Annotated in this window: 91 protein-coding genes and 3 tRNA genes (1 of these 94 running past the window's edge); 45 read left to right on the top strand and 49 right to left on the bottom strand. The window is 59.7% G+C overall.

What is annotated here, in order from left to right; genetic code table 11:
* Nucleotides 1–1,904: the 5' portion of a DNA gyrase subunit A gene (gene gyrA, locus ACVWVQ_RS04200; protein WP_457507034.1), read on the bottom strand. The gene continues 625 nt to the left of window position 1, outside the view; only the first 1,904 of its 2,529 coding nucleotides appear in the window; it begins with the start codon at nt 1,902–1,904; its stop codon lies off the left edge, out of view.
* Between the two features lie 409 nt (nt 1,905–2,313).
* Here gyrA and ACVWVQ_RS04195 point away from each other — a divergent pair, with 409 nt between their 5' ends.
* The 3 genes from ACVWVQ_RS04195 to ACVWVQ_RS04185 all read left to right on the top strand — a co-directional run bounded on the left by ACVWVQ_RS04195 (nt 2,314) and on the right by ACVWVQ_RS04185 (nt 5,286).
* Nucleotides 2,314–2,580 (top strand): hypothetical protein, encoded by a 267-nt coding sequence (locus ACVWVQ_RS04195; protein WP_255344550.1) that lies wholly within the window; start codon nt 2,314–2,316, stop codon nt 2,578–2,580.
* A gap of 90 nt (nt 2,581–2,670) precedes the next feature.
* Nucleotides 2,671–4,377: a SulP family inorganic anion transporter gene (locus ACVWVQ_RS04190; protein ID WP_457507031.1), complete on the top strand. Its 1,707-nt coding sequence runs from the start codon at nt 2,671–2,673 to the stop codon at nt 4,375–4,377.
* 69 nt (nt 4,378–4,446) lie between these two features.
* On the top strand, nt 4,447–5,286 hold the full coding sequence (locus ACVWVQ_RS04185) for a DUF6671 family protein (RefSeq protein ID WP_011433219.1): 840 nt from the start codon (nt 4,447–4,449) through the stop codon (nt 5,284–5,286).
* Between the two features lie 258 nt (nt 5,287–5,544).
* On the opposite strand, the gene ACVWVQ_RS04180 is transcribed toward ACVWVQ_RS04185, so the two are convergent.
* The 6 genes from ACVWVQ_RS04180 to groES all read right to left on the bottom strand — a co-directional run bounded on the left by ACVWVQ_RS04180 (nt 5,545) and on the right by groES (nt 11,968).
* Complete coding sequence (locus ACVWVQ_RS04180) at nt 5,545–7,119, bottom strand: iron uptake porin (RefSeq protein WP_457474087.1); 1,575 nt, start codon at nt 7,117–7,119, stop codon at nt 5,545–5,547.
* Between the two features lie 299 nt (nt 7,120–7,418).
* Nucleotides 7,419–7,490: transfer RNA gene (locus ACVWVQ_RS04175), tRNA-Val, on the bottom strand.
* 41 nt (nt 7,491–7,531) lie between these two features.
* Nucleotides 7,532–8,695, bottom strand: coding sequence for a GuaB3 family IMP dehydrogenase-related protein (locus ACVWVQ_RS04170; protein WP_457474086.1), 1,164 nt, complete (start codon nt 8,693–8,695; stop codon nt 7,532–7,534).
* Nucleotides 8,696–8,796: 101 nt separating this feature from the next.
* A complete protein-coding gene (locus tag ACVWVQ_RS04165; RefSeq protein ID WP_457507029.1) occupies nt 8,797–9,591 on the bottom strand; it encodes a DUF429 domain-containing protein in 795 nt (264 codons plus the stop codon).
* 340 nt (nt 9,592–9,931) lie between these two features.
* Complete coding sequence (gene groL, locus ACVWVQ_RS04160) at nt 9,932–11,566, bottom strand: chaperonin GroEL (RefSeq protein ID WP_011433224.1); 1,635 nt, start codon at nt 11,564–11,566, stop codon at nt 9,932–9,934.
* Between the two features lie 90 nt (nt 11,567–11,656).
* Nucleotides 11,657–11,968, bottom strand: a complete 312-nt coding sequence (gene groES, locus ACVWVQ_RS04155) for a co-chaperone GroES (protein WP_011433225.1) — start codon at nt 11,966–11,968, stop codon at nt 11,657–11,659.
* Between the two features lie 214 nt (nt 11,969–12,182).
* On the opposite strand from groES, the gene ACVWVQ_RS04150 reads away from it, so the two are divergent.
* Entirely contained in the window at nt 12,183–12,995 is an 813-nt protein-coding gene (locus ACVWVQ_RS04150; protein WP_457507045.1) for a PhzF family phenazine biosynthesis protein, read from the top strand.
* Nucleotides 12,996–13,156: 161 nt separating this feature from the next.
* Here the strand turns inward: ACVWVQ_RS04150 and ACVWVQ_RS04145 are convergent, their stop codons facing one another.
* Nucleotides 13,157–14,140 carry an apocytochrome f gene (locus tag ACVWVQ_RS04145; protein ID WP_457507027.1) on the bottom strand — a complete coding sequence of 328 codons (984 nt, stop codon included), beginning with the start codon at nt 14,138–14,140 and terminating at the stop codon, nt 13,157–13,159.
* Nucleotides 14,141–14,368: 228 nt separating this feature from the next.
* Nucleotides 14,369–14,887, bottom strand: a complete 519-nt coding sequence (locus tag ACVWVQ_RS04140; protein WP_414351678.1) for a cytochrome b6-f complex iron-sulfur subunit — start codon at nt 14,885–14,887, stop codon at nt 14,369–14,371.
* Nucleotides 14,888–15,070: 183 nt separating this feature from the next.
* Between ACVWVQ_RS04140 and ACVWVQ_RS04135 the strand changes: the two genes are divergently transcribed.
* Nucleotides 15,071–15,388, top strand: coding sequence for a DUF3067 family protein (locus ACVWVQ_RS04135; RefSeq protein WP_414375168.1), 318 nt, complete (start codon nt 15,071–15,073; stop codon nt 15,386–15,388).
* A gap of 123 nt (nt 15,389–15,511) precedes the next feature.
* On the opposite strand, the gene ACVWVQ_RS04130 is transcribed toward ACVWVQ_RS04135, so the two are convergent.
* The 4 genes from ACVWVQ_RS04130 to ACVWVQ_RS04115 form a co-directional block, all read right to left on the bottom strand.
* Nucleotides 15,512–16,852, bottom strand: a complete 1,341-nt coding sequence (locus tag ACVWVQ_RS04130) for a hypothetical protein (protein ID WP_457507025.1) — start codon at nt 16,850–16,852, stop codon at nt 15,512–15,514.
* A gap of 414 nt (nt 16,853–17,266) precedes the next feature.
* Nucleotides 17,267–17,779 carry a hypothetical protein gene (locus tag ACVWVQ_RS04125; protein ID WP_457385195.1) on the bottom strand — a complete coding sequence of 171 codons (513 nt, stop codon included), beginning with the start codon at nt 17,777–17,779 and terminating at the stop codon, nt 17,267–17,269.
* Between the two features lie 74 nt (nt 17,780–17,853).
* Nucleotides 17,854–18,408 (bottom strand): phycobiliprotein lyase, encoded by a 555-nt coding sequence (locus ACVWVQ_RS04120; RefSeq protein WP_414400675.1) that lies wholly within the window; start codon nt 18,406–18,408, stop codon nt 17,854–17,856.
* A gap of 140 nt (nt 18,409–18,548) precedes the next feature.
* Nucleotides 18,549–19,826 (bottom strand): S41 family peptidase, encoded by a 1,278-nt coding sequence (locus tag ACVWVQ_RS04115; protein ID WP_457507023.1) that lies wholly within the window; start codon nt 19,824–19,826, stop codon nt 18,549–18,551.
* A gap of 198 nt (nt 19,827–20,024) precedes the next feature.
* Between ACVWVQ_RS04115 and petB the strand changes: the two genes are divergently transcribed.
* The 3 genes from petB to leuB all read left to right on the top strand — a co-directional run bounded on the left by petB (nt 20,025) and on the right by leuB (nt 22,606).
* Nucleotides 20,025–20,672, top strand: coding sequence for a cytochrome b6 (gene petB, locus ACVWVQ_RS04110; protein ID WP_041436518.1), 648 nt, complete (start codon nt 20,025–20,027; stop codon nt 20,670–20,672).
* 98 nt (nt 20,673–20,770) lie between these two features.
* Nucleotides 20,771–21,283: a cytochrome b6-f complex subunit IV gene (gene petD, locus ACVWVQ_RS04105; protein ID WP_011433236.1), complete on the top strand. Its 513-nt coding sequence runs from the start codon at nt 20,771–20,773 to the stop codon at nt 21,281–21,283.
* Nucleotides 21,284–21,490: 207 nt separating this feature from the next.
* A complete protein-coding gene (gene leuB / locus ACVWVQ_RS04100; RefSeq protein WP_414399133.1) occupies nt 21,491–22,606 on the top strand; it encodes a 3-isopropylmalate dehydrogenase in 1,116 nt (371 codons plus the stop codon).
* A gap of 384 nt (nt 22,607–22,990) precedes the next feature.
* Here leuB and dusB read toward each other — a convergent pair whose 3' ends face one another.
* The 5 genes from dusB to ACVWVQ_RS04075 form a co-directional block, all read right to left on the bottom strand.
* Nucleotides 22,991–24,076 carry a tRNA dihydrouridine synthase DusB gene (gene dusB, locus ACVWVQ_RS04095; RefSeq protein ID WP_414417759.1) on the bottom strand — a complete coding sequence of 362 codons (1,086 nt, stop codon included), beginning with the start codon at nt 24,074–24,076 and terminating at the stop codon, nt 22,991–22,993.
* Nucleotides 24,077–24,092: 16 nt separating this feature from the next.
* A complete protein-coding gene (rpsR, locus tag ACVWVQ_RS04090; RefSeq protein WP_011433239.1) occupies nt 24,093–24,308 on the bottom strand; it encodes a 30S ribosomal protein S18 in 216 nt (71 codons plus the stop codon).
* Between the two features lie 29 nt (nt 24,309–24,337).
* Entirely contained in the window at nt 24,338–24,532 is a 195-nt protein-coding gene (gene rpmG / locus ACVWVQ_RS04085) for a 50S ribosomal protein L33 (RefSeq protein ID WP_011433240.1), read from the bottom strand.
* A gap of 91 nt (nt 24,533–24,623) precedes the next feature.
* Nucleotides 24,624–25,487, bottom strand: coding sequence for an RDD family protein (locus ACVWVQ_RS04080; protein WP_457507021.1), 864 nt, complete (start codon nt 25,485–25,487; stop codon nt 24,624–24,626).
* Nucleotides 25,488–25,516: 29 nt separating this feature from the next.
* Nucleotides 25,517–26,503 carry a ribonuclease Z gene (locus tag ACVWVQ_RS04075; protein ID WP_011433242.1) on the bottom strand — a complete coding sequence of 329 codons (987 nt, stop codon included), beginning with the start codon at nt 26,501–26,503 and terminating at the stop codon, nt 25,517–25,519.
* Between the two features lie 110 nt (nt 26,504–26,613).
* On the opposite strand from ACVWVQ_RS04075, the gene ACVWVQ_RS04070 reads away from it, so the two are divergent.
* A complete protein-coding gene (locus tag ACVWVQ_RS04070; RefSeq protein WP_457385211.1) occupies nt 26,614–26,970 on the top strand; it encodes a HesB/IscA family protein in 357 nt (118 codons plus the stop codon).
* 35 nt (nt 26,971–27,005) lie between these two features.
* Here the strand turns inward: ACVWVQ_RS04070 and ACVWVQ_RS04065 are convergent, their stop codons facing one another.
* The 4 genes from ACVWVQ_RS04065 to ACVWVQ_RS04050 form a co-directional block, all read right to left on the bottom strand.
* Entirely contained in the window at nt 27,006–28,238 is a 1,233-nt protein-coding gene (locus ACVWVQ_RS04065; protein ID WP_457507019.1) for a hybrid sensor histidine kinase/response regulator, read from the bottom strand.
* 34 nt (nt 28,239–28,272) lie between these two features.
* Nucleotides 28,273–32,265 (bottom strand): PAS domain S-box protein, encoded by a 3,993-nt coding sequence (locus ACVWVQ_RS04060; protein WP_457507016.1) that lies wholly within the window; start codon nt 32,263–32,265, stop codon nt 28,273–28,275.
* A gap of 241 nt (nt 32,266–32,506) precedes the next feature.
* A complete protein-coding gene (locus ACVWVQ_RS04055; RefSeq protein ID WP_457507043.1) occupies nt 32,507–35,296 on the bottom strand; it encodes a cation-translocating P-type ATPase in 2,790 nt (929 codons plus the stop codon).
* Between the two features lie 111 nt (nt 35,297–35,407).
* Nucleotides 35,408–35,758, bottom strand: coding sequence for a hypothetical protein (locus ACVWVQ_RS04050; protein ID WP_011433285.1), 351 nt, complete (start codon nt 35,756–35,758; stop codon nt 35,408–35,410).
* A gap of 234 nt (nt 35,759–35,992) precedes the next feature.
* On the opposite strand from ACVWVQ_RS04050, the gene gltX reads away from it, so the two are divergent.
* The 3 genes from gltX to ACVWVQ_RS04035 all read left to right on the top strand — a co-directional run bounded on the left by gltX (nt 35,993) and on the right by ACVWVQ_RS04035 (nt 42,017).
* A complete protein-coding gene (gltX, locus tag ACVWVQ_RS04045) occupies nt 35,993–37,432 on the top strand; it encodes a glutamate--tRNA ligase (protein WP_457507014.1) in 1,440 nt (479 codons plus the stop codon).
* A gap of 78 nt (nt 37,433–37,510) precedes the next feature.
* Nucleotides 37,511–40,768 (top strand): GAF domain-containing sensor histidine kinase, encoded by a 3,258-nt coding sequence (locus tag ACVWVQ_RS04040; RefSeq protein ID WP_457507012.1) that lies wholly within the window; start codon nt 37,511–37,513, stop codon nt 40,766–40,768.
* A 166-nt stretch (nt 40,769–40,934) separates the two neighbouring features.
* On the top strand, nt 40,935–42,017 hold the full coding sequence (locus tag ACVWVQ_RS04035) for an isocitrate/isopropylmalate dehydrogenase family protein (RefSeq protein ID WP_414330085.1): 1,083 nt from the start codon (nt 40,935–40,937) through the stop codon (nt 42,015–42,017).
* 56 nt (nt 42,018–42,073) lie between these two features.
* On the opposite strand, the gene ACVWVQ_RS04030 is transcribed toward ACVWVQ_RS04035, so the two are convergent.
* Nucleotides 42,074–43,000 (bottom strand): D-isomer specific 2-hydroxyacid dehydrogenase family protein, encoded by a 927-nt coding sequence (locus ACVWVQ_RS04030; RefSeq protein WP_457402511.1) that lies wholly within the window; start codon nt 42,998–43,000, stop codon nt 42,074–42,076.
* Between the two features lie 336 nt (nt 43,001–43,336).
* Here ACVWVQ_RS04030 and ACVWVQ_RS04025 point away from each other — a divergent pair, with 336 nt between their 5' ends.
* The 4 genes from ACVWVQ_RS04025 to queA all read left to right on the top strand — a co-directional run bounded on the left by ACVWVQ_RS04025 (nt 43,337) and on the right by queA (nt 48,356).
* Nucleotides 43,337–44,548 carry a phosphodiester glycosidase family protein gene (locus ACVWVQ_RS04025; RefSeq protein ID WP_457507010.1) on the top strand — a complete coding sequence of 404 codons (1,212 nt, stop codon included), beginning with the start codon at nt 43,337–43,339 and terminating at the stop codon, nt 44,546–44,548.
* A 1,074-nt stretch (nt 44,549–45,622) separates the two neighbouring features.
* Entirely contained in the window at nt 45,623–46,330 is a 708-nt protein-coding gene (locus tag ACVWVQ_RS04020; protein ID WP_457507008.1) for a cob(I)yrinic acid a,c-diamide adenosyltransferase, read from the top strand.
* Nucleotides 46,331–46,453: 123 nt separating this feature from the next.
* Nucleotides 46,454–47,035 carry a dCTP deaminase gene (gene dcd, locus ACVWVQ_RS04015; protein WP_011433274.1) on the top strand — a complete coding sequence of 194 codons (582 nt, stop codon included), beginning with the start codon at nt 46,454–46,456 and terminating at the stop codon, nt 47,033–47,035.
* A 142-nt stretch (nt 47,036–47,177) separates the two neighbouring features.
* Nucleotides 47,178–48,356: a tRNA preQ1(34) S-adenosylmethionine ribosyltransferase-isomerase QueA gene (queA, locus tag ACVWVQ_RS04010; RefSeq protein WP_457507006.1), complete on the top strand. Its 1,179-nt coding sequence runs from the start codon at nt 47,178–47,180 to the stop codon at nt 48,354–48,356.
* Here the strand turns inward: queA and ACVWVQ_RS04005 are convergent.
* The 4 genes from ACVWVQ_RS04005 to ACVWVQ_RS03990 form a co-directional block, all read right to left on the bottom strand.
* Complete coding sequence (locus tag ACVWVQ_RS04005; RefSeq protein WP_457507003.1) at nt 48,353–49,174, bottom strand: HAD family hydrolase; 822 nt, start codon at nt 49,172–49,174, stop codon at nt 48,353–48,355. The two genes, queA and ACVWVQ_RS04005, sit on opposite strands and share 4 nt — an antisense overlap.
* 61 nt (nt 49,175–49,235) lie before the next feature.
* Nucleotides 49,236–49,505 (bottom strand): hypothetical protein, encoded by a 270-nt coding sequence (locus ACVWVQ_RS04000; RefSeq protein WP_414421639.1) that lies wholly within the window; start codon nt 49,503–49,505, stop codon nt 49,236–49,238.
* Nucleotides 49,506–49,517: 12 nt separating this feature from the next.
* The gene (gene fabF / locus ACVWVQ_RS03995; RefSeq protein WP_457387272.1) at nt 49,518–50,798 is read right to left on the bottom strand and encodes a beta-ketoacyl-ACP synthase II; all 1,281 of its coding nucleotides are present in this window, start codon (nt 50,796–50,798) and stop codon (nt 49,518–49,520) included.
* Between the two features lie 33 nt (nt 50,799–50,831).
* Nucleotides 50,832–51,077, bottom strand: a complete 246-nt coding sequence (locus ACVWVQ_RS03990; protein WP_414343279.1) for an acyl carrier protein — start codon at nt 51,075–51,077, stop codon at nt 50,832–50,834.
* Nucleotides 51,078–51,308: 231 nt separating this feature from the next.
* On the opposite strand from ACVWVQ_RS03990, the gene rpsF reads away from it, so the two are divergent.
* From rpsF to ACVWVQ_RS03970, 4 genes are all read left to right on the top strand, one after another.
* Nucleotides 51,309–51,599, top strand: coding sequence for a 30S ribosomal protein S6 (rpsF, locus tag ACVWVQ_RS03985; RefSeq protein ID WP_011433268.1), 291 nt, complete (start codon nt 51,309–51,311; stop codon nt 51,597–51,599).
* A gap of 73 nt (nt 51,600–51,672) precedes the next feature.
* Nucleotides 51,673–52,071 carry a single-stranded DNA-binding protein gene (locus tag ACVWVQ_RS03980; RefSeq protein ID WP_414332102.1) on the top strand — a complete coding sequence of 133 codons (399 nt, stop codon included), beginning with the start codon at nt 51,673–51,675 and terminating at the stop codon, nt 52,069–52,071.
* 27 nt (nt 52,072–52,098) lie between these two features.
* Nucleotides 52,099–52,797, top strand: a complete 699-nt coding sequence (locus tag ACVWVQ_RS03975) for a M14 family zinc carboxypeptidase (protein WP_457507001.1) — start codon at nt 52,099–52,101, stop codon at nt 52,795–52,797.
* Nucleotides 52,798–53,006: 209 nt separating this feature from the next.
* Entirely contained in the window at nt 53,007–53,540 is a 534-nt protein-coding gene (locus ACVWVQ_RS03970; protein ID WP_414343284.1) for a universal stress protein, read from the top strand.
* Nucleotides 53,541–53,544: 4 nt separating this feature from the next.
* On the opposite strand, the gene ACVWVQ_RS03965 is transcribed toward ACVWVQ_RS03970, so the two are convergent.
* The 5 genes from ACVWVQ_RS03965 to purM form a co-directional block, all read right to left on the bottom strand.
* Nucleotides 53,545–55,005 (bottom strand): DUF4340 domain-containing protein, encoded by a 1,461-nt coding sequence (locus ACVWVQ_RS03965; RefSeq protein ID WP_457506999.1) that lies wholly within the window; start codon nt 55,003–55,005, stop codon nt 53,545–53,547.
* Nucleotides 55,006–55,019: 14 nt separating this feature from the next.
* On the bottom strand, nt 55,020–56,579 hold the full coding sequence (locus tag ACVWVQ_RS03960; RefSeq protein WP_457506997.1) for a GldG family protein: 1,560 nt from the start codon (nt 56,577–56,579) through the stop codon (nt 55,020–55,022).
* A gap of 47 nt (nt 56,580–56,626) precedes the next feature.
* Nucleotides 56,627–57,412 (bottom strand): ABC transporter permease, encoded by a 786-nt coding sequence (locus ACVWVQ_RS03955; protein WP_457506995.1) that lies wholly within the window; start codon nt 57,410–57,412, stop codon nt 56,627–56,629.
* Nucleotides 57,409–58,419 carry an ABC transporter ATP-binding protein gene (locus tag ACVWVQ_RS03950; protein ID WP_457387269.1) on the bottom strand — a complete coding sequence of 337 codons (1,011 nt, stop codon included), beginning with the start codon at nt 58,417–58,419 and terminating at the stop codon, nt 57,409–57,411. The genes ACVWVQ_RS03955 and ACVWVQ_RS03950 overlap by 4 nt, the downstream gene beginning before the upstream one ends.
* Nucleotides 58,420–58,634: 215 nt before the next feature.
* The gene (gene purM / locus ACVWVQ_RS03945) at nt 58,635–59,699 is read right to left on the bottom strand and encodes a phosphoribosylformylglycinamidine cyclo-ligase (RefSeq protein ID WP_457506993.1); all 1,065 of its coding nucleotides are present in this window, start codon (nt 59,697–59,699) and stop codon (nt 58,635–58,637) included.
* A 144-nt stretch (nt 59,700–59,843) separates the two neighbouring features.
* On the opposite strand from purM, the gene ACVWVQ_RS03940 reads away from it, so the two are divergent.
* A complete protein-coding gene (locus tag ACVWVQ_RS03940; RefSeq protein ID WP_457506991.1) occupies nt 59,844–61,022 on the top strand; it encodes a septal ring lytic transglycosylase RlpA family protein in 1,179 nt (392 codons plus the stop codon).
* On the opposite strand, the gene ACVWVQ_RS03935 is transcribed toward ACVWVQ_RS03940, so the two are convergent.
* The 3 genes from ACVWVQ_RS03935 to ACVWVQ_RS03925 all read right to left on the bottom strand — a co-directional run bounded on the left by ACVWVQ_RS03935 (nt 61,023) and on the right by ACVWVQ_RS03925 (nt 66,249).
* Nucleotides 61,023–62,033 carry a response regulator gene (locus ACVWVQ_RS03935; RefSeq protein ID WP_414350654.1) on the bottom strand — a complete coding sequence of 337 codons (1,011 nt, stop codon included), beginning with the start codon at nt 62,031–62,033 and terminating at the stop codon, nt 61,023–61,025.
* Complete coding sequence (locus ACVWVQ_RS03930; RefSeq protein WP_457506989.1) at nt 62,030–64,951, bottom strand: PAS domain S-box protein; 2,922 nt, start codon at nt 64,949–64,951, stop codon at nt 62,030–62,032. Before ACVWVQ_RS03930 ends, ACVWVQ_RS03935 begins: the two co-directional genes overlap by 4 nt.
* Before the next feature lie 299 nt (nt 64,952–65,250).
* Complete coding sequence (locus ACVWVQ_RS03925) at nt 65,251–66,249, bottom strand: ribose-phosphate pyrophosphokinase (RefSeq protein WP_011433256.1); 999 nt, start codon at nt 66,247–66,249, stop codon at nt 65,251–65,253.
* Nucleotides 66,250–66,382: 133 nt separating this feature from the next.
* On the opposite strand from ACVWVQ_RS03925, the gene ACVWVQ_RS03920 reads away from it, so the two are divergent.
* From ACVWVQ_RS03920 to ACVWVQ_RS03895, 6 genes are all read left to right on the top strand, one after another.
* Nucleotides 66,383–67,906: an ABC transporter ATP-binding protein gene (locus ACVWVQ_RS03920; protein WP_457506987.1), complete on the top strand. Its 1,524-nt coding sequence runs from the start codon at nt 66,383–66,385 to the stop codon at nt 67,904–67,906.
* 131 nt (nt 67,907–68,037) lie between these two features.
* On the top strand, nt 68,038–72,720 hold the full coding sequence (locus tag ACVWVQ_RS03915) for an NINE protein (protein ID WP_457506985.1): 4,683 nt from the start codon (nt 68,038–68,040) through the stop codon (nt 72,718–72,720).
* Nucleotides 72,721–72,810: 90 nt separating this feature from the next.
* Nucleotides 72,811–74,121 carry a rod shape-determining protein RodA gene (rodA, locus tag ACVWVQ_RS03910; RefSeq protein WP_457506983.1) on the top strand — a complete coding sequence of 437 codons (1,311 nt, stop codon included), beginning with the start codon at nt 72,811–72,813 and terminating at the stop codon, nt 74,119–74,121.
* 184 nt (nt 74,122–74,305) lie between these two features.
* Nucleotides 74,306–76,264 (top strand): acetate--CoA ligase, encoded by a 1,959-nt coding sequence (gene acs, locus ACVWVQ_RS03905; RefSeq protein ID WP_457506981.1) that lies wholly within the window; start codon nt 74,306–74,308, stop codon nt 76,262–76,264.
* Between the two features lie 57 nt (nt 76,265–76,321).
* Entirely contained in the window at nt 76,322–77,527 is a 1,206-nt protein-coding gene (locus ACVWVQ_RS03900) for a cysteine desulfurase family protein (RefSeq protein WP_457506979.1), read from the top strand.
* 59 nt (nt 77,528–77,586) lie between these two features.
* On the top strand, nt 77,587–78,195 hold the full coding sequence (locus tag ACVWVQ_RS03895; RefSeq protein ID WP_414355702.1) for a CPP1-like family protein: 609 nt from the start codon (nt 77,587–77,589) through the stop codon (nt 78,193–78,195).
* Between the two features lie 34 nt (nt 78,196–78,229).
* Here ACVWVQ_RS03895 and ACVWVQ_RS03890 read toward each other — a convergent pair whose 3' ends face one another.
* From ACVWVQ_RS03890 to lysA, 3 genes are all read right to left on the bottom strand, one after another.
* The gene (locus tag ACVWVQ_RS03890; protein WP_414355703.1) at nt 78,230–78,976 is read right to left on the bottom strand and encodes an isoprenyl transferase; all 747 of its coding nucleotides are present in this window, start codon (nt 78,974–78,976) and stop codon (nt 78,230–78,232) included.
* Between the two features lie 5 nt (nt 78,977–78,981).
* On the bottom strand, nt 78,982–79,905 hold the full coding sequence (gene cdaA / locus ACVWVQ_RS03885) for a diadenylate cyclase CdaA (RefSeq protein ID WP_414355704.1): 924 nt from the start codon (nt 79,903–79,905) through the stop codon (nt 78,982–78,984).
* A gap of 218 nt (nt 79,906–80,123) precedes the next feature.
* On the bottom strand, nt 80,124–81,503 hold the full coding sequence (lysA, locus tag ACVWVQ_RS03880) for a diaminopimelate decarboxylase (protein ID WP_457506975.1): 1,380 nt from the start codon (nt 81,501–81,503) through the stop codon (nt 80,124–80,126).
* 250 nt (nt 81,504–81,753) lie between these two features.
* Here lysA and ACVWVQ_RS03875 point away from each other — a divergent pair.
* Together ACVWVQ_RS03875 and ACVWVQ_RS03870 are read left to right on the top strand one after the other, a co-directional pair.
* A tRNA-Tyr gene (locus ACVWVQ_RS03875) sits at nt 81,754–81,839 on the top strand.
* An 8-nt stretch (nt 81,840–81,847) separates the two neighbouring features.
* A tRNA-Thr gene (locus ACVWVQ_RS03870) sits at nt 81,848–81,919 on the top strand.
* A 20-nt stretch (nt 81,920–81,939) separates the two neighbouring features.
* Here the strand turns inward: ACVWVQ_RS03870 and miaB are convergent.
* Complete coding sequence (gene miaB, locus ACVWVQ_RS03865) at nt 81,940–83,271, bottom strand: tRNA (N6-isopentenyl adenosine(37)-C2)-methylthiotransferase MiaB (protein ID WP_457506973.1); 1,332 nt, start codon at nt 83,269–83,271, stop codon at nt 81,940–81,942.
* A 121-nt stretch (nt 83,272–83,392) separates the two neighbouring features.
* Here miaB and ACVWVQ_RS03860 point away from each other — a divergent pair, with 121 nt between their 5' ends.
* From ACVWVQ_RS03860 to argB, 3 genes are all read left to right on the top strand, one after another.
* Nucleotides 83,393–83,827: a BlaI/MecI/CopY family transcriptional regulator gene (locus ACVWVQ_RS03860; RefSeq protein WP_011433287.1), complete on the top strand. Its 435-nt coding sequence runs from the start codon at nt 83,393–83,395 to the stop codon at nt 83,825–83,827.
* Complete coding sequence (locus ACVWVQ_RS03855; protein WP_457506971.1) at nt 83,824–84,705, top strand: M56 family metallopeptidase; 882 nt, start codon at nt 83,824–83,826, stop codon at nt 84,703–84,705. Before ACVWVQ_RS03860 ends, ACVWVQ_RS03855 begins: the two co-directional genes overlap by 4 nt.
* A gap of 154 nt (nt 84,706–84,859) precedes the next feature.
* The gene (gene argB / locus ACVWVQ_RS03850) at nt 84,860–85,798 is read left to right on the top strand and encodes an acetylglutamate kinase (RefSeq protein WP_457506969.1); all 939 of its coding nucleotides are present in this window, start codon (nt 84,860–84,862) and stop codon (nt 85,796–85,798) included.
* Here the strand turns inward: argB and ACVWVQ_RS03845 are convergent.
* On the bottom strand, nt 85,795–86,604 hold the full coding sequence (locus tag ACVWVQ_RS03845) for a hypothetical protein (RefSeq protein WP_457506967.1): 810 nt from the start codon (nt 86,602–86,604) through the stop codon (nt 85,795–85,797). The two genes, argB and ACVWVQ_RS03845, sit on opposite strands and share 4 nt — an antisense overlap.
* Nucleotides 86,605–86,834: 230 nt before the next feature.
* On the opposite strand from ACVWVQ_RS03845, the gene ACVWVQ_RS03840 reads away from it, so the two are divergent.
* Nucleotides 86,835–88,703, top strand: a complete 1,869-nt coding sequence (locus ACVWVQ_RS03840) for an ABC transporter ATP-binding protein (RefSeq protein WP_457506965.1) — start codon at nt 86,835–86,837, stop codon at nt 88,701–88,703.
* Between the two features lie 21 nt (nt 88,704–88,724).
* Here the strand turns inward: ACVWVQ_RS03840 and ACVWVQ_RS03835 are convergent, their stop codons facing one another.
* The gene (locus ACVWVQ_RS03835; protein ID WP_041436551.1) at nt 88,725–88,931 is read right to left on the bottom strand and encodes a hypothetical protein; all 207 of its coding nucleotides are present in this window, start codon (nt 88,929–88,931) and stop codon (nt 88,725–88,727) included.
* Nucleotides 88,932–89,109: 178 nt separating this feature from the next.
* Between ACVWVQ_RS03835 and ACVWVQ_RS03830 the strand changes: the two genes are divergently transcribed.
* The 3 genes from ACVWVQ_RS03830 (at nt 89,110) to ACVWVQ_RS03820 (ending at nt 91,666) form a co-directional block, all read left to right on the top strand.
* A complete protein-coding gene (locus tag ACVWVQ_RS03830) occupies nt 89,110–89,481 on the top strand; it encodes a hypothetical protein (protein WP_041436554.1) in 372 nt (123 codons plus the stop codon).
* 198 nt (nt 89,482–89,679) lie between these two features.
* Nucleotides 89,680–91,191 carry a stress-responsive protein Ycf46 gene (gene ycf46 / locus ACVWVQ_RS03825; protein WP_457506963.1) on the top strand — a complete coding sequence of 504 codons (1,512 nt, stop codon included), beginning with the start codon at nt 89,680–89,682 and terminating at the stop codon, nt 91,189–91,191.
* A 124-nt stretch (nt 91,192–91,315) separates the two neighbouring features.
* Nucleotides 91,316–91,666 (top strand): DUF1257 domain-containing protein, encoded by a 351-nt coding sequence (locus ACVWVQ_RS03820; RefSeq protein ID WP_414355711.1) that lies wholly within the window; start codon nt 91,316–91,318, stop codon nt 91,664–91,666.
* A 124-nt stretch (nt 91,667–91,790) separates the two neighbouring features.
* Here the strand turns inward: ACVWVQ_RS03820 and ACVWVQ_RS03815 are convergent, their stop codons facing one another.
* Nucleotides 91,791–93,029, bottom strand: a complete 1,239-nt coding sequence (locus ACVWVQ_RS03815; protein WP_457506961.1) for a phosphoglycerate kinase — start codon at nt 93,027–93,029, stop codon at nt 91,791–91,793.
* 48 nt (nt 93,030–93,077) lie between these two features.
* Here ACVWVQ_RS03815 and ACVWVQ_RS03810 point away from each other — a divergent pair, with 48 nt between their 5' ends.
* The 4 genes from ACVWVQ_RS03810 (at nt 93,078) to ACVWVQ_RS03795 (ending at nt 96,593) form a co-directional block, all read left to right on the top strand.
* On the top strand, nt 93,078–93,209 hold the full coding sequence (locus ACVWVQ_RS03810; protein ID WP_457506959.1) for a hypothetical protein: 132 nt from the start codon (nt 93,078–93,080) through the stop codon (nt 93,207–93,209).
* Between the two features lie 29 nt (nt 93,210–93,238).
* Nucleotides 93,239–94,657, top strand: a complete 1,419-nt coding sequence (gene pds / locus ACVWVQ_RS03805; protein ID WP_457506957.1) for a 15-cis-phytoene desaturase — start codon at nt 93,239–93,241, stop codon at nt 94,655–94,657.
* A 159-nt stretch (nt 94,658–94,816) separates the two neighbouring features.
* Nucleotides 94,817–95,695, top strand: a complete 879-nt coding sequence (locus ACVWVQ_RS03800) for a phytoene synthase (RefSeq protein ID WP_457506955.1) — start codon at nt 94,817–94,819, stop codon at nt 95,693–95,695.
* A gap of 82 nt (nt 95,696–95,777) precedes the next feature.
* On the top strand, nt 95,778–96,593 hold the full coding sequence (locus tag ACVWVQ_RS03795) for an ABC transporter permease (protein ID WP_414355720.1): 816 nt from the start codon (nt 95,778–95,780) through the stop codon (nt 96,591–96,593).
* Nucleotides 96,594–96,601: 8 nt separating this feature from the next.
* On the opposite strand, the gene ACVWVQ_RS03790 is transcribed toward ACVWVQ_RS03795, so the two are convergent.
* The 5 genes from ACVWVQ_RS03790 to ACVWVQ_RS03770 form a co-directional block, all read right to left on the bottom strand.
* Nucleotides 96,602–101,644 (bottom strand): DEAD/DEAH box helicase, encoded by a 5,043-nt coding sequence (locus ACVWVQ_RS03790; RefSeq protein WP_457506952.1) that lies wholly within the window; start codon nt 101,642–101,644, stop codon nt 96,602–96,604.
* A 268-nt stretch (nt 101,645–101,912) separates the two neighbouring features.
* Complete coding sequence (gene vapC, locus ACVWVQ_RS03785; RefSeq protein ID WP_011433301.1) at nt 101,913–102,308, bottom strand: type II toxin-antitoxin system VapC family toxin; 396 nt, start codon at nt 102,306–102,308, stop codon at nt 101,913–101,915.
* Nucleotides 102,309–102,310: 2 nt separating this feature from the next.
* Nucleotides 102,311–102,514, bottom strand: a complete 204-nt coding sequence (locus ACVWVQ_RS03780; RefSeq protein ID WP_011433302.1) for a type II toxin-antitoxin system VapB family antitoxin — start codon at nt 102,512–102,514, stop codon at nt 102,311–102,313.
* A 43-nt stretch (nt 102,515–102,557) separates the two neighbouring features.
* Entirely contained in the window at nt 102,558–107,195 is a 4,638-nt protein-coding gene (locus tag ACVWVQ_RS03775; protein ID WP_457506950.1) for a DUF559 domain-containing protein, read from the bottom strand.
* Nucleotides 107,192–110,092, bottom strand: a complete 2,901-nt coding sequence (locus tag ACVWVQ_RS03770; protein ID WP_457506948.1) for a helicase-related protein — start codon at nt 110,090–110,092, stop codon at nt 107,192–107,194. Before ACVWVQ_RS03770 ends, ACVWVQ_RS03775 begins: the two co-directional genes overlap by 4 nt.
* 370 nt (nt 110,093–110,462) lie before the next feature.
* Here ACVWVQ_RS03770 and ACVWVQ_RS03765 point away from each other — a divergent pair, with 370 nt between their 5' ends.
* The 4 genes from ACVWVQ_RS03765 (at nt 110,463) to gap (ending at nt 113,459) form a co-directional block, all read left to right on the top strand.
* Entirely contained in the window at nt 110,463–110,798 is a 336-nt protein-coding gene (locus ACVWVQ_RS03765; protein ID WP_414357704.1) for a DUF6812 domain-containing protein, read from the top strand.
* 74 nt (nt 110,799–110,872) lie between these two features.
* A complete protein-coding gene (locus tag ACVWVQ_RS03760) occupies nt 110,873–111,691 on the top strand; it encodes an ABC transporter ATP-binding protein (protein ID WP_414357705.1) in 819 nt (272 codons plus the stop codon).
* 76 nt (nt 111,692–111,767) lie between these two features.
* Nucleotides 111,768–112,283, top strand: coding sequence for a Crp/Fnr family transcriptional regulator (locus tag ACVWVQ_RS03755; RefSeq protein WP_414400667.1), 516 nt, complete (start codon nt 111,768–111,770; stop codon nt 112,281–112,283).
* A gap of 156 nt (nt 112,284–112,439) precedes the next feature.
* Nucleotides 112,440–113,459 (top strand): type I glyceraldehyde-3-phosphate dehydrogenase, encoded by a 1,020-nt coding sequence (gene gap / locus ACVWVQ_RS03750; protein WP_414421616.1) that lies wholly within the window; start codon nt 112,440–112,442, stop codon nt 113,457–113,459.
* A 51-nt stretch (nt 113,460–113,510) separates the two neighbouring features.
* Here gap and ACVWVQ_RS03745 read toward each other — a convergent pair whose 3' ends face one another.
* The gene (locus ACVWVQ_RS03745) at nt 113,511–114,071 is read right to left on the bottom strand and encodes a 2'-5' RNA ligase family protein (RefSeq protein WP_457506945.1); all 561 of its coding nucleotides are present in this window, start codon (nt 114,069–114,071) and stop codon (nt 113,511–113,513) included.
* A 59-nt stretch (nt 114,072–114,130) separates the two neighbouring features.
* On the opposite strand from ACVWVQ_RS03745, the gene ACVWVQ_RS03740 reads away from it, so the two are divergent.
* A complete protein-coding gene (locus ACVWVQ_RS03740) occupies nt 114,131–114,580 on the top strand; it encodes a (2Fe-2S) ferredoxin domain-containing protein (RefSeq protein ID WP_457506943.1) in 450 nt (149 codons plus the stop codon).
* Here the strand turns inward: ACVWVQ_RS03740 and ACVWVQ_RS03735 are convergent.
* Nucleotides 114,549–115,181 (bottom strand): lysophospholipid acyltransferase family protein, encoded by a 633-nt coding sequence (locus tag ACVWVQ_RS03735; protein ID WP_457507041.1) that lies wholly within the window; start codon nt 115,179–115,181, stop codon nt 114,549–114,551. The genes ACVWVQ_RS03740 and ACVWVQ_RS03735 overlap by 32 nt on opposite strands.
* Nucleotides 115,182–115,343: the final 162 nt, after the last annotated feature.

Genomic DNA, 115,343 nt, shown 5'->3' with positions numbered 1-115,343 from the left:
AAGGCGCTGAGGGCCGTTTTTTTGATGTAGCCCCCGCGGGTGAGCATCACCAGATATTCGTCCTCGCTGAACTTGCTTACGGGCACCATGGAAGTAACCCGCTCTTCCCGGGTGATCGGCAGCAACTGAACGATGGCGCTGCCGCGGGCGGCGCGGCTCCCCTGGGGGATCTGGTGGGCGGGCAGGGTATAGACTACGCCCCGATTGGTGAAAAAGAGGATGGTGTCGTGGCTGCGACAGGCAAAAAACTGTTCGATGGCATCGTCTTCTTTGATGCGGGCGCCGGCTTTGCCGCGGGTGGCTCGCCCCTGCACTTGGAACTCCTCAAGGCCCATGCGCTTGATATAGCCCTGCTCGGTTAGAAAGATAACCGTCTCCCGATTTTCGATCAGATCATCCGTTCCCAGCTCCCCATCCTCCAAACAGAGGCGGGAACGGCGCGGGCTGGCAAAGCGGGCTTTGAGCTGCTGCAGCTCTTCGCTGATGATCTGCATCACCCGTTCTCGGCGGGCCAGAATATCCCGCAGGTCGGCAATTTGCCTCACCAAGTCTTCGTGCTCGGCCTGGATTTTTTCCGCTTCCAGGGCGGTGAGGCGGCGCAGCTGCATCTGCAGGATCCCGTCGGCTTGGGCTTCACTCAGGCCCAACACCGCCTGCAATTCCTCTCGGGCTGTGGCGGTATCGGCGGCTCCCCGAATGAGGGCAATCACCCGATCCAACTGCCCCAAAGCCAAGAGATAGCCCTGCAGCAGGTGATCCCGCTCTTCGGCTTTTTGCAGCTCGTAGCGGGTGCGCCGCTCGATCACCTCTTCCCGAAAATCCAGAAAAGCCTGCAGCGCGTCCCGCAGGGTCAGGGTGCGCGGCTCGCCGTTGAGGATGGCCAGCATATTGACCCCGAAGTTGGCCTGCAGGGGGGTTTGCTTGTAGAGGTTGTTGAGCACTACCTGCGGCTGGGCATCCCGCTTTAGCTCGATCACCACCCGCATGCCGCTGCGGTCGCTCTCGTCGCGGATGTCGGCAATGCCTTCCAGCTTTTTCTCGTTGACCAGCTCGGCGATCTTCTCGATCATGGCTGCCTTGTTGGTTTGGTAGGGCAGCTCGGTGATGATGATGGCATCCCGAACCGGTCGGCCCCGCTGCTCTATGGTTTCGACGGTGGCCACCCCCCTCAGGGTGATGGAGCCGCGCCCGGTGGTGTAGGCTTCGCGGATGCCCTCTTGGCCCATGATCAGCGCCCCGGTGGGGAAGTCAGGGGCGGGGATCCACTGCATCAACTCCAGGCTGGTCAGGTTGGGGTTGTGGATGAGGGCGATCAGGCCGTCCACCAATTCGCCCAAGTTGTGGGGCGGGATGTTGGTGGCCATGCCCACGGCAATGCCGGAAGAGCCGTTCAGGAGCAGTTGCGGGATCCGCGCCGGCAGCACCAGGGGTTCTTGCTGGGATCCGTCGTAGTTGCCGACAAAATCGACAGTGTTGGCGTCAATATCTTGGAGCAGGGCTTCTTGGGCAAAGGCAGTCAGCCGACACTCGGTATAGCGCATGGCTGCCGGCGGATCGTTGTCCACAGAGCCGAAGTTGCCATGCCCATCCACCAGCCGCTCCCGCATGGAGAAATCTTGAGCCATGCGCACCAGCGCATCATAGACGGCCTGATCCCCATGGGGATGGTATTTCCCGATCACATCCCCCACCACGCGGGCACACTTGCGGAAGGGGCGATCCGCCGTCAGGCCCAACTCGTGCATAGCGTAGAGAATGCGGCGGTGCACCGGCTTCAGGCCATCCCGCGCATCTGGCAAAGCCCTCCCGACGATCACGCTCATGGCGTATTCCAGGTAGGACTGCGACATCTCCCGCTGCAGGTCGGTGGAGATGATGCGCGCCGTCGATTCGTTGTCGCTCATGGGGTTGGGTTATCCGTAAGGGATCCCAGTCGGCCTTGGCGCAGTGGGTTCATGGAAGTTTATCGAGAAGCCAACCTTGGCCGTGGCAGAGTAAACTACCCAACCCTGACTGCTTCGCAGTACGGGGCGGGCTTTCGGTAGCCCTGCAGTTAGTAAACTAACCACGAGCCTCTGGGCTGGTTTACGGGCAGCCCCAATCGACCGTTACCAGTGCCCTAAACAGCCGTTTCTGGTGTCCGCAGAATTATTATAGCATTCCTCCCGACACTGACCCTACGGGTACAGTGCGGGGCTCCTGCGCTAGTAAGCTGAAGGTGATTGAATTGAGCAGAAAGCTTTTGTATTCCCAGTCTACCATTCGCCCTTTGTGAAGGCTGGCTGACTTCCAGTAGGAGAGGCTCGGTGGTTCATCGGCGGCCCTCTCTACAGCCTCATGGATCGAGATTTACAGGTGGGCCAAGCGGAGCTGATCATTACCCTGACCGGCATCGACGACACCTTTTCCCAAACCATCCATGCTCGCCACTCCTACTTGGCCGATGAGATTCTCTGGAACCACCGATTTGCCGATATTCTCCACCTGGACAGCAATGGGCATCGCTATGTGGACTACTCTCACTTTCACACAACTCTACCGGCTCAAGCCCCATGCCCTCGCTTGGAGGGGAATCCTTGAGGGAAACTATAGAAGAAAATCTATTCTCTAGCATGATCTCTATAGTAACGTTCAATGATAGGCTGCCCATAGCGTGGAGGGCTTTGGGGCATGCTGAGCCAAGCGAAAGAACAACAGTCCGGCAACAGGAGATTTCTGGATTGGCACCGACGTCTGAGCCTAGACAACTGGCGCGGGGATCTGTTCGGCGGGTTGACGACGGCGATTGTTTCCTTGCCGATGGCCTTGGCCTTTGGGGTGGCTTCGGGGGCAGGGCCGGTGGCGGGCTTGTACGGAGCAGTATGCGTGGGCTTTTTTGCGGCTCTGTTTGGGGGTACGCCCACGCTCATCTCCGAACCCACCGGGCCGATGACTGTGATGATGACGGCGGTGGTTGCTAATGTTACAGCTCGTTACCCGGAGCAGGGGCTGGGGCCGGCCTTCACCGTGGTGATGCTGGGGGGCTTATTTCAGATCCTGTTTGGATCCCTGAAACTGGGCAAGTACATCACCCTCATGCCCTACAGCGTTATCTCCGGCTTTATGTCCGGGATCGGCTGGATCATGATTTTGCTGCAGATCCCGCCGCTTTTGGGCCACGCCAGCCAGGGGGGAGTGATTGGGGCGGTGCAGAACCTGCCGACCTACCTGCTCAACCTCAAGATACCAGAGCTGGGGCTGGGGCTGCTGACGCTTGCTATCCTTTTTGGCTATCCCAAGCCCTGGCGACGGGTGGTGCCGCCGCAGTTGGTGGCTTTGGTGTTGGGAACGCTGGTGGCCAGCTTGTTCATGGCCGATTGGGATTTGCGGCGCATTGGCCCCATCCCCACCGGTTTGCCGCAGTTGCAGTGGCCGCAGTTGCCCTTTGCTTCTCTAGCTAACCTGGTGCTGGATGGAGTGGTGCTGGGGATGCTGGGCTGCATCGACACCCTCTTGACGGCAGTCATTGCCGATAACCTCACCCGCACCCGCCACGACTCCGACCAAGAGCTGATCGGGCAGGGGATCGCCAATATTGTCTCTGGCTTCCTGGGGGGCTTACCGGGAGCCGGCGCCACCATGGGCACAGTGGTGAACATCCAGTCGGGCGGACGTACCCCTCTAGCCGGCATTACCCGAGCGTTAATCCTGCTGATGGTGGTGCTGTTTGCCGCTCCCCTCACGCAAGGGATCCCAATGGCGGTGCTGGCAGGGATCGCCTTTAAGGTGGGGGTGGATATCCTCGACTGGAGCTTCCTCAAGCGGGCCCACCGCCTTTCCCTCAAAGGGGCAGCCATCATGTACGGAGTGATGTTCATGACGGTGTTTGTGGATCTCATCGCTGCCGTAGGGGTGGGGGTGTTTGTGGCCAACTTGCTCACCATTCAACGCCTCAGCGAGATCCACTCCGAAGAGGTGAAAGCCATTACCGATGCCGATGATGCGGTGGATCTCACTCCCCGTGAGAGGGAATTGCTGCGCCAGGGATGCGGGCAGGTGTTGCTGTTTTACCTGAGCGGGCCGATGATCTTCGGGGTTTCCCAAGCCATTTCCCGCCAACATCAGGCGGTGGCCTCCTGCCAAGCGCTGGTGGTGGATCTATCAGATGTGCCGATGCTGGGAGTTTCGGCGACGCTATCCTTGGAAAATGCCATTCGCGAGGCCCTGGATCGGGGCAAACAGGTGTGGATTGTTGGGGCCAAGGGCCGGATCCGGCAGCGCCTGGAAAACCTACATTTGCCGCTGCCCCCAGAGCGGTTTGTGGACAGCCGTGAGGTGGCTTTGGCCGAGGCTGTTGCCCAGTTGGGCTTGCCGCTCGAGGCCAGTCCCCTGGTTTGAGTAACCCCAATTGGCCTGAGCCACAAAGCTGCGGGATCCGTTTGCCAGATCTAGGTTAAGTCTGAGTCTATGCAATGGAAGGGTCGGGTCGCCTACTTGGCAACCATGCATCGCAAAGAGCAGGTCATCGGCCCTCTCTTGGCCGAACATTTGGGGATCCAAGTCCAAGTAGCAACTTTTGACACCGACCAACTGGGCACCTTCTCGCGGGAGCGGCCCCGACCGGGGGATCCCATCCACACTCTGCGCCTGAAGATTGCAAGGGCTTTGCAGGATCATCCTGAAGCTCTGGGCTTGGCCAGCGAGGGGTCCTTTGGCCCCCACCCTCAGATCCCTTGGATCCCTTGGAATCAGGAGTGGGTCATGCTCAGGGTTTTTGAACCCGGCGCGGAGCCCTTGGAGCTGGTCGGCTATGCAGAGAGCACCCAAACCAATTTCAGCCATCGCTGGGTGCAGAGCTGGGCAGAAGCGCTGGACTTTGCCCAAAGGGCGGGTTTTCCCCAGCATGCCCTGATTGCCCTCGACCGGCCAGAAAAGCCTCAGGTCATCCACAAAGGAATCCAAGATGAAGAGACCCTGAAGCAGGTGGTGGGGGAGATGCTGACTCGGCAAGGGGGCCTTCATCTGGAAACCGACATGCGGGCCATGTGCAACCCAACCCGGCTCCAGGTTATCGCAGCCGCCACCCAAAACCTAATCGCCAAGGCCCAAAGCCTGTGCCCGGCCTGCGGCACTCCCGGCTACTGGCGGATCCGCTCGATCTCTGGACTGCCCTGCGGCCAGTGTGGCGCCCCCACCCCTGTAACCAAGGCGTGGGTATATGGCTGTGCCCGCTGTTCCCATACCCACACCGAGCCTGTGGCAGAGCCTTGGGCGGATCCCGCTCAGTGTGCTTTCTGTAATCCCTAGCCTTGTCTTGAGCCCGACCTCAGGCTCTCCAGAGCCGGCATTGTCATCCCCGCAGAGGAGTTGTAGTCGTTTCAGGTTAGGGTGAGACACCTGGGCTATAGAGAAAAAGCCCTTCGCTGTATGCACTCAACGTTTCAGACGTGGGTGCAGTGTCCTAGTCTGAATCGAAATGACCATAAAGGAAGGTTTGAACCAAAAAAGGGATCCACTGCAGTGGATCCCCTAACCAGCTATGAACCTGCAAAAGAGGTCAACTCATCAGAAGTTGAACACAGCCCGCAGAGCACCTACACCAATGGTTGGGTCGTTGTCCCCAGGTAGAGCACCATTGGGGTTGCTCACAAAGTAGGCCGCCGGGGTAAGGGTGAGGTACTCGTTCACCGGGAAGCTGTAGTAAACATCCACAATGAACGGGCGGGTATCCCAAACTCCTTCATTTTTGGTGGTCACAATTGGCTGGCCAAAAACCACACCCCCTTGAGCACCCTCAATGAACAGATCTGGGAAGGCGAAGCCAAACAGGAATCCGTTAAAATCTTCATCACCCGGATCGATGGTGCCAGCCGGTACCACATTGGGCAAGTTGTAATCCACATTGCCAGCCGTAAACCAGCCAGACAAGGTAATGCGAGGGCTAAGCTCCCAGTTGGCTGCGACTGTAAAGGCGTTTACCCGCGCAGAGACATCGGCCTGCGTTGCCGGTCCGCGGAAAAGGGGTGTACCGCTGGCCAGGAAGGTGGGGCCGTCATTTGCTTGCTGCAGATAGGTACTGGCAAACTGCAGGTAGATCTCCAGGTTTTCATTCGGCAGGAAGCCCAGCTCCACCACGTGGGCACTGTCGCTACCGGTTATACCGCTGTCGCCGAAGCCGTTGCCCAAGGCTTGAGCGTTCCTGGTGCTGTAGGCGTAGGCTAAACGAAACTGGTCGCTCAAACGGTAGCGAAAACCAAATAGGGTTCCGCTGGGCACATCTGCCGTAGATTTGGGAGGATCGGCAAAGTCCGACAGGGCATCAAAGGGCGTGCTGTACTGCAGAACGCTCCCCACTCCCGTACCCGTAATGCCCGTGTAGATAGTAGCAGCGCGGTCGAAAGCAGGGAATTGATAAACCAGCTGGGCCAGGGTGAAAGTGCCACCGCCACCACCGCCAAAGCCAAGGCCGGGATCCCCATCAAAGAACTCAGTCACAGCGTTGCGAGCTTGGAGACGAATGCGCAGGCGATCGCGACCCACAAAAGAGGCATCGAAGTTCAAGCGTACCCGATAGGGAAGAGTCATGTTGGCTTGGTTTTGCTCTGCTACTACCTTCCCATCAACAACTCTGTCTTCCGTGAGAGCGCTGCCTACAACAGCGGCGATGACTTGGGCATTCAACTTGGTAACCGGGTTGAAGACCTTCCCTTTCAAATCAGTAACATCGGCTTCCAGGGCATCCACCCGCCCGCGCAGGGCTGCCAGCTCAGCAGCAAATTCCTCTTGCAAGCGCTGCAGAGTGGCCAAGTCTTCCTTGGAGACTTTGTCGGCCAAACCGGCTGCAATCAACTCATTGATGCGATCCAAGCAGGCGTTCATACCGGCGGCAAACTCAAAGCGAGTCATAGCCCGGTTGCCGCGGAAGGTGCGGTCAGGGTAGCCGGCAATACAACCGTAGCGCTCCACCAAGGATTGCAGGGCTTGGAAGGCCCAGTCGGTGGGCTGCACATCCGAAAGCTCAGAGATGGAGGTGACCGGCCCGGTAGCTTGGGCATAAGCCACTCCAGGGGTCAGGATCGCTGCTGCACCCAGAGTGCCGGCCAGCAGCGTTTTCCAGTAGTTCGCGTGTTTCGCGGGCATGTTTCTCTCCTTGTTCTTTTCCTCACACCTTTTTGGCTGTAGGGATGTCCTCATAGAAGCGACAAACTGCCTACCTCAACAACGAGCCTGGCAATTGGGGACTCTGGGAAGACATAATACAGCCGAAATCCACATCGTCTACCACTTTACACACTTTCTGGGCAAGACTCAATGCGAGACCCAACTGCGGTAGATGATCGAGGCTCGATATCCACTACTCTACCTCAGGGATCCGGCTCTGGCTAGCGGGTGTATCTCAAACTGAGACAGAGCTCTCAAGCTGCAAGCTCCGGTGGGGATGGGCGGTACCGGACTCGAACCAGTGACATCCTGCTTGTAAGGCAGGCGCTCTACCGCTGAGCTAACCGCCCCCGAGGGATCCCAGTCCACCGAGTTTAGCATTCTCAAGGGACTATTTCCCCATACCCAAGCTCTGCGCCTTCTGGTACACCTTCCCCTCTGTGAGCAGGGAAGGGGCGATGCAGATCTCCACCTGCTGCATTTCTCGGAGATTGGCAGCCCCCAAGGTGGCCATGCTGGTGCGCAGAGCACCCCAGAGGTTGTGGGTACCGTCGTCCAGGCGGGCGGGGCCGCGCAAGATTTCTTCCAAGGTGCCGGTGGATCCCACGCGGATGCGGGTGCCGCGGGGCAAGATGGGGCTGGGGGTAGCCATGCCCCAATGAAAGCCGCGACCGGGGGCCTCATAGGCGCGGGCCAAGGGGGATCCGATCATCACTGCGTCCGCTCCACAGGCGATGGCCTTGCAAATATCGCCGCCGGTCACCAATCCCCCATCGGCAATCACAGGGACATAGGTGCCGGTTTCCGCCAAAAACTGCTCCCGTGCAGCGGCACAGTCGGCGATGGCCGTAGCCTGCGGCACTCCCACCCCCAACACGCCTCGGGAGGTACAGGCAGCGCCAGGGCCGATCCCCACCAAGACACCGGCAGCTCCGGCCTGCATCAGCTCCAGAGCGACATCGTAGGTAACGCAGTTGCCCACCACAACAGGAATGGGCATCGACCGGCAAAATTGGGCCAGATCCAGCAGTTCCATGCCTTCGGGAACCTTGTGGTGGACGGAAACTACCGTGGCCTGAACGAAGAACAGATCCCCCCCGGCTTCAGCCACCAGGGGGCCGTATTGGGCGGCGTGGGCGGGCACACTGCTGGCTGCTGCAATGGCGCCACCGGCCTTGATTTGGCGGATGCGCTCTTGAATCAGATCCGGCTTTACAGGTTCGCTGTAGAGGCGCTGCATCAGAGGCACAAACTCGTCTTTGCCCACCGACGCAATCTGATCCAACACCTCATCGGGATCGGCGTAGCGGGTTTGGATGCCATCCAGGTTCAACACCCCGAAAGCTCCCAGCTCCGAGAGCAAAATGGCCATTCGCACATCCACCACGCCATCCATGGCGCTGGCGATGATGGGGATTTGCCGTTGGATCCCTCCCAGGGTGAAGTGGGTGTCCACCAGGCTGGGATCCAGCGTTCGTCTGCCTGGGGCCAGCGCGATTTCATCCAGCCCGTAAGCGCGTCTTGCCTGCCGATTGCGGCCCAGTTGCACGTCCATTTTTCCCCTGTTCTGCGGATCCTTGTTCTTATCATGCCGCCAAGGGGGGATCCAAGGCCAGCGAGAGTCTTGTTCTCTTGGCTGCGATCCCGGAGCGGGTCTCAATCCGCCCCAAAGGTTCGAGGGGGCAGGGGCGTGAAAATGTGCCCTTCTTGCAGGTTGCCGAAACTGCGGCAGCGCTCGGATCCCCAGCGGAACCCGTAGAGGGCGATGTAAGCACACATCAAGGCATCCACTTGATCTTCGTAGTTTTTGAGCCGACGGCTCTTGAGGGATCCCACCTCCACTTGGAGCAACGCTTCGTGGCCCCGGAGAGCTGGGTCAGCGGCAGCCAGAGAGCGCAGATGATGCTGGTAAAGCTGCCAGGCTTGTTGCCGTTCCGGCCAGGTGCGTCGAGGGCGGGCCTTGTATTTTAGAGTGCGGCTGAGGCCAAAGAGGCTGACCAAGGCGCTGTGGGGGAAGACCTCGGTCACTTGGCGGGTAAGTTTTCCTCGCTCGATGCTGGCCTGCTCCCGAAAGCCATAACTGGCTAGGGCTTGCACCAAGGCTTCCCCTCTCACCTGGCCGTTTTTTTCTAGAAGCCGGCGGTTGGCTGGGTGGGCCCCGGCTGCATAGGCGCGAAACACCTGGTTCAGTTCTGCCTCGGCCCGCCGTTGTCCTGTGAGGTTGGGAACCCGCAAGGGCGCATCCACCGCCACCAAGCAGGGATCCCCTCCCGCCTGAGCTTGAATGTAGTCCAGGATCTCCTCATCCGTCTGGAGAATGCGGCTATCGACCAGATAGCCTGTCAAGTTCTGCCTGCCGGGATCCCCGAGCTGGACTCGCAGCGTGGCCAGACCGGAAGGGTTGCGGGTTGACCAGGCCAGATCCAGGCCAATGCAGATCAACTGAGCCACACCGCCTTCCCCTTCTCTTCAAGTTGGACAGAATCAGAGTCGTTATCAAAAAACCAGTTTGAGGCAGTTCCCGATTGCATGGCTCCGGCGCCCTCACCCCCAGACCCTCTCCCTCTGAGAAAAGGGGTTAGGGATCAGCATCACAAACAGTTTCGCTGCTGTCTCACGGTCGTTGGGAATGATCCCGCCGGATTGCCTGCGTCTTGATGAAAATCCACAAGAAAAGGGATCCCACCAGGGGATCCCCAGAGATTCATCCAAGATGCCTGGCCAGGAAGCGAAGTGCCCATGGGCTCTTCGGTGAGCCTCAGGGATCCACCTCGCTGTGGCGGTCAACGGATTAGTAGTCGTAGTCACTCATGCCGCTGCCGCTGCTTGCCGGCGTGTTGGTTTTGGGCTCCGGCTTGTCCACCACGATTGCTTCGGTGGTCAGCACCATCCCCGCAATGGAAGCAGCGTTTTGCAGGGCGGAACGGGTAACCTTGGCCGGGTCTACAATGCCCGCTTCGAACATATCCACGAAGGCGTCGTTCTGGGCATCGTAGCCGGTGTTGAAGGGCTTGTCTTTCACCCGCTCCAGCACAATGGAGCCGTTTTGGCCGGCGTTCTCAGCAATGCGGCGCAGCGGAGCACCCAGAGCGCGGGCGACCAGGTTGGCCCCCACCAGTTCATCGCCGGACAGGTTGGCTTGCGCCCACTCGGTTACCACTGGGATCAGGTGTGCCAAGGTGGTACCGCCGCCGGGAACGATCCCTTCTTCTACCGCCGCTTTGGTGGCGTTGATGGCATCTTCCAGGCGCAACTTGCGGTCTTTCATCTCGGTTTCAGTGGCCGCGCCCACTTTGATCACCGCTACGCCGCCGGAGAGCTTGGCCAGGCGCTCTTGCAGTTTTTCTTTGTCGTAGGTGGAGTCGGTTTCCTCAATTTGACGGCGAATTTGCTCGCAACGAGCTTTCACGGCCGCTTCGTTGCCTTCCGCCACGATGGTGGTATTGTCTTTGGTTACCGTGACGCGACGGGCAGTGCCGAAGGAATCGAGGCGAGCGTTCTCCAGCTTCAAGCCCCGCTCTTCGCTGATTACCTCACCGCCGGTCAGGATGGCGATGTCTTCCAGCATGGCCTTGCGGCGATCCCCAAAGCCAGGCGCTTTCACCGCCACCACGCTCAGCACACCCCGCAGCTTGTTCACCACCAGGGTGGCCAGCGCTTCTTTCTCAATGTCTTCGGCGATAATCAGCAGGGGACGACCGGCGCGAGCCACTTGCTCCAGAACCGGTACCAGGTCTTGCACCAGGGTGATCTTCTTATCGGTGATGAGGATGTAGGGGTTTTCCAGAACCGCTTCCATCCGCTCGGTATCGGTGACGAAGTAAGGAGAGATGTAGCCCTTGTCGAAGCGCATCCCTTCCGTCACTTCCAGCTCGGTGGTCATGGACTTGCCTTCTTCCAGGGAGATCACCCCTTCGCGGCCCACCTTGTCCATGGCCTCGGCAATCATACGGCCCACTTCTTCATCGTTACCGGCGGAAATGGCCGCCACCTGGGCAATGGCTTTGGAATCTTCGACCGGGCGGGCATGTTCGGCGATTTTGTCTACCAAAAACTTCACCGCCTTGTCGATCCCCCGCTTTAGGGCAATCGGGTTGGCGCCGGCAGCCACGTTTTTCAGACCTTCTTTCACCATGGCGTGAGCCAAGACCGTGGCCGTGGTGGTGCCATCCCCAGCCGTGTCATTGGTCTTGGAAGCCGCCTGCCGGATCAAGGAAACGCCTGTGTTCTCAATGTGGTCTTCCAGCTCGATTTCTTTGGCAATGGTTACCCCGTCGTTGATGATTTGGGGGGCGCCAAACTTCTTCTCCAGCACGACGTTGCGCCCTTTGGGACCCAGGGTAACGGCTACGGCTTCTGCCAAAATATCCATGCCGTGCTCTAGAGCGCGGCGGGCTTCTTCACTGAAGATGATTGATTTGGCCATAGTCAACCTCTCCGATGCAAATGCAGGTAAGGGTGAAACAGAGTCTCAAGGATTCAATCGTTCGTTGAACTGCTGCTGAATCACTGACCATTACTGAACAATGGCGAGAATGTCCCGCTCGGCCAACAGCACATATTCATCGCTGCCCAGCTTGACTTCGGTTCCGGCATACTTGGAGTAGAGCACTTTGTCGCCGGCTTTCAGTTCCATCGGGATCAGCTTGCCCTCGTCGTTGCGCTTGCCAGGGCCAACAGCAACCACTTCCCCCACCTGGGGCTTTTCCTTGGCAGTGTCCGGCAAGAAGATCCCACCTGCGGTTTTCTCGTCCTGCTGAGCGATTTTGACCAGCACGCGGTCGCCCAGCGGCTTCAGGGTAGAGACGTTAAGAGCCACTGCAGCCATGACGAATGTCCTCCTCTTTCCATTAATTCCGCTTCCCGAGGGGAAGCGACTTAGCACTCTCGACTTACGAGTGCTAGTTTATCAGCCAACTTTCTGGCCTGACAATAGCCTTTGTCAGCGGGATCCCGCTTTTGGCAGGTGCGGTCGGGGTGCGGATCCCCCTACTTTGGGGTCTGCTGTGGGATCATGACCTGAGTTGGGCTTGGTTGAGAAGGTGTGGATCCCGTTTTTTCAGGTGGATGCATTTACGGCGGTGCCTTTCGGCGGCAATCCGGCAGCGGTGTGTCTGCTGCCCCAGGAGTTGCCAGAGGCGCTGATGCAAGCCATTGCGGCGGAGAACAATGTATCGGAGACGGCTTTTTTACTGCCTCAGGGATCCCAGGGCGAGGTTCCCCACTATGGGCTGCGCTGGTTTACGCCGACGACGGAGGTGGATCTCTGTGGCCACGCCACCTTGGCTGGTGCCCATGTGCTGTTCACCGAGGTGCATCCTGAGGCGGAGAGGGTAGCCTTTTCCACCCGCAGTGGCCTGTTGCAGGTGCGGCGGCAAGGGGATCGCCTGGCCATGGATTTTCCTGCTCAAACTCCGGAACCTTGGCCAGAAGCCAAGGAGCAGGTGGCAGCGGCTTTGGGGATCCCACCTGTGGAGCTGTACCGCGGGGGTATGGGGGTGGCGGTGCTGGCTTCGGCGGGACAGGTGCAGCAGGTGCAACCGGATCTGGCCCAGGTTCAAGCACTCCCCGTTCCGGGGTTGATCGTCACAGCCTCTGGGGCGGCTCTGGGGAATGGGCCGGATTTTGTCTGCCGCGTTTTTGCCCCTCGGTTGGGGATCCCGGAGGATCCGGTGACGGGATCCGCCCAGTGTCTTTTGATGCCCTATTGGGCCAAACGCCTGGGCCGACTTGATTTGAAGGCTCACCATCTCTCGGCCCGCGGGGGCGAGCTGTGGTGCCGAGATCGAGGCTCACGGGTGGAGATTGCTGGGCAAGCGGTGCTGGTGATCAGAGGAGAGCTGAGGCTGCCTTAGAACCGTTGTCGACTAGGGTGCTAGCGGCAGGGAACAAGGCCTCCGGCCCGCTAGGGCGAGCAGTTGAAATAGATGGTAATAAAAACCACGACTGCTATCAGCCCTACAGAACAAAAAACACCTCGGATACCTCCGAGGTGCAGGCCAGGAAAGAGCTTGAGCTAGCCAAGGATTTCGGCGGCTTGAATGAGCTCCACCTGCTTTTTCTTGAGCACCAATAAGAGCTGGGCAATCGTAACGGCTGCCAGGAAAGCCACCAGCCATTTCACCCGCTCCGGGCTTTGCAGCACCAGATCCCGCTCCACCTGGCCAAAGCCGCCCACATTGGGATTGTTGGTGACGGGATCCCCTTCTTTGACGCTGTCGCCAACGGCAACCACCAGCTCCGGCCCAGGTGGCACCACCAGGTTGTGGATCCCACTTTCGCTCTCGAAGCTGAGAACCCGCGTGCCTGGCAGCTCATATTCCGGGGGCACCAGGCTGGCCAATTCAGCCGGTAGATCGCTGATATCGGAGTCGAGGGTGGCGATGTTGACTAGACGCCCGGTGGCCGGAGCGCGGAAAACGTTGTTGTTGCTGAGGCTGCCGTCGGGGTTAAGCTGACCGCGACCTCGGTTGGCCCCAATGTAAACGCGATACTTCATGAAGGCCACCGAGGGATCCTCTTTCGGGTCAGGGGCCACCACTGGAAAGACGATTTCTTGATGCTGCTCGCCCGGCAAAGGCCCGACCAGGAGGATGTTGGGCTTCGCGTCGCTGTAGGGGGTGATGTAGGTCTCGGCAGTTTCTTGCCGTTGTTCCTCGGTCATCTCGGCTTCGGTGGCTAAACGGAAGCCCTCCGGCAAGACCACTACCGCGCCCACATTCAACCCACCCTTGCTGCCGTCTGCCAGCACCTGCTGCTTGCTCAGGTCATAGGGGATCCCAACTTTGATGGTGAACACCTGGCCGGGGGTGACTGCCTGCGGCACCTCGGCGCGAGTGGGCATGGCGTTCAGGTGGCAGTTGGCACAGACAATTTTTCCGGTCGCCTCGCGGGGGTTGTCGTAGGCCATCTGGGCGTAATAGGGGTAGGCTGCCGCCGGACGTGCCCCCATCCCCAGCAACAGCAGCAGCCCACAGAAGGCCAAGCAGATTCGCTTCATAACTCTCAGCTCAGAATGAATTTCCATCACAGGTTTAGGACACAGTCTTGGAACAGCCATCTCGACAATTTGCCCCAAATCGTTCGGCAAAAGCCGGCACAGCCAGGATCCTTACCTCACCATCCTTCTAGATCAGGGAGATCAGGGGCCGGTCAACAGTTGGACTGGAAAGGTGCTCCGCACCGCTGACGCAATTGCCTGGGCAGAACCGGCGGGATCCCTTGCCCTTTAGGTCTCCCGGAAATCAGGGCCTTGCCAGGGGCTGAAGCGAACGTTGTCGCCATCCACCGTGGCGCTCACCAGCTCCAGCGAGCGGGGAGCCGGCCCCCGAATCACCTTGCCATTGGCCGCGTACTGGGATCCGTGGCAAGGGCACTTAAACAAATTTTCCCCCACATTCCAGGGCACCACGCAGCCAAGGTGGGTGCAAACCGCGTTGAGGCCGTAGTTGGCCACCGCCCCATTGTCGATCACGATGTAGGTGGGATCCCCTTTCAAACCTTGGGCCAGCACCCGGTCCGTGGCAGCATGGGTGGCCAACAGCTCACTGACGCTGATGGGCTTGCCGAGGGCGTCCTGAGCGATGAGGCCCTCACCCCCTCCACCGGAAGAGGGCGGGATAAAGTACTTCACCACCGGGTAGAGGGCGCCCACCACTACGACTCCCACAGAGCCACTGAGCAGGGCATTGAGAAGAACCCGCCGGCTCATGGGGGGCGCTTCAAAGTTGCTAACCGCTTCCGTCATAATGGCAAATGCAAACCTGAGAAGTTTTAACGTTCGTTGACAAGCGACATCATCCTAACCGACCCCTCTGGCCAATATCGTTAAGAAATGCAACGCTGGAAGAGGCCGTAGCCTTTCTTCCCAAGGTGAGCGGCCCACCCGGCAAGGTTGGAGCCAGATCCAAGCCAGTCTCAAGCAGTCCTGATGAAGGGATCCGACTTTCAAGCTTTGTTGCGCGAGAAGTGGGGCTGTTCCTACGACGTACAGTTGCGCCGTATCCAGCAGAAGGTGGTGCTGCTGGTGATGTGGCGCTACCTGGAGCAGCCCTCCTTTCCCTTGAGCGAGGCGGAGTATCTGGCCCACTTGGAGAGAGTGCTGGCCCATTTGCAGGCTTGGGGGGTGTGGGAATCGGTGCGCCGGGAGATCGAGTCCACCCGTCAGAGACCTCGTATGGGCAAGGCGGTGGCCATTCCTCTGGATTTGCAGAAGGTGGGGGAGCGGGTCTCGGAGTGGTTGCTGTGAGTTCTCCGGGGGAGAAAGAAGTCCAAGCAAACCCAAGCGCTGGATTCGCCGGCTGGCCAAGAAACTCGAATCTGTCTCGGCCTAAACGGTAGACCGGGAGTTTGCCCAAAGGCCATGCCCTTTCTAGAGCGGACGCTGCTGGCGCACTTGTTCGGTTTCCGGGTACTCCTGCTGAGCTTTGGATTCCAAAAGCTGGCGGAACACCGGCTCGTCCAGACGGTAGTCCCGCTGCTCGATCAAATCCCGATCGGTTGAGTAAATGGTGTCCGACTCTTGCACAACTTCTTGACGGCGGAAGCGGCGGGCAAAGTTGAGTTTGCGCAGCAGCGCCTCTGTGGGATGCTGCAGATGCTCTCGCCAAAGCTGCCGGACACGATTGCGACGCTCCACTCCCTGGTTGCGGATTTGCAAGGTCAACCACCGAACGGCGGGCACCGCCAAAAAGAGGCTGCCGTAGAGGAAGAGGAAGCCGATCAACGGGTAGATGAAGGCCAAAAAAGCATTGCTGCCGGCTGCCGCTGCCACCTCCTCCCGTGCCCCATAGAGAATGGCGGCCAGAAAGAAATTGAGAACTCCCAAGCCTCCTGCCAGGGCCAGTTGACCAGGCGTGGCCCGGCTGAACACCCAAGGTTTCTCCTGCAACACCTCAGGGATCCTCTTGGGCTCACGCTCTGAGGCGGCCACCTGCAGTTCCGGAAAGCGGTAGACAATGTCCCCGTCCTCGCTGACCTCCGGCTGACCGTCGAACTTGAGCAAAATGGGCAGCATGTAATCTTCGTATTCCAAGGCCGGGGATCCCGGCTCCACATCCAGGTAGGGCAACACCTGTTCCGCTGCGATCACCCCCCCATTGGCACGAATCAGTTGGCCAATGAGGGCATAGCGCTCCTCCTCCAGGTTGGCATTGGGATCCCCGTCCCCAAAGAGGAAGCTGTACACCGCTTCCAGGAAGTTCAGCTCGGATTTTTGCGGCTGGCGGGGGCGCGTCCGATCGGAGTAGCTCCCATAGTAGGGGTAAGGATCCCAGAAGGGGTTGCCGATCCAAAGGTTGGGGAAGTAATAAAACCCTATCCCCCGCGATCGGCTGCGATTGTCCTGCTCGCGGCTGCTGGCCATTTGCAAGGCAATCAACGCTAGGACAATCAAGACAATCGACACCACCAGCAGGATGCCGAAGGAGATGCGCAGCCCATAGAGGAAGCCCCCCCACAGTTTGCGCCGCAGGGCCGCCAGCTGATCCTGCTGCTCCTTGCGCTTGAGAATGCTGCGAAAATCCGGTGGAAAAACGTAGGTAATCTCCCCCTGCCGGGAAACCTGGAGATGCCCCTCCGCCTTTTGGGCCAAATTCAGTAGCTCTTGTTTGGCCTCGTGTAAAGCTAAGCCTGTGCTGGATGCAATATCTCCCAAGGTGACCCGCAGGCCCAACTGTTCCACTGCATCCATCACCAATGTTTGGGTAGCCACTCTTAACCTCCGCTTTCTGCCCCAATTGCCGAGGAGCCTGTCGGGATCCCTAGGACGCAGATCCGCTCCCCTGAGCTAGACCTAGCGTCTCCTCTATTCCCAGTATCTGATACATTCACGCTGAACTCTCCTGAACATGGTTCAGGAAAGAAGTGATCGCATCCTGCCTATCTCTGAGCAGGAAGGCGGTATCCCGCAAAGCCCTGAGGAATACCCCCCGAGCGCTTTCCCCCTTCACTTCCCGGCAACCGTTGCGGTGGACTCAAGGATCAGGGGGAAACTTGGTCTACTATATCCCTCTCAATGACTTTTGCCAAACCGCCTAAAGCTCAGTAAATTCAGCAAAGTTCAGGGTTTTGGGGGTTAGAGGCATGCTCCCCACTAACCCAGCAGCGGCGAGGGTTATACCCCCCTCTAGGGCAGCCAAGCCATCACGGCCAGCAGGGTCGAGAGGATCCCGATCAACACCCAGATGAGGGGCTTAGTGTCCAACGGGGGATCCGCTGCCCGGCGGCTGAGGGGATCCCCAGATCTTGGGGAAGGGCCTTTGCGTTGGGAGCGCCCATAGGCCAAGCGGTACTCTGGGGGATCAGCTTCCTCCAGCCGGCTGAGATCGGGAATTTCGCTCAACCACTCCGCTGGACGCCGCAGACGAGGGGCTTGCCAGATACCCAAGACATAGCGAGCCTGCTGGGCAACTTCTGGATCTGGGTTGCGCAGCAAGGTTTGGGCCAACAGGATGGCCTCCTGCGTTTCGCCAAGGGCTTCTTGGGCCAGGGCCTGCCAGAGCCGTAGCTTACCCGACTGCGGATAGCGGCTTTGGGCCTGCTTAACCTCCTCTAGCGCCTGCCGGTATTGTCCTCGCTCGAACCTCAACTGGATCAGAGCCAAGTGCTGAGACAATCTCAGGTCTTCGGGAAGCGTCATGCTCAGGATCCGCAGGTTAGCTAGACCGCCGGGAAGCCCCGTCCTCTATGCATCAGCATGAGTGCGGGAGTAGGTCACGTCAGCTTCTGTTCTACCCCAAACCCCACCAGCAACAGCTCCTGCAAAGGCTGACCCTGAGGGGGACGTTGGTAGGTAAGGATCTGCCGCAGGCGCAGGCGCGGATTCAGCAGAGTGATGGTATCTACAGCAACCACACGAGTGTAGGTGGTGGTCATCACCAGTTGCAGGGATCCGGGATCAAACCGGAAAGCCGCCACCATCGGGCGATCTTCCTCGTAGGCCCGATCCCGCAGGTAGTCTCCCTGCAGCCCCAGGGGGGTTTCCTGCCGAGGGACAAACAGCATGTTCAGCTCTTGCCCGGCCTCCTCCCCCGTTTCGGAAACGGTCTCAAAAGCCAAGTGAAAGCCCAAAAAACCATCCACGTTGTGGTTGGGGTAGTTGTTGTCGGTGAGCACCTTGTGCTTGAGCTCAGGGGTGAGAGTGCGAATGGTGAACTCGGTGCGGGAGCGCTCCACCTCGCCACGGTCTAGGTAATGGTAGGTGCGCTCTGTGCGCCAAGCCCCAATGCAGCAGTTGAAAAAGTGGTGAAATTGCTGGATGGCGTTCATGCGGGCGGGAGCGGACAGAGTCAGAGATCAGCGCTGGACGGGAAACCCTGCCTCTGATCCTAAAACGAATTGAAAACAAACAGGAATCCAAATCCTAATGCCAACGATTGAGATCTGGGTCTGGAGCGGGATCTCCTCCCTCACCCGCTTTTGGCCACCGGGATCCCTTGGGTCTGCCCCAACAACTCCAAGGCTCGCTGCAGCTGGATGTCCTCCGGCCCGGCCAGGGTTTCTGCCGTCAGGGGAATGGATCCCTCCGCCACCACCACATCGGGCTGGATCCCCTGGCGATGAATGTCGTGGCCGCTGGGGGTGAGGTACTTGGCCGTGGTCACCGCCAGCCCCGATCCATCCGCCAGCTCCAGCAGGGATTGAATCAGACCCTTGCCAAAGGTGCGCGTTCCCACCAGTTGGGCTCGCCCACTATCCTGAAGTGCCCCGGCCAACACTTCACTGGCACTGGCGCTGCCCTGATTTACCAAGACCACCAGCGGCGCCTCTGTGAGCACCTCGCCGGTGGCGGGAATGCTGTCTTGAATGCCGTGGCGATCCGTCACCAGCACAATGTCGCCCTTGGGGATCCAGAAGCGAGCGATCTCGATAGCCGCCTGCAAGAGTCCCCCCGGATTGTTGCGCAAATCGAGAATGTAGCCCCGCACCCCTTGAGCTTCTGCGGTTCGAATGGCTTGGCGGACTTGAGCGGCAGCATTGCCGTTGAACTGGCTGAGGCGAATGTAGGCCACCGATCCCTGAGGCAGCTCAAAAAAACGGGTGCGCACGGGGTTGATGGTGATCGATTGGCGTACCAGCTCCACCTCCCAAATGCGATCCTGCCGCCTCAGCTTCAAAGTAACCGGCGTGCCGCTGCGCCCCCGCATCCGCTCGGCCACTTCGTCCAGGCTCAGCCCCGCCACCGGCACCCGATCCACCGCCAAAATCTCATCCTGGGGTTGGATCCCGGCCTGCTCGGCAGGAGTGCCTTCCATGGGGGCAATCACCCGCACCGCCCCCTGCTCATCGATGGCAATCTGCAAGCCGACACCGCTCAGCTCGCCGGCTGTGGAGGTCTGCAGGCTGAGGTAGTGCTCTTTATCCAGAAAGCGAGTAAAGGGATCCCCCAGAGTGGCCAACATCTCCTCAATGGCCTGATAGGTCTGCTTGCGCTCCTTTAAGGGCCGGGAGAGAAACCGTTGCCGCACCTGCCACCAGTTTTGCCCGTTAAACCCCGGATCCACATAGGCCCGATCCACATAGGCCCAAGCCTGCGCCAGCAGTTGCTGCTCTTCTCCCCAACGGCTGGCCTGCACCGGACAGGCGCCAATGCCCAAACTCGCCCAGAGCAAACACCCAAGCAAGACAAGGCGGATCCCCCACCCTCTCCAGCGGATCCCTGTGTATCTCGGCTTCTGCACAACCATCGATCCCAAAAAACATTAAGAAACATTAAGAAACATGAACAAAACGCAATATCGAAAACTTGCCTGGCCTCCTGGGATCGAGATCTTCGTCCCCAAGCTGAGCCCGACGCCAGGATGGTGTTAAAAGATTGTGTTACATTGCTGAGTGGGGTGGGCTTGCCCCGCCCTCGAGATCCAATTTCAAGAATTGCAGGCATTATGAGCAAAGTTTACGACTGGTTGGACGAGCGGCTGGAGATTACGCCTTTCGTCGACGACGCAACAGGGAAGTTCATTCCGCCTCACGTTAACATCTTCTACTGCCTCGGCGGGGTGACGCTGGTGTGCTTCTTAATTCAGTTTGCCACCGGCTTCGCCATGACGTTTTACTATCGTCCGACGGTGGCTGAGGCCTTTGAATCGGTGAACTACATCATGACCCAGGTGAACTTCGGCTGGCTGTTGCGCTCCATCCACCGTTGGAGCGCCTCCATGATGGTGCTGATGATGATCCTACACACCTTCCGGGTCTATCTGACAGGGGGATTCAAAAAGCCCCGTGAGCTGACCTGGGTAACCGGCGTGATCTTGGCGGTGCTGACCGTCTCCTTTGGCGTTACCGGCTACTCCCTGCCCTGGGATCAGGTGGGCTACTGGGCGGTCAAGATCGTCTCCGGTGTGCCCAGTGCCATTCCGGTGGTGGGCGACTTGTTGGTGCAACTGATCCGGGGTGGCGAAGCGGTTGGTCAAGCTACCCTGACTCGCTTCTACAGCTTGCACACTTTCGTGCTACCCTGGCTGACCGCAGTCTTTATGACCATGCACTTTTTGATGATCCGCCGCCAAGGCATTTCTGGGCCTTTGTGAGCAAGGTTTGACTCCCAGACGCCTTTGACTTTCCTGGTAACTGGGATCTTTACCTGCCACTTTTTCAGAACTTCTGTCCCTAGATAAGGAGAACTCTCATGGCTGTCTCAAAACAGGTGATAGCGACCGAGGCCATTACCCGCAAGGTTGATCTAGACAACCCCAAAGTTGTAGCCAAGCTGAAGAAAAACATGGGCCACATGACCTATGGTGAGCCTGCTTGGCCCAACGATTTGCTCTTTATGTTTCCGGTGGTGATCCTGGGCACTATTGGAGTGATCGTTGGCCTGTCAGTCATGGATCCGGCAGGTGTAGGGGAGCCGGCGGATCCCTTTGCTACGCCTCTGGAAATTCTGCCGGAATGGTATCTCTACCCCGCCTTCCACATCCTGCGGATTGCTCCCAACAAGCTGTTGGGAATTGCTCTGATGTCTGCCATTCCTGTGGGTCTCTTGTTTGTGCCCTTCATCGAAAACGTCAACAAGTTCCAAAACCCCTTGCGCCGCCCAGTGGCGACAACGGTGTTCCTGATCGGCACTCTGGTCACCCTCTACCTGGGCATAGGTGCCACCTTGCCCTTGGATAAGTGGGTCACCTTGGGCTTGTTCTAAAAGAACATCTGGGACTCCCGCTTGATGGGTTGATCGTCATCATCACCATCAGAATCACCATCAGAGTGCAGCAGGTTGGTGGCCAGGCTGCACTTTGTTATTTGGAGAGCTTTTTAGAGGAGTTGTCTGCAAACCTGTTTGCCAAGGGATGGGCAAGTCCGCCGAAATGGTAGTATCTCTACGCCCTCATCTTCAGCTTGACCGCTCATGAGCACTTCTTCTTCAACTGCTCGAACCTACCGGATCACAGCCCTCGCCGGAGATGGCATCGGCCCCGAAATCATGCGGGTGGGACGAGCCGTTTTGGATGCAGTTGCCCGGCAGATGGGATTTGCTCTCCAGTGGCAAGAGGGCCTAATCGGCGGGGCTGCCTACGACCAGACTGGGGATCCCTTGCCGGCAGAAACCCTGAAAATGGCTCAAGAGAGCGATGCCGTTTATCTGGCTGCTGTCGGCGACTTCAAGTATGACGCTCTGCCTCCTGAGAAACGCCCGGAGCGGGCCTTGTTGGGCTTGAGGGCGGGGCTGGGGCTGTTTGCCAACTTGCGCCCGGTAAAAGTCTTCCCTCAACTGGTGGGGGCCTCCTCCCTGAAGCCAGAGGTGATCTCGGGGATCGACCTGGTGGTAGTGCGGGAGCTGACGGGGGGCATTTACTTCGGCCAACCTAAGGGAATCTTCACGGATGCCCAAGGATCTCGGCGCGGCGTGAACACCATGGTCTATAGCGAAGCTGAGGTGGATCGGATCGCCCGAGTTGCCTTTGAGCTGGCCCGCAAACGCCGGCGCAAGCTCTGCTCGGTGGACAAAGCCAACGTTCTCGAGGTGTCGCAACTGTGGCGGGAGCGGGTCAATGTCATTGCGGCTGAGTACCCGGAGGTGGAACTTTCCCACCTGTACATCGACAATGCCGCCATGCAGTTGGTGCGCTGGCCCAAGCAGTTCGACGTCATCCTCACGGGCAATCTCTTCGGCGATATCCTCTCCGATGAAGCGGCCATGCTGACCGGCTCTATTGGTATGCTGCCCTCTGCCTCTCTGGGATCCTCTGGCCCCGGCCTATACGAGCCGGTACATGGGTCGGCTCCCGACATTGCCGGACAAGACAAAGCCAACCCCATTGCCCAGGTGCTCTCCGGCGCCCTGATGCTCCGCTACTCCCTGGATCAGCCGCAAGCTGCCGACCGCATCGAACAGGCGGTAGAAGCCGTTTTGGCGCAAGGGTACCGCACCCCAGACCTCTACTCTGAGGGAATGACTTTAGTGGGTTGCCAGGAAATGGGAGAAAAGTTGGTGGCAGCCCTGTCCCAGCAGCAGGCGCAATAGCCTTTTTCGGGGCCACAGGCTACAGCCAAGGCAGACATGCGGCGATTTCCAAGCAATTTCCAATTGTGGGGATCCTTAGAGCATGACTCTAGTCAATAATAAGCTCAACTATACTGAAAATAATGTATAATATGTTCAGTACGGATTACTACCAGTTGATCTTTCTGTTTACTTTCGAGTCTGCCAACATGGTAGCCAAAGCAAAGCAGAAAATTGGTAGTAAGACGACACGGAAACTGCGCTTTGGGTACTCTACTCAAAGCTTTGCGGGATACCGCCATTCTGTTTGGACTCCGTCCCGCTAACGCGAATGGAAACAAACAGAATGCTATCGCTGCATAGTTGAACAGTGATGTTCAGCAGTGTTCAGCGTAAATGTATCAGCTACGCCCAACCGGCTTCAGGGAGAAGGTCGACCTCCTCGGTGGTTTTAATGGCCTCTTCCGGTCGAGGTGTGGCTTCTTGGCAGCGCTCCATGGCTTGAAGAAGCAGGGCTTCCCCTTCCTGCACCGTCTCAATGCGACAGAGGAGAGCACGGAATTGAGAGGCTCCGGCAAAGTCTTTGATGTACCAAGTCATGTGCTTGCGGGCCTGACGGATGCCACGTTCTCCCTTGTACTCCCAGAGACCGCGCAGATGCTCTAAGGCCATTTGAATCCGCTCCAGGGGAGTGGGGGCCGGTCTTTCTTGACCGGTTTTCAGGAAGTGATCGATTTCCCCCACCAGAAAGGGATAGCCCATGGTGCCGCGGGAGCACATCACCCCATCGGCTCCGGTTTCCTCCAAACACTTCACCGCTGCGGCTGTCGAGAAAATATCCCCATTGGCGATGACGGGAATGCGCAGGTGCTGTTTGACGCGGCGGATCCAGTCCCAGCGGGCTTTGCCGTTGAAGCCTTGGGCGCGTGTCCGGGCATGCAGGGTGAGCAGTTGCGCCCCTGCCTCCTGCAGACGGTGGGCAAAATCCAAAATGTTGATCTCCTGATCCGACCAGCCCAGGCGCGTTTTCACGGTTACGGGCACCTCCACTGCGTTGGCCACCGCCTCCACAATTCGCGCTGCCGTGTCGGGATCGCGAAGCAGAGAAGAGCCGCCGCCGTTTTTGGTAATCTTGTTCACCGGGCAGCCCATGTTGATGTCCACCAAGGTCGCCCCTTCGTCCACAGCCATGCGGGCTGCTTCCGCCAGAAAGTCGGGCCGACAATCAAACAGTTGGATGCCAATAGGCTGCTCCCCCTCACCAACCTCCATGATGCGGGGCAACTGGCGGGCATAGCGCAAGCCGGTCGCGCTGACCATTTCCGTGTAAACCAAGCTGTGGGGGGCAAAACGGCGCACCAGCCCTCGAAAGACTTGGTCGGTTACCCCTGACAGCGGCGCCTGAAAAACGCGGCTCAAAACTTTTACCCCGCCGATATTGAGGGGCTGGGACAAGCGGGCTTGGAGTTCCGGCGAAAGCTGCAGGCCCATCGGGATCCGGAGAAAGCTATCCCTCTTTGTTGACAAAGTAAAGAAGACCCATGATGCGCGCTCGTTTGATCGCGGCAGTGAGCTCCCGCTGCTGTTTGGCGGTCAGGCCGGTGATGCGGCGGGGCAAGATCTTGCCTCGCTCGGTAACAAATTTCTTGAGCAGCTCAACATCGGTGTACCTAATGGGTTCTCCCGGCTTGATGGGAGACAGGCGGCGGCGAGCGTAAACCATAGGTCAGGAGAACGGCGAAACGGCTTGAACTACTTAATCTCTTTGTGGACGGTGTGGCGGTTGCAGTGAGGGCAGAATTTCTTCAGCTCCAAGCGGGCTGTTGTGTTGCGGCGGTTTTTGGTGGTGGTATAGCGGTTCACACCTGGAGAACGTTTGTTGACGTTGGTGCGGCACTCGGTGCACTCCAGGGTGATGATGATGCGGGCACCCTTTGCTTTAGCCATGACGGATCCCAAGACGAAGGTAAACGGCAATGAGGAAACTGCAATCCCAGATCCTGAGGCTGGAGATGGGGGTTTACCTCGATAAGCGCGATCACCAATTATCCAACTTTTCCTTGACGGAATCAACCCAAGTTTTCACTTGCTTGCCCGTTTGTTGCCGTAGGCTACGGGCGTTGCGATCCACATCTTTGCTCAGGCGCTGCAACTGCTTGGACAGATCCCGCACGGTGTCATTGCGCTGGGCTTGGCGCAGCAGGTCGCGAGCAGCCGATTTGACGTCGTCAGCAGCGTCCCCCTCTAGGATGTCCTGCAAAAACTGCAGGACTTTTTCATCCAGGTGATAGCCCCGCTCCGCTTCCACGACCAGGGTGCGTCCAGCCCGGTCGTGAATGGTTTGGCGTTTTTCCTTGTCGAAGACGGCAAACAGCCCATCCGCAGCCAGAGGCACCAGCAGGGCCTCTGTAAGCACAAAGAGGGAGAGCACCCCCTCTCGAGCCAGAGAGCGAACCAGGTGCGGCGAGGCTTCGGTTTCGGGATCCAGGGTTTTGATGTTCAGCAGCCATTTGCCGAGGCTTTGGCCCTCAGGACGGGATTGGAAATAGCCGCGGTTCACCAGCCAGGTGGCGAAGAAGGCGAGATAGCCGGTCATGTCCACGGCGCCTGCATTGGCCCCTACCAGAGCAGCCAAGCCTTGGGCTAGGTAGGAGATCCCCAGCCCCAGCCCAAAGTCGAGGGCAAAGGCCCCAATTCGTTTGCTCCAGGGAGCCAATTTCGGCAGGGGTTCTCCCTCAGCAGCCGTTTGCGGGGCTGGCCGCTCGGCTTGAACCGGGGGCAGAGAAGTGGCAGGGGGCAAAGCGCTGAAGGCTCGCCATTCGTTGGCAGTTTGATCCAGTTGTTCGGTTTTGGGCCGCTCTGGAAATTGGGGGCGTTCGGGGTAAGGTCTGGGATCCGTCATTGCCGGTTGAGACAGTCAGTTCTACCATTCTAGCGAGGCAAGCCCACACCCACCGGCAGAGGGGACGGGCTGCGACGGGGGATCTCGTAGGTCAGCCGATCGCGGGCCAGCAGGGTATTGGGGAAAATGGCCTGAGCTTCTGCCAGCAGGTCTTCCAAGGTAATGGGGGCCTCTGGGGTGTAGCGGGGGCTGAAGTGGGTGAGGATCAAAGCTTGGGCCTTGGCTTCGGCGGCCACTTGGGCGGCCATGGCGGCGGTGGAATGCTTGGAGCGGCGGGCCAGCTCCAAGTCAGCCTGAGCGTAGGTAGCCTCGTGGATGACCAGATCCGCAGCCCGGGAGAGATCGACGGCGTTGCGGCAGAAAATGGTGTCGGTGCAGTAGGAGAATTTGCGGCCCGGAATGGGATCCCCGACATAATCCCGTCCGTGAAAGCAGCGGCCCTGCCAGATGATGGATTGGCCGGCCTTGAGCTGCCCATACAGAGGGCCAAAGGGGATCCCATCGGCTTGGGCTTTGGCCACATTAAAGCTGCCTGGCCGATCCTGTTCCACCACGCGGTAGCCGAAGGCGGGCACCCGGTGATCCAAGGGCGCGCAGAAGACGGAGTATTCCGGCTCTTGCAGGATGAGACCGGTTTCGACGGTGTGAACGCGGAAGCCGTAGGGGATGCGCGTCTCGCTGTAGCGCAACACGGCCTTCAGGTACTCTTCCAGGCCCGGCGGGCCGTAGATATCGATGTGCTCAGGGGTGCTGCCCAAGCCACAGGAGGCCAACAGCCCCGGCAGGCCGTAGATGTGATCCCCATGCATGTGGGTGATAAAAATGCGGCGCAACTGGCTGGGGCGCAGCTCATCTAGGCGCAGCAACTGGTGTTGGGTGCCCTCGCCGCAATCGAACAGCCACCATTCCGACCGCTGGGGAAACTGCACCGCCACCCCGGAGACGTTGCGCTGGCGGGTGGGCATGCCGGAGCTGGTGCCCAAAAAGGTGATCCGAATGGCATTGGGATCTGTCACAGGGGCAAGACCTCAAGGATTGGGATCCCTAGCTTACCAACTGCTCTCGCTGGCCGAGAAAAAACCCTTGATAGGATGGGGAGTAGAACGTACCCTTGAGCCTTCTCGTCATGATCACCCTGACCGATAGCGCCATCCAAGAGTTGAAGCGCCTGCGCAGCAAGTACGAAAAAGAGGGATCCCAGCCCATCCTGCGTCTGGGGGTCAAGCCGAGCGGCTGCTCTGGCCTCTCTTATGTGATGAACTTCGAGTCTCAGGCCAACCCTGACGATCATACCTTCGACTTTGGGGATATCCAGGTGGCGGTGGATCCCTTGAGCATGACCTTGATCAGCGGCACCACTGTCGACTTTTCCGAGGATCTGCTGGGCGGTGGCTTCCGCTTCAAGAACCCCAACGCAGTCGCCAGTTGTGGGTGTGGCACCTCCTTTGCCACTGCTGAGACCGCTGCTGTCGTTGGTCACTAAAGTCTCAATCGCTGCCTCCCACCCGCCTTTGGGCGTCAACGGTTGGAGGGCTCTAGGCTGGGCAGCCAAAGGACAAACCAAGTCCATCCCTTCTGGCTGGTGACCCGGATTTGGCCCTGCAGATACTCCACCCAATGCTTCACCAAGGCCAGTCCAAGGCCGCTGCCCGGCTGCGCCCAGGGATCCTCAGAAGGCACACGGTAAAAGCGTTCGAAAAGGTGGGGCAGGTGTTCAGGCTCGATTTGGGCGGTATTGCCGACTCTTAACTCAACCCCACCGGGAAAGGCTTGCCCCTCCAAGCGGAGGGTTCCGCCCGGCTGGGTGAACTTACAGGCATTTTCCAGCAGTTCCTTCAGGATCAGGGTTAGCTGCTGCGGGTAGCTGTAGAGCACTGCGGGAAGTGAGGTCAGCTCCGCCATCTCCAGCTTCAGTTGCCGAGCCTGAGCCCGTTCTCGCACCCCATTGAGTAGGCTTGTGCAAAAGCTGTGGAGATCGATGGCGGCAGCCGCAGAGCTCAACTCTTTGGCTTCTAGGCTCTGCAGATCCAGCAATCTGTTGATTAGCTCGATTTCAGCTTGACATTCTTCCAGGGCAATGCGGTGGTATTGGCACTGCTTCTCGTTGAGAGGAGTGCGGCCCAACAGTTCCAGGGCCAACTTGATCTTGGTGAGGGGAGTGCGCAGCTCGTGGGAAACGCTGGCCAGAAAGCTATCCTTAAGGCGGCTGAGCTGCTGCAAGTCCTGTACCTGGCAGGCCAGCTGGGCGGTACGTTCCTGCACTTTGGCTTCTAGGGCTTGGTTAAGTTCCCGCAGGTGGCGTTGGGCTTGGCTGGCCTGGATCAGGTGACGGATACGCCGCTTCAAGACCGACCAGCGAATGGGTTTGGAAATGTAATCGCTGGCCCCGGCAGCAAAGGCTTCATCCACGCAGGACTCATCTTCCAGCGCCGTGACGATGAGAATGGGCAGATCCGAGTTTTGAGCATGGAGGCGGCGACAGCACTCAAACCCATCCACATCCGGCATGACCGCATCCAGCAAGACCATATCCACTGGGTGTTGAGCGGCTAGCTGCAGACAGACTTCGCCGCTGCTGGCTTCTAGAACTTGGTAGCCTTCTCGCTCAAGGGCGTAGCGAACCAAGAGTCGCTGGCTGGGCTCATCGTCCGCGATCAACAACAACGGCTTCTTTTCAGGAGAGGGGGATCCCGCCTGGGCCTCAGGAACCGCCGGCGAGCTGGCCGGAGGATGGGGATTAGGCCTCAGCATAGGCATTGAGAGGAGAGGGAGAAAGGCTCTGCACTCAGGAGGAGAGACTGAGGGTAACTTGCCGATATGCCACCTCCAGCTGCTGCACGGCTTGCTCTATAGTATCCCATTTTACAGAACTGGCTGGCTCGGCATGAACCAGCTTTTCCAACTGCTGACACAGCTCGGCCAGACGTTTGGCGCCCAGGGTGCTGCTGCTGCCCTTGAGGCGGTGGGCCAACCGAGCAATGGCTTGGGGATCCCGCTGCTCTAGGGCCTGCCGCAGGGATCCCAATAGAGCTTCGCTGTCCTGCCGGTAGGTTTGGATCATCTCCTGCCAGGCTTCTGGAGAGCTGAAGACTGCCCGCACCTGGGCGAGGATAACGGGGTCGAGGGGCGGATCCTCTTCTTGGCTGGCCGGGATGGGAAGGGGAAGGGATCCCTGAAGAACCCGGACTAGGGCGGCTGGCTCCAAGGGTTTGGTTAGATAGCCATCTACCCCAGCAGCTTGGGCAGCAGCACGGCCTTCCGAAAACACATTGGCCGTGAGGACAACAATGCGAGGCTGGCGCTCAGGAGGCAGTTCAGCGCGGATGCGACGGGTGGCCGCAAGACCATCCAGCTCCGGCATTTGCATATCCATCAACACCAGATCGTAGGGGCGCAGGCGCAGAGCTTGGACGGCTTCTAGGCCGTTGCCGACAATATCGGGCCGGTAGCCCAATCGCTCCAGCATGAGGCGAATCACCTTCTGGTTAACCGGGTTATCCTCTGCCACCAGGATCTGCAGTGGGTAGCGGCTGGCCAGGGTCGCGTCCCAAATGGAGGGAGGAGCGGCGGGAGAGGAAGATAAGGAGGAAGGAGCTTTTTCTCCCACAAGCCCCAGCAGCAGCTTCCGCAGTTGGGAGGCTTTGACCGGCTTGGCCAAAGTGGGGAGAGGGTCTGCTGTGGAGATGAAGTTGCGCCCCGTCAGCACTAGCGGTAACAGGCGGGGTTGCGCTGTCTGCAGGTCAGCCGCCAGGGTCAAGCCATCCCGGTCTGGCAGGGTGGCATCCAGAAGGGCCAGGTCAAAAGGACGAGTTCTAACTGCAGCCTGGGCTTCTGCCGCCAAGGCACAACAGGTTACCTCCATGCCCCAAGCGCTCAGCAGTCGGGATAGCAACTGCCGTTGACTGGCGTTATCTTCCACCAGCAAAACCCGCTTGCCGGCCAAGCACGGATCCGGCGCAGCTGTTGCCGATGGCTCCTGGTCTAACCTCTTCAGGGGAATGCGAAGGGGGATGCGAAAGCGAAAAGTGGATCCCTGGCCCGGCTGACTTTCCACCCCGATTGCTCCCCCCATGAGCTGGCAGAGACGCTGGCTGATGGCCAAGCCCAGGCCGGTGCCCCCAAACTGGCGGCTGATGGAGCTATCCACCTGGCTGAAGGGCTTGAAGAGGCGATCCAATTTTTCGGGGGGAATGCCAATGCCCGTATCCCGCACCTGAACGTTGACCCATTGCTTTTCAGGATCCCTCTCCCCGGCCTCGACCGTCACCACCACCTCTCCCTGGGGGGTGAACTTGATGGCGTTGCTGAGCAGATTGGCCAGAACTTGCCGCAGGCGGCCCGGATCCCCTATCAAGGTTGGCGGCAGGCTGGGATCCACCCAGGCCACCAGTTCCAGATCCTTGCTCTGGGCTTGGGCGGCCATCAAATCCAGCAGCTCTTCCACCAACTGCAGCAAGGAAAAGGGTATTTCCTCCAGTTCCAGTTTTTGGGACTCGATCTTGGAGAAATCGAGGATGTCGTTGATTAGGTTCAGCAGCACCTCGCCTCCATAGCGGATGGTCTGTACCCAATCCTGCTGCTGCGGATCCAAGGAGGTGTCCAGGAGTAGACTGGTCATCCCCAAAATGGCGTTGATGGGGGTGCGGATCTCGTGGCTGATGGTGGCCAGGAACTCGCTCTTGGCCCGGCTGGCGGCTTCGGCAGCTTCCTTGGCTGCTTTCATCTGCTCTTCTGCCAGCTTGGCTACGGTGATATCCCGTCCGGCGGCGTAGAACAGGGATCCGGCCAAAGAGGCTCGCCACTCGATGAAACGATAGCTGCCGTCCTGGGTGCGGTAGCGGTTGACGAAGTGATCCAGCCGTTTCTCTTCGACAAGCTGCTGCATGGCGGCCTGTGTGGCGGGGACATCTTCCGGGTGAACCCACTCCAAAAAGGGTCGGCTCTGGAGCTCCTGCAGGGAATAGCCCAGGGTGGTCTCCCAGGCGCGGTTGAGACGGCGAAAGTACCCTTGGGCATCGGCAATGCAAAGCAAATCCAGAGCCACCGAGAAAAACTGCTCCAGCTCCGCTTCTGCCGACTTGCGGGCAGTGATGTCCACCGCGGTAAACACCCAACACGGGATCCCGCGCAAGACAAGGGGCTGCACAAACACGTCTTCCCAGACAACTCGGCCATCCTGCCGCTGCCATTGCCACTCAAAGCGGGCGGATCCCTGGCAGCGGGCCTGCTCCAAGTAGGACTGCAAGGCAAACTCCCTCCCCTGCAAAGCCCGGCGATAGGGAGACTGCTCCAAAGTGTCGAAGGCCCGCAGCTCCTCCAGGCTGGAAAACCCGTAGGCGGTAATGGCTTGGGAGTTGGCCTCCAGGATCTCGCCGGTCTCGGCATGACGGATGAGGATGGCCACAGCGGCATTCTCAAACAGCGCCCGGAACTTCTGCTCGCTTTCCTGGACGGCCTGCTGGGATCGCACCCTGTCGGTTACATCGCGGACGATCACCACCACCTCTTGGGCGTTGAGGGGCACAATGCGCACCTCTTCGTGGCGGGTCTCCCCTTCAATCTCGATGCTTTGGTCGTAGCGCTGCCGCGTCTGGGTAGCTATAGCCTGCTGAACAAAGAAAAGCCGCCGCTCGGCCAACTCCGGTGGCAAAAGCTCCTGCAGGGATCGGCCCACGTAGGTGTCGGGTGAGCTATAGGGAACAACCTCGCCCCCCCAGACAAAGCTCAAGCAAATGCCCTGGCTATCCAGGCGGAAGATCAAGTCGGGAATGGCTTCTAGAATGGCTCGCTGGGTGGCTTCCATTTCTCTAAGGGCCAACTCCGCCTGTTTCCGCTCGGTGATATCTCGCACGATATCTCGCACCAGGATGTAAATTTTGTCTCTCCCGTGAGCGACAACGCAGGCTCTCCGATAGCAGCGGATCCCCGGCTCAATCTCAACTTCGTACTCTAGGTACTGCGGCGTCTGGCTGACCAAGGCCCCCTCCGCCAGAGATGGATACTGCTCTTTCAGCGAGCCAGTAAACACGTCTTGGGCGCGGCAACCCACGTAAAACTCAGGCGGATGTCGGGTGGGAACGTAAGGGGAAGGCTTGCAATGAAGAATGACTCCCTCGGCGCTGAGCTCAAAAATCAAGTCGGGAATGGCCTCGTAGAGGGCGCGGTAGCGAGACTCGCTTTCCTGTAGAGCCCGCTCCATCTTGACCCGCTCGCTGATGTCGCGGCTGGTGATGAGGATCCCGTCTCCCACCGGCACCACTTGGTGATGGATCCAACTGGCCTTCAAGCCCGGCTGCCCCGAAATGGGGAACTCCTCTTCCAGAGGAATGCCGGTTTCCACCACTCGCTTGTATTTCTCAAAAAAGCCCCCCCAGCGGTTGATGGGCAGCAGCTCGCACAGCCGCTGGCCGATGATCTGCCGGCGCTGGAGGGAAATGAGCTCTTCCCCCTTGGCGTTGACATCCACAAAGACAAAGTCGCGGATCTCGCGGGTAACGGGATCCCGCACCGCCTCCAGCAGGTAAATAGCATCCAAGCTGGCTTCCAAGGCTGCCCGAAAACGAGCCTCTGGGCTGGGGGTGCCTCTAGGAGGTTGGAAGGGAAATCTTCGAGAAAGGGATCCCAGGATCCCTCTGAAGACAGAAAGCGGCTGACTTTCCCCCAGGCTGACGCCAAGCAGCAGGAGAGCCAAGAAGAGGGATCCCAGCAGCCAAAAGGCAAGGCCAGAGGGATCCACCAGGCCCACCGTTTTCCCTACCGCCCATAGCTCTCTGTGCATAGAACCCAGAGATTCCTGCCCCCTTTCCACAGTATCCCAGCAAGTCTTTCCAGCTTATCTTGGAGGTCAAAAGGGGAAGCTCAGCTAACTTGCGGAAATGGCCTCTATGCAATGGGCAGGATTCCTCAAGAGTGGCTTTTTGGGGAAATGAGTCTTGGCTCAAAGCTTTGTTTCTGGGTGCAGTAGGGAGAGAGACTCTTTATTGTGAAGATGCTTTATTGTGAAAAATAATTGTGAAGATTCAGCGGGATCCCTTGCGCCAGCGGCAATAGAGTTTTTCCAACTCCACCCAGACCATAACCACGGTGCTAAAGCCCAAGCAGATCAAAAGTTCAGTGCGGGTTAGCTCCTCTGTGCCAAAGAAGCTGCGCAAGAAAGGCACATAGAGCAGAGCCAATTGCAAGAGCAGAGTGGTCAGGACCGCGCCCAGCAGGTAGGGGTTGGAAAAAGGGTTGGTCTCGATGGTGAGCTTCTCGTTGGAGCGCACGGCCAGCGCATGGCCCATCTGGGCGATACACAAGGTGGTGAAGACCATTGTGCGCCAGTGGGGGATGTAGGCTTCCACAATGGCCATCATGAGGATTGTGGAGATGGCAAAAACCACGCCGATGCGCACCATGTAGGCTCCCAGACCCTGCGCGAAGATGCTCTCTTTGGGGTTGAAGGGGGGGCGCTGCATCACCCCTGGCTCCGCCGGTTCCAAAGCCAAGGCCAGAGCGGGCAGGCCATCGGTCACCAGGTTCATCCACAAGATCTGTAGGGGTGTCAGCGGCACATCTCCCAAGCCCAGGATGGGGGCAGCAGCCACTGTCAGCACCTCACCGATGTTGCTGCCCAAAATGTACTTCACAAAGCGGCGGATGTTGCTGTAGACCACTCGCCCTTCTTCGATGGCGGCCACGATGGTGGCGAAGTTGTCGTCCAGCAGCACCATATCGCTGGCCTCTTTGCTCACATCGGTGCCCGTGATGCCCATGGCGATGCCAATATCCGCTTGGCGCAGGGCAGGGGCGTCGTTGACCCCATCCCCGGTCATGGCCACGAACTCGTTTTGCTTTTGCAAGGCCTGGACAATGCGCAGCTTGTGTTCGGGGGCGACGCGGGCATAGACCCTGACGGTTTGTACCGTTTGCAGCAGCTCCTCGAAACTCAAGCGGGAGAGGGTGCGTCCGTCAATGGCCTGATCTTCGGACTCGAGAATGCCCAACTCCCGGGCAATGGCCACAGCCGTGAGCTGATGATCGCCGGTAATCATCAGGGTGCGGATCCCAGCTTCTCGGCAGCGGGCCACGGCCTCTCGCGCCTCTGGTCGCGGAGCATCGTGCATCCCCACCAAGCCCAGCCAAACCAGGTTGTGCTCCACCTCTTCCCCGTTGTCCGGGATCCGCTCTAGCCTCTGGGTGGCTACCCCCAGAACCCGGATACCTTGGGCGGCCAGGCGGTTGTTGGTGCCGAGGATGGCTTGGCGATCGGTTTCCGACAGCTCCTGCCAAGTGCCCCCTTTCTGGATACGATCACACCGCTCTAGCACCAGCTCTGGGGATCCCTTGGTGTAGACGCAGTAGCCGCCGTTTTCTTGGATCACCACGCTCATGCGTTTTCGTTCCGAGCTGAAGGGGAGCTCCTGCACCCGTGGGTAGCACTCCTGTAAAGAGCCTTTGTGGAGGTTGGCCTTGGCGGCTGCCACCAGCAGGGCGGCCTCGGTGGGATCCCCCAGGATGGACCAGGTGGGCGTTGAAGGGGGGGAAGAAACTGCAGACCGAGGGTTACGCCCGGCAACAGGTTGGAGACTGGCCTGCAACAGGGCATCGTTGCAGAACACCACGGCCCGCAAGATGGCCTGCAAATCTGGGGCGCTCTCCGGATCCATGAGCTGGCCGCCGCAGTAGAAGGAGCCCTTGGGGATGTAACCGCTGCCGCTGACGTGGTAGTGGCGGTCGGGGGTAACGATGTCGGTCACCACCATTTTGTTTTCCGTGAGGGTGCCGGTTTTGTCGGAGCAGATGGTGGTGACGGATCCCAGGGTTTCCACTGCTGGCAGGCGGCGGATGAGGGCATGGCGGCGCACCATGCGTTGGGTGCCAATGGCCAGGGTGACAGTGATCACCGCAGGCAGCCCCTCTGGTACCACGGCCACGGCCATGCTCAAGGAGGTTTCCAGAAGCGAGGTGAAAGGGGCCATACTCCCGGCTTGCAGCAACCCTATCCCCACCACCAAGGCCACCAAAGCCAGGGATCCCGACACCAGCACATTGCCCAGTTGGCTCATGCGCCGCTGCAGGGGAGTGGGCTCGTTTTCCACCGTTTGTAGCAGCTTCGCCACCTTGCCCAGCTCCGTGTTCATGCCGGTGGCAGTAACCAAGAGGATCCCTCGCCCCTGAATCACTTCGGTGCCCATGAAGGCCATGTTGCGCCGTTCCCCCAGCTCGATGTCCGGCGGGAGTACGCAATCTGCCTGTTTGGTTACAGGGGTGGCTTCTCCGGTCAAAGCTGCTTCCCGCACCTGCAGGTTCACGGCCTCGGCCAAGCGCCCATCGGCTGGGATCTGTACCCCCGCCTCCAGCAGCACGCGATCCCCCGGCACCAGTTGGCTGGCTGGAACTTCTTGCCACAGGCCATCCCGCTCCACCCGCACGGTAGGGGAAGCCAGTTTTTTCAGGGCCGCCAGCGCTTTTTCCGCCCGACTTTCTTGCAAATAGCCCAGGCTGCCGTTGAGGCCGACGATCAACAAAATGGCCAGGGCATCTTTGGGAAACTCGCCTTCTTGCAAGTCCAAAGTGGCCGAGATCGCGGCTACAGCGATCAGCATCAGCAGCATGACGTTGCGGAATTGATCCAGCAGGACTTGCCAGGAGCTACGGCCAGAAGAGGTGATCAGCTCATTGGGGCCATACTCCCGCTGCCTCTGGATTACCTGCTGAGTGGTGAGGCCGCGATTGGGATCGGTCTGCAACTTCTGGATGGCAGCGGCGAGGGTGAGGCTATGCCAGGCAGGGACAGAAGCAAGGGGGGATCCATCCGGTGGGATCATTGCGGCCACTCAAGGGTTCTTGCCGAATTTTGACATACTCCCCGCCCCACAGGAGGAGGATTCTGACAGCAGCAGACCGGTGCTGGAGTAGGCCCTGAATACCTGCCTTGCCTAGCGCAAGATTTCAAAATCCAAAACGGGCTCTGTCTGGGTGACGCGGTAATATCCGGCCTGGGTACGAACCGAAGCCTGATAGGGGCTGGGCAAATCCAGCGAGCGCAGGGGTGGGATGTTGGTGCGTTGGTTCAGCAGCGTGGTGAAGAAGGCGGTGGTCTGCCGGGCCTGGGAGCGCACCACCTCCTCAGGGAAAATGACCGGATCCACATTCCTGCCTGTATCCAACAGGATCCTATCCAGGGCATCTCCCACCGGATAGGAAGGATAGGCAATTTGGGCCAAGGCGGATCCAATCGGGATCCCGGCGGACAGACAACCCAGAAGAATGGCCAAAGTCAGACGCATGTGCTGGGATTCCTCCTGCGCTACAGCTTTTCCTCAACACCGGAAAAAAGGGGGGGTTGGACGTTGCCAATCAACCTTGATCCCCGTGCAGCCTACCTTTTGACCGGCGGCTAGAGCGGATTCTACTCGAAATGCCTCAATTGGCAACCGCCTGCAACCCAATGGAGGGCCAACATGACAAAGGATCTCGCCGCCGACTAGGATCGGGATGCTCTGCTTGGGATCCTTAGACCTGTGAGTGTTTGTGTTCGCATTGCCCCCAGCCCAACCGGAAATCTGCACATCGGCACCGCCCGAACGGCAGTGTTCAACTGGCTGTATGCCCGTCGCCACGGTGGCCGGTTCATTTTGCGCATTGAGGACACCGATCGCGATCGCTCTTTGCCCCGTTACACCCGCAATATTTTGGCAGGCCTGGCCTGGTTGGGTCTGGACTGGGATGAAGGGCCGATCTACCAATCCAAGCGCATCGAGCGCTACCAAGCAGTGGTGCAGCAGCTTCTAGATCAAGGGCTGGCCTACCGCTGCTACGTCAGCGAGGCGGAGCTGGAGGAGATGCGCGCTGCCCAGAAGGCTGCCGGCAAAGCCCCCCGCTACGACAACCGCCACCGCTTTCTCACCGAAGCCCAGCGACGAGCCTACGAAGCCGAGGGGCGGCAGCCGGTGATCCGCTTCAAAATCGAGGAGCCCCTAGAGGTGTCTTGGGTGGATCTCATCCGCGGCCCCATTACCTGGAACACCCAGGATTTGGGGGGGGATATGGTCATTGCCCGGGCGGATGGCTGCCCTCTCTACAACTTGGCGGTGGTGGTGGATGACATCGACATGGGCATCACCCATGTGATTCGCGGCGAAGATCACATCGGCAATACCCCCAAGCAGATTTTGCTCTACCGCGCTCTTGGCCACGAACCTCCCCAGTTTGCCCATTCTCCGCTAATCCTGAACCCGGAGGGGAAAAAGCTCTCCAAACGGGATGGGGCAACTTCGGTAGCAGAGTTCCAGCAACTGGGCTTTTTGCCGGAAGCTCTCAAGAACTATTTGGCTTTGCTCAGTTGGTCGCCCCCGGATGGGGAAGAGCTTTTCTCTTTGGAAAAGGCGGCTGCGCTGTTCGACTTTGACCGGGTTAACCGTGCGGCTGCCCGCTTTGACTGGGACAAGCTCAACTGGATCAACAGCCAGTACATCAAGCGGCTTTCTCCGCCAGAACTGGTGGAGCGGCTCACCCCCTTTTGGCAGGCGGCAGGGTTTGACCTTTCCGAGGTGCCGGATCCCACCTGGTTGGAAGATGTGGCCCGCCTGATTGCCGATGGTATCGACCGCCTGGCAGAGGCTCCTCCGCTCAGCCGCTTTTTGTTTCAGGAGCCCCTCAGCTACACGTTGCCAGCTCTGGAACAGTTGCGCCTGCCTGGGGTAGCAGAGGCTATGGCTGCAATGGCCACCACGTTGGCTGCTGCCGAGCTGCCCCAGGTTTCGGCGGACAGCTTAAAACCGCTGGTGGATCAGGTGGCCAAGGGCCAGAACATGAAAAAGGGCCTGCTGATGAAGAGTTTGCGGGCCGCCCTGACAGGGGATCTGCAGGGGCCGGATTTGCTGGAATCTTTTGCCCTTCTCCAGCGGCGGGGCTGGGCTTTGGGGCGGTTAGAGGCTGTGCAGAAGTTGGTTCCTTGTTGATAGAAGCCCATCTCTTGCTGTCATGCCTTCGGTTGCCTCTGTTGAAAGTGCTCCGCACCGCTGCCGCGATGGGATCCCATGCTGTCACGCCAGCTACAGGCTGCAAACCAAATTGTCCAAGAACTGGTGCTGCTCTCTTCTCAGTTGTCTTCCCCATCCTCTTCGGACTCTGTAGAGACCAGGGAGCTGGAGCAGTGTGTGCTCAAGCTGGCCCAGACCTTGGTACAGCAGATGGTAAATCGCCTGGGCGCGGCCTCAGCTCGCCTTTGGATTTTCGACCCGCAGGAAGGATGTTTTCAGTCGGTGGCCCATGCCGGCCTGCTCAGCCCTGCTCACGACCAAATTCAGCGGATCTATCCTGACGACAGCCCTTTAGGACGGGTGGCCCAGGAGGGGCTGCCGCTTTTGAGCAACAATCCCGCCCAAGAAGCCTGGATGCCCGCCCCGGAGTGGGTGAAGGCCAATGGCTTGCGGGGCTTTGTTGCCTACCCGATTAACCGAGGGGAGGAGCGGCTGGGGGCTTTGGCTCTGTTGAGCCGGACACCTCTGGAAGCCAGCTTTCTGGAAGTGGTGAAGTTCCTCTGTTCCTATATCGCCAGCGCCATCATCAATGCCAAGCTGCTGGAGCGCAGCCGACGGCAGGCGGTGCGGGAGGCGCTGCTCAACCGCATCACCAGCACTGTTCACCGCTTTTTGCAGTGGGATCAAATCGTCAGCACTGCCCTGAAGGAGCTGCAGCAGGCCTTTCTCTCGAAAGGGGTGAAGGGGCTGAGCCGCTGCTGTTTTTACAGTCTCAGCCCGGATCAGCAGACGGTTCGGGTCAGCCATGAGGCCCTGAGCCCTGGGCTAACCCCCTCCCTAGGAGAGGTGTACCGGATCCAGGACTTTGGCTCGCTGTGCGAGCGCCTGCGGACGGGGCAGGTGGTGCAAATAGCCTTGCCTCTGCTGCCGGATCGAGATCTCCTGACCCCAGAGGGGTTGGCCGCTCTCCAGGCGCTGCAGGCTTGCTCGGCGGTGCTGATCCCGGTGCAGTCGGTGGGCTCGGCAGGAGTAGGGCTTTCGGAGGTTGGCGGGAAGGATGGGGGACGGCCCGGTTTGGCTGCAGAGCCAGGGGAGATGATTGGGTTGTTGGGAGTGTACGTCACCACACCCCACCTTTGGCAGCCGGAGGAGATCGAGCTGTTGCGCTCGGTGGCCTCTCAACTGGCCATTGCCCTCACCCGTTCCAGCCTGTTCGAGCATGCCCATCAGCAGACGGAACGGCTGGCTCTGTTGCACTCGATCACGGCGGCGATTCGCTCCAGCCTGGAGCCCACCACCCTCTTCCATGCGATCACCCAGCAGATCGGGGCGGCTTTTCAGGCAGATGTGTGTATCTTGGCCCTCTGGCAGCCGGAGCAGGAGCTGCTACACCCTGTTGGCCTTTATGCGCCGCAGCTTTCCCCCACCGTTCGCGTGGGCGGGACGGAGTCGTTGCTGGACACTCTGTTGCCGACAAGGGGGCCGTTGGTGGGATCCCCAGATTGCCCCTGGGTTGAGCCTGGGATCCCGCCGGACTTGCCGGAGACGATTCGAGCCAAGTTGCGCTTGGGGGCCAGTTTGCTCGCCACCTTGAGGGGGCCTGTGGTGGTGCCGGAGCCGCAGACGGCTCAGTCCTGGGCCGATCTAAAGCCTCAGAGCCAGGGGAGTGGGCTGTTGTTGGTGCCCCTATTTGCTTCTGAGCATCCGGACAGGCCCCAAGAACTGTTGGGGGGCATTGCCCTAATCCGCTACCCTGGCAGCGATTCCCTGACCCCTCGTCCTTGGCAGCCGGAGGATCTGGAGTTGGCAGAAGCCGTGGCCGAGCAGGCGGGGATCGCCCTCAAGCAAGCGCGGCTTTACGAGCAAACCCGTAGCTCTGCCCAGCGGGAAAGCCTTTTGCGCCAGATTGCCCAGCGCCTCAGCGGCACCTACAATCCCCAGGAGGTGGTGCAGATTGCCCTCGAGGGCATGGCAGAGGCTTTGCAGGTTGAGCGGTGCAGTTTTGTGGCGCCCTGCAGTGGCCATGAGCCGTTCGCAGCCTCGTCGCGACAGCCTTGCGGTTCCCCTTCCCCTGCCGTAGGCAGAGCAACAGCCCCACCAGAGGCGGGACGGAGTCCTTTGGCTCAGCAACCCTTGGCCGGCGCTCCTGCAGAACCTCTGGCCATCATCCAAGAGTATTGCCGTCAGCCGGGGATCCCTTCCCAAAGGGGACAGACGCTGCCCCCTGAGCTAAGCCAGCTCCTCTGGGTCAATTGCTACAGCCACCTGAACACGCTGCTGATTCCAGATGTCAACACCTTCCCATTGTCTGCCCACGCCCGCCGCCATCTGCTGCAAAAGGGCATCCGCTCCCTGTTGGGTGTGCCGATAGTCACCGATGCTCGCCAGGTGGCCGGGGTGCTTTGCGCCTTCATGCCGCCGTTTGAGCCGGCAGTTCGGGGAAGCAAAACCGCCGATATCGCCTCAGAAGCCGCCGGATTTTCCCCCAGAGATACGGACTTGGTGAACGCGCTGGCGGACATTGCGGCAGTAGCCTTGCAGCGGGCCTCTTTCTACGAGCAGGTTCGCCGTCAGGAGGCGACGGCAGCAGCTTTGCGGGGCCTAACCGAGGGGCGAGAGGCGGAAAGTCGTCGGTTGGCCGCCGATTTGCACGACCAAACCTTGGCAGATCTGGGAGCTTTGTCTCGCCAGATCCAAGAGCTATCCGGCGATCCGACCATTGGCCCAGCCGGACAGGCTCAGTTGCGGGCCATGAGCGCCCAACTGCGAGAGACCATGGCCGAATTGCGCGGGATCGTGGAAGATTTGCAGCCGACGGCCATGCGGGCCTTTAACCTTGGCCCGGCTCTGCGCAGTCTCCTGGAACGGGCCGCCCAACGTTCCCCCCATCCTCTCCTCACCCGTTTCGACAACCAAGCCGATGGCCTGCTCTCCCGTCTCAGCCCCACCTGCCAGAGCAACATTTTCCGCATCGTGCAGGAGGCTCTGAACAACATCGTCAAACACGCAGGGGCACGGCGCATCGATCTCATCATTCAGCCCAAGGCGCAACAGGACGCCGGTTCCTCTATCAACCCTCAGGCTCCCTACACCCACTTGGAGCTGAAGATCATCGACGATGGCTGCGGTATGCCGGCGTCCAAGAGTGGGGTGGATCCCGCCCAGCCGCCCGGCCATGGCCACGGGTTGCTCAACATGCGCTACCGAGCCGAGTTGATCGGGGCAAGCATTGCTTGGCGTAATCGCCGCTTTGGCAGTGGCACAGTTGTAGAGCTGCGAGTCCCTCTGCCGCCGAGTCCCCGATCTTGCGGCTAGCCCCCCCTTTTCTGAGGTAGCAGACGCAGCATTTTCAGTCTCAACCTGTTCTATAGTCGTTTAAGCTCAACGGATCCCCGGTTGTCTGACCCGTTTGTAGGGGATCCTCTCACGCCGGCAGGACGGAGTTTTTGCACTGTCGTTGACACTGCGAGGAGAAGCATCTGTGGCCTATCGTGTGACTTTGATCCCTGGGGATGGCATTGGCCCGGAAGTGGCCAAGGCGATGACCACGGTCTTGGAGGCTACTGGGGTTCGGTTCGAATGGATCCCGGTAGAAGCAGGAGTGGAGGTGATCGAGAAATACGGCACCCCCTTGCCGCCCCAGGTGTTGGAGTCCATTCGGGAAACCAAAGTGGCGATCAAAGGGCCGATTGGCACTCCCGTAGGTACTGGCTTTCGTTCGGTCAACGTAGCCATTCGCAAGGAGCTGGATCTCTACGCCAATCTGCGCCCGGCCAAATCCATGCTCGGTGTCAAAAGCCCTTTTCAAGACATTGACCTAGTGGTGGTGCGGGAAAATACTGAAGATCTCTATGCCGGGATCGAGTTTGAACGGGGTACGCCGGAAGCCATCCAAGCGCGGGAGGAAATGATGCGCCTTTCCGGCAAACCCATCCGCGAGGGATCCGCCATCGGCATCAAGCCCATTTCGGACTTCGGCAGCCGCCGCATTGTCAAATTTGCCTTTGAGTACGCCCGCCAGAATGGCCGCAAGAAGGTGACGGCAGTGCACAAAGCCAACATCATGAAGTTCACCGATGGCTTGTTTTTGCAGGTGGCACGGGAGGTGGCCCAGGAGTACCCCGACATCGAGTTTGAAGATCGCATCGTGGACAACATGTGCATGCAACTGATGCAAAAGCCGCAGCTCTACGATGTGCTGGTGCTCACCAACCTCTACGGGGACATCATTTCCGACTTGTGCGCGGGGATGATCGGCGGGCTGGGGGTGGCGCCGGGGGCCAACATCGGCGACGGCATTGCGGTTTTTGAGGCCATTCACGGCTCTGCTCCCAAATATGCCGGCCAAAACAAAGTCAACCCCTGCGCTCTGATCCTCTCCGGGGCGATGATGCTGCGCTACCTAGGAGAGCGGGAGGCTGCCGCAAGGGTGGAGGCGGCGGTGCAGGCGGTGATCGCCGAGGGCAAGCAGGTCACCTATGACCTGGCCACAGGGGATCCCGTCGGCACTCAGGAGATGGCAGAGGCCATTGCTGCCCGCGTGCAGGAGATGGCTCCGCAGTAGGGTTTGGCGTCAAATGTTCTGATCCCAGGCTCCCCAAGGGAGGGGGGCTAGAGGACTCAATACCCCAAAACCGGATCCACCACCCCTAGCAAGGGATCCCCGGCCCGGAAGCGCCGCACATTTTCTCGCACCCGCTTAGAGAGGGCTGGGACAATCATGGCATCGGTAAGAGCAGTGTGGGGGGTAATCAGGCAGTTGGGCAAGCTCCAGAGGGGATGCCCATCCGGTAGGGGCTCGGGATCCGTGACATCCAAGGCGGCCCCGCGAATGACCCCCTGCTGCAGGGCGGCCACCAAGTCGGAGGTCACGATGTGCTTGCCTCGCGCCACATTCACCAGCCAGCACTGGGATCCCATCTGCTCCAACTCAGCTTGGGCGATGATCCCCTCAGTTTCCGGCGTGAGAGCCAAAGCCAGGATCACCACGTCTGCCTCTGCCAACACCGTTTGCCGTTCCGCGAGCGTCACCACCCGCGTGGCCCCCGGCAAGGGATCCGCCTTGCGACGCACCACGTCGATGGAGCATTGAAAAGGCTGCAACAGCTTGATCAACTCTTGGGCGATGCCCCCGGCCCCAAAAATGACCACGCGGCTGCCCCAGAGGCTGGTACCGGAGCCTTCCTGCCACGTTTGGGCCAAGGCGCGGATCTTCAAGTCGCGCAAGCCGGCCAAGGTCAAGGCCAAGGCATGTTCTGCCACCGGTTGAGCATAGACTCCCTTGCCACAAGTCCACACATAGGCAGGATGCAAAACCCCTGCCCGGACAAAAGGCTCTACCCCCGCCCAGGGCAACTGCACCCAGCGGATCCCTTTCCCTTCCGCCAGACAACGCTTCAGGCCAGGCACATCAAAGGCATCGGCCCAGACCAAGGCTTCTGCTTCTGCCAGGGGCACAATTTCGCCGCCCCCCGCCAAAACAGCCTCTTTGAGCCAGGGGCGAAGATGGCCGGGTTCGACGGCAATGCGTTTGCCTTGGATGCCCATAGGAACCGTTGGATAAGGCTTTCCCCTTGCCAGGATACTGTCGGCAGAGCGAGAGATGGCATGCACGGGCAGCCGCAAAAACCGGTGATCGAGTGTTAAGGGATCCCAAAGGGATCCTGGGCCACTTCCATAGGATCGCTAGGGTGAAAATTAGGGCTGCTGTGTTGGCTCAATCCTTAAGTAGGTAGCATTCCCCAATGACCCTATCCGAACTGCTGATCTTGGTGACGCTGCTCTTTCCCGGGATCCTGTTGTCGCTCATTGTGATGGGAACCTTTGCCGCAGGGGGATAATCATCTCCCAATGACAATGGTGAAGCCCTAAAGACGTGAAGACATGTCCAAAACCAAGCTGAGCGCCTGGGTCATGGGCTGGGGGTTAGCCTGCACTGCTGCTCTCTTTTTGCCCAGCGTGGCTGCTCAAGCTCAGGTGACCCTCGGTGTGCAGCCGGTGCGGGTGGTGCAAGGGATCCCTTTGTACCAGAAGGAGGTTTGGGTTGGAGACAATCGGATCCCCGTTTCTATCGTGGTCATTTCTCTCGCAGCGGGCCAACTGCGGCCTATCTGGGCTGCACGCGCGGGGCTGGTGGGTTTGGGGGAGCTGTCTTCCTTTGGCCCGGAACAGGGGGCAGTAGCCGCCATTAACGGTGGGTTTTTCAACCGCAACACCCGTCAGCCGCTGGGGGCAATTCGTCGGGATGGCCGTTGGATCTCCAGCCCCATTTTGGGTCGTGGGGTCATCGCCTGGTCGGATGGGACGGCAGGGCAAGAAGGGGGATCCGTGCGCTTTGCCCGTTTGCGGATGCAAGCAGAGCTGCGCAATGCCATTGGGGATCAAATCCCAGTGGTGGGCATCAATACAGGCTATATCCTGCCCGGCATCTCCCAGTTCACCCCCGACTGGGGATCCACCTACACCACCCAAACGGACGACGAAATGCTCGTGATGGTGCGGGAGGATCGGGTGCAAGAGATTCTGATGGCTGGCCTGGCCGGCAGTTTAACGGTACAGATTCCCAGTGAGGGGTATGTATTGGCAGGGCGGGGGCTAGAAGGTGCCCTAGAAGCCCGCAAGCTGGTTCCTGGGGATCGCCTCAGCTTTTATCTGCGCTTGGATCCGCCTGAGCTGGAAGCCTATCCTCACCTCTTGGGCGCAGGGCCGCTCTTGCTCTTGGATGGACAGGTGGTTTTGGATGCCCGATTGGAGGGATTTCAGCCTCTCTTTCGCCGGCAGCGAGCCGCCCGCAGTGCCATCGGCCAACTGGACAGCGGACATTTGCTGCTGGTGACCGCCGGCAATGCCCAGGAAAATCAAGGGCTCACCCTGCTGGAGATGGCACAGTTGATGCAGCAATTGGGCTGTCGCCATGCCCTGAACTTGGATGGGGGCAATGCTTCCACCTTGGTGCTGGGGGGAGAAGCCGTCAATTTGGAACACCGACACCCAGAAGCCAGCCCACTCAACAGCGAGACGGATCCCAGTCCCTCCCGGCGGCGTACACCCCGAGTTCACAATGGCCTAGGGTTTTTCCCAAGCCCAAGTCGGTGACAGAAAACTTTTGTGCCGGCGGGATGGAGTCTTTTCCCTTTGATCCAGGGATCGAGGGTGGGATCCCCGGACTTTCTGGCTGATTGGATGAGGGGTCAAGTATTCTCCAGGATTGGATCTACCTTCTCAACAAAAATCTCTCCTCGCCAGAGGAAGGACTCGGCTTTGATTGCGCAATGGGATCCCGGCAATCTCAGCACCCAAAGCCCCAGAGCTTTTTCAGGTCAATTTTAAGTGGGATCCAAACTGAACGCCCAATGCTCATTTCTCATAACAGAAATAGAGATTAAATTAAGTAGAAAACATTGGCCTTGAGACCGGTAAGAAAAATGATCAAAGAGGCGATCTCTTGAAGAAGACGACCTCAGAGTATAAAAGGCACGCAATTCTTTACGCTTCTGCTAAATCAGATGCTGGTTTTCAAAAAAGTATTGTCAATAATCCATTTTTTGACGAAGATGATTGACGAATTTATATTTCTTCACTCTCGAGGTTAGAAATTAACTCCTTGGACTTTTGGTTACAATTCTCTCTACTACGAATGTTCGCTAATGTGTAGGCCTACCCGGCTCCCGACCAAATGTATAGTTATTTTAAAAATGACTATCTCTCCTGGTGGACAAGGCTTTTGGGGTAGGTTGACCCTTGCTCCTCTCTCGTGGGTGGGCTGCTGGTACTGGCATTCCTGTTTGTGAGAGTTAATCTTATTTGGAAGAAATTGATCTTTTTCTCAAATTTTTATAGAGCACCTCTATACTCAAGTGAGATAGCCCCACACACAAGCTTCTGGGCTAGGCCTGAAATTTTATTGAGATCCCCTGTCAAAGCTTTTCAGGTATTGCCTCTTGTGCCAAAAGGCTAGGATGGGCAAGGATTGTATTTTCTATTACTCTATTGGGGATGATTTGTATGCCAGCTAGAAGCAGAACCGACTCATTGACGGATACGCACAGGTGGTGTTTCATGGAATCCATAGCCGACGCTCTCCACCACTTGTAGGCCTTGTAACCTAGGGCCGTGTTCTCTAGCCTGCTCGCGAGATAGAACGTGGTTTGCACTGCTTCTCCAAATCCTATGCCTTCCTCCAAGGATGCCGCTCCTGTAGCCCGCGCCAAACAGCCTGCGGCTCAAGCCAGCCCTGCTGCCGGCGACCGCTTCCTTCAGCGGGATGGAGCCCTCTCCGCCCAGTTGGTTCCCCAGGGATCCCTGCAGCTTTACACCCACCCCAGCCGAGGCATGTTTACGCCTGTCATGGCCCAGGCGCTGCGCTTGGCCGGCCAGGGAACGCGGGTGCTGATCGTGCAATTTCTCAAGGGTGGGATCAACCAGGGGCCCGAAAATCGTCTCTCCCTGGGCAGATCCTTGGAGTGGGTTCGCTGTCGCCTGCACCGGTGCATCGATACACCTCACCTAGAGCCTGAGGAGCGGGTGGCATTGGATGAGCTGTGGCAATTCACCCAGGAGGCCGTCAGGAGTGGCCGCTACGACTTGGTGGTGTTGGATGAGCTGAGCTTGGCTGTGAAGTTGGGCCTGATCCCAGAAGCGGAAGTGCTGAGCTTAATCGACCAACGCCCCATCTCCATGGACATGGTGATCACCGGGCCGGAGATGCCAGATTCGTTTCTGGAGCGGGCCGACTTGATCACGCAGCTGCGCCTACGTGGCATCCCAGGCCCAGGGCTGCGCACTGCCGATGCGAATGTTGCCTGCTCTCTGGATCCCCCTCAAGTCAGCGGCACAGGTGCTATGCCTACAGCAGCCCATGTTGCTCCGCACCGCTAGCGCAAACAGTTTCCGCTCCGAAAGACCTAGGCAACACGGGTCGCGTCAGGGGGGCGGAGTCCCAATAAGACTGGAGCTTGTCCACCAGATGTGCCCTCACTCTCCAGGAAGCCGGCTGTAGCCATGTTGAAAAACGACCGCTGGATCTGTGAGCAAGCGCGGCGAGGGATGATTGAGCCCTTCTGCCCTGAGCTGGTGCGCGCTGTTGAATCTCGGCCCGTTTTGAGTTACGGGCTGTCCTCCTATGGCTACGACATCCGCCTGTCGCCGGTGGAGTTCAAGATCTTTCGCCATGTGCCCGGCACGGTGGTGGATCCCAAGCGGTTTAACCCCAAGAATCTGGAAGCGGTGGAGCTGCACCACGACGAGATGGGGGATTACTTTATCATCCCGGCCCATTCCTATGGGTTGGGAGTGTCCTTGGAACGGCTGCAAGTCCCGGATAACATTACCGTGATCTGCATTGGCAAATCTTCCTATGCCAGGGTGGGCCTGATTGCCAACCTGACGCCCGCTGAGGCGGGATGGCGGGGTTATCTCACCCTAGAGTTTTCCAACGCCTCCAGCGCCGACTGCCGTGTGTACGCCAACGAAGGGGTGGTCCAGCTTCTTTTTCTGGAAGGGGATCCCTGCCAAGTGACCTACGCCGACCGCGCTGGCAAGTATCAGGATCAGCCGCAGCAGGTGGTGGTGGCCAAGGTTTAGCGAAACGGGGGAATGCCAGTAATCCCCCTCAGTTTATTGGGGGGAGGGCGTTACCCGTCTTTCTTCCTCCAAAAGGGAAAGAGTTGGCGGGATCCGGTTGGCTATGCTGGATCCACGTAGAACCCCATCTTGATTCATCTCCATGCCTGACTCTTTTTCGCCTGCTGCCGCTCCCCCCGGTGAGGCTGAGCCTTTGGGCGATAGGGAGTCCAATCCCGATCTGCTTACAGCTTCCTACGATTACACTCTCCCTCCAGACCAGATTGCGCAAACGCCGGTGGAGCCCAGGGATCAGGCGCGGATGCTGGTGGTGCACCCGGATAGGCACGAGCATCGCCGCTTCTGCCATCTGCCCGACTACCTGCAGGAAGGGGATCTGCTGGTTCTCAACGATACCAAGGTGATCCCGGCCCGCCTGTTCGGGGCTAAGGAACCCTCTGGGGCGCGGGTCGAAGTGTTGCTGCTGGAGCCTTGCCTGGAAGGGATCCCTGCCGCCGCCCAACCTCTGCCGGATCAGGCGTGGAGCTGGCGGGTTTTGGTCAGGCCGGGCAAACGGGTGAAGGTGGGGGATCGGATTGGTTTTTGGAGCAAGCAGGGATCCCCCTCTGGGCTGAGGGCCACCGTTCTGGCTTTGGACCCGGAAACCGGCGGGCGAGTGGTGCAGTTTGAGTGGGAAGGGGCGCAACCTTTTGAGGAAATCCTGGAACAGGTGGGCCGGATCCCGCTTCCTCCCTACATCAAGGCTTCCGGATCCCCGGGCTCAGGACAAGTTCGCCCTGAAGACTACCAAACCCTCTGGGCCAAACACCCCGGCTCGGTGGCTGCTCCCACGGCAGGGCTGCACTTTACCCAGGAGCTGCTGGAGCGGCTGGCCCAAAAAGGGATCCAAACGGCCTACATCACCCTGAACATCGGCCTGGGTACCTTCCGACCGGTGGAAGCGGAGCGGGTAACCGAGCATCGTCTCCACAGCGAGTGGCTCAAGGTGCCGGCAGAAACGGTGGCAGCCATCCAAAAAGCCCAAGCCCGAGGGGGGCGGGTGATCGCGGTGGGAACGACTGTGGTGCGCTCTTTGGAAACCGCGGCAGCCTCTGGCACCTTGCAGCCTTGGCAGGGGAAAAGCGATCTCTTCATCTACCCCGGCTACTCCTGGCGGGTGATTCAAGGACTGGTCACCAATTTTCATCTGCCCCGCTCCAGCCTGATGATGCTGGTGGCTGCGCTGATCGGGCGGCAAAGGCTGCTGGATCTCTACCAAGAGGCCATCGAGCAGGGATATCGCTTCTATTCCTTTGGGGATGGCATGCTGATCCTGCCCTAGGGCTGGGGCTGCTCTCCCTGGGATCCCTTGAAGGAACCGGCCTCCGCCTCTCCTTCAACTGGGGTCGAAGGACGGTTTTGCCCGCCGGCAAACCAGTTCCGGATGCGATCCCATTCCACCTGATGGTAGCCGTCCACCGCCCAATTGGCCCGCCGCTGCAGCATGTGCAGAGGAAAGAAGGTGGCCAGAGCCAGCACCGGGATCCCTGCCGAACGGGCTGCCTGAATGCCGGAGTAGGTGGCTTCAATGCTCAAACACGCCTGGGCAGGCAATTCCATCCGCTGCAAAAGCAGGCGGTGCAAGTGTCTTGGGGAAAATATTGGGCCTGCATCATCCCCCGTCACTCGATAGGAGCCCACATCGGTCAACTGTATCAGGGCCGGGCAACAGGACTGGAAACGCTCCAGAAAAGCGGTCACCTCGGCTGCCGATTGGCCGCACAGCAGGCCGACCTTCAGTTGCAGCCGCTCCAGCGTCTCCAAAGTTTCCCTCAGGCCGGGAATGAGAGGCAGCTCCCTTTGCCCCTGCAAAGCTTGCTGGTAGTATAGGGCCTTGCGTTTCAGCAGCTCTTCCAGCTGCTTGGGGTTGAGCACCCGCCCCTGCTCCCCCCACAGAGCCGGCAGGCGCTCTCGATCCGGTCGGCCCAGGTATTGCAGCCGGTAAAGCTCCCGCTGCCCAGGGGATCCCGACTGAGGCCAGCAGAGGTTCCAGGGGCGCAGGTTCTCTTCCACCAGCAGTTGGTTGATGGCCTGTAGGTGCAGGCTCTCGTCATCGGCCACCACCCCACTCCAGCTCAAGATCACCCCTTGCAGCCCCATATGGGCGACATCACCCTCTGCTAACGACCGCAACCCAACTGCATCAAAGCAGATGGCTTGTCTATCCATTTTGGACGCGACGCTCGAACTCTTCCCGAGTGGCGTCCACCAATTGCACCGCCTCTGGATAGAGTTCAGGATGGTTTTGCTTCAGCCAACTGAGCACCCGCGCCAGTTGGGCTGCACACAGATCCAAATCCGCTTGAAAAATAACCGCCGCCGCCATGTGCTGAGCATATTCGGGCGGGTGACCCTGCTGCGCCAGCTCCGCTGTCAAAGCGGCCAAGGCCTGTTGGCGAACTGAGGGCAGTGAACTTTCGGGAGAAGACATAGGCCAAGCCCTTCAAGCGGGAGAGTAGCGGCGCAAGGCCAGCGTGACGTTGTGCCCACCAAACCCAAAGGCATTCACCAAAGCGGCCTCAACAGCCATCTGCCGCCCCTTGTGGGGGACAAAATCCAGCCCTTCGCACTCGGGATCGGGGTTGTCCAAGTTGAGGGTGGGAGGAACCCAGCCGTGGTGGATGGCCAAAGCTGTGGCCACCGTGGCAATGCCGCCCGCTCCCCCCAACAGGTGGCCGGTCATGGACTTGGTGGCGCTGATGGCCAAACGGGGGGCATGCTCGCCAAAGACCGACTTGATGGCCTGGACCTCGGCGATATCCCCTACAGGGGTGCTGGTGGCATGGGCATTGATGTGTTGCACATCCCCAGGCTGAAGCCCGGCATCCTTGAGGGCCAGCCGCATCGCCCGGGCCGCTCCCTCGCCGCCGGGGGCAGGGTTGGTCATGTGGTGGGCATCGCAGGTGAGGCCATAGCCGACTATCTCCGCATAGATCTTGGCCCCGCGGGCGCGGGCGTGCTCCAACTCCTCCAGCACCAGGATCCCTGCTCCTTCCCCCATGACAAAGCCATCCCGATCCCGATCAAAGGGCCTACAGGCTTGCTCCGGGGTGTCGTTGCGGGTGGAAAGGGCCTTCATGGCACTGAACCCCGCCATGGACAAAGGGGTGACCGCCGCTTCCGTGCCACCTGTAATCGCCGCTTGCACCTCTCCCCTCTGGATGAGCCGAAAGGCATCGCCAATGGCGTTGGAGCCAGAGGCACAGGCCGTAACTGTGCAGGAATTGGGGCCTTTGGCGCCAAAATGAATGGCCAGGTGACCTGCAGCCATATTGGCGATCATCATGGGCACCATGAAGGGGCTACAGCGATCCGGCCCTTTCTGCAGATAGATGGTCTGCTGCTCTTCCAAGACGCGGATGCCGCCGATGCCGGTGCCCAAGATCACCCCCACTTGCTCAGCGTTGAGAGCGGTGATGCGAAAGTCAGCGTCCTCCAAGGCTTGCCGGGTGGCCGCCATCGCCAGGTGCACAAAGCGGTCGGTGCGCTTGACATCCTTGCGATCCAAATAGTCGAGGGGATCAAATCCCTTCACCTCTCCGGCAATACGGCAATCGTGGCGGGAGGCATCAAAATGGGTAATCGGCCCAATGCCGCAGCGCCCTGCCAGCAGGCTCTGCCAAAACTCGGCAGGAGAGTTGCCGATGGGGGTGACCGCGCCCAGCCCCGTAATCACAACGCGGCGGGTTGGCCTGAGAGCAGTGGCGGGATCCAGAGTAGCCATCGTCCGGTGTTAGCCCAGGGGTATGGAGGCAGATTAGGCAGCTTTCTTCGAGAGGATGTAGTTAACAGCGTCTTGCACGGTGGCGATCCTTTCTGCATCTTCATCGGGGATCTCCAGGTCGAATTCCTCTTCAAAAGCCATGACCAGCTCCACCGTATCAAGGCTGTCGGCCCCCAGGTCGTTCTGGAAATTGGCTTCTGGGGTCACTTTGTCATCTTCCACGCCCAGTTGATCGGACACGATCTTACGAACACGGCTGTAAACTTCGTCTGCGCTCATGCTTGGAATCCCAACTCTCGATTCAGCGTGTCTTGGCCGGGCCAACCAGCGGCCAATGAAGCAATCCCTATTGTATCGGACAATGGATCCCCTCTTGTGAGCAGCCTCACCTGCATTGGCTGCTGCGGCCAGGGTATGGGAATTGGGCGGCAGCCTTTTCGGTTGTGGGAAAGAAAAGCTAGTATAGTCCACTGCGTCTCTACCACTGGATTCTAAGGAGAACTTGCTTCCATGCCCCGCGCTTACGAAACGATGCTGATTGTGCGTCCTGATCTGTCAGATGAACCCCTCGAACAACTGCTCAGCAGTCAGGAGGCAATCCTGCGAGAGAACGGAGTAACCCACGTGGAGATTACCAATAGGGGCAAGCGCCGCTTTGCCGGGTTTGAGATGAAAAAGTTCAAGGAGGGTCTGTACATCCAGTTCAACTACGAAGCCGAACCCAATGCGGTGGCTGCCTGGGAGAAAAACCTGCGCATCAACGAGAGTGTGCTGCGCCACATGACTCTCCGCGTCGGCTAGGTTTGACGGCATCCTGGCCTGCGGGCATGATGGAAGTGCGCTGAGCTGCCCCTTATCCCTGGATGGCTCCGTTATGAACTCGATTGTGTTGATGGGCGAGGTTCTGTCTGAGCCAGAGCTGCGCTACACCCCTGATAACTTAGCTGTTGCGTCCTTGGTGATTGGCTTTCCCAGCTTGCGCCCGGATGAGCCGCCCTACCGGGTGCGCGTTTCCTCTTTTGGAGAACTGGCCAAAAGGGTGGTGGACACCTGCCATGTGGGCGACCAAATCACAGTGGAAGGCCAACTGCACATGAATGTGGTGGAGCGAGATGGGCGCAAGGAAAAGCTGGCCGAGATCACCGCGCGCCGTGTCCATCAGCTGGGATCCGCTCGCGTTCTCTCCCTGACGGGGATGGGCGAACCGGCGATTGTGGAATCCTCTGAGGGGGATGTGGTTTCCCCACCGGAGCCGGACGATCTCCCGTTCTAACGGTTGCGAGACTTGCCGGGATCCCCCATGTCTCAAAAACTTGGCGAACCCTTGGGATCCCTGCAGGTCATCGGCTACTCGGTGCAGGGACGTCCTATTCACCTTTGGCAGCTCACCCAAGGGAGCCGCTCCTTGCTGCTGATCGGCGGAGTACACGGGGACGAGGTGGAAGGATACACTCTGATCGAGCGCTATGTGGCTTCTGGGAAATGGGGATCCCTGGCCGGGAAAGCGACCCTATGGGCAATCCCTCGCTTGAACCCGGATGGCTGTGCCCTGGGGCAACGGCTCAATGCCAACGGCGTCGATCTCAACCGCAATCTGCCCACCCAAGATTGGATCCCGGCCTCTTTGGAAGCTCGCTATCCGCCCGGAGCAGCCCCAGGCTCCGAGCCCGAGACGCAGGCGTTGTTGGAGGGCTTGGCCCAGATGCGGCCCCAATTTATCCTTTCTGCCCACTCCTGTCAGGCACACCCCTGTGTGAACTACAACGGCCCTGCCCTTGAGCTGGCCCAGGTGATGGCCGCTTGCAACGGCTTGCCCATTACCGCCGACATTGGCTACCCTACCCCTGGTTCTCTGGGCACTTGGGCAGGGCAGGAACGGCACATCCCAACCCTAACGCTGGAAATCCTGCGGGGCACTCCCCTCGATCAAGTCTGGCAAGAGCAGGCCGAGGCGCTGCAGGCGGTGTTGGAGTGGGCAGCCCAAGGCGATGCCTTCTGACCGGTGTCAAGATCTCTGAACTTTCGTTGCCAATCTGCCTAGTTCGTTCAAGATATCTGGGGTTTTCTCGCCCAAATCTTCTACAACACAGATAGGTGGGGCAGAGCAGAGGGGAGCTTGGAGTCGAGGGAAAAGGGGTCAGAGGTCAACCCCGAAGTCACGCTGCTTCTGCCTTGTGCCCCGCTGTTAGCCATCTGGAGGAAGCCGATATGTTCAGCAGGATTTTGGTGGCAGTGGATCGGTCGGAGCTGAGCCAGGGAGTATTTCAAAAGGCCGTCCAAGTGGCCAAGGCCATGCAGGCCCAGATGATGATTCTCCATGTTCTGTCTCAGGAAGAGCCGGGCGCCCCAGAGCCGCCGATGATCCTGGGGGTAGATTACAGCTCCACCATCAGCGCCGAGCTGTGGCAGTCCTACCGGGAGCAATGTGCCATCTTCGAGCAAAACCAGATGGACTACCTGCGCTCGCTGGTGGAGAAAGCGGCTGAGCACGGGATCCGCGCTGAGTACACCCTCAACTACGGCAACCCCGGTCGGGTCATCTGCGATCTGGCCCGCTCTTGGGATGCGGACTTGGTGGTGGTGGGCCGCCGCGGCCACTCCGGCCTGAGCGAGCTGTTTCTGGGCAGCGTCAGCAACTACGTGCTGCACCGCGCCCCCTGCTCGGTGTTGACGATACAAGGGGAAGCCCTGAAAAAAGCAACCCAAACCGCGGAGGAGAAGACAGCTACCTCTGCTGGCTAAGGCTCTAGGAACTCGGGGGCGAGGGGGTGGAAGGCGGTTGCGTGAGTGGGGCGGAGTCCTTGCTCTCCGGCTGGCCTTCCAAGAGGCGATTCACTTCGGTTTCCAGGCTGTTGAAGGTGCTCAGCTCGATCACGGCAATGTCCGGCTGGCGGCTGCTTTGCACATAGGCCCGCAAGCCAGAGGAGGCCAAGCTCAGGGCCAAGGGATCCTGCTCGGCGTCAGGCTTGGGCTCAAAGGTCAGCCGTAGGTCCGGATCAGACAACACCCTCTGGGCTTCTGCATCAGCTTGTTCCACAAACTCTTTGGCGCGGGCAGCATTTAGGCTGGAGAACAGAGAGCCGAGATCCACAGGCTGGCCCGGTCGCTCCGGGTTTTCCCAGCGCAGCTCCAAGGATCCCTTCTCTGAAGGCCGAGGGGTGAGGGTGACCTTTTCCCCTTGGGATTCTAAGGTGACTTGGCCCACTTGGTTGGCGTTGAGGCGGGCAATGCGGTGATCCCGCAGCTCTTCCAAGTCGGAGCGGAGAATATCGGCGGTGGAGGTGAGCAAGGTGGCTACTGCCGGGTGCTCAGAGGTGATGACGTACACCTGGCCATCTTTCTCCGATCCCAAAGCGACCTTCAGGGTTTTGCCCTCCTCCAGCTCTACCGTCAGCCGGGCGGAAGGCTGCTCCAAGCCATAGGGGGCTAGATCCGTCTGGGTCTCGGCGGGGAACTCCACGGCCTGCAGGCGGGCCAGAGTATTGAGCAAGCGGTTGACGTTGATCTCATCGGCAGGCAGCTCTCTGGGCTCGACAATCTGCCAAGTATTGTCTTGTCGCTGCAGGCGAACAACTTCCGGCTCCGCCTCTGCCAACTGCACTTGCAGGGCTTTCACCTCGGCTGTATCAAACTGAAGCAAAGTCTTGTCCCGCAAAGCCAGTAGGGAGGGCAACAGGGATCCCTTCTGGGCACTGCTTAGAAGCACCACCTGTCCCCCTTCGGGCTGGGCGTAGAAGCCAGAGCCGTCGAAGTTGTCGTTGCCGATGGCCAGGCGGTAGGGATCCCCTTCTTTGGGGAAAAGGGCGATTTGGTGTCGCGGCTGATCCAGGCCAAAAGCGGCCAGGTCAGTGACCCCCTCCAGAGTGATTTGGGGGGTGAGGCGGGAGAAGGTGTTGAGCAACTGCTCAATGGGGAAGTCCAGCGCCGCTGACTGAATGGGACTGACAATCCGCCAGCGGGATCCCTCTTCTTCCGGAGTGCGCTCCAAAAGGATTTCCAAGTGCTCCGCACCGCTGCCGCGAACGGGTTCCCCCTCTTTCTGTTGGCGGATTTCAATGCGGGCAATGGTATCGGTGGCAAAATGGAACAGCCGCGCTCGCTCCGCCTGTTGCTCCTGGCGCAGTTGCTGGATGTTGTCCAAGAGGAAGTAGCCCAGCAGACAGGCCACCGCCAAACCCAAAAGAACCCAGGTGGTTCGCTTGAACATACTGGACTCTCCTCCTACCGTCTTTGCCACCACAGGGCAGCTCCGGATCCCAGGGCCGCCAAGGGCAAAAGCACCGTCGATCCCAGCACCAGCCAGCGGAAGGTTTGACCGGTCAGGGTGAGGCGGCGATCCGTGATGGATTTGGGGCGGATGGAGATCTGCTCCGTTTGTTCGGTCAGCCAGTTGAGGGTGTTCAAGAAGAGATCCCGGTTGCCCTGCTGCCGCAAGTTGCCGTTGAGGGCGAAGTTGACATTGCCGATCACCACCAGGCGGGCCTCCTGCGGGGATCCTGTGTCGGCCTGGTCGGCGTCCAAACGGCGGGTTAAAGCAACACCCAAGGTGAGGGGGCCGGGCTTGTCCTGATCCGGATCGAATTGCAAGGGGCCACGTTCCAGCTCAGGACTGGTCTCCCCCCAACTTTGCGGGCCGGTGCGCAGCAAGGGCGTGGCTTGGATCCCTTCCCGAGCTTGGGTTTCTACCGAACGAGCTAAGGGAAAGAGGGTCATCAGCCGCTGGGCGGCCAAGGGGGCGGTAATGGGGTGATCCCCGTAGTCAGTAACCAAAGCTACGGCTGGCCCTGTCCCCAGAAGCTGGCTGATGCTGCTCGCCTCCAGGATGATGTCATCCCCCAAGACCACGCCCCACTCTTCCAGCAAGGGATCCAGGCCGGCATCCACCCGTGGCCCAATCAACAACAGCAGCCGTCCTCCCTCGGCCAGGTAATCCTGCAGTTTCTCCACCTCGCCGGGGAACAAAGCCCGCTGTGGCCCCGCCAGCACCAGGACATTCGCATCCTCTGGGATCTCCGCTTGCACCAAGTTGAGGGGCTCTACCCGATAGCCTTCCTGGCCCAGGGCTGCCGCCGCCTGAGCCAGAGTTGGGGCGCCTTCCCTCGCTTGCAGCCCCACTTCCCCATGCCCTTGCACGAAATAGGCCACTAACTCCCCTCGGTTGACCACTTTGGACAAGACAGGGGTCAGTCTGCTCTCCAGGTCAGGAGCAGGGGGCTGGGGCAGTTGTTGTCGGCTTTCTCCGGCCTCCACCACCAGGGTGTTGTTTTGCGTCACCTGCAGCCGTTGAATGGTCAAGGGATCCCGATTGGGATCCACAAACTCAAACTGAAAGCGGTTGGGGTTAAGGCGGCGATAGCGCTCCAGTTGTTCCCGCAGATTGGGATCCGGCGCAGTGGTGACCACCCAAACTTTGACCGGTTGCACCAATCCCTGCACCAATTGCCGGGTTTGGGGCGACAGGGTAAACAGGCCCTCCTCGGTGAGATCCAGCCGCAGGTCGTAGCGCACCGCCACCACATTCACCAGCACTAGAATGACGGCCATCGCCGCCACCGCCACCAGGATGTTGGCGTTGGTCTGGGTGGAACGCAGACCGAGGAAGACCCCCACCTCCTGCCGGTGGGTGATGCCCCAAACCACCAGCAGGGCCAGGCCCGTTGCCAGCATGCTCAGGGGCACAGCCGTCCAACCGGTGAAGGTAGATCCCACCACCAGGCCGATGGCGATGACGCCAATGCCCAGGATCCCTGTCCAGTCCTTTAACGCGCGCCAGTCCTTCATAATGCTCCGCACCGCTGCCGCGAACACCGCACTCCTCCCATCTGACCTCAGCTCTGTTGCCAGCGCAGGCTTTCCACCGATTGCACCGTGGCAAACAGCCCCAGGACGATGATGCTCAAGAAAAGAATGAGGCTGCTGCTGCTGAGGATCCCTTGCACCCAGTTGCTGTATTGCTGCAGCAAAGACACATGCCGCAGCGTCGCGGCAATCCAGTTCTCCTCCTGGCCGGCTGCCGCGTCGATCACCCAGAGCAGCAGGATCAGGCCAAAGGTGGCCACCGCCGCGATGAGCGTGCTGTCTGTTAGAGACGAGATAAACAACCCCAAGGCCATGACACTGCCCGCCAGCAGGGTTAGGCCCACATAGCCCATCAAGGTCAGGCGGTAGTCCACTGCCGGGTTGGCGCTGCTCAGCACCAGCACGTGGTAAACCAACGGCGGCAGCAGCAGCGTGATGAAAAACACCCACACCGCCAGCCATTTGCCCACCGCCACCCCCAAGTTGGTGATGGGGGAGGTGGCCAGCAGCTCCATGGTGCCCCGCCGCCGCTCCTCGGCATAGGAACTCATGGTGAAGATGGGCAATAAGAAGAGAGAAAGAGTGCCCAAGAGGTTGAGAAACTGCTGTGACAGGATGGTGGCGGCGTCAAAAGGGTTCTCCTGGCCGAACTGGGCGAAAAGATCCACCTGCTGAGAAAAGCTGATCACCCGCACCAGAATATTAAAGAAGAAAAACCCCGCCAGTCCCCAAAACACCGCGGCCACCACATAGGCAATGGGGGAGGTGAAGTAGCCGCGCAGCTCTTTGCGAAAAATGGCAACCACTCCGTTCATGCCGCTTCCTCCAATGCGCCCTCAGATCCCTCTTGCGTAGTGAGCTGCAGGAAAATCTCTTCCAAAGAAGCCTGCGGGCGGCCTATCTCGTAGAGGTCGATCCCCGCCTGCACCAGCGCTTTGGCTGCCTCCGGGATCCAGCCGTCCGCGGCAGCGTTGCTCTTGAGCTGCACCTGCCAGCGGGAGGGATCCGCCGCCAAGGGCTGTAGGCTCACCACCTCCACTTGGGGCAAAGGCTGCAGGGCCGTCCGGATGGCCATTGCCTCGGTTGCCCCCACCACCAGCTTTGCCTGCTGCCGATCCTGGAGCTGGGCTGTCAGCTCAGCGGGGGTTCCGATGGCGGCCACCTGGCCGCGGTTGATGATCACCACCCGGTCGCAGGTCATGCTCACCTCGGGCAGGATGTGGGTGGAGAGGATGATGGTGTGCTCCCCCGCCAGGCTCTTGATGAGCTTGCGCACCTCGATGATCTGCTTGGGATCCAGCCCAATGGTGGGCTCATCCAGGATGATCACCGGCGGGTCGTGAACCAGAGCTTGGGCGATGCCCACCCGCTGCTTAAACCCCTTGGAGAGCTTGCGGATGAGGGTGTGGCGCTTTTCTTCCAGGCTGCACCGCCGGATCGCCTCGTCCACCCGCCTGGGCCGGTCGCCAGCGCTGACCCGCTTGATCTGGGCCACAAAGTGCAGGTACGCCTCCACCGTCATGTCGGGGTAGAGGGGTGGGTTTTCCGGCAGATAGCCAATGCGCTGCCGCACCGCCATCGAGTTTTCGTGAACATCAAACCCGGCCACCCGCGCCGTCCCCTCGCTGGCAGGCAGATACCCCGCCAAAATGCGCATGGAAGTGGTCTTGCCAGCCCCATTCGGCCCCAAAAACCCCATGATCTCGCCGGCGTTCACCTGGAAGGAAACATCGCGAATGGCAGTAAAGCTGCCGTAGGTTTTGCTCAAATGCTCAACTTCGATGGCACCCGCGGTTGCACGAGCAGTGGGTAAACCTGTCATCAGCAACTCCTAACCTAGAGGGTCAGCAGCGATTAGCAAACGGTCCAAGGCCGAGTTACCCCTATTCCCAAAGAGGACAAATGTCGGGAAGCAGGCTCGGGCAAGAAGGCGGGCAACAGCGCTGAGGCCACATGCCAACTTAGCATAGCGGCAGCGAGGATGAGTCGAGGGAACTGGGATCCCTTTCCCCCTTTTGGTGGGGATCCATCGGTTGGCTAGTCAGCAGGGCTTGTGAGGGATCCCCACTGTTCCAGCCCCAGAACCCGGCTCTCCCCTGGATTGGCTGCCACCACCTCCCCAATGGGGAAGGCTTCGGGGAGCAGGGATCTCACCTGATTTTCCGCCTCAGGGGGGATCACCAGCACATAGCCCACCCCCAGGTTGAAGGTGCGGAACATCTCCAAGGTCTCCACCTGGCCCTGCTCTTGGAGCCAGAGAAACTCCTGTGGGATGGGCCAGCTATGGGGCTGCAGCCGCGCCGCCTGGTTGGGGGCCAAACAGCGGGGCAAGTTTTCCGGGATCCCGCCGCCAGTGATGTGGGCCATGCCGTGGATGGCGATCCCTGCTGCCTGCAGCCGCTGCACCGCCTGCACGTAGATGCGGGTGGGGGTGAGGAGTACTTCCGCCAAAGGCCGATCCCAGCCAGGAGGCCGGTGATCCCAGCGCCAACCCCGGTCGGCCACAATCCGCCGCACCAAGCTGTAGCCGTTGCTGTGTAGGCCGCTGCTGGGCAAAGCCAACAACCGATCCCCAAGCTGTACCCGCGACCCATCCAGAATGGCCGCCTTCTCCACAATTCCCACACAAAACCCGGCCAGGTCGTATTTCCCAGGGGGATAGAACCCCGGCATCTCCGCCGTTTCCCCGCCCAGCAGTTGGCAGCCCGCCTCCTGGCAGCCCGCCAAGATGCCGTCGATCACCTGCAACAGGGCTTCCGGCTCCAGCTTGCCGGTGGCCACATAGTCCAAGAAAAACAGCGGCCGGGCCCCCACCGTCAGCACGTCGTTGACGCACATCGCCACCAGATCAACACCTACCCCCCGGTGCTGACCCCACTGCTGGGCAATGTCCAGCTTTGTCCCCACCCCATCGGTGCCCGCCACCAACACCGGCGCTTGATACCCCGTCGGCAGCTCAAACAGACCGGCAAAGCCGCCGATGCCGCCCAAGGTTTCTGAAGAACCTGAAGACGGAACTTGAATCCGTTCAACGCGCTCGCGGATCCCCCTGACAAAGGCGTGGCCCAGATCGATGTCAACCCCTGCTGAGCGGTAGTCCAAAATGCCAAAACCCCTTACGCTATCAAGACTTGAGCTCCTGTGTCCGACCGTACAAACGGGTCAACTCAGAAACCTATGGTACATTAACTTCTGTTTTAACCGTCGCACTGGAAGTTGTACGAGATTGGAGAGGAGCGCGGCCTCATGCGAAATTGGAAACAGCTTGGACAGGGACTGGATCCCGCCCGCAAAATGGGCTTGGTCAGTTGTCTCTGTGTCACGGCTTTGGGCTTGCCGGCAGGCATGTTGGGCAGCTTCGCCCCGCGAGCACAAGCCTCAACGCGAACCGGATCCCTGAGCACCCGAGCAGCGGAGCTGTCATCTGACTCCCAATTGCCCTCCCCGGCCACCGACCTCGTTCCCCCTTCCCAACCCGCCACTGCTGCCGCAGCCCCAGTCAGAACGCTGCCGAGAACCCCCCAAACCCCTATCTCCGGCCACGAGGGTCTTGCCCCTGCCAAACTGGGTACCCTGAACTTGGATCATCCCTTGAACCGATCTCGCCAGGCGATCCTGCCCCGTCGAGCAGAAGAACCCATTCTCAAGATCGGCGAACAACAGCAGCACACCAACCAGCCCATCTCCACCCTCTACGACTATCAGATGGACGGGCAACAGGTGGTTACTGTCTATGTGCGGGATCTGCCCATTGTCAGTTTTGTCGAGCACCCTGGGCTAGAACCACCGCTGATGCGGGCCAGCACCCTTGTGGCCCAGCTCAACCAAATGGCCCAGGGATCCCTGAAAGACACCACCATCACCCTAGGTTGGGCAGGTTTGGAATTGGCCGAACAAGGCTTGGGTGTTCCTCTCTACACCATTCAGGTCAACAACAAGGAATTGCTGCGCATCGACGATGGAGTGCTGTTGATCGACAACCAGCGCCCGGTGGATGTGGCTGTTTTGGCTGCCAATCGTCTGCGCCGTCTGCTGCTCGATGCCCCGCCCATTGCAGCTCCGGCCCTGCCTCAACCGGCTGCTCTGACCGCCAAAGCCGCTGTTGCAGGTTCCAAGCCGAAAACAGCCCCTCAACAGGAACCCGCCCCTGTCCGCGTGGTTGGGCCTGTGCAAGAGGGCATTGCTTCTTGGTATGACCTGCACCCAACCCGCCATGAGATGACGGCTGCCCACCCCACCCTGCCCTTTGGCACCGAGGTACGGGTGACCAACCTGAAAAATGGCCGCCAGGCCGTGGTGCGCATCAACGATCGCGGCCCTTTTATTCCCGGTCGGATCATCGACCTTTCCCTGCGGGCGGCAGAGGTGTTGGGGATGGTGCGCTCAGGGCTGGCGCCTGTGCGGGTGGAAGTGGTGCAACGCTAGCTAGGGCACGGGTGAAAAGCGCTTGGAATCGGGGGAATAGCGCCAAGAAATGCCCTCGGGATCCCGGCTGCGGCTCCACTCCGGAAACCCGGTTTTGAATTTCCAATAGGTAATGGCGGAAACCACCACCCCCAAACGTTCCGCCAACTGAGTCTGGTTGAGGGGGCGCAGCGGTGCCCGTGGCGCCGTAACGGCGGTGGGGCTGGGTGTGGGGGCAGAGCCTGCCGACTCTTGGGGGGCCGTGGCTGCAGGGGTGGGCGCTTCCTCCTCCAACCGGTGACTACGGCTGGGCTCCTGGGGACGCAGCAGGCTGAACTGGCTCAACAGGCCAACATTTTCCAGGTTTAAAAGATTTTCCAGGTTAGAGGTTTGGTGGATCAGCTCCAGCTCACGGCGAAATTCATCCTCCAGCACCTGCAGGTAGTGTTCCCGCTTCTGCTCCGACTCGGCATCTTTGAGCAGCCCCAAGGCAAAGCTGAGGTTCGAGAGGGGCTCGCTCAGATCCTGCAAGAATTTCTTGAACAGAGTGCCCTTCACGTCCGTGAACTGCTGCAACTGCTGCAGTTTTTGCCGCAGCTCCTCGATTCTTTTCTCTTCCAGCTTGCGGTTCTCGAGGCTCTGGCGGTGGTTGTGCAGGGCAATTTCGATGGTGGTGTAGAGTTCCCGCTCTTTGAAGGGTTTGATGATGTAGCCAAAGGGTCGGGTCTCTTTGACGCGGGAGAGCGTGTCCTCATCGGCGTAGGCCGTCAGATGCACCACCGGAATGTTGAAGCGCTCGGTAATCCGCTTGGCGGCTTCTATACCATCGATATCGCCTTTTAAGACGATATCCATCAAGACTAAGTCCACCGGCATCTCTTCCAGCCTTCGGATTGCTTCTTCCCCGGAAGAAGCAATGGCGGGCACAGCGTAGCCGAATTTTTTCAGAACGTTGGCAATGTCCTTGGCGATGATCTTCTCGTCCTCGACGACCAGAATACTGCCTTTGACAAGGGGTGGAACTCTCTTCAAGGCTCGCTCCTCGGAAAGGTAATGATGAAGGTGGTACCCGGTTTGCTCCTCAATTGTATCTTGCCCTGTAGCTGATCGGTGAGGGTTGCAACCAGTTGTAAACCCAGAGATTGAGTTTCCTTGAAGTCAAAGTTCGGGGGCAAGCCAACGCCATTGTCGGAGACTCGCAACTGAGTATATTTGCGGGTTTGGCTGAAATGAATCTCTATCTCCCCGCTGCGGCCCTTCGGGAAGGCATACTTGAGGCTGTTGGTCACCAACTCGTTGATGATCAGGCCACACAAGACCGCATCGTCCAGGTTGAGGCGGATCCCTTCGGCGCGGATGTTGGCGCGAATGCTCTCGGGGTTTACCCCGTAAGAGTGAAAGAGGTTGGAGATCAAATTGTGTAGGTACTGCTTGAGATCCACAGCGGCCAGATTGTTGGATTGGTACAAACCTTCGTGGATCAAAGACATGGCTTGAATACGGCTGCCGGCATCCTTAAAAACGCGGGCGTACTTGCGGCTTTTGATTTGGTCAGCTTGGAGCCGCAGCAGGCTGGAGATGATTTGCAGGTTGTTTTTGACGCGGTGGTGAATCTCCCGCAGCAGGACTTCTTTTTCCTGAAGGGCAGCTTGGATCTGCAGCTTTGCCCGTTTTTCTTCGGTAATGTCTTCGCAAATGCCGATGATGAAGAGGTTTTTGCCCTCGGGATCCCGGACTGCAGAGACTGCCAGGCGGCACCAAACCACCTTTCCGCTGCGGTGGATGTAGCGTTTTTCCAGGTGGTAGCGATCCCGTTGGCCGTTCAAAACCTCCTGGAAGAGTTGCCAATCTTCCTGAATGTCTTCGGGATGGGTGAGGTCGCAGAAGCTCATGTGGGTCAGTTCGGCGGCACTGTAGCCCAAGATCTCTTCCAGAGCAGGGTTCACTTTTAGGTAATGGCCCTGGTGATCGACGATGGAAATGCCCAGGGCTGACTGCTGGAAGATGCCCCGTAAACTCAGCTCACTTTGGCGAAGGGCTGCCTCGGCTTGCTTGCGCTCGGTAATGTCCAAAATCTGGCTTAGAAAGTAGCTGGGATCCCCTTGGGCCGTGCGCACCAGGGTGATGCGAAGAATGGCATAGACTATTTGGCCGTTCTTGTGGATGTAGCGTTGTTCCTGTTCGCACTGATGCACCTGGCCGGCCAGCAGGCGGTTGCTGTTTTCCAGAGTGGTGGCGATGTCATCGGGATGGGTGATGTCGAGGACGGTTTTCCCTTTGAGATCCTCCAGGGTGTAGCCCAGGGTTTCGGTAAAAGCGGCGTTGATTTGCAAATAGGTGCCATCCACGTGGGTCATGGCCTTGGCAATGGGGGCCCATTCAAAGGATTGGCGGAAGCGTTCTTCACTTTCTTTGAGGGCAATTTCTGCCTCCACGCGGGCGCTGATGTCGATCACCTGGTTGAGAAACTGGGTGGGCTGTCCTTCCTCGTCGGTGAGCAGGGTGGCCTGAAACAGCACATGAACAACCTGACCGGAACGATGGGTGTAGCGAATCTGGCGCTGGCTGACGGAGACCTTCCCTGCCAGCAAAGCCTCATTGGCCCCCAGCAGTGGGTTGACATCTTCGGGGTGGAGAATGTCCAGTTGTTGCCGATGTTTCAATTCTTCGGGGGTGTAGCCGACAATCTGGGCAAAGGCATCGTTGACCTGGATAAATCGCCCCTGCAAGTCCACAAGGGCAATTCCATTGGGGGCCAGCTCAAAAATCTGCCGAAAATGGTTGGCGCTTTGTTGCCAGGCTTGCTCTATACGACGCCGTTCGGCTTCCAGTTGCTTGGACTCAGTGATGTCTTCGACGATCCCTGCTACCCGATAGATTTTGCCCTCTTTGTCGGCGATGGGAAAAGTGCGTTCCCGCAACCAAATCAGGCGGCCATCGGTGCGATAAATGCGGAAGACAACATCGGTGGATTTGCCCTCCGATTGGGCTTTGAGGATGGTGGGGAACAACCAGCGATCGTCGGGGTGGATTTGGCGCATCCAGGCTTGGGGGTTGGCGTAGGCCTCTTCGGCGGAAAGGCCCCAAAGGGCTTCACAGGCTGGGCTGACGTAGATCAGCTCTTTGCTGTAGAGTGTTGTGATCCAAAACAGTTGCTGCGTATTCTCTGCCAGTTGCAGAAAACGATGCTCGCTCTCTCGGCGGGCCTCTTCCAATTGTTGTTGTCGTTCTTTCAGTTGACGGGATGCTGTGATGTCGGTAACAAATCCTTCAAAATAGAGGGGATCCCCTTGGTCGTTGTAGATGGTACGGGCATTTAAAGAAATCCAAATTAGCCTGCCATCTTTGCAGCAGACTTGGTGTTCAAAATTCACAACTTGACCTTCTCTCAGCATGCGCTGGATGAATTCGGCTCGTTGCTCCGGATCGCTATAGATTTGGGTGCCAATATCGGAGACGTTGTGCATCAAATCCTCAGGGGATTCGTAGCCGAAAATATGGGCCAAGGCCGGGTTGGCAACCAGATATTTGCCCTGTAGGGTGGTTTGAAAAATGCCTTCGACGGCGTTCTCGAAGATCTGCTGGTAGCGGGCAGCAGTGCTGCGGCTGTCCTGCAGTTGGGATTGGAGCTGCTCGAGGGTTTGCCGATGCTCCTGGGCTTGGAGAAGAATGTGCTTCAGGCTGAGGGCAACGAGGTCAATCTGTTCCCGTTCAAAGGAACTCAGTTGGCGAGGATGGCAGTCAAGCAGGTGCAGATCGGCCAACCGGATCCCCTGCTCAGTCTGCAAGAGAAAGGACTCATGAAAAGGCCATTGCTCAGAGCCGACATCGGGGTTGAAAGGTTCTCCGGCTGGGATCCCTTGCGGATCCCGGTAGAGGATCCCTTTTGAAGACGAGTGGGGATCGGATCCCGGCTGGGCCAGTTCTAGATAGACCAAAGGTACTTTCAACAGTTGACCCAGTAATTGCAACAGCGGGTACAGCGCTGTACCCAGTTCGGTTTGAAGGGACTGCCCTTCCCTGGGAGCAGTCCGCGGGAAAGCAAAACCGTGCACAACGGATCTTGGCGAGCGAGAAATGGGAGGTGACATGGGAAAACCTGGCCGAGGAGCTGGCTCAACCCAGTCCATCACGACAGATCGGGGGTGCCTGGTTGGGCTGATCTCCACAGGGAAAAGGGGCAGGCGCACCCATTCTGCACCCACTCTACTCTAGCGATACTCTGGAGAAACTTACTTTGAAACTTACTTTAGTGAAACATGCTGCTGACGGAGCTATCTTCATGGATGCGCCAGATCGCTTCCCCCAGCACATTGGCTACCGAGAGAACGGTTAACTCGGGAAAGTGCTGCTCTGGAGGGATAGGGATGGTGTTGGTGACGATCACCTCTTCAAATAGACCACCCCGCAGGCGTTGAATGGCCGGCTCAGAAAAAACAGGGTGAATGGCGCAGGCGTAAACCGCCTTGGCCCCCAGCTTGCGCAGCAATTTTGCCCCTTCCGAGATGGTGCCTGCGGTATCGATCATGTCGTCCACAAGGATGGCAGTTTTCCCCCGCACATCCCCAATGAGATTCATGACTTCCACATCGTTGTGGGCTTGGCGGCGCTTGTCAATGATTGCCAGAGGGGCTTCCTTGAGCTTTTTGGCAAAGGCACGGGCACGAGCCACACCCCCCACATCGGGAGAGACGACCACAATGTCTTCGTCGAGCAAGCCCTTTTCCTTGAGGTAAGCCTGTAATACCGGCTGGGCGTAGACATGGTCGAGGGGAATGTCGAAGTAGCCTTGAATCTGGGCCGAGTGCAGATCCATAGCCAGCACGCGATGAGCTCCCGCCTGGGTAATCATGTTGGCCACCAGCTTGGCGGTGATCGCTTCTCGGCCTGCCGTTTTGCGGTCGGCGCGAGCGTAGCCGTAGTAGGGCAAGACAGCGGTGATCTGCCGGGCAGAGGCACGGCGACAGGCGTCAATAATGACCAGCAGTTCCATTAGGTGGTCGTTGACGGGGCGGCAGGTGGGCTGCACCAAGTAGACATCGGCACCCCGAATCGACTCCTGAATTTGGATGTACAGCTCGCCATCGGCAAAGCGCTTGCGCAACATCGGGCCCAGATCCATGCCCAAGTAACGCGCCACCTCTTGAGCCAGAGCCGGGTTAGCGCTGCCTGAGAAGATTTTGAGGCGGTTGCTATCCGAGATGGGTGGCAGGGGAGAAGGGCGAAGAAGGGGTGCAGGGCGAACCACAGATCGATGCTGAACTCGTCCGTAGCCAACGCCTGACGGCGAGCTGCCGCTATCGTAGCACTGGCGCTTGCAACCTCAGCAAGTGTATTCTTCCGGATTTTGAGTTTGGGGGGAGCAAGTTACCATAGTCAAGATGAAGGTCGAGCTGCTGCACATCCACAAGCGTTTTGGGGCGGTACAGGCGAACCGCGATGTGTCCTTACGGGTGGAGGCGGGCACGATCCACGGCCTGCTTGGGGAAAACGGGGCCGGCAAAAGTACCTTGGTCAAAATCCTGAGCGGCTTTCTGCGCTGTGATAAGGGGGAGATTTGGATTGATGGGCGACCGGTTCGCATCGACAGCCCTGCAGCAGCCATTCGCCTGGGCATTGGCATGTTGCACCAGGATCCCTTGGATTTTCCTTCTCTGACGGTGCTGGAAAACTTTATTGCCGGGCAGCGGGGGCGCTTGGGTTTGGGGCTGCGAGAAAGCCGGAAACGTCTTGAGAAAGCCTGTGAAGAGTTTGGTTTTAATCTCAACCCCGATGGAGCCATCGGCAGTTTGACGGTGGGGGAACGGCAACAACTGGAAATGCTGCGGTTGCTTTCCCTGGGGATCAACACCTTGATTTTGGATGAGCCGACGACGGGCATTTCTGCAGCGCAAAAAGATCTTTTGTTCGCGGCTCTGAGAAGGCTGGCGGGGCAGGGCAAATCGGTGATCTTCGTCTCCCACAAGCTGGCCGATGTGGAATGCCTTTGCGATCGGGTGACGGTGATGCGGCAGGGGGAGGTGGTAGGGGAGCTGCCTGTTAGGGGTGAAGACATTGCCCTGTTGGAACAGCAGTTGATCGATTGGATGTTCGGGCGGGAGTTGACACCCCCGGCTCGGCCCCATTCTCCGCAAAGGAGAGCGGATCCCCTGTTGGAGTTGCGCTCCCTGGTGGTGCGGCATGAGCCGTTTGCCTTGGCTTTGCCAGATCTGGCGGTGCAGCCGGGGGAAGTGATTGGGTTGGCCGGTTTGGAAGGCAGTGGGCAACGCTCTTTCCTGCTCACCTGTGCAGGGTTGTTGCCGCCCAGGCGTGGCCGGATTCTGTTGGGGGGGCAGGAGATGACAGGCCGTCCTTACGGCGACTATCTGCGCTGTGGGGTGGGGTTTTCTCCGGCGGATCGGCTGCGGGAAGGGCTGATCCCCGGCCTAACGTTGCAGGAGCATTTTGCCCTCCAGCAGCAGGATCCCTGGATCAACTGGGCTCTGGCCCGTCAGCAGGCCCAAGCGGCCATCGAACACTTCAGCATTCGGGGTCACCCCTACAGCCGGGTGGAGCAACTCTCGGGGGGCAACCAGCAGCGCAGCCAGTTGGCTCTCTTGCCCACACCCCTGACCCTGTTGCTGATGGAGCACCCAACGCGAGGGTTGGACATCGAGTCGGCGCTGTGGGTCTGGGGGCAATTGCTAGAACGCACCCAAAGGGGTACAGCCATTCTTTTTGCCTCTGCAGATTTGGACGAGATCCTGCTGTACAGCAACCGGGTGATGGTGTTCAGCGGCGGACAGGTCTCGGAGCCCATTCCGGCGGCGGAGCTCACCGTTTCACGCCTGGGACAGATGATGACGCTTCCCGTCTTGCGCAGCACTCACAGCAGCGAGATCCCAGGGATCCCAACTGAGGTTTAGAGGGCTGGTCGCATCAGCAGGAACTGACACTCTGCCGGAGCAAGAGAAGGATTTGAGAACAGCATGGCAACCGGACAGAGCAAGGCTTAGAGTAGCAGTAGCCCCAAGCCTTTTGCTCAAGGAATCTGGCCATGGGATCCCAGGATCGCGCTCTGCCCTCAGGAACAGAGGAGCCGCAATCTGACCGTTCGCGCTCCTCGGACGACGTCCTTTTGCAGCTCACCGTTCGGGGATCCCGGCAGCAGGTGTTGCGAGGTTTGCGAGCTTGGCTGGAGCTGGGCTTACTGACCCCAGAGCACTTTCGCCTGCTGGTGGAGCAGTATCGGCTGGAGGCGGAGGAGAGAGAAGCAAGGCCAGGGGCAGTTTCCCCTGGCGACGAGATCCCGGCCCGTCTTGGCTCGGCCTACGTGCTGTGGCTTTTAGGTTTACTTGGCATTTGTGGCTTGCACCGTTTTTATCTGCGCCGCTGGGGCACGGGGCTGCTCTGGCTGCTTACTTTTGGGCTGCTGGGGATCGGACAGCTCCTGGATTTGATTTGGATCCCGGGGATGGTGCGGGAAAGAAATGCTCGCCTGGCTGGATCTGGAGTTGAGGCGGGAGAAGAGCCCCAAGCTGCCCCTCAACCTGTTCGCGCCAGCGGTGCGGAGCACTATCGCGCTACTCGGACGGAGTCCTTGTCCCCCTCTCCCCCGGCACTGGCTGTTTTGCTGCGGAACTTGCTGTCCGAGCTAAGCGTGACTTGGCTGTTGCTGCTGGGCCTGTTTTTGGTGGTGGTGTCCTCCGGGGTGCTGGCGGCCAGCCGCTGGGAGCAATTTTCCCCAACTGCCCAGTATGGGGTGCTCTTGGCCTACACGGCGGCTTTTGGGGTGGGCGCTGGGTGGGCTCAGCGGCAGGAAGGGCTGCGTCTAACCGGCCAGACTCTCGAGGCCATTGCCTTGCTGCTGGTGCCGGTGAACGTGTGGGCGCTGGATGGGCTGGGGATCCCTTGGGGGATCCGTATCCTGGCGCTGGGCTTGCTGCTGGGGATCCCGTTGGCGGCTGGGCGGCAGGTGCGCTCGCTGAGTTTGTTCGCGCCAGCGGTGCGGAGCACTAGTGCCGGATACGCCTTTTATGGAACCTTGGTGAACTTTTTGTCCCTCTCCGGCTTGCACGCTTTCTGGAGCCTGGGGCCGCAGGAGCTTCGCCCCACGGTTGCCCTGGGGATCCTGTATCTGGGGATCCTCAGCACCGTGATTTACACCTGGAGCCGCCGGTCTCTAGAATTACGGGGCTCCAGGCTCTGGCTAATCGGGGCTGCCGGATCCCTGTTGATCCTGCGGGGGCTGCTGTCTGGGCATGTCCAAGTGTCGCAGTTGGGGTTGGCGGTGGCCCTGTTGGGTTGGCTGGCAGCGGAATGGCCCCAGGGATCCCCGCACATCGTAGCAGAAGGCGCTCAGGAGGGGATGCTCTCCCGCTGGTGGGATGGAAGCTGGGTGCTGTTGGTGGTGGGCTGGCTGCTGGCCGCCATTGGCTTGGCGGAGAGCCGTTTCAGCGGCTGGCAGTTGCCGGGCATTAGCCTGCTGGGGATCCATGTTCTAACCGGGCGTCTGCGCCGACACACCCAGTCGCGTCAGCAGGACGAGATCCTCAGGGTGCATTTGACGTTGCTATTCTTGCTGGGCCTGGAAACTTGCTGGGCTTTTTGGCAGGTGTGGCCCCCAAGCTGGCGGCAAGCAGTTGTGGCTACAGTGATCAACTGGTTTCAGCCCCTTGATTCCCCCTGGGGATTGCTGGGGTTGGTGCTACTGCCCTACGAGGTGCTGTGGTTGGGGTTGGCGGCCCGCTGGCAGAGGAGCACTCCAGAAGCCGGTGAGACAGGCTTTTCTAGGCTGGTAGAACCAACAGAGCGCTTGGTTTTGGGGCTAGGGGGATCCCTGCTGCTCTTGAGCCTTCCCTATCCGGCCATTCGCTTTTGGCACTTGCTTTTGAGCGCCGGGATCCTGGCCTGGTGGCTACAACAAAAGTCCAGATCAGGAGAAACTCCCAACTTTCTTTGGGTACTCCTGACCCACGCCTACGGAGTGGGGGCACTGCTAGCCGGGATCCGCTGGCTTTTGCCCGACTTGTTCGCGCCAGCGGTGCGGAGCACTAGCTTGTCCGCTTGGGGAGTGGTTCTGCTGTTGGTGGGTCTATTGGAATGGGCAGGGCGGGTGGCTCTGGGTGGGTCAGGGCGCTTTTGGGGATTGCCCGTGGGGCTGTGGCAGCGAAGTGCAGATGGCATAGGGCTGGTGCTGGTGGGATCCAGCTACTTGGCGTTTTTGCTGCAACGGCTCCCCGAGTTGTCTGCGACGGGTGAACAATCCTTTGGCTGGCTGTGGCTGCTGGTGCCTCTTGTTTTGACGGCAGCTCAGGTATTGGCCCTGCCCCCCCTGGAGTTCATGCCCCGCTGGCTGCAGAGCCCAGAGCAAGGGGGATTGGGATCCCTTTCCTGGCAGCAGGGGATCCCGGAGCGCGGGTCTTTGCGTTTCCCGGCAGTTCTCTCCCTTTTGCTGGCCCAGTTACTCACCTTTGGAAGGCCGGGGGTTGAGTTTCTGGGTCTGGGCTTGGGGTTGCTGCTGATGGCCACTCAGGTGTGGGTGTGGGCCTCTTTCCCCTCCGCCGACCATGAGCTCCACACCGCCAACGCAGTTGTTCCAGCAGAGGTGCTGTTGACAGTGACGTTTGGCTGGGGGTTCGGTCTGGTGGGAATCCATCGGCTGTTCCCCGCTTTAACGGAGTCAGAATGGCTGACGGCCTTGGGGGTGCTGCTGTTGTTCGCGACAGCGGTGCGGAGCACTAGCGGCTGTCGCTACAGCCTAGGGACTCCGTTCCACTACCTCTCTCCCCGCCTTCGGGCAGCTTACCGACCGGTGCTGGATGGCTTTGGCTTTCTGCTGGGGATCGTACTTTTACTTTCCCTAACGTTGCAGACATTGCAGCCAGAAGCAGGTCGCATCGGTGGTGGAAAGTACCTGGATTCCCCAGTGGCTCTGACCCTGGCCTCTGGGACTGTCCTGGTGGCCATTGTTTTGCGGCTTTGGGTGGAAGTGGCTCCCGCTTTTTATCGCGACGGCGGTGTCCATCCTGCTGGCTTGGAGAGCGAAAGCCCGTCTCCTTCCAGGGCGGAGGATGTCTCAACTGGCGGCAGCGGTCAGGAGGCTTCGTCGGCCATCTCATGGTCTGTAATGGAGGGGCTGTCCTATGGGCTGATCTGGGCTTTGGAGCTACTGGCGGCAAGCGGCGTGTTGTGGGCTGTGCAGGGATCCCGTCCTGTTGCCCCTCTGCTTGCCGTCATCAATCTGAGCCTGGGGATCCTCTTTTGGATTGGGCCGGAAAAATTCTTGCTTGAGGGGGCCGCTCGCGCTGGCGGGACAAAGTCTTTGGGGGGGCAGCTCCTGCAACAGGTCAGGGCCCTGAGCTTCTGGCGGACGGGGCCTTTGATCTATGCAGGGTTGGGCTGGCTGGGATCCCATGCCCAGTGGAGTGAGGTAACGGGCTTGGGCAGCTTAGGTCTCTCCATCGTGTTGCTGGGCCTGGGGCGTCGACAGGCGGTCCAACGGGCGCAAGAGCAAGGCCGGGAAGACCTCCGTCCTGCCAACTGGAAAGGGCTCCTGGGCGCTTGGGGCGTGTCTGTGGCCGCCTACGAGAGCTGGCTTTACTTCCTCAGCCAGCGAACTGGGGGATCCCTGGCAAATGGGTTGGTGTTGATCGCTCTGTTAGGGCTGAGCTTGGCCTGGGGCTACGGCTTTTGTCCCCCTTGGCTGGCGGCGACCCTGCAGCTTAAAAGAGCTGGGTTGCGCTGGATGGCCTTGGCCAACTGGGCTCTGGCCAGCCTTGTCCTCTGGTCTGCCCTTTTCGATCCTCGCCTCAGCCGTTGGGGACAGCTCCTCTGGGTGCTGACGGGATCCGGCCTGGTGGCCTATGCCGCCGGACAGGCGAGAACCTCAACTTCAGAATCTCCAACAGAGCAAAATTGGGTGCCAACGGTCTGGGGTTACCTCAGTGCATGGCAAGGAGCTGGGGTTCTGCTGGGCGGTGTGTTCCTGGGGCTGCCGCAGCTATCCATAGCGCGGTGGGCCGGATCCCTGCTCTGTGGGCTGGGGCTGGTTTACCATGGCTTGCCCTGGCGACGGTGGGGCTGGCCGGCGGCTCCTTGGCAGAATACAGCCTTGGTGCTGCCCCTGGCCGCTTTTCTGGTAACCGCGGGAGGAAATAACACCCTTAATCTGCTGCTGGGGGCAACCTACTATGCCCTGCTGGCTATCTGGAGATCCCAAGTGCGCCTGGGCTATGTCAGCCTGTTCTTGAGCAACTGGATCCTCTGGGATTACATCCAGCAACAGGACTGGTCTTCTCTCACGTTCTCCGCCCTGCCCCTGGTGGGATCCCTGCTCTATGTGGCCCAGGTGGATCCGGGATTACAGGAAACCAACGGACGGCGGGGGCGGCATTGGCTGCGGCTGGTTTCCTTGGGCACATGGCTGCTGGTGGTGCTGGTGGAAACTCACGGGCAACGGTGGACGGGCTTTTGGCCGGTAGGGTTGGGTTTGGCCTTGGGTCTGCTGGGCTTGGCCTTGCGGGTAAGAGCCTATCTCTTCGTGGGCACGCTGGCCTTTGGGCTGGGGATCCTGCGGCAGGGATGGCTGTTGGTAACAACTGATGCGCTGCTGCTCTGGGCCACTGGGATCCTGCTGGGCCTGCTTCTGATTTGGACGGCAGCCAATCTTGAAGGGCGTCGAGAAGAGGTGGGATCCCGCCTCTCCGCTTGGCTAGGGCAACTGCAGAGCTGGGAATAGCTCCCCCCGTGGGAGAGGGGTCGAGAGTGAGCCAGTGGGGCAAGGGGCATGTCAAACTGGTGCTGGCCTTGCTTTGGAGGATGGGGTCTATTGCTGGGCAACGTTGACCCAAAGGTGTCTTCTCAGCCTAGGTGGAAAAAGCTTCTGCGGCAGATCTTGGCTCCCTGGCGCGAGTTCGATGGCATGTTGCTGGCCACAGTGCTGGCCTTGACGGGCATCGGCATTCTTGCCATCCGCAGCGCAGTCTGGGAGCGTCCCATCAGCCACTACTGGGTACAGCAGTTGATCATGGCCGGGATCAGCCTGGTGTTTTTGGGAATGGTAGCCCGGATCCCGTATGAGCGGCTGTTGCGCTGGCACTGGTTCACCTACTTCCTGACCTTGGCGAGTTTAATTGCAGTGCTCTTTTTCGGCACAGCAGGCGGAGGAGCGGAGCGCTGGCTCTCCATCGCTGGCTTTCAGGTGCAGCCTTCTGAGTTTGCCAAGCTGGGGGTAATTGTTACCCTGGCTGCTCTCCTGCACCACTGGCCGATCAAGTACTTCAGCCAGATTTGGGTGGCCGTTGCCGTCATTGCTCCTCCCTGGATCTTGATTTTCCTGCAGCCCAACCTGGGCACTGCCCTGGTGTTTGTGGTGATTGTCCTGGTCATGCTCTACTGGGCCGGGGCCAAGGGCAGTTGGATCCTCTTGCTCCTGTCGCCGGGGGTGGGAGCCATTCTCTATGGCTTACACACTCGCCCAGAGCTGAGCTGGATGCTTTGGGTTTGGCTGCTCTGGTGTCTGGGAATGGCGGGGTTGGCTGCTTGGCGTCTCCCCTGGCAGTGGACGGGGGCCGTAACTTTTGGGGTAATCAACCTGCTCTCGGGGCAGTTGGGTCAGCTAGCTTGGCACCTTCTCAAGCCCTATCAGCGGCGGCGGCTGGAGATTTTTATCGATCCCATGCAAGAGCCCTGGGGAGCCGGCTATCACCTCATTCAATCCCGCATTGCCATCGGAGCCGGCGGCCTCTGGGGCCGCGGTATCCAGCAGGGCACCCAAACCCAGCTGGACTTCATCCCCGAACAGCACACGGATTTTATTTTCTCGGCCATTGGGGAAGAGATGGGTTTTATCGGCACCCTGACGGTGCTGATCCTGTTTTGGATCCTGTGTGCGCGGCTGATCTGGATTGCCCAAGGGGCCAAGGACAATTTTGGATCCCTGATTGCCATTGGGGTGCTGGCGATGATCCTCTTTCAGGCGGTGGTGAACATCAGCATGACCATCGGCCTGGCCCCGATTACCGGCTTGCCTTTGCCTTTTCTAAGTTATGGCCGCTCGGCTCTGCTGACCAATTTTCTGGCCATCGGCTTGGTGGAGTCGGTGGTGATGCACCGCCAACGTGCCACCTTTTTCACCTGAGCCCTGCCTGGGAATACCCCTGAACCACTTCTCATTCAAAAAATCTTCAGAATCTTTACAATCAATTGAGATTGCCTGCCCATCCCTTGCCCTACCCTCGCCGGGATTTGTATTCTACTGCAATTCCATCCCCTCGCCCTTCTGTGGGCGTTGCAGAACTTCTTTTCCTCACTCATCTTTGACCATGTCTCAACCCGCCCTCGAATCCATCCTGCAGGAAAAGCGCCTTTTCCCCCCGCCCCCTTCGTTTGTGCAACAGGCCCGCATCACCCCCAGTCGCTACCAACAGCTTTGTCAGGAAGCCGAGGCGGATCCCTTAGGTTTTTGGGAACGGCTGGCTCGGCAGGAGTTGCACTGGTTTCAGCCTTGGCAGCAGGTGTTGCACTGGGATCCTCCCCAGGCGCAGTGGTTTGTGGGAGGACAGCTCAACCTCAGCTACAACTGCTTGGATCGCCACCTGGAAAATGGCCGCCGCCACAAACTGGCCCTGATCTGGGAGGGAGAACCGGGGGACATTCGCACCTTGACCTATGAGCAGCTCCATCGCGAGGTCTGCCGTTGGGCCAACGGCCTGAAGGCCCTGGGCATTCAAAAAGGGGATCGGGTGGGGATCTACATGCCGATGATCCCGGAAGCCGTCATGGCCATGCTGGCCTGTGCTCGGCTCGGGGCAGCCCATACGGTGGTGTTTGGGGGCTTTAGCGCGGAGGCTCTCAAGGAGCGGCTGCGGGATGCGGAAGCCAAAGCCGTGATCACCGCCGATGGGGGCTGGCGCAAAGATGCGATTGTCCCCCTCAAGCCGCAGGTGGACTTGGCGCTGGCAGAGGGAGTGCCCACTGTCGAAAACGTCTTGGTGGTGCGGCGGACGGGGCAAGCCGTGCCGATGACCCCAGGCCGAGATGTTTGGTGGCATGAGCTGGCTCCTGGCTTGGAGGAAGCGTGCCCTGCCGAGCCGATGGACTCGGAGGCGATGCTGTTTATCCTCTACACCTCCGGCACCACCGGCAAGCCCAAAGGCGTTGTCCACACCAGCGGCGGCTACAACCTCTACACCCACATCACCTGCCAGTGGATCTTCGATTTGCACGAAGAAGACATCTACTGGTGTACTGCCGATATCGGTTGGATCACGGGACACAGCTACATCGTCTATGGCCCCCTCTCCAACGGGGCAACGGTGTTTATGTACGAAGGGGCGCCGCGACCGTCCAAGCCCGATTGCTTCTGGGAGTTAATCGCCCGTCACCGCATCTCCATTTTTTACACTGCTCCAACGGCCATCCGGGCCTTTATGAGAAGTGGCGACGCCCTGCCCCGTCGGCATGATCTCTCTTCGCTGCGCCTGTTGGGCACGGTTGGCGAGCCGATCAATCCCGAAGCTTGGATGTGGTACCACACCGTCATCGGCAACGAGCGCTGCCCCATTGTGGATACCTGGTGGCAGACCGAAACCGGCGGCATTATGATTTCGCCCTTGCCGGGGGTTACCGCCACCAAGCCGGGATCGGCTACCCGTCCTTTTCCGGGCATTCAAGCAGATGTTGTCGATATGGAGGGGAACCCGGCACCCGAAGGGGGGTATTTGGTGATCCGTCGCCCCTGGCCGGGCATGATGCGCACTATCTATAGAGATCCGCAGCGGTTCCACACCAGCTACTGGGAGCGGATCCCTCCCCAAGATGGGCAGTATTTCTACTTTGCCGGGGATGGGGCCCGCCGGGATGAAGACGGTTATTTTTGGGTGATGGGCCGGGTGGACGATGTCATCAATGTGGCAGGACATCGCCTCGGCACGATGGAACTTGAATCGGCCTTGGTGTCTCATCCTGCAGTTGCCGAAGCGGCTGTGGTCGGTCGCCCAGATGACCTCAAAGGCGAGGTGATCGTGGCCTTTGTCATCCTGTCGGAGGGCTATGAGCCCAGCGAAGCGCTGCGCCAAGCGTTGATGCAACATGTGGTCTCCGAAATCGGGGCCATTGCCCGCCCCAGCGAAATTCGCTTCACCGAGGCCCTGCCCAAAACCCGCTCCGGCAAGATCATGCGCCGTTTGCTGCGGGATTTGGCGGCTGGCGCCGGCATCAGTGGCGATACCTCCACCCTCGAAGATCGCGGGGTGCTAGAACGGCTGCGCCAAGGGGTATGAGCCGACCACAACCCCGCACTAAGATGAGGACATTGAGTCCTGGGTTGTGAAGTCTTCATGTTGCCTCTGGATCCCACCCTGTACTTCGACCACAGCGCCACCACTCCCCCCCGGCCCGAGGTCATTGAGGCCATGCGGATGGCGATGCAGGAAAGCTGGGGCAATCCCTCTAGCTTGCATGGGTGGGGAGAACGGGCCGCCATGGCCATGGAGCGGGCGCGGCAACAGGTGGCCGAGCTGCTTAACTGTGAGCCGGAGGCGCTGCTGTTTACCTCGGGGGGGACAGAATCCAACAACTTGGCCCTCTTTGGGGTGGCCCAGTGCTACTCCACTCCCCAGCACCTGATCCTCTCCAGTGTGGAGCATGCCTCGGTGGAAAATGCTGCCCGCCAGTTGCAGTCCCAGGGTTGGCAGGTCACCCGTCTGCCGGTGAACGCCGCCGGCCAGGTGGATCCCCAGACTTTGATCCAGGCGCTGCAACCCAATACCGTTTTGGTCTCCATCGTCCACGGCCAAAATGAGGTGGGATCCCTGCAGCCCATTGCAGAGCTGGGTCAGATCTGTCGCCAGGCGGGGGTGCTCTTCCACACCGACGCTGTGCAGACGGTGGGGCGGATCCCGCTGGATCTGGCGCAACTGCCGGTGGATCTGCTCTCCCTTTCCGGGCATAAACTCTACGGGCCCCAGGGGGTGGGGGCGCTGTACGTGCGCCCAGGGGTGGAGCTGCGACCGCTGCTGCGGGGGGGTGGGCAAGAACGGCGGCTGCGGGCTGGCACCCAAGGGATCCCGGGCATTGTCGGCTTGGGAGTGGCGGCAGCTTTGGCGGCCCAAGAGCTATCTCAAGAAACGGCCCGCCTGCGGCAATTGCAACGGCATTTGGCCCAGTTGCTAGCGGAGGTGCCCGGTTTGCGGCTGACCGGCCCCGTCCGTTTGGAGCAGCGCCTGCCCCACCACCTCAGCTACTGCGCCGCAGGGATCCCGGGGAATGTGCTGGTCAGGGCCCTAAGCCGCCAGGGGATCGCCATTAGCGCCGGCTCCGCCTGTAGCAGCGGCCAACTGATCCCCAGCCGCATCCTCTTGGCCATGGGCTATTCGGAAGCCGAGGCACTGGGATCCATTCGCCTTAGCCTTGGCAAAGCCACCACCTACGCTGCGGTTGAGTATGTAGCCCGATGTCTGCAGGCAGTAATTGCCTCGACCTCCGAATCCGGATCCCTGGAGGATGGGGCAACTCAATCCCCGTTGTCGGTTCCTGTCGCGTAGCCGGATCGAAGGTTGGGCAGGCTGGGTTAAGGTGATAGAGAGTTAAAGGGCTGGTCGCTATGGCTGAGATGAGTCCGTATCAGGTGTTGGGAATTAGCGAAGAAGCCTCCTTTGAAGAAATTCAATCGGCGCGGGCTAGGCTCCTGGCCAGCTTGGGCGCGGACGAACAGCAGCAGGAGCGGGTGGAGCAAGCCTACGATGCCATCCTGATGCAGCGCCTGCGCCTGCGCAAAGAGGGCAAAATCGCCGTTCCCGACCGCATTCGCTACGCCGAACAACGGGCTGCCCATCCTGAGCCGGAGCTGAGTTTGCCCCGCCCTGCTGCCCAAAATCCGCCTTGGGTCAGCCGCTGGCTGGATACCCCCTCTACCGCCGATGCGCTCTGGCCTGCGGCGCTGCTGGGTGGACTGGTGGGTTGGGTTATCTTGGCTCCCGATGAGTACCCCTCGCTGCAACTGGCCTTGGGGCTGATGGCTTGTATCTATTTCCTGTACCGCAAAGAGCGCCGCTTCATTCGCGCTTTTCTCTTGGCTCTGGCGGCCTTGAGCCTGGGGCTGATGTTGGCCTACGGCATTGCCCTTCCCCTCACCGGTGGCGATGCTCCTGGCGCGCTGTTGGTGGGGATCACGTTTGCGGTGATGTGGTTGGTGACCAGCTTTTTGCGCTAGCTGCCGGTTTGCGACAGATATTCAACCTGGAACCTCACCTGCCAAACCGCCGCTGCCGCGACTGATAGCTAAGCAAGGCTTGGTGAAAAGCGGCTCGGTCAAAATCCGGCCAGAGAATGGGGGTGAAATACTGCTCGGTGTAGGCCATCTGCCAGAGCAGGAAGTTGCTGATGCGCATCTCGCCACTGGTGCGGATCAGCAGGTCAGGATCGGAGAGGCCGGTGGTGTAGAGAAATTGGGAAAAGAGGGCCTCGTCAATCTGATCCGGCTGCAGCAGCCCCTGCTGCACCAAGGTGGCAATGGAGCGGCAGGCCTGCAGGATCTCCTGTCTTCCCCCGTAGTTGAGGGCCACCGTCAGGCAAATGCCCTTGTTGTGCTGGGTGCATTCCACCGCATGCACGATGGTTTCCTGCAGAGAGTGAGGCAGAGCCGACAACTGGCCGGCAAACTGGATGCGCACCCCCTGCTGCACCATTTCCCCCAACTCCCGCCACAGCACCTGTTCGAACAACGTCATGAGGAAATCCACTTCCTCGCGGGCACGGCCCCAGTTCTCGGTGGAGAAGGCATAGGCGGTAAGGGCCGGGATCCCCCAATCATTGCAACAGCGCAGCAGCTCCTTCAGGGCCGATACCCCTCGCTGATGCCCAACGCTGCGGGGTAAACCCCGTTTTTGCGCCCAACGCCCGTTGCCATCCATCACCACCGCCACATGGCGGGGCAACAACTGGGGATCCAGGTCGGCAGGCAAGTGCAGAAGATGGGCAGGAGAAAGGGTCATGGGGATCAGTCTTTCGGGAGGGTTTTCTCAGGTTTGCGAAAGAGTTTAGTTAGATCGGAGAGGGATCCCCACCAGCGCAGCGGCCCATTGCGAAACCAGGGGTAGGCCCACAATCCCCGTAGCGGAGCATCTCGTTTTTTGGCATCGCGGGGATTGCGCAACCGCTGTACCAGCAGCTCGTGTAACTTGGCACTGGTCAGAGGTCGCTCGATGCGCCCACCCTCCGCCAGCGAGATGCAGCCCGTTTCTTCTGAGACCACAATACACAAGCAATTGGTCTGTTCTGTGATCCCCATCGCAGCACGGTGCCGTGTGCCCAGTTGCCGAGAGGCGGCCCGCTCCGAAACCGGCAGGATGACCCCCGCTGCGCGAATGCGATCCCGATGGATGACCACAGCCCCATCATGCAACAAAGTTGAAGTCTGGAAAATGGTCTGCAAGATCTCCCGCGACACCCGCGCCTGGAGAGGTACTCCTTTGTCGGTAAACACCCGCGAGTCAATTGGCTGCTCCGGCTCGATGACAATCAGCGCTCCTGTGCGGTTTTGGGAAAGTTCTCGCACTGCTTGCACCAGTTCTTCCACCAAATCTTCCTCAGGATCCTCCTCGTCATCGCCTGCGTTGCTCGGCCACTCCATGCGGATGGCTCTTGCCAATTGCTCCAGCAGCCGCCGAAACTCCGGTTGAAAGAGCACGCCCATGGCTACGGCTGCGCCCAGGAGCAGGCGATCCAAGATCAGGTGAACCAAGGGGAGAGAGGCTGTGGCCAGGTACAGCACCAGCAGCACTATAAATCCCCTCACCAGCACCCCAGCACGACTTTCGCGGGTGTAGTAGAGAGCCAAAGCCAACAGAAAGACAGCCAGAGCCCAGTCCAAGAGGCTGAGAAAGTTAAACTGCTGTAGCCAAGCCCATAAGGCCGCCAGCATGGCGAAAAACCCCGTTCACGCTCCCCTCATTGCGGACCTTCTGCCTGGTGCCGTTCTGCACCTCAGAACCCCTGTTGGACTGCGGCCCCCAGACCAGCCTACCACTCACCTCCTGGCTGTCTTCCAGTCTTTCTCGCATGAGGTGCGTTGGCTGCGGTCGGCGCTGCCAGGAAAGGCTGTGCCTCTACTGACCAGATGGGTATGGGCAAACTTCCCCTTCAACGCAGCAACCGCTCTGGCAAGACATCTTGACGGATTAAGTCGGCATAAGTTTCTCGCCGCACAATCAACTGGGCCTCTCCCTCGTTGACCAGCACCGCGGCTGGCCGAGGGAAGCGATTGTAATTGGAAGCCATGCTGTAGTTGTAGGCCCCCGTCGCCAAAACCACCAACACTTCTCCTGCCATTGGAGCGGGCAGAAGCACATCCTTCAACAGCACATCCCCCGACTCGCAGTGCTTGCCGGCCACCGTTACCCGCTGCGTGGCCTCTGCCTCTGGTCGGTTGGCCAGAAGGGCGGTATAGCGGGCTTGATAGGTGATCGGGCGCGGGTTGTCGGACATACCACCGTCGATGGTGATGTAGGTGCGTCCCTGGGGCAGGTCATCGCTGGGAGGGATCCGCTTTTGCCCTCCCAGGGTGTAGGCGGTCACGGCAGCCGGCCCAATCACAGATCGTCCAGGCTCGCAGAGCACCTTGGGCAAAGGGATCCCGGACTGGGCAAAGGCTTGTTGCACCGCCGTTGCCACAGTTTCCACCCACTCCGGGATGGAGGGGGGATCATCGGATTCGATATAGCGGATCCCCAGGCCCCCACCCACATTGAGCTCTTGTAGGGGCAACCCTCTGTCCAGCCCTTGCCGCCAGATCTGGGCCAGCACCCCCGCCAGGTCTCGGTGGCCCTGCAGATCAAAAATCTGCGACCCAATGTGGGCGTGGAGCCCGACGCACTGCAACTGAGGATGGGCGGCCAAAAAATCCAGCACTTCCGGCAATTGCCATCGCCCGATGCCGAATTTGCTGTCGGTTTGCCCGGTACGAATGTACTCGTGGGTGTGGACGTCGATACCGGGGTTAACCCGCAGGAGCAGCCGCGCTGGCCGTTCGGGTGTGGCCAGGGCCGAGACCTGCTGCAGCTCGTACAGGCTATCCGCCACCACAGTACAGCCTGTCTCCAGGGCTAAGTTCAGCTCCTCAAGAGACTTGGCGTTGCCGTGCAGATAGAGATCTTCACCTTTGGCCCCCGCCTGCAGGGCTGTGTACAGCTCCCCGCCGGAAGCCACATCCAACCCCAGCCCTTCTTGCAGAGCCAGAGCACAAATGGCCAGGCAGTTCCAGGCTTTCGTGGCGTACAAAACCCGGGATCCCCCGGCGTAGCAGCGGGCCCAGGTGTCGCGGTAAAGCTGGCAGGCGCGGCGCAGCGTCCACTCGTCCAGGATGTAGAGAGGGGATCCGAACTGGCGCACCAGCTCCACCACGTCGCACCCCCCAATTTCCAAGTGCCCCCGGCTGTTGATACGGCTGGTCAAGGGGCGCAAAGACTGGTTGGGGGAAAGGGTCTGCTCTGGATGGGTGGGAGTGCCGAGGGTCGAAATCATGGTCAGGGGCCGAAGGACTGTTTTCAACGATATCAAGTTCCGCGTTCAGCTTGTCTTGAAAAATGTCCAGCCCCGACCCGATCCGGCTTTTTCCGGCAGCTTCCCTCTGTAGCCAGCTCTGGCGCCACCTCATTGTCTGCACGAGGATCCGATGGCTTCCCAGCTCTGGCCTCTCGATTAAGGCGGCTGATGATGGGAGCAGGTCTGATTTGGGCAACACCTTCTGCTATGATGAAAGACCGGTGTCAATGGGTCGATGCCCGAGGGGTTAAAGGGGGCGGACTGTAAATCCGCTGGCTTACGCCTACGTTGGTTCGAATCCAACTCGGCCCACCATCGGCTTTGCCCACGTGGCTCAGTGGTAGAGCACCCCCTTGGTAAGGGGGAGGTCACGAGTTCGATCCTCGTCGTGGGCTTGGCAATTTAGAGATAATCTTCAGCCGATAGTGCCAACGGCAACTGCCTCGCCGGTCAACGAAAAAGCCCGCGTGGCGGTAATGCGCACCGGCACCAGGGATCCCTTCAGTTGCTCTGGATCCCCTTCGAAGAACACCAAGCGATTGCCGCGGGTACGCCCCATTGCCTGGCGGGGGTTTTTCGGGTTGGGGCCTTCCACCAGCACCTCTTGCACCTGGCCTAGGAGTCGGGCACTGCGGGCGGCGGCCACCTCGGCCACCAGTCGGTTCAGCCGTTGCAGGCGGTCGCTTTTTTCCTCCTCGGGCACTTGGTCGGGCCACTCAGCGGCGGGGGTGCCGGGACGAGGGGAGTAGGCGGCGGTGTTCACTTGGTCAAAGCCGATATCCTGCACCAGTTGCAGGGTTTCTTGGAACTGAGCTTCGGTCTCTCCCGGGAAGCCGACAATGGCATCGGCGCTGATGGCCGCTTCGGGCATGTATTGGCGGATGAGCTGGATGATCTGGCGATAGCGCTCGTGGGTGTAGCCGCGCCGCATCCGCTTGAGCACTTCGTTGCTGCCCGCCTGGAAGGGAATGTGGAAGTGCTCGCAGACTTTGGGCAGCTCGGCGCAGGTGGCGATCAGCTCCTCGGTAAAGTAGCGCGGGTGGCTGGTGGCAAAGCGAATCCGTTCAATACCTTCCACCGAATGGACGAAGCGCAACAAGCTGGCCAGGTTGGTTTTGGGATCCAGATCCCGTCCGTAGGCATCGATGTTCTGCCCCAGCAACGTCACCTCTCGATAGCCTGCTCTGGCCACGTCTTCGATTTCGGCGCGGATGGCCTGGGGCTGGCGGGACTGCTCTTGCCCTCGCACCCGCGGCACGATGCAGTAGGTGCAGCGCTCGTTGCAACCGTAGATAACGTTGATCCAAGCAGTGACCTGGCTGTCGCGACGGGGCTTGGTGATGTCTTCTGGGATCTCAACCGGCTCGGTGGCCACCACCTGGTTTCCGGCTTCCACCTGCGCCAACAGATCCCCAAGGCGGTTCACGTACTGGGGGCCCATGACCAGATCCAGCTCAGGGACGCGGCGCAACAATTTTTCCCCTTCCTGCTGGGCCACACAGCCGGCCACGATCAGCTTGATGGCCGGGTTCTTGCGCTTGCGCTGTGCCTGGATGCCCAGGTAGGAATAGACCTTCTGCTCAGCATTGTCGCGGATGGTGCAGGTGTTGTAGAGAACTAAGTCTGCCTGCAACTCATCTTCGGTGGCCACATACCCCAGGGACTCCAGGATCCCGGCCATGCGCTCGGTATCGGCGCGGTTCATTTGGCAGCCGAAGGTGATGGTGTGGTAGGTGGGAGCAGCCATGGGAAGAAACAGTACGAAGAACCACCATCTTCGAGCTTAGCGGATCCTTAAAATGGCTGCGGGGCTTGAGACTCCAACAGTTAATCTAGCTAGATAGAAATTCCTACACCGGCAAAGGCTCATGTTGCCCAAGCATCGTCCCAAGCAACTGTCGCTGGGCCCTCTGGAGTCGGAAATCTTGGACATCCTCTGGGATCTGGGCAGTGCCAGCACCCGTCAAATCCACGAGCGCATCTTGGCCGATCCGGATCGGGAGCTGGCCTATGCCTCTGTGACTACAGTTTTGCAGCGCTTAAGCCAGAAGGGCTGGGTGAGCTGTGAGCGCCGCACCGATCCCCAAGGGCGGAATCTGCCCATGCTGTGGCGGCCTCGTCTTTCGCGTCAGGAAGCGGCCAGCCTCAGGGCCTTCACCCACCTGCAGCAGTTTTTGGCTGTAGGGGATCCCGATACGGTGGCAGCCTTTGCCGATAGCCTGGATCAGGCCAGTGTGTCCCAGTTGCAGGCGATTGCCGAACGGCTGCGGGCGGCCCGTCAAGCCAGGAGGGATCCGCGATGAGCCACTTGGGCATGTTATTGCTGGGCTTGGGCCTCAGTTGGCTGTGGCGGGTGCAAGTGCGCCTGGATAAGGGGGGCGGGTGGAGCCGACGTTGGCAGCGGGCTTGGATCCACTTCTTGCTGCCCCCGCTGCTGTTGCTGACCACTGCTTTGGCCTTGGCCTGGATGGGGCCGTGGGGACAAATGGCCGGAGCAGGGGGCTGGTTCTGCTACGGCTGTGCCCTGCTGTTGCTGGCCGTGGCCGGCGGCGTGGCCTTGCACTGGATTTGGGAATACTGGCGCTCCTATCGACGTGCCCATCTGCAAGCTCTGGCCCAGGTGGATTTGCATGGCTCTCCGGCCTACGTGCTGGATTTGGAGATCCCTTTTGCTGCCCAAGTGGGGGTGTGGAATGCCCAGTTGGTGGTCAGCCGCGGCCTGCTGGAGCAGTTGGATGATGAGCACTTGCGGGCTGTAATCGCTCACGAAGAAGCCCATCGCCACTACCGCGACACCCTGTGGATGTTTGGGGTGGGCTGGCTGCGACGCCTCACCGGCTGGCTGCCCAACACCGAGGCCCTCTGGCAGGAATTGCTCACTCTGCGGGAGCTGCGGGCGGATCGCTGGGCGGCCCAACGGGTGGATCCCTTGTTGTTGGGAGAGGCCCTGCTGCAGGTGGTGGGCTATGGCGTGGTGGAGCAACCGGCGGCAGCTTGGGTTGGCTTTGCAATGACCGTGAGTTCGGACTCAGGGCAACGGCTGCAGGAGCGTATCGATGCCCTGCTGCAGCAGGCAGAGTCAGGGCCCGTCGATCCCCCGCCCCATTTTTCTTTAATTCGGGGTTGGGCCTGGTTGGGGTTGTCCCTGTTGCCTTTGCTGGCGATCCCGTTCCATACCTGAAGATTGACGGCGATTCCTCAACCAAATTGTCCTTGGGTTGGGGAAGCGAGCTTGAAAAAAAACCACCAGTTGACGCCCAAAGCCTGAGATCTGCTTTGCAAGCAGAATGGGATACTCTAGGTCAGGTTTTCTGGACTTCTAGGGACTTACAGCAGTGCAAACCAACTCTTCCCTTTCTGAGGCGACCGGGTCGGCGTGTGATCCCCTTACGCGGGCGCAGATCCTCATCGAGGCTTTACCCTACATTCAGCAGTACCAGGGCCGCGTTATTGTCATCAAATACGGCGGCGCAGCCATGGTGCACCAAGAGCGACGGGCCGAGGTGCTCCGAGACATCGTCTTTCTGGCCTGTGTGGGGATCCGCCCGGTGTTGGTGCATGGGGGGGGGCCGGAGATCAACAGTTGGCTACAAAAACTGGACATTCCCTTCAAGTTTGTGGATGGCTTGCGGGTTACCGATGCCGCCACCATGGAAGTAGTGGAGATGGTGTTGGTGGGCAAGGTTAATAAGCAGATCGTCCAGCTCATCAGCTTGGCCGGCGGATCGGCGGTGGGGCTGTGCGGGCGGGATGGCAACTTGATCAAAGCGCGATCCCAGGGCCGGGCAGAGATCGGCTTTGTTGGGGAAGTGAGCAGCATCAACCCCCAGTTGCTGCAAACCCTGTTGGAAGGTGGACAGATTCCGGTGATCTCCAGCGTGGCTGCCGATGAGACAGGCCAAGCCTACAACATCAACGCCGATACGGTGGCGGGAGAACTGGCGGCTGCTCTGGGGGCAGAAAAGCTGATTTTGCTCACCGACACCCCTGGCATTCTCCAGGATCCCCAGGATCCCAGCTCCCTGATTACCCTGCTGGACATCGAGATGGCCCGCCAGCTTATCCAAACAGGTGTGGTCAGGGGCGGCATGATCCCTAAGGTGCAGTGTTGCATTCGCGCCCTGGCACAAGGGGTGCGGGCGGCCCACATTCTGGATGGGGGATCCCCTCACTCTCTGCTGCTGGAGATTTTGACCGATGCCGGGGTGGGCACCAAGCTTGTTCCTTCTCAGTTTTCCGCTCAGTTGGAAGGACTGAACAACGGATCCCGCTAAGCTTCCTTGATAAAGCGAAGAATCTCCCGCACATGGCCGAGAAACTGGCTATCCACACTGAGCTGAGCCACAGCTTGGCGGGTCTCTTGGCGCAGTTGGCTGTGGTCTAGCTCGTTGCTGGCCCGCAACTGTTCCAGTTGGGCCTTGAGCGTAGCCAGCTCCTGCCGTAGGTAGCGCCGGGTTTCTTCCTCCTGTTGGGCCCAAGAACCGGGCTTGCCGGGATCCCATTGCTCCTGCAACTGCTCGACTTGGCGTGTCAACTGCTTTATCCGCTCGGCCAACTCGATGGCATCTTCGCGAGGGATCTGGATTTGCCCTTGCAACTGGGCCAAGCGGTCGGCCAAATACTCGTAGCCCCGGATGGCCGGGCGCAGAGCCGTTAACAACACCGCAGCCACGGCGCTGGGGTAGCCAATGGGGGTGACTTGCCCAACGGCCAAGCCATAGAAAGCCAGAGCCGACAGCCCATGCAGGGCAATGGCCACGCGCAACGACCAGCGGCTGAGCTTTTGTAGGAAAGCCAAGGTTGAATCTTCCACCGGGATCCCTCGTTCCTGAGACACAACCGCCTCCTGCTGAACGGCCTTGGCCTGAAAGTAGAGGTTCCAGGGAAGGGTGACGATCACCACCAGCCACCAAAAGCTGGCGATCCCAATGGCCCAATCGGCCAGCTCCCCAATAGGTAGCCCAAAAGCCCGCAACAGGCCAAACAGGATCCCGCCGCCGATCAACAACAGCAGCCCCGCCACCCAAACTGGGAAAAAGATTTTCGAGTAAGACACGGAGTAAGAGGTTGAGTAAGACATTGCCGGTTTCTCCTCATCAAGCTGCCTACAGCCTGCCCGAACCGAGCGGCCAGAAGCTCCTGAAGCGGCCAGTTTTCCGTCCGTCCCAGAGCCATTAGGGGTGCAGCTATAGCCATTCCCAATGGCGAGGAAACCCTTGCGGATCCCAAACTCCCTCTCCCTCAGGGAGAGCGCTTAGAGTAGATCAGTGCTCTCTATGAGTTGTCTTTGTTGTTCTCGGGTGTAAGCCTGTGAGCCTTGCCGCCTCTCCCCCCGATACCGATTTAAGTAGGGATCCCCGCCCTCGGCGAGCCAGCGATTGGCGGCTGCTGCGGCTCCTCTGGCCCTACGCCCGTCGGCACCTCAGGCTGGTGTTGGCGGCCTTGGCCTTTCTGCCCCCTTTGGCCTTGGCGGATGCGGTGCAGCCTCTGATCCTACAGCGGGCTCTGGATGGCCCCATTGCCCGAGCGCTGGAACGAGGTGAGGCCGGGATCCTCTCCGACCTTTGGCCCTATGTGGGGCTGTTGATCCTGACGGTGCTGGTTCGCTGGCTCTTTCAAGCCCTGGAAGGGTATGTCAGCCAAAAGCTGGGGCAATTGATGACTCGCGACATCCGCGACGATCTCTTCGCCCACATTCTGGCCTTGCCGGCTCAGTTTTTCGACCGCACCCCGGTGGGCAAGCTGATCACCCGCATCACCAGCGACGTGGAAGCCTTGGGGGATGTCTTTTCCACCGGTGCCGTCGGCATTGTCAGCGACCTGTTTACTCTGGGGGTGATCGCGGTGGTCATGCTCAGCCAACGCTGGGATCTGGGCTTGCTGCTGATCTTGATCGTCCTGCCCATCAGCGCCGTTGTCCTCGAGTTGCAGCGCCGCTTTCGGGATGCCAACTTTCGCGTGCGCGAAGAACTCTCCAAGCTGAACTCCTGGATCCAGGAGAACATCTTGGGCATTACCGTGGTGCAACTGTTTCGGCGGGAGCGGCTCAATAGCGAGATTTTTCAAACCATGAACCGCCGCTACATCCGGGAAGTGGATCAAACCATCCTTTATGATTCTGCCCTTTCTGCCGTTTTGGAGTGGGTGTCTTGGCTGGCCGTGGCGGCTTTGCTCTGGGTGGGCGGGCAGCAGGTGATGTCAGCCGGTAGGGGCTCAGTTGGAGGGGGATGGACGGGATCCCTGCCCCTGCCCAGGGAACCCCTCACCTTTGGCAGCCTCTACGCCTTTATTCTCTTTTCGCAACGGTTTTTCAACCCGCTGCGGCAGTTGGCGGAAAAGTTCACCGCCCTGCAGGCGGGGTTCACCGCCGTCGAGCGCATCGACGCCATCCTCAGCCTGCCGGTCGCCATCCGGGATCCCGCTCAGCCCCGCCACCTACCCCCCGATGCTAAGGGAGAGGTGCAGTTTGAGCACGTCTGGTTTGCCTACAACCCCGGGGAGTGGGTGCTGAAAGACCTCACCTTCACCATCCGCCCCGGAGAAAAAGTGGCCCTGGTGGGGCCCACGGGAGCCGGGAAAAGCTCCATCATCCGCTTGCTCTGCCGCCTCTATGACGTAACCCACGGCTCCATTCGCATCGACGGTGTCGATATTCGCGATCTCCCCCAAGCCGAGCTGCACCGCCACCTAGGGGTAATCCTGCAGGATGGATTTTTGTTTTCCGGGGATATCCAGCAAAACATCACCCTAGGAGAGAAGGCAGATCTAGCGGCAGTGGAGCAGGTCGCCCGCCAACTCAACCTGCATGACTTCCTCCGCGATTTGCCCCAAGGCTACGCCACCCCCGTGCGGGAGCGAGGCAACAACCTCTCCAGCGGCCAAAAACAGCTCATCAGCTTTGTGCGGGCCATGTGGCGGGATCCCAAAATCTTGGTTTTGGATGAGGCCACGGCCAGCCTGGATGTGGGCACCGAAGCGCTCCTGCAATCGGCTCTAGACACCCTGCTGCGGGATCGCACCGCCCTGATCATCGCCCACCGCCTTTCCACCATCCGCGATGTGGATCGCATCTTGGTTCTGCAGCGGGGGGAACTCAAAGAGCAGGGATCCCATGCCGAGCTCATGGCCCTCAGCGGGCTCTATGCCAGCCTCTATCGGCTGCAAGATCTGGGCGGCTAGCAGGGTGCTTCTGCCCAACCGTCAGCGACTGGCGCCAAAGCGAGACCGAATTGCCTTTAGGGTGGTGAAGCTGGCATCCGCAAACGCGATTCGGGCCTTGCAGAGCAACAAATTGCCGTTGTCCACGGCAGTGTCTCTCAAGCTGGCCAAACCATCGCTGGCCTGCACCAGGGCACGGCGGCCCCAGCTAGAGAAATTTTTGCTGAGGGTGTTGATCAAGCGTTCCATAGGGATTGGACATTCCGCTCCTTGTCTTCCACCTAGCCTACTCCCCCAGCCGCAGGTATCCACAGAGGGCCATCAAGAAAATTGTTTGTTACAGATTGTTAAAAACTTGCCGTCAAGCCGGCAGACTGGCTATGATAGGCCCCAAGTTTGGCAAGCAATTCAAAGAAAGCGGTTAGCCATGAATCATCGGCCAGAGGTAGTGGAAGGCACAGAGTCCAAGCAGAAGGTGACCCTGTATCTCTCACCTGAGCTGCACCGGAATCTGAAGATTCGGGCTGCCGTGGAGCGGGAGCCGATGTCGGCAGTGGCAGAGAAGGCCATTACCTTCTATCTGCTTCACCCAGAGGTCATTGAAGGGGTACAAGGTAGCGCCTATCGTGTCCATCAATGTCCCAAGTGTAGTCACCCATTTGTTATCCGCGATGGAGAGGTGGTTTCCCTGCACCAGACATCGGCTGCCGAAGCCATCCTTGAAGAGGTGGAGCCAGAATACTGGGGATCGGCTGCTGGCTCGGAAGAGCAACGGCAGGATGCTCTGGTACCCTGCTAGAACGCTCCCAAGCGGGCCCCCTTCAGGAACTTGAGCTGATAGGAGCAGACAGCAACACAGAAGGCTTCTAAAATCCTCTCAAAATCCATCCAACAAGGGCGTACTCCCAAGTGCAATCCAATACCTAGGCAACTCGAACCCCATTTTTCAACCGTTCTGGCGGCTCCTGAAATTTCCCCTCTGCAGTTGGTGTTTCCCATGCAAGAGCTAAGCATCCTCATTCAAGCTCAATACCCACTGCTGTACCTGCTTACTCCAGAGGAGGAACGGGCCGAGGCGGCTCTGGCAGCGATTGCCCGCACCCTCAAGCCCCAGCGACGCCTATTCATTTGGACAGTTACCCACGGCATCATCGAATACGGCAACCCCCGCAGCCTCACCCAGCACAACACCCAATCCCCCCAGCCCGCCATCCAGTGGGTAATGGAGCAAAAGGATCCCGCCATCTGCGTCTTCAAAGACCTACATGACTTCTTGGACAACACCGAGGTGAAGCGCTGGCTGCGGGATGCTATTGCCAGCCTGAAGGGATCCCACAAAACCATCCTGCTCATGTCGCCGGTGCAGGTGATCCCGGTCGAGCTGGAGAAAGACATTTGCGTAGTGGACTTCCCCCTGCCGGACATGGCCACATTGGAGCGCGCCCTCAACCGCCAGCTGGAGCAGATCCCGCGCTCTCTGCCTTTGGCTCCTGATACCCGCGAAAAGTTGCTCAAGGCGGCCCTGGGCCTAACGCAGGACGAGGCAGAAAAAGTCTACCGCAAGGCTGTGGTGATGCATGGTCGCCTCACCGAGGCAGAAGTAGACATCATCCTCTCTGAGAAGAAGCAACTGATCCGGCGCAACGGCATTCTCGAGTTTATCGAAGAGGGCGAGACCATCGACGCCGTTGGCGGTCTGGAAGAACTGAAGCGCTGGTTGCTGCAACGCTCTGAAGCTTTTACCGAGCGAGCTCGCGCCTATGGACTGCCCCAACCCAAGGGTATGCTGATCCTGGGCGTGCCTGGCTGCGGTAAGTCGCTGATCGCCAAGACCACTGCCCGTCTCTGGGGCCTGCCCCTGCTGCGTCTGGACATGGGCCGCGTTTATGATGGCTCCATGGTGGGCAAATCGGAAGCGAATCTGCGCAGTGCCCTGCGAACTGCTGAATCTCTCGCCCCTGCCATCCTTTTCATCGACGAGCTGGACAAAGCCTTTGCCGGGTCAGCAGGCTCCAGCGATTCCGACGGGGGCACCTCTAGCCGCATCTTTGGCTCCTTCCTGACCTGGATGCAGGAGAAACGCTCGCCGGTCTTTGTCATGGCCACCGCCAACCGTGTGGACCGTCTGCCGGGTGAATTCTTGCGCAAGGGCCGTTTTGACGAGATTTTCTTCGTGGATCTCCCCAACATCAACGAGCGCATCGAGATCTTTCGGATCCACCTGAAGAAGCGGCGGCGCGACATCAGCCGCTTTGATCTGCGCCAGTTGGCCGCAGCCTGTGAAGGCTTCTCCGGCGCGGAGATCGAACAAGTTTTGATTGCTGCCATGTACGAAGCGTTTGCCCAGAACCGCGAATTTACCCAACTGGACATTTTGGCAGCAACGAAAGCAACTCAACCGCTATCTCGCACCATGACGGAGCAAGTGGTAGCGTTGAGGGAATGGGCCCAGCAGCGGGCTCGGCCTGCAGCGGCCTCTGTAGCCGAGTACCAGCGGCTGGAGTTCTAGGAGGAGGTGAGGATCCAAAGCTACCTTGACAGAAGCAGGGACGGCAGGGCCCAAACCTTCCCCAAAGAACAGTGCCCATTGTTTGTGTTGATGTTCCAACCCCTACACACAGGAGAGAAACACCATGTCTCATTTTAGCACCTTGCGTACCAAGATCACCGATAGCCAAATCCTGATCAACTCTCTGCGCGATCTCGGCTACACCGTTAAGCTGAACGCCGACGTGCGTGGCTACAACGGCCAGCGTGTTCGCGCTGACATCGTGGCTCAGTTGGAAGGCGACTACGACCTGGGCTGGTCGAAGAATCCCGACGGTTCCTACGACCTGATCGCCGATCTGTGGGGCGTGGCCAAGAAGCACAACCAGACCGAGTTGATCAACTCCATCAACCAGAAGTACGCCGTCAACAAGACCTTGGCCGAGGTGAAGCGTCCTGGCTTGAACAACGCCAACGTTAAAGTGGTGATGCACTAAGCCGGATCCTGTCTCGCCATCGCTGCAGCGATCTACACCGACTAAGGCTAAGAGGGGCTGGGTTCAGCCCCTACTTTGTTGATTCGGTTTTTGTGTTGGATGAGCTGTGATCCAAAGGAGAAACCTAGGCTTCCGTGAGGGCGGCAATGCCGGGCAGCACTTTGCCTTCCAATAGCTCCAAGCTGGCCCCGCCGCCGGTGGAGATGTGGGTCATTTTGTCGGCCAGGCCCACTTTTTCCACGGCAGCCACCGAGTCTCCCCCGCCGATGATGGTGGTGGCTCCCGCTTGAGTGAGATCGGCCAGGGTGCGGGCAATGGCTTCTGTGCCCAGGGCAAAGCGGTCGAATTCGAACACGCCCATTGGCCCATTCCAGACCACGGTTTGGCACCCCTGCAGGGCGGACTGAAAAGCTTTTACCGATTCTGGGCCAATGTCCAGACCCATCCAGTCGTCGGGGATCTGGTGGATGGAAACCGTCTGGGCCTGGGCATCTTTGTCAAACCTATCGGCTACCACCACATCCACCGGCAGCAGCAGCTCCACCCCCCGCTCTTTGGCTTTCTCCATCAGGGAGCGGGCGAGATCCAGCTTGTCGGTTTCTACCAGGGATTTGCCGGTCTTGAGGCCCTGGGCTTGGTAAAAGGTGAAGATCATGCCGCCGCCGAGGAGGAGCTTATCCACCTTCTCCAGCAGCCTCTCGATGACGCCGATTTTGCTGGACACTTTGGAGCCGCCGATGATGGCCGCCAAGGGGCGCCGCGGATTCTCGATGGCGCCCGAAAGAAACTGCAGCTCCTTTTCCACCAGGTAGCCGGCCACAGCAGGCTGGAGATAGGCGGTAACGCCGGCAGTAGAGGCGTGGGCGCGGTGGGCACTGCCAAAGGCGTCGTTGACGAACAAGTCCGCCAGTGAGGCCAACTTGCGGGCAAATTCCGGGTCGTTGTCTTCCTCTTCTGGGTAGAAGCGAACGTTTTCCAGCAGGGCCACCTGCCCGTGGGTCAGGCCGTTCACCACTGCCTCGGCCTCGGGGCCAATGCAATCGGGGGCAAAGGCGACCGGCTGGCCCAGCAACTGAGAAAGACGGGTGGCCACGGGGGCTAGGCTATTGCCCTCGCGAGCGATCTTAACCGCGCCTGTCTCTTTGTCTTTTTTGACGGGGCGGCCCAGGTGGCTGGCGAGGATCACTTTGGCGCCCGCTTGGATGAGGGCCTGGACGGTGGGCAGAGCAGCCCGAATGCGGGTGTCATCGGTAATGTTGCCCTGGGCGTCCAAGGGGACATTGAAATCGGCTCGCACCAGCACACGCTTGCCGGCCAGATCAAAGCCGGATGACAGCAGGGATCCCAGTGTTTGTTTGGCCATCGTTGTCTTTCCCCCCGGACTGCGGAAAATCTTTACTTTTTCTTCCGTATGTATCCTACCAGCGATTGGGATCCCGGCAGCGAGACCGATGGGCTCAGGGATCCCCTTGTTCCGCTGCTTTTGCTGGGTCAGCCTTCCGTCTGCCCCTTGGCCCCGGCAATTGTAACGGTTTGCAAATAGAATAAAAATGTTGCTTTGTCGTTACCCTCATGCGTGTTGCCATTGCTGGTGGCGGGCTGGCCGGGCTGGCCTGTGCCAAGTATCTCTGCGATGCCGGGCATCAACCGCTCCTCTTTGAGCGGCGGGATGTTTTGGGTGGCCTGGTGGCTGCCTGGAAAGATGCCGACGGCGACTGGATCGAGACGGGGCTGCACAACTTTTTTGGCGCCTACCCCAACACGTTGCAGCTGTTCCGGGAGCTGGGCATCTCCGATCGCCTGCAGTGGAAGGAACACAGCTTGATTTTCAACCAGCCGGACAAGCCGGGCACCTATTCCCGCTTTGACCTGCCGGATATTCCCGCTCCTTTCAACGCCATTGTCGGCATCTTGCGCAACAACGACATGCTCACCTGGGGGGAAAAGGTGAAGTTTGCCCTGGGGCTGGTGCCGGCCATGATTCGCGGCCAGCGCTATGTGGAGCAGATGGATCGTTACAGCCTCTTGGAATGGCTGCGGCGACAGGGTATTGACGAGCGGGTCAACACCGATATTTTCATCGCCGTTTCCAAAGCCCTGGCTTTCATCAACCCGGAGGAGATCTCGGCGATGGTGCCCCTGACCGCCCTGAACCGCTTTTTGCAGCAGAAGGATGGCTCCAAAATTGCCTACCTAGACGGCGCTCCCCCAGAGCGGTTGTGTCAGCCGATGGTGGACTACATTGTGGCCCGTGGGGGGGAGGTTCATCTAAACGCGGCGTTGCAGGACATTCGTCTCAACCCTGACGGCAGCGTGGCCGGGTTTCGCTTGGCCACCCCCTCTGGGCCGGTGGAGGTTACTGCCGATGCCTATGTCTCGGCCCTTTCGGTGGATGCCCTCAAGGAGCTGTTGCCGCCCCAATGGCAAGGGATCCCCTATTTTCAGCAGCTCCAGGAACTGGAAGGGGTGCCGGTGATCAGCCTGCAGATCTGGTTTGACCGCAAGCTCACCCACATCGATCACTCCTTGTTTTCCCGCTCGCCGCTGTTGAGCGTGTACGCCGACATGAGCAACACCTGCCGTGCCTACGCCGATCCGGAGCGATCGATGTTGGAACTGGTGCTGGCCCCTGCCGCCGAGTGGATTGAACGCAGCGACGAGGAGATCTTGGCCGCCACGCTGGAGGAGTTGAAAAAACTCTTTCCCCAGCACCTCACCGGCCCCAACCCCGCCCGCGTGCGCAAATGGGTGGTGGTGAAAACGCCGCGCTCGGTTTACAAGGCCACCCCCGGCAGACAGCAATATCGTCCCACCCAAGTTACCCCCATTCCCAACTTCTTCTTGGCGGGCAGCTACACCCTACAGCCGTTCCTGGGCAGCATGGAGGGAGCGATTCTCTCCGGCAAATGGGCGGCTGAAGCCATCAACCAAGGGATCCCGTTTCAACCTGCCTCTGTCTCGGCCTCGACTTTGGCAGCAGCGGGGGTCTAGCTCTCCGCCGTCGGCCTCTTTAATAAGATCCTTTGAATCCCTTCCCCCATAACCTCTTCTGGGCTATCCACGGCGTCCGCTTTCCCGTAGTGTTGATATGTGCCCTCGCCGTTTCCCTTCCTTCTCTATCCTGGCCCTGCGCCCCTGGAGATCAGCCAGATGAGTCCGCTTGAGCAATCTTTTGCCCTCTGTCGCCAGATCACGGCCAAGCACGCCAAGACATTTTACTTGGGATCCCTGCTCTTGCCCCGACCCAAACGGCGGGCCATCTGGGCGATCTATGCTTGGCTGCGGCAAACGGACGAGTTGTTGGATGGGCTAGAGGCCAGCCAGGCAGAGGTGGAGGTCACCCGCAGCAAGTTGGAGCAGTGGGGATCCCATCTGGAGTCGCTCTTCCAGGGAGGCGAGCCGCAAGTCCCCACGGACCTTGCTTTGATCCACACCATCCGCACCTACCGCCTCTCCATCGAGCCGTTTCGCGAGATGCTGCGGGGGCAGAGCATGGACTTGGATACGCGGCGCTACGCCACCTGGGAAGATCTGCGCGTCTACTGCTACCGCGTGGCCGGGGTGGTGGGGCTGATGTGCTCGGAGATCATGGGGTTTGTGCCGGGCCGGGATGGCCGCGAGGAGGCGGTGGCGCTGGGGATCGCCATGCAGCTCACCAACATCTTGCGGGATGTGGGAGAGGACGCCCGCCGCGGGCGGATCTACATCCCCCTCGAAGATCTGCGCCGCTTCAACTACTCTGAGCGGGATTTGTTTGACTATGTTATCGACGAGCGCTGGATGGCTCTAATGGACTACGAGATCCAACGGGCCAGACAGCTCTACGCCCAGGCCGAACGGGGGATCCCCACCCTGCAACCCGACTCCCGCTGGCCGGTGGCCGCTTCTCTGATGCTCTACCGGCAGATCCTCAACGCCATCGAGCGCAACCACTACCAGGTTTTTCGCACTCGCGCCTACGTATCCACCCTAAGCAAGGCGTTGGCGCTGCCGGTGGCTTGGTGGCGTTCCAACTACTACGGCTATTAGCCAACGGTGCCCAACCGGAGTGGTGGCAGAAAATCGGACACAAGACGGCAAGCCCAAAACCCGTGAACGGCGAGGAAAACGTATGGTGAACCGTGCCCTGACCCTACCCTATCAGCAAATTTGGGAAGACAGTTTAACCATCTTCTGGCGGGACTGGCTGGATCTGCGGGGGCGAGTTTGGCAGGTGGTGGCCTCAGGTCTGGTGGCCCCCCTCATCTACATTGTCGCCTTTGGGGTGGGCTTGGGGGGATCCCTGCGTTCAGAGGCTCTGGCCGATGTGGTGGGATCCACGGCGGCAGGCTCCTACCTGCGCTTTATTTTGCCGGGGATGGTGGCCCTTTCCGCCATGACCATCAGCTTTGCCGGCACCACCTTCTCCATCTGTGGATCCCGGCTCTTCACCAAAAGCTTTGAAGAACTGTTGCTCCTGCCGGTTCACCCGCTGTCCTTACATCTGGGCAAGGTGCTGGCGGGCATTGCCCGCGGCCTGCTGACAGCCCTGGGCGTCTTGGCGGTGGGGGTGCTGGGCACCGGCGCTTGGGGCCTTCTCCACCCTCTATCGCTGTTGATTCTGCTGCTCAATTGTGCCGTTTTTGCCGGCATTGGAGTGATTGCCGGGTTGAAGGTGCCCAGCCTGGAGAGTGTGGGAGTGCTCACCAACTTTTTGATTACCCCCATGTCTTTTCTGGGGGCCACCTTTTTCGATCCCGCCCAGTTGCCAACCTACCTGCAGGTGCTGGTCTACTGCCTGCCCCTCTCCTACGCCAGCATTGGCATGCGGGCGGCTGCCTATCAGCCCCTCTCCCAGTTTCCCTGGTACACGGTTGGGGTTTTGGGCAGCTTGGCGGTGATCTTGGCCTTTGTGGGCGCTTATCAATTTTCCCACCAGCAGGACTGAGGGTTTTCTCAGTTCCCCTGGCCAAACACTTCTGGATAGCGAGCCAGTTGCTCCTGAAGATTCTGGTCGTAGCGCAGGACAATCACGCGGTAGCCGCCTTCTAGGAGCTGAGCCCGCAGTTGGCGATCCTGCTCGGCTCGAGTTGGCTCATCGTGGACTGCGCCATCACAAAAGACGCAGATATTGGGGTCATAGAAGAAATCGACAACACAGCGGGGCTCACTGATGGACTTCTGGGCATCGTCAGGCAATCGATACCCTCCTTCTGCCAGCGCCTCGAGAAACCTGCGCTCCAGTTCAGACCGAGGGTCAACGAGCTGGCGTAGCCAATCCAAGTGCTCTTGTCGGGAGCTGCCTGGGTCAGTGCGACTGTGGGCCAGCTCACCCAAAAGATCCCGGATCTGATAGCGGTCAAGCTGCAGCGCTTCCCGTTGGTTGGCATAGCTGAGCAGGCATTCGTAGCAGGCTGCTCGGCATTCGGGCCACAGGTCTTGGATCCCGGCCTCTGAAAGCTGGAAGTGACAGATCTCCAGCGCCACTTGGACCACTTCCGCTAGAGCCTGGGGCTCTTCCACCAGGCGCCGCAGGACGCCAGCGCCCCCTTCTGCTGTTTCGTAGAAGAGCATGGCCTGATGGGATCCCTGGCCGATGCACTCGGCGGCCAGCTCTGTCTCTTCTAGCTCAAAGGTCTCTTCGATCCCTCGCTTGAGGGCATAGCGCAGGGTGGTCTCCAGGGCCTGCGGATTCTCCACCCCTGGCTGAACCAGGCGCACCAGCAACAGGTTTTGGGTACTGCGCACCGCCAGGCGAATGGACTGCAGGGGGACTGGGTTGGACGAGCCTGCCCTGTTCCGCTCAAGCTGAGCTCGCGAGGGAACTTCCCCATTTTCAAAGTTGACCAAAAAGCCGCGCCCTCCACTTCCCCGCCAGCCGTGGTTGATGCGTAGCAGGGTGGCCGCCGGGGCATAGCGCAACTGCAGCAGGGGAGTTTGTCCGCTCAGCACATTAGCTTCTTGGACGCGGTAGCCAGAGCTTTCGGGAGCAAACTGGAAGAAGGTCTGCAGCTCGTAGCCTTGCCGCCGCCGCTCCTCTTCGTCAGCTGTGATGCGATCCCGCCGCCGCATGCGCACATTGGGCATTTCCAGAAGCTGGGTAAAGAGGCTGTTTTGCCCATCGAACTGGGTGCCGCAGACGGGGCAGCAATCCAGGTGGGGATCGGCAAAGGCCCCACAGCTAAAACAGAGCTTGTGGCTACTTTTGCGCTCCTCCAGGCCGCCGGGCGGAGCCTGAAACGCCACTGCTTCCCACTGGCAGCCCTCATGGTAGAGGAAGTTGTGGGGAGCAAACTCGCGGATAGCCAAAAAGCGAGGCCGGGCGATGAACTCGCCCTCGCTGCCGCGGGGCACCCAGGCCCGCACCGGCAAGGCAGGGAAGTTGTAGCCGGGCAAGAAGCCTTCGCTAGCCAAATAGCGGTAGGGATAGAAGTCGCTTTCCTCCCGCTGGGTTCCAATCTGCAGCAGCAAGTTGCGCTGGCGCAGGGCTTCTTGCTGGCGGCGCTCGGCTTCCTGTTGGTCTTTCTTTTGGCGAGTCGTCTGGAGATGGCGGTTAGCGGCTTCCAACTGCTGCGTGGCAGCCCGATAGAGCTCTCGCCAGCGATCGAAAGCTCGGTCAAAAGCCTGGGGTGCCTCTTCAATGACCTGCTGAAGCCAGCGCTCGCTAAACCAGCCGCTTTTATCTAGGAGTTGGCGATCGGCGGCCAGCAGCTTCTGCACCTGCTCCTTCACTTGTTGGCGGGCAGACTCCTCAAGTTGGATTTGCTGGGCCACTGTCTCCCTGAGGGGCAGCTCTTCCCGATCCGCGTCGATGACGGTTTCAATGGAATTGCCTAGGGGCAGGCGCACCTGAGCCAACCAAACGGCGTGGATGTGAGCGCGCAGCAGCGATTCGTTGGCTAGATCCAGGCGGGGAGGGCGCACGCGACCGGCCACCATCTCGGGGCGGCGGCGGAAGTAGTACTGGTCGTGGCTATTGAAAGCCCCGCAATAGGTGATGATGAGTCCCGGCTGCCCCTGGCGGCCTGCGCGTCCACTGCGCTGAGCGTAGTTGGCCGGCGTTGGAGGGACGTTGCGCAGATGTACCAGATCCAAATCGGCAATATCGACCCCCAACTCCAGGGTTGGCGAGCACACCAAATAGGGAAGGCGTCGAGCTTGATCCTCCCCGCGAAAGCGCCTTTCTCGCTGCTCCCGCTCTCCTGGCCGAACCACTTGGGCAGTGTGCTCCCTAGCCTCCAGGGATCCCAGCCCTGCTGCCCCGGCCTGGTAGAGGCGCTGGAAAAAGAGATTAACGGGGCAGCGGGCAGAGGAGTAGCCGCTCTGCTCGGCCCGGCGGGAATACAGAGGATCTGGCGGCGGCGAGCCATCGCCCACGCACCAGCGCAGACAGCCAGCGTTGAGCTGGTAGGCTTCCTGGCCATTCTCCGAGTGGCGCCGCAGCAGGTCGTAGCTAACTAGGAGAGAAAGCAGGGATCCCAAAAGCTCATCGTAGGTTTCCCGGGTTAGCCCAAGGCGCTTGGCAAGAAAGCGTCCGAGGGCGCTGCGGGGGCCCAGGCTGAAAGTTGTTATGTCCTTTCCGTCGCAGCTTTGGCGGACAAAGCAGGTGGCCGTCCGCAGCTCGTCGTACTCTTCTAGGCCCCAAAACTCGTTGAGGTGTTGCTCGGCCCGTCGGCGCAGCGTTCTCTGGGACTCGGCTTTGAGCAGGCGCACATCGATGGCCAATTTGCGCCGAAACTGATCCAAAACAGCCCGCAGCAGGCGTTCCCGCTCCTCAACCTCGGCCTGGACAAACCAGGGGTGGAGAGGGGCCAGGGCCGAGCCTTGGCAAAGCTCCCTGAGGCTGCGGTATTCGATTTTCAACAAGCCCACCTGTTCCAGGTTGGGATGGGTGACCCGCCAGCCGCGCCGCAGATCCTCGTAGAGCCGGTATTCGGTTAGCTCCGTAAAAGCCTGCCAGACCTCTTGGGCAGCCGGCGACTGGGGATCCAAATCGGGGTTTTGGGTAATGTCGGCAAGGCTCAAGCCTGAGGCCCGCACCACTGCCGGGGCTACCTCTGAGAAGTCCAGCTCTTTTTTCTCCTGCAGGGCAGCATAGAGCGCGGCCCGCAAAAGGGCCACGTGGACAAAGTCGTTGAAGTGGCCGGCCTGCAAGGAGGCATCCTGGCGGTTGTCGGTAAAGGTGAGCAGCTTGCCGCGGGCTGCACCCGTCTGAGCGGCATGGCGCAGCAGAGAAGTGGCCAGAATGGTGGTGGCGCTGGAGCGGCCTTCGCTGGAGAGGGAAGCCAGCTTGGCGAACTCCCGCTCCCGCCCACTGTAGTACTCGCCGCAAGCTAGGCAAAGAGAAAAGGGCTGGGGCTGCCACCACATCTTCTGCGCCTCCGCCTGGGGGTACTCGGAAAAGGAGCCATCCGGGCGCACCCAGACGGCTTGGGGGACGCGCTTTCCCCAGTTGGGCCTGAGTCTGCCCTCAGGGGTGTACCAGTCTTCGGGGATCTGCTCCAGCGACCACTCGTTGTCAAGAGGATCCAAGCTGAGGTAGCCGGCCTGCTGGTCTTCGCCTTCCTCAACCTCTTCCCCCAGAGGATAGGGCAGGAAGTGAGTCTTTGACCTGAGGACGTGGTAGTAGTCCTGGCCACAGTGGCGGCAGAACTTGACGGGGAAAAACAGCTTTCCTTCCCCTGCTTGCACTTGTCCTTCCAGGGAAAACTGCCGCTTGTCCCGACTTTCCAGGGTGGCATAGAGGGTGCGGCCCTGGGAGATAAACTGGTGCAACTTCAAGGCCGGGCCGCGGCTAGAGCCCTCCCGCAGGCTGCTGGCGTGGGCCAGAAACTGGCGTAGGGACTCGGTGCAGCTCTCAGGGGTAGTGCTGGTCAGCTCTGCCAGTTGGGCAGCAACTGCGGAAAGCTTCCGGGGCACGCGGCGCCTGAAGCTGCCATCGGGACTTTGCTCCAGGCCCGGCTCATACTCTAGCCAGCGCATTAGGGGGTGGCGGCGCAGGGTGGCCAGGTCTGTTGGCCAGGGCGGATCGAGGGCGTTCTTTAGCTCTGCTGGGGTGGGGGGGCCGCCTTCGCTGAAGGGAGCCAGGGTTTCTTCAATAACATCCTCCAGCTCAAAGCAATGGCCGAAAAAACGGCTGGCAAAGTCAGCTACGGCTTGCCGGCGCTCCTGGGAGCCGGCCTCTGGCCGAGCAATCATGGTGGCGCTGGTGCCGATGTGAACCAAGTCCTTGGCGGCGCAGCGTCCCTTGAGGCGGCGAACCAGCATCGCCACATCGGCCCCCTGCCGGCCTCGGTAGGTGTGCAGCTCGTCAAAGACCAGGAAGCGCAGCCCGTTGGAACTTAAAAAGCGCTGATCTTCGGGGCGCACCAAAAGCAGCTCCGCCATCACGTAGTTAGTAAGCAGAATTTGGGGTGGATCCCGCCGCAGGTTTTCCCGATCGCTTTCCTCGGTTTCGCCGGTGTATTTGGCAAAGCGCAGCGGAAAGGGGCGACTGTAGCGGCGCTCATACCGCTGGCGGAGATCCTGTAAAGCCTGGTACTGGGAGTTCACCAGCGCGTTCATGGGATAGACCACTAGGGCCGTCACCTGGCCCACGGATCCCCCCTGGCGAATCCAGTTGTCAATGATGGGCAAGAAGTAGCAAAGGCTTTTGCCAGAGCCGGTGCCGCTGGTAACGACAAAACTCTTGCCTGCTAGGGCCTTGGCAACAGCTTCCTCCTGGTGGCGGTAGAGGCGGAAGGGTCTGCCATCCTCAAAGCGGAAAATGCGGGCTGTTTCTTGGGCAATGCGCCCCGCCTCGGCCAACTCGTCAACGGTTGGACCAGATACATAACTAGGGCTGAGCTGGAGGAGGGGTTCTGGCCAGAGGTGGATCCCTTCCTCTAGAGCTTGATTCACAAAGGCTTGCGCCCGTTGGTCGCCAATGAGAAAAAAGGAGCGGACAAAATCGCGATAGTCGTCCAGAACAGTGGCGTGGAGATCAAAGATGGTGGACATCGAATCTGCCCTTAAGGCCCGCTTGGTTAGCTCAAGCCTAGCTTGAAGATGCCGCAAGTGGTGTTTGAAACCGCACCCACCAAGATCTACGGCCCGCTGAACGGCAAAAAGATATCTCCGAAGTGGGATCGGCAATGCGCCAGCTTCCCCCACACCTCCAGTACCCGCCGACGGCTGCAGCGTTCTCCGAATGCAGGAACCAGAATCCCTTGCCTTTAGGCAGGGGGTATGTCAAGAGAAAACTGGTCTGCAGAAGGCCACCTCTGCCTCATGGACGAATAACCCGCAATCCTAGATGCGCCTCGTAGCCATCGAAGTCACTGTCGTGGTGGAGGAGCGGAACATTGTTCTCAATGCACCAAGTGGCAATCAAACTGTCTATTGTTTTGCGCACCGTCACGCCTTTGCGACGCAACAAGCGAAAGTTCTGCGCACTTTTCACCGCCAGGGAGGGGTTAACCATTTGCACCTGATGCAATTTCACCAGAGCACAGCGAGCCTGCTCGAAATCGGCATCTTTGCGAAAGCCCTGCAAGACTTCTGCCAAAATCAGGTCGCCCACCAGGATAAGAGTTTGATCCAGGGCCCAATCCAGATAGTCGGTGTGAAGCGATGAAATGCCGTTGAAGTAATCAATCCAGATGGTGCTGTCCACCAGGATCATCCTCAGTCCTGCAGGCACGACAGGCGTTGCTGCTGCAAATTGCCCTCCCATTTCAACTTGCCGCGTAAGTTGCGGATCTCAGCTTGCTCGTGTAGGCGAATCAGGACACGCAGCGCTTCGTGAATCACCTCGCGCTTGGTCTTGAGGCCGGTTACCTGGCGGGCACGCTCGATCAGGTCGTCATCCAGGACGATGTTGGTGCGCATGAGGAGCCACTTGTGTGTATAGAAATGCAGATCTATGTGTATTCTAAGCTTTTGTTGAGTGCTGCGCCAGCTTCTCCCACGCCTCCAGCACTAGACGGCGGGTGCGGTATTCGCCGTACATCCGCTGCTCCTTCTCCTTCAGCACGCGAAAGGTTTCGCCGGGGAAGGTGCTAGCAGCAGCGCGGGTAGCGTAGCCAGCCGGGTCGAGCGGGTCTGCCACCTCTTCCCGCGGGTCGAGTATGTCTTCCAGTTCGCGTTCGGTGAGGTCTGCCGGGTCGAGGATGTAGCGCAGTTGCTTGCGGGTGAGGCCGTAGAGCTGGGCGTAGTACGCATCGAGTTCGGCACGCAGCACCGCGCGGTGCGTATCGTCCCAGCGGAAGGGCGGAAAGGGGATGCCTTTCTGCGGGTTGGTTTCGATCTCCGGGTAAGCGCTGATCCAGGATGGCAGGCGCCCTTCATGCCTGCCGACAGCAATACGGTTTGCATCCCACGCAGCATGGATGGCTGCCCGCAGCCCGTCATCAGCTTCGTTCCACACATCGTCGGCGAAGGGCTTGAGATCCCAGGCAGTATAGGTCAGTTCCAGTGCGCGCGGCACAATGAAGGCGAGATCGGCGGGGGTGTAGGCAGTGGGGGGAAAAATAGGGAGTTGGCGGAGGATGAAGAAAGTAAGATGCGTCCCACCAATTTTCTGGCGCAATGCCCAATCAAAAATCAGGACATTTAGATTGGCTAGAAAACACGAGAGATGAATAGCCGAAATCTCACCCGTAAGGACTATGGGCATCGTATGTCCTACCCCAACTCTGGGCAGCAGGCTGAAGATGGCAGTGCGCTCATCCGTAGAACGTGCCACATCCCGGAAGCCGAGCAGCCAGCCGCGTTGCCACGCGCCCAGGCGGGCTTGCACTTCTTCGGCGGGCACCCAGTACCAGGGCTGGACGACGAAGTGCGGGTCGGCGTGCTGGTGCTCATCAGGCGTGGGCAGTTGGGTGCTGGAGCGGTCGCGCACGCCCTCGTACGTGCCGTAGCGGTGGTCGTAGTGCCAGATCATCTTGGCTTCGTAGAGGGGGAGGTAGCCCTCACCCCCGGCCCCTCTCCCAAGGCTTTGGGAGAGGGGAGAAGGATGCTCGTAGGAATGGGCAGTGACATAGGCAGCAATTTCTTGGAGGACTTGTTCTGTGCGGTCGAGTATCTGGTCATTGGTAAAGCGCAGAATGGCAAAGCCATGTTCGCGCAGGATTTCCTCCCGCAAACGGTCGCGTTCCTGCTGAGTGGGTTCGCGGTGCACGGCGCCATCTATCTCAATGATCAGGCGGGCATCGTCACAGAAGAAATCGGCGATGAATTGTCCAATCGGATGTTGACGCCGGAATTTTCGGCCTAGCAGCCGACGGTCACGCAACAATTCCCAGAGCAGGCTTTCGGCGGTCGTCGCCTCGCGACGCAACTGCCGCGCCCTGGCAATCAGTTCCCGGCTGGCCTTGGGTAATTCGTACCCTCCTTCTCCCGCAGCGCGAGAAGAGAGGTCGGGGGCTGCGATCCTTCCCCCCTCTCCCGCAGCGTGGGAGAGGGGGCTAGGGGGTGAGGGCACAAACACATTCCCCACCAGTCGGTAGCCCTGGGCTTCCAGCTCTGCACGGGTGCGGAAGAGGTGCGAGTCAGAAGACATATTGAACAACCCCTGCTTAAACTGCACGCCCCAGGGGTTGACCCTCACCCCCAGCCCCTCTCCCTTAGGAAGAGGGGAGTCGTTCACCAGAACCGGCACGCGCTGGTAGATGGCGCGGGTGAGGTCGGCGTCTTGCCGGGTGCGGAAGACGGGCAGGGTGCGGGTGTTGGGGTTGATGACGGCTAAGTCGTGTGGTGCCAGAGGCAAAAGTTTCAGCGGATTCCGTATATCTTCAGGACGGTGGCAGAAAAATGCAAAATGAATCTGTCGTTTTGGATCGCCTGTCCCGCAGATCGTGAGCAAGCAAAACTTCATTAGTGAAATAACCGACGGAAATAACTTTTCACGATTGTCAAAGTCGAACAGGCTGAGCAGATGTCCTTTTTCCACCAGATCGGCGAAGAAGAACTGGTTGGTGGCGTCGGTGGCGATGCCGGTGGGGACGATGATGCCCGCCCGTCCGCGGGGGCTGAGCAGGTGACGCACGCGCTCGGCGAAGACGGAGTAGGTGTTGATGCGCCCGCGGCCGGTCAGGGGGTACTGTCCGCTCGCGCGCAGGAAGCGGCTGGCGCTTTCGGCGTTGTGCAGGGCACGCTGGTAGTCGTGCCAGAGGGCGGGGTTGGTCTTGGGTAGGTCGGCGATCAGCCGTTTGCGGGCGGCGGCATTAGAGGCGCGGGCGATCTGGGCATCGCGGCTGGCGAAGAATTCCTGCTCTTCCAGTTGAATTTGCTCCCAGGGCGGGTTGGAGAGGATCACATCAAAGCCGCCACTTTCAAACACCTCCGGGAACTCCAGCGGCCAGTGGAAAAAGCGATGCTCTAAGGCTAGGGCTGCGGCGGTGGCGAGGGCCTGGGGGTGGGTTCTATTCTCCAGCCGATCAACCACCACCTTGGTGGTAATGGCTCTGGAGAAGTCAGAGGTCAGGAGCTGGAAAAAGGCTGCCGTCCACAGGTTGCAAGCTTCCACCAGCCTTTGATGTTCCTGGTTTTGGCAGTAGCGGCTATAGAGCTCCTGTTTGCGGCGCACATCTGCCGGGGAATCGTCTTGAATGGCCTCTAGCTTCTGTCGCTCTTGGCTAAGCTCGGCCACCACCTGCTCAGTGCCAAGAGGAAGGGAAAGCTGCCCCGTCTGCAAATTTTGGCACTCTGTGCGATTTCGCCTCTTCAGAGAGCGGGCAGCCTCCCTAGAGTCGGCGCTTGCAGGATCGAAGGCTTCATGGGGGATGCCCCTTTCCAAAACCTTGAGATCCACCACCCCCACCAGCGAGTCGCCGCACTTGATGTGGTGATCCAAAAAGGTCAGAGGCTTGCCGGCACAGTGGGCCTCCAGCCACAGGGCCACGCGGCAGAGTTCCACCGCCAAGGGGTTTTTGTCTACGCCATAGATGCAGTGGCTCACCACATCGCGGATGGCCTCGCGGACACGCTCGGGGGCGGGTTCCTCTTCCCCGGTGCGGATTTTGGCCAGCTCTTTGCCCAGCCGTCGGGCAGCAGCCAGCAGAAAGTGTCCCGATCCGCAGGCGGGGTCAAGGACGCGGAGGGAGAGCAGGGCCTGTTCAGCATCCGCCCTTCGCTTAGCCTCGGCCAGCCGCTCTGCTAGAACCGGCTCCAACGCCGAACGGATGAGTTCTGCCACCAGCTCCGGCGGGGTGTAGTAGGAGCCGGTGCTCTTGCGCTCTGACCCGAAGGCCAACTCAAAGCGGGGGATCCTTCCCGAGGTGTCAATCTGAGGGTGGTATTCGAGCAGGCTTTCATAGACCGAGCCCAGTTCCTCCACATCCAGCGCCGCATAGTTCACGCGCCGAGGTGAGGCGGAAGCATCTTCCCGATAGTAGGATAGATGCCAAAAGGCCTCCAGCAGAGCCCGATTGCTGAGGCTGTAGGTATCTAGATCGAGGGGAGCAAAAAGCTCGCCGTTAAGAGGAGAGACCTTCAACAGGTTGGCCAGCTCTTCCTTCGAGAACACCCTCCACAGCACCCGCAAGCTGCACCAAAGATCCTCGTGTTCGGTATAGGCACTCTGCCGATCCAAAAGCCGCCGCAACCGCGTCACGCTGTAGTGATCCCGGTAGAGAGGATTGTCGCTAATCAGCCCCCGCTCCTCCGAGACCAGCAAAAACAGAAAGCGATAGACCAAGCGCAACAGTTGCCGATAGAACTCCTCTGGGGTGAGAGGCTCTGAGCTGCCGGCTTTCGGGTCGATCCGCCTCCGCAGGTCAGTGTTGTTGGAGCGCTCCAGAAAGCCGTTGGCCAAGCGCTTCAGACATTGCTCCACACCATCCCGCAGCCGATCCCGTACCCGCCCCCCCTGTTCCAAGGCGTCCCGGTAGTACTGCTCCAGCAGGCAGGTTGGGGCATCTTCAGCCCTGTGCGGCAGCCGACTGCGGTGCAGCAGCCGGTAGAGGATGGCAAAGTCGTTAAAGCGCTGCTCCTCCAGGATTTGCTGCAGGTCAAACTCGGCGTAGGCTTGGCGACGCACGAAGGTGCAATCTCGCAAAAGGCGCAGCCTCAGGCCGTTGCTCACAATGCCCCAGAGGTGATCGCTGCGGTTGAGGTACTCCTGCACCAGCGAATGGGGCGCAAGTCTTGGTCGACCGCTGGGAGCCAGACGCCCCAGCTCCTGCCGAACCCCGACAATGTGGACTGGCGGTGCATCCTCCGCCTCTCCGGCGCGATGCGAAATGGCAAACGTGGCACCGTCTATTTCGTAGGCGCGCGCGTTGTAGCGCAGCTCGTACCCCAGCAGGCTCAGAAACGGGATCAACCAGACATCGCGAGTAACCGAGGTGGCCAAGTCGCTCTCCGGCAGGCGCTCTAGGCGACGCCGGAAGATCTCCCACTGGGCGCGGGCCTCGGCAAAGACGCCGGCAATCTCATCCGTCAGGCTGCGCCGGTTGTCCAGCCCAAAGTCTTTCGGCTTCTGCCCAGTAAGCTCGCCGGCAAGGAGCTTTTCCAGCGTATCGGGGCCCAAAAGCCCCCCTTCAAGGCGTACGGCAGGGAACTGGCTCATCGCGACACCACAGGTTGCAAGACAAGGAGTCCCAGAAGATCGGGAGGAAATTGCGGCTTGACCGCCAGCCCCCGCACCTGCAGTGCCACCGCCTGACGGACGCGTTTGTGAGCAGCAGTCAGTTCGTCCGCGCGGCGGACAATTCGATCCCGGATGGCTTGTTGCAGCAAGTGCCCTGTGCCCCAGGCTTCAGGGGGATCCCTGTGCCAGTCTCCAAGGTTGCTGAGCACCCGTCGGATTAGCTCCTGCTTCTCGGCCAGAGGGGGATTGTCATCCGGCTGGGCTTCTGCCAGCAGCCGCAAGGCATCGCCGGTCTCCAGCCACTGGGGATTGCTGCCTCCCAGGCCAACATAGGCAAGCACCAGGACTTCTTCCGATAAAAGGGATCGGGCAGCAGGTTGCTCGACCAGGTAGCGTATACGCAGCAGCAGGATGGTCGTGAGTTTGGTTACGGCACGGGTGCGCAGGACGCCGCAGCGGGAGACCACCCTGCTATTGGGGCTGGGATCGTTCAAGGCTGCCTCGAAGAGGTAGCGGGCCAACGTGGCTACGAAGCGGTGGTTTCGGCCAATGTATTCCGCCCCTTCAGGCGTGGGCGAGTCGAAGCTGATGAGCCACCGACCGTCCTTGGGGGAGGGCAGGGCCAACTTGACCAGTTCAGGCAGGGTTCTGGTCGCCTCTGGAGTGATGCTCGCCCGAAAGACACCCGGTCGGTTGTCCGGGGAAACAGGCAGACCAATGCGCTCTGCTGCCGCCAGGAGGAATTCGCGCACAGCCGTGGGATCCCCTAGCACAGCATCTGTGGCCTCAACTTCCCGCTGCACTTCTTCGGGCTTGAGCGCCCGCTGGGCAAACCGGGTGCGATTGATCTGCTCGCGCTCGGCGTACTGTTGCCACTGCCGATGAAACTCTTCCACTTCTGGCACGCCAAGGTCGAGCACAAGCTGGCGTTCGGCAGACCAGCGTCCCCTGCGCAGGAAGAGGGCTTCAAGAACGGCCTGCGTGACGCTCTCGCTGGCTTCCGGCACAGGCACATGGGTGCCCAAGGCGCGGTGGATCTCCCGCGCTTTGTTGAGCAGCACCTCAAGCACCACGCCGTCTATGGGGTTGTCGCGCCCAAAAAACCGAATGACCCTGACCCGCCCGGCCTTTTGGCCGTAGCGATCTACTCGGCCCTCCCGCTGCTCCAGCCGATTGGGATTCCACGGCAGGTCGTAGTGAACGACAGCCGTAAACTTCTCCTGCAGGTTCACCCCTTCCGAGAGGCAGTCCGTTGCCACAAGCACCCGAGGACGGTTAGGTTCGATTTCGGCAATTTTCGCTTCCCGCTCATCGTCGCCCATGCGACCGGTGACCCACACCACTTGGGCTGTGGTTTCCAACGACTGGCGCAGGTGGTCTGCAAGGTACTCCGCCGTAGCGACATACCGGCACCAAAGGATGGGATGGAAGCCTTCCTTCAGCAGATCCCGCACAATCTTGATGGCCCGCTTAAGCTTGGTGTCGTCGTCCGTGCCGTAGAGTTTGTTGGCCAATTGAGCGAGTTCGCGCAGCTTGCGGCGGTCTGCTTCTTGTTCTTGCAGAGTTGCGCCGGTGGCCTCGAGAGCCAGAGTGGGCGATTCGTCGTCGGTGCGCCCTTCTGCCGACTCGAACACCAGATGCCCAAATTCCTCGGTCTCCTCTTCGGCCAGCGGTGCTCCAGCCCGATGGGTCAGCGCTGCCAGGGCTGCTGCTGGGCTGGACATAACGCAGCGTAAGAGCGCCAAAGCGCCCCAGTAACGCACCCGCCGCTGGCGCTTTTCCAAATGTTCGCCGGTGCGCACGATTTCCGAGCAAAACGCATAGGTGCGCTCGAACAGCTCACGATTCCGCTCAGAAAGAGTGTAGGTTTCATCTACAGATTCCCGCGTTGGAAAACAGGCAGTTTCTTCCCAGGTCTGAGCAATATCCCGCCGCGTGCGCTGGACGAAGTGACGAGCCAGTTTGATGCGTTGATCCTCATTGAGGGCTTGGGGATCCCAGGCCCCAAACTCAGGGCGCAGCAGTTCCAGCAAGGAACGAAAGGCGTCTTCGATACCACTGTGGGGGGTCGCCGTCAGCAGGATCAGATGTCGGTCGGGCTTTTGAGCGATGGCTTTTAGAAGGGCATGCCGTTCCTGCTGGTTCCTGCCAGGATGGGCTGCTGTTGCCCCGTGAACTTCGTCGGCAATGACTAGCTCAGGACAGAATTGCAAAAACTGGTTTCGGTTGCGCTCCGTCTTGATGAAATCAATGCTTGCCACCTGGACGGGGAAGTGTTCGTAGAGGCTGCGCCCTACCGGCGTTTGGCGCTCAAGCTGCCCGACGGTTCCGGAGCGGATGACCACCGCTTCAAGGTTGAACTTCTCCGCCAATTCCTTAGCCCATTGTTCGCACAGGTAGGGTGGGCACAGGATACAAAAGCGCCGGATTTCGCCGCGATCCAGAAGTTCTCTGGCAATCAGCAGAGCTTCGATGGTTTTGCCTACGCCAACGTCATCGGCGATAAACAGCCGCACGGGATCCAGACGCAGGGCCATCAGAAGGGGCACAAATTGGTACGTCCGTGGCCGGATGGAAATGCGCCCTAGGGAGCGAAGTGGGGTAGCCCCCTCGCGCAGCGTAAGCCGTGCAGCTTGCCAAAGCAGACGAGCGCTTGTGGCGTCGGAAACGTCCTCGGCTGTGGGCAGCGGGAAGGATGCAGGCGTGACTCGCTCAAACGGCAGGGTACCGCCCACCAGACCCATCAGTTCCCGGTGAAGGTAAACCACGTCCTCCGGGGTGCCGGTGAGGGGGCGGAGAACAATGGTCTCGTCCGTGTCTGCGGGCATCACAACCCATTCGCGGTTTCGGCAGCAGACAATCGATCCAGGATGCATGCAGCCTCCATCGGGGGCGCACTAAGATAAAGCTAAGTAGCCTCACACCCATCCCTCTTCGGCGTTGGCACGAGTAGGGCCGTGGTTTCTTTCCTAACCTACACGCAGTACCACCTGAGCTGTCAGTGGCTTCATCAGCAGGGAATCTGGGACATAGTCCGTGCTCTGGCGGAGAGAAACCACCTTTCATTATCTTTTTTGATTTTTTGATGATGTTGCTCGTCTTGCCCCACAACAGACGTGCAGAGCATAGCTTTGCAAGAGTTAGCGCCTCGGCTTGTAAGGTGGAGCGATCGGTTGTGTTAGTCTTAACTCCACAGGGAGCGATTGGGCTGCTTTTCGGCCCCGTGCTGAGTTCTAGAGTGGGCACATGAGCGACAAACAGTTGGATGATTTGCAAGAGGCCATGAGCACCGCGGGTCGCTCAATCAAGAAAGCAGCCCGACGGGGAGCCTATGAAACTGCCCAGGCCATCGGAGAGGAGCGGCGGCGCATCCGTATTCGCACCTTGGATGGCACCGACATTCGCGGCGAGGTGTTTCTGGAGGGGACGGAGTTCGAGCGACGGGTCTCCAGCTTGCTCAACGACGAGCGCACGTTTGTTCCCTTAACCGACTCAGAAATGTTTATCAATGGCCGCCGTGTTGCCCATGCGGAGTTTATCTGCGTCAACAAAAACGCCATTTCCTACGTGCTTGAGGAATAGGCACCCAGTCAGGTCTGTCAACTAACCGTTTGGTTTTTTGGGGTGGATGGCTGTTCTGACCTTTGTCTTCTTTCATGAACCCTTCCCTTGTCTCTGACGGATTACAGGCCGGTGAGGTGGGATCCCTGGTCAGCTTGCGTGGGGTTGGCAAGCGCTACCCCAGCCCGTCTGGGGAATTGGTGGCGCTGCGGGATATCAATCTGGAGGTGCAGCGGGGCGAGTTTATCGCCTTGATTGGCCCTTCCGGTTGCGGCAAAACCACGCTGCTGCGTATTTTGGCGGATCTGGAGCAGCCCAGCGAGGGATCCGTGTCCATTGCAGGACGAAGCCCCCGACAGGCCCGGCAGGAGCGGCTCTACGGCTATATTTTCCAGGCCCCGACCCTGCTGGAATGGCGCACGGCTTTGCAGAATGTGATGTTGCCGCTGCAGGTGATGCACCTCTCCAAACGAGAGCGCCAGGAGCGGGCCAAAGCGATGTTGCAGCGGGTGGGGCTGGGGAACTTTTTGCACAGCTACCCCTGGCAACTGTCTGGAGGTATGCAACAGCGGGTTTCGCTGGCGCGGGCCTTGGTCTTTGACCCCGAGCTGCTGTTCATGGACGAGCCCTTTGGGGCCCTAGACGAGATCACCCGCGAGAAAATGAACCTGGAGCTGCTGCGCCTCTGGGAGACTACCCAAAAAACCGTCTTTTTCGTTACCCACTCCATTCAAGAGGCGGTATTTCTCTCCACCAGAGTGGTGGTGATGACCCCCAACCCCGGCCAAATTGCCAAGGTGATCCCGGTAGATCTCCCCCAGCCACGCGGCTTCGAAACCTGGCGCTCCACCCGCTTCTTTGAGCTGACAGGAGCAGTGCTGGAAAGCTTAAGGGAGGTCTTCCGCCAGGACTGACCCCCTGCAAGTCAATTCCAGCAAGGGTAGGATGAGACAGAGCCGGCCTCAAGCCCCCCTTGGGATCACCGACGCGATGAGCAGCACCCGTTATCCGTTTGAGCGTGTTCGCGAGCATTTGCTCTTCCAATCCTTGGAAGATGCCGAGTGGAAGGCATTGACGGCTGCCCTGTTGCCCAGCCGCTTTTCCCCAGGCCAGGTGATCTTCCAGGAAGGGGATCCCAGTAGTGACCTGTACATGATCCTCAGTGGAGTGGTGGAGCTGCGTCGCCAATATGTGCGACATCCGGGAGATTATTGGCTGGCTACGCTGCACGCCGGGCGTTTGTTTGGGGAACTTTCTCTGCTGACGGGACGGCGGCGCTCCTTTACAGCAGTGACCATAACCGAGGTGCAGACCCTGCGCCTCTCCAACGAGGGGCTGATCCTGTTGCCTCTGGAAGTCCAGGTGAAACTCTACCGCGCCTGGAGCCAGATCATCAGCGAGCACCTTTACTGGCTGGATAGTATGTTCACGGATCTTCTGGAGCAGCGAGGGGTAGAAAATGTAGCCTCGGCTATGGCTCTGCTGCACCAGCGCTATCCCGCTTGAAAGAGGCTCAATCCCTGCTCCGCATAGGTTTGCAGGTCAACGTCCACGAAGACAACCCCTTGGATCCCAAATTTTGTCTTCAGAATGTTCAGGGGTTGCGATATCATGTGCTAAGCAGCAGCCCCCAAGAGATTTCAAGCAGCGAGGTCAGGAGCAGTGGTTAGGGTAGCCATCAACGGGTTTGGTCGCATTGGTCGCAACTTTTTGCGCTGTTGGCTGGGTCGCTCCCAGTCCAACCTGGACATTGTTGCCATCAACGACACCTCAGATGCTCGCACGGCTGCCCACCTGCTCAAGTACGATTCCATCCTTGGGCCGTTGCAGGGAGCAGACGTTGAGCCTGCAGAAAACGGTTTGGTGGTGAACGGCAAGCATATCTATGCCGTTTCCGACCGCAACCCCAGCAACCTGCCCTGGAAAGAGTGGAAGGTGGATCTTGTTATTGAAGCTACAGGTGTTTTTGTCGACTACCAGGGTGCCTCTAAGCACATAGAAGCGGGGGCCAAAAAGGTGGTGATCACCGCCCCGGCCAAGGGGGGAGACATTCCCACGTTTGTCTACGGTGTTAATCAACACACCTACGACCCGGTGCGGCACAACATTGTCAGCAATGCCAGTTGCACCACCAACTGCCTCGCCCCGATCATCAAGGTGTTGCTGGACAAGTTCGGCGTCCTCCGTGCCACCATGACCACCACCCACAGTTACACCGGCGACCAGCGGATCTTAGATGGTGGTCACCGCGATCTGCGGCGGGCCCGGGCAGCAGCATTGAGCATGGTGCCCACCACCACGGGGGCTGCCAAGGCGGTGGCTTTGGTGATCCCGGAGCTGAAAGGCAAGCTGAATGGGGTGGCGGTACGGGTTCCCACGCCCAATGTGTCTCTGGTGGACTTGGTGGTGCAGACGGAGCGGCGCGTGATTGCCGAGGAGGTAAACGCTGCCCTCAAAGAAGCCTCAGAAACTACGATGAAAGGGATCCTCGCCTATTCCGACATCCCGCTGGTCTCCATCGACTACCGCGGCCACGACTGCTCGGCCATTGTGGATGCGGAGATGACCAGTGTGCTGGATGGGGATCTGGTCAAGGTCATGGCTTGGTACGACAACGAGTGGGGCTACTCCCAGCGGGTGTTGGACTTGGCGGAATACATGGCCGCTCACTGGGTGGAGTAGGCTGCTTCGGTTGGCAACCCTCTTCTGTTCCCCATTATTCCCCCATCGAGATTATTCCCCCATCGAGAACTGGGCAAAAACCTGCCAACGTTTGCCGTCGTGGAGGAGGAGCGTCAAAGCTGACGCTACAAACGCACTCTGGAAAGAACGCGTTTTGAACTCTGGCCAGGCGGCGCGAAAGTGGGCGGGGGTTAGGTCTCGGAAGGCCACGGTTATGTGGGGCACAAACGGACGGGCTTGAGCGGTCGTTTCTTTCCGGTTGAGAAGGAGCCCCATGTGGTGATGGGCTTGAGCTTGTAGCTGCTGCAGTTCTGGGGAGGGCACGACGTGAATAAAAATGACACGCGGCGCGAAGGCCCCAAAGCCGGATAACTGGATGGCGACGGGAGTTTGCTGCTTGGCAAAGGCCTCTAGGGATCCCGTCAAGGCCGGCAGATCGGAACTGGGCCACTCGAACGGCGGCACCAGAGTGATGTGGGGAGGCGAGCGCAGGGCCGCTTGGCTGGCAAATTGCTCGGCAAACTGCTGTTTGATGGCTGTCACCTGATCTTGCAGTGCTGGAGGGGGGAGCAGAGCAAGAAACAGTCGCTGCTTGGGGTTATCCACCAGCATCGGTAAGAACCTAGAGAACAGGGGATAATGCAACTGTAGCCAAGCCCAAACATCTTGTTATGTCGCGTCCTGTCGCTTCTTCCCCTATCCTGGATCCCTCCTCGGCAACCGGATCCCCAGGCCAAGCGCCTCAGCCGGCTCCCATTCCGCCCTACCAGTGGCATTTGTTCCTTTGTGCAGATCAAACCAAGCCCAAATGTTGTGAGAAATCCGTGGGATTGGAAGCCTGGGACTATTTGAAATCGCGGATCAAGGAATTGAACCTGGAAATCGGGAGCGGGGGATCCCTGCGGGTACACCGCACCAAAGCCAACTGCCTGCGGGCATGCGACTATGCTGTTCCTGGCCCTGTGTTGCTGGTGTATCCCGGTGGGTTTTGGTACCACTCGGTCACGCCGGAGGTGGTGGAGGAGATTCTTCAAAAGCACATCCTGGGAGGGATCCCTGTTGTTGAGTATCTGGTAGCCCAAGATACCCTCAGCGCCCCTGATCCAAAAGGGCATGGATAGCCTGCACGCACTCTGCCGTCACCCGCTGCAAATCGGCCTTATCGCTGGAAGCGGGGGGGGGAATCACGTCGCCAATGCGCACCGTGATGGGGCAGAACAAACGCGGCCACCGGGATCCCTTGGGCAGCACTTTCTCGGTACCCCAGAGGGCCACAGGCAACAGAGGGGTTTGCGTTCGCGCTGCAACCAGAGCCGCTCCCAAGTGGGGGTGAGGAATGCGGCCATCGGGGGTACGGGTGCCATTCAAAAAGATCCCTACCGCCCATCCCTGCGCCAAAGCTGCTTCCGTGGCCCGCAGGGCAGCGCGGTCAGAGCCGCCTCTTTTGACCGGGTAGGCGCCGTAGAGCTGGATCACCTGCTTCAGCCCCGGCACCCGAAACAGCTCTTCCTTGGCCATGAAGGCCACCGGGCGGCGCACCGCATTGGCCACCAGCGGCGGATCCAAGTGGCTGGCGTGATTGCTGACGACGATGAGGGATCCCTGGCGAGGCACGTTTTCCTGCCCATAGGTGCGCCCAAAATACAGTCCCCGAAACAAGGGGTTGACCACCAGCCACTTGAGCAGCCAGTAGGCCAACCAATCCCGGCGGCGATAGCCCATCTGCGAGTCCAAGCGATCCCTGCCACTCCGGCAGCAGTTCCCTTTCTGAGTGTAGTGGAGGGTGGGTGGTAAACTACCCGGCTCCGACCGCTAAGCGGTACGGAGCGGGCTTTCAGTAGCCCTGAGCCTGCTCTGCTCTACCAGAGAACAAAACAAGCCCGG

It is taken from the genome of Thermostichus sp. MS-CIW-36, assembly GCF_054059035.1.
Note: the sequence above shows the minus strand (reverse complement) of the source record. Positions and strands in the feature narration are given on the sequence as shown.

Coding starts and splice junctions, on each gene's coding strand:
- ACVWVQ_RS04190 (WP_457507031.1), top strand. CDS start 2,671: ATGCTGAGCCAAGCGAAAGAACAACAGTCCGGCAACAGGAGATTTCTG.
- ACVWVQ_RS04185 (WP_011433219.1), top strand. CDS start 4,447: ATGCAATGGAAGGGTCGGGTCGCCTACTTGGCAACCATGCATCGCAAA.
- ACVWVQ_RS04180 (WP_457474087.1), bottom strand. CDS start 7,119: ATGCCCGCGAAACACGCGAACTACTGGAAAACGCTGCTGGCCGGCACT.
- ACVWVQ_RS04170 (WP_457474086.1), bottom strand. CDS start 8,695: ATGGACGTGCAACTGGGCCGCAATCGGCAGGCAAGACGCGCTTACGGG.
- groL (WP_011433224.1), bottom strand. CDS start 11,566: ATGGCCAAATCAATCATCTTCAGTGAAGAAGCCCGCCGCGCTCTAGAG.
- groES (WP_011433225.1), bottom strand. CDS start 11,968: ATGGCTGCAGTGGCTCTTAACGTCTCTACCCTGAAGCCGCTGGGCGAC.
- ACVWVQ_RS04145 (WP_457507027.1), bottom strand. CDS start 14,140: ATGAAGCGAATCTGCTTGGCCTTCTGTGGGCTGCTGCTGTTGCTGGGG.
- ACVWVQ_RS04140 (WP_414351678.1), bottom strand. CDS start 14,887: ATGACGGAAGCGGTTAGCAACTTTGAAGCGCCCCCCATGAGCCGGCGG.
- ACVWVQ_RS04135 (WP_414375168.1), top strand. CDS start 15,071: ATGAAGGGATCCGACTTTCAAGCTTTGTTGCGCGAGAAGTGGGGCTGT.
- ACVWVQ_RS04125 (WP_457385195.1), bottom strand. CDS start 17,779: ATGACGCTTCCCGAAGACCTGAGATTGTCTCAGCACTTGGCTCTGATC.
- ACVWVQ_RS04120 (WP_414400675.1), bottom strand. CDS start 18,408: ATGAACGCCATCCAGCAATTTCACCACTTTTTCAACTGCTGCATTGGG.
- ACVWVQ_RS04115 (WP_457507023.1), bottom strand. CDS start 19,826: ATGGTTGTGCAGAAGCCGAGATACACAGGGATCCGCTGGAGAGGGTGG.
- petB (WP_041436518.1), top strand. CDS start 20,025: ATGAGCAAAGTTTACGACTGGTTGGACGAGCGGCTGGAGATTACGCCT.
- petD (WP_011433236.1), top strand. CDS start 20,771: ATGGCTGTCTCAAAACAGGTGATAGCGACCGAGGCCATTACCCGCAAG.
- leuB (WP_414399133.1), top strand. CDS start 21,491: ATGAGCACTTCTTCTTCAACTGCTCGAACCTACCGGATCACAGCCCTC.
- dusB (WP_414417759.1), bottom strand. CDS start 24,076: ATGGGCCTGCAGCTTTCGCCGGAACTCCAAGCCCGCTTGTCCCAGCCC.
- rpsR (WP_011433239.1), bottom strand. CDS start 24,308: ATGGTTTACGCTCGCCGCCGCCTGTCTCCCATCAAGCCGGGAGAACCC.
- rpmG (WP_011433240.1), bottom strand. CDS start 24,532: ATGGCTAAAGCAAAGGGTGCCCGCATCATCATCACCCTGGAGTGCACC.
- ACVWVQ_RS04080 (WP_457507021.1), bottom strand. CDS start 25,487: ATGACGGATCCCAGACCTTACCCCGAACGCCCCCAATTTCCAGAGCGG.
- ACVWVQ_RS04070 (WP_457385211.1), top strand. CDS start 26,614: ATGATCACCCTGACCGATAGCGCCATCCAAGAGTTGAAGCGCCTGCGC.
- ACVWVQ_RS04065 (WP_457507019.1), bottom strand. CDS start 28,238: ATGCTGAGGCCTAATCCCCATCCTCCGGCCAGCTCGCCGGCGGTTCCT.
- ACVWVQ_RS04060 (WP_457507016.1), bottom strand. CDS start 32,265: ATGCACAGAGAGCTATGGGCGGTAGGGAAAACGGTGGGCCTGGTGGAT.
- ACVWVQ_RS04055 (WP_457507043.1), bottom strand. CDS start 35,296: ATGATCCCACCGGATGGATCCCCCCTTGCTTCTGTCCCTGCCTGGCAT.
- ACVWVQ_RS04050 (WP_011433285.1), bottom strand. CDS start 35,758: ATGCGTCTGACTTTGGCCATTCTTCTGGGTTGTCTGTCCGCCGGGATC.
- ACVWVQ_RS04040 (WP_457507012.1), top strand. CDS start 37,511: ATGCTGTCACGCCAGCTACAGGCTGCAAACCAAATTGTCCAAGAACTG.
- ACVWVQ_RS04030 (WP_457402511.1), bottom strand. CDS start 43,000: ATGGGCATCCAAGGCAAACGCATTGCCGTCGAACCCGGCCATCTTCGC.
- ACVWVQ_RS04025 (WP_457507010.1), top strand. CDS start 43,337: ATGTCCAAAACCAAGCTGAGCGCCTGGGTCATGGGCTGGGGGTTAGCC.
- ACVWVQ_RS04020 (WP_457507008.1), top strand. CDS start 45,623: ATGCCTTCCTCCAAGGATGCCGCTCCTGTAGCCCGCGCCAAACAGCCT.
- dcd (WP_011433274.1), top strand. CDS start 46,454: ATGTTGAAAAACGACCGCTGGATCTGTGAGCAAGCGCGGCGAGGGATG.
- queA (WP_457507006.1), top strand. CDS start 47,178: ATGCCTGACTCTTTTTCGCCTGCTGCCGCTCCCCCCGGTGAGGCTGAG.
- ACVWVQ_RS04005 (WP_457507003.1), bottom strand. CDS start 49,174: ATGGGGCTGCAAGGGGTGATCTTGAGCTGGAGTGGGGTGGTGGCCGAT.
- ACVWVQ_RS04000 (WP_414421639.1), bottom strand. CDS start 49,505: ATGTCTTCTCCCGAAAGTTCACTGCCCTCAGTTCGCCAACAGGCCTTG.
- fabF (WP_457387272.1), bottom strand. CDS start 50,798: ATGGCTACTCTGGATCCCGCCACTGCTCTCAGGCCAACCCGCCGCGTT.
- ACVWVQ_RS03990 (WP_414343279.1), bottom strand. CDS start 51,077: ATGAGCGCAGACGAAGTTTACAGCCGTGTTCGTAAGATCGTGTCCGAT.
- rpsF (WP_011433268.1), top strand. CDS start 51,309: ATGCCCCGCGCTTACGAAACGATGCTGATTGTGCGTCCTGATCTGTCA.
- ACVWVQ_RS03980 (WP_414332102.1), top strand. CDS start 51,673: ATGAACTCGATTGTGTTGATGGGCGAGGTTCTGTCTGAGCCAGAGCTG.
- ACVWVQ_RS03975 (WP_457507001.1), top strand. CDS start 52,099: ATGTCTCAAAAACTTGGCGAACCCTTGGGATCCCTGCAGGTCATCGGC.
- ACVWVQ_RS03970 (WP_414343284.1), top strand. CDS start 53,007: ATGTTCAGCAGGATTTTGGTGGCAGTGGATCGGTCGGAGCTGAGCCAG.
- ACVWVQ_RS03965 (WP_457506999.1), bottom strand. CDS start 55,005: ATGTTCAAGCGAACCACCTGGGTTCTTTTGGGTTTGGCGGTGGCCTGT.
- ACVWVQ_RS03960 (WP_457506997.1), bottom strand. CDS start 56,579: ATGAAGGACTGGCGCGCGTTAAAGGACTGGACAGGGATCCTGGGCATT.
- ACVWVQ_RS03955 (WP_457506995.1), bottom strand. CDS start 57,412: ATGAACGGAGTGGTTGCCATTTTTCGCAAAGAGCTGCGCGGCTACTTC.
- ACVWVQ_RS03950 (WP_457387269.1), bottom strand. CDS start 58,419: ATGACAGGTTTACCCACTGCTCGTGCAACCGCGGGTGCCATCGAAGTT.
- ACVWVQ_RS03940 (WP_457506991.1), top strand. CDS start 59,844: ATGCGAAATTGGAAACAGCTTGGACAGGGACTGGATCCCGCCCGCAAA.
- ACVWVQ_RS03920 (WP_457506987.1), top strand. CDS start 66,383: ATGAAGGTCGAGCTGCTGCACATCCACAAGCGTTTTGGGGCGGTACAG.
- ACVWVQ_RS03915 (WP_457506985.1), top strand. CDS start 68,038: ATGGGATCCCAGGATCGCGCTCTGCCCTCAGGAACAGAGGAGCCGCAA.
- acs (WP_457506981.1), top strand. CDS start 74,306: ATGTCTCAACCCGCCCTCGAATCCATCCTGCAGGAAAAGCGCCTTTTC.
- ACVWVQ_RS03900 (WP_457506979.1), top strand. CDS start 76,322: ATGTTGCCTCTGGATCCCACCCTGTACTTCGACCACAGCGCCACCACT.
- ACVWVQ_RS03895 (WP_414355702.1), top strand. CDS start 77,587: ATGGCTGAGATGAGTCCGTATCAGGTGTTGGGAATTAGCGAAGAAGCC.
- ACVWVQ_RS03890 (WP_414355703.1), bottom strand. CDS start 78,976: ATGACCCTTTCTCCTGCCCATCTTCTGCACTTGCCTGCCGACCTGGAT.
- cdaA (WP_414355704.1), bottom strand. CDS start 79,905: ATGCTGGCGGCCTTATGGGCTTGGCTACAGCAGTTTAACTTTCTCAGC.
- lysA (WP_457506975.1), bottom strand. CDS start 81,503: ATGATTTCGACCCTCGGCACTCCCACCCATCCAGAGCAGACCCTTTCC.
- miaB (WP_457506973.1), bottom strand. CDS start 83,271: ATGGCTGCTCCCACCTACCACACCATCACCTTCGGCTGCCAAATGAAC.
- ACVWVQ_RS03860 (WP_011433287.1), top strand. CDS start 83,393: ATGTTGCCCAAGCATCGTCCCAAGCAACTGTCGCTGGGCCCTCTGGAG.
- ACVWVQ_RS03855 (WP_457506971.1), top strand. CDS start 83,824: ATGAGCCACTTGGGCATGTTATTGCTGGGCTTGGGCCTCAGTTGGCTG.
- ACVWVQ_RS03845 (WP_457506967.1), bottom strand. CDS start 86,604: ATGTCTTACTCAACCTCTTACTCCGTGTCTTACTCGAAAATCTTTTTC.
- ACVWVQ_RS03835 (WP_041436551.1), bottom strand. CDS start 88,931: ATGGAACGCTTGATCAACACCCTCAGCAAAAATTTCTCTAGCTGGGGC.
- ACVWVQ_RS03830 (WP_041436554.1), top strand. CDS start 89,110: ATGAATCATCGGCCAGAGGTAGTGGAAGGCACAGAGTCCAAGCAGAAG.
- ycf46 (WP_457506963.1), top strand. CDS start 89,680: ATGCAAGAGCTAAGCATCCTCATTCAAGCTCAATACCCACTGCTGTAC.
- ACVWVQ_RS03820 (WP_414355711.1), top strand. CDS start 91,316: ATGTCTCATTTTAGCACCTTGCGTACCAAGATCACCGATAGCCAAATC.
- ACVWVQ_RS03815 (WP_457506961.1), bottom strand. CDS start 93,029: ATGGCCAAACAAACACTGGGATCCCTGCTGTCATCCGGCTTTGATCTG.
- ACVWVQ_RS03810 (WP_457506959.1), top strand. CDS start 93,078: ATGTATCCTACCAGCGATTGGGATCCCGGCAGCGAGACCGATGGGCTC.
- pds (WP_457506957.1), top strand. CDS start 93,239: ATGCGTGTTGCCATTGCTGGTGGCGGGCTGGCCGGGCTGGCCTGTGCC.
- ACVWVQ_RS03800 (WP_457506955.1), top strand. CDS start 94,817: ATGAGTCCGCTTGAGCAATCTTTTGCCCTCTGTCGCCAGATCACGGCC.
- ACVWVQ_RS03795 (WP_414355720.1), top strand. CDS start 95,778: ATGGTGAACCGTGCCCTGACCCTACCCTATCAGCAAATTTGGGAAGAC.
- ACVWVQ_RS03790 (WP_457506952.1), bottom strand. CDS start 101,644: ATGTCCACCATCTTTGATCTCCACGCCACTGTTCTGGACGACTATCGC.
- vapC (WP_011433301.1), bottom strand. CDS start 102,308: ATGATCCTGGTGGACAGCACCATCTGGATTGATTACTTCAACGGCATT.
- ACVWVQ_RS03780 (WP_011433302.1), bottom strand. CDS start 102,514: ATGCGCACCAACATCGTCCTGGATGACGACCTGATCGAGCGTGCCCGC.
- ACVWVQ_RS03775 (WP_457506950.1), bottom strand. CDS start 107,195: ATGAGCCAGTTCCCTGCCGTACGCCTTGAAGGGGGGCTTTTGGGCCCC.
- ACVWVQ_RS03770 (WP_457506948.1), bottom strand. CDS start 110,092: ATGCATCCTGGATCGATTGTCTGCTGCCGAAACCGCGAATGGGTTGTG.
- ACVWVQ_RS03765 (WP_414357704.1), top strand. CDS start 110,463: ATGAGCGACAAACAGTTGGATGATTTGCAAGAGGCCATGAGCACCGCG.
- ACVWVQ_RS03760 (WP_414357705.1), top strand. CDS start 110,873: ATGAACCCTTCCCTTGTCTCTGACGGATTACAGGCCGGTGAGGTGGGA.
- ACVWVQ_RS03755 (WP_414400667.1), top strand. CDS start 111,768: ATGAGCAGCACCCGTTATCCGTTTGAGCGTGTTCGCGAGCATTTGCTC.
- ACVWVQ_RS03745 (WP_457506945.1), bottom strand. CDS start 114,071: ATGCTGGTGGATAACCCCAAGCAGCGACTGTTTCTTGCTCTGCTCCCC.
- ACVWVQ_RS03740 (WP_457506943.1), top strand. CDS start 114,131: ATGTCGCGTCCTGTCGCTTCTTCCCCTATCCTGGATCCCTCCTCGGCA.
- ACVWVQ_RS03735 (WP_457507041.1), bottom strand. CDS start 115,181: ATGGGCTATCGCCGCCGGGATTGGTTGGCCTACTGGCTGCTCAAGTGG.